Below are 115,343 nucleotides of genomic sequence, written 5' to 3'. Positions count from 1 at the left end.
CAGTCTGAGCTACCCGCGTAATGAGTATCGTTGAGACCACTGCTGTAAACAACAGTCCAATGACACTAATGATCCGCTGGATATTTGTTTTCCGGAAAAATAGCAGAGACAGAACACCTGTAATTAAAGGCAACAGAATCGGCAGAACGACGAGATTATTCATATGGGCGCCCCCTTACTTCTTCCATATCGTCTGTTTTTAACTTCAGATAAGATCGATATGAGAGAACAAAGAAGAACGCAGTGAGTCCGAAATTAATTACAATTGAAGTTAGTATCAAAGCCTGAGGAAGAGGATCGACATAACGTTCAGCCATCTCCCCAAGCAGGGGTGGGGCCCCTGTTTTGAGACGTGACATGGTGATCAAGAGTAGATGCACACCATGGGTTAGTATGGACATGCCAAGTACGATTCGGAGCAGGCTCCGCGACAAGATTAAAAAGACGGCAACCGCAAACAGAATGCCAACGGCTACACACATCAATATTTCCATATCAGCGATCCTCCCCGATCTGTAGAATGATGGTCATGGTGACACCCAGGACAGCGAGATACACGCCAAGATCAAACAGCATAGCCGTGGCGAGTTCTGTTTCTCCCAGCAAAGGAAGTTCGAAATAGCCGAAGGTTTGACTTAAGAACGGGACTCCGAATATAAATGAACCCGCACCCGTAAGTAAGGCTATACCCAATCCGATCCCTGTTAGAACACGGAAGTCAACGGGTAACGCTTTGCGTATCGTATCCGTACTGAATGCCAGGGCAATCAATACGAGTGCTGCCGCTGTTACCAAGCCGCCGATAAAACCTCCGCCCGGATTGTGGTGTCCTGCAAAGAACAGGTGCATGGCAAATGTCAGAATGATGAACACAACGACCTTGGTGGTCGTTTGCAGCAATACATCATTACTCTGCAAGGGTACAGTATCCCAGGAGGATGAGCTCCGTTCCCGGTTACCATACTTTTTCGTATTGTCCGCTTCATCATCCAGAGCAGGTTCGGAATCCTGACTTTCGTCCTTCTTACGGAACTTCAAGCGAGCTCCCAGATCTTTTGCTTCGAGGTTCAGATTAATCATGGAGTAGATGGATAATGAAGCAACGCCAAGCACCATAATCTCCAATAACGTATCGAAGCCACGGAAATCAACCAATAAGACGTTCACGACATTTTTACCACCCGCAGACTCATACGCTTCCTGAAGGAAAAAGGTAGAAATGCTGTCCAGTGATGCTGTTCCGCTTGCAGCTAGAGCTACAAAGGTCATCACAACACCGACTGCAATCGCTACGATCATATTTACCGTGAGATAACTGCGGCTTGATTTGCCACGTTGCAATTCAGGCAGATGGTAGAAGCAGAGCAGGAACAATGCAACGGATACGGTCTCAACAATCATCTGTGTCAATGCCAGATCCGGCGCCCGGAAGAGTACAAACAGCAGGGTTACGATGTAACCAACCGCGCCCGTCATAATGACTGCCGACAGTCTGTTTTTGGCAAAAGGAATTGAAACCGCAGCACCGATGAGCGTGACTAGCAGAACGACCTCATAAAATGAGAAAGGTGCATTGCCCTGCAGATTCCAGGTGATATTCTCTCCTGAACGGAAGAAGGCATAGACCAACAAGGCGACCGTGAATGAAAAAATGTAAACCAGATAATTACGGACCGAGCCATTCATATAGGCTTCCGTCCATTTGCGTGCATAATGCTGGAGATTATCCAATACAACATGGTACATATTGTTAATGGTTAATCCTTGTGGATAGTGCTCATAAATATTCCTCCATCGTGGCAACAGCTTGTAGAGAGTGATTCCGAGAATCACAACTCCGATCGTCATAATCAGTTCCGGAGTCCATCCATGCCACAGGGAGAAATGTACATCGAAGCGCTCATTCCCATCTAAGAGCGATGGAAGCACAGCAGCCATTGCCGGTTCAATCAGTGATCCGGCCAGCAGATTCGGGAAAAGTCCGAATACAACGACAAGAACACCTAGAACAACGGGCGGAATGAGCATACCAGCGGGCGCTTCGTGCAGCTTCTCGGCAGGGATCTCGCTTTGGCTACGACCGAGGAATGTTTTGAACACGATAATAAGCGCATAGATCAGGGTAAACACACTTGCAAGCCAAGCAAATATTGGCAATAGAACACTCCAGGACCCAAGTCCAAAGATTCGCAGATGCGTGACTTCGACCATCGCCTGGAAGAATAACTCCTTGCTCAGGAATCCGTTGAACGGCGGTATACCTGCCATAGCAAGTGATCCGATCAATGCTACGGTGAATGTAATTGGCATGAATGAAGCAAGTCCACCAAGCTTTCGGATGTCACGTGTACCCGTTTCATGATCAACAATGCCTACGACCATGAACAGAGCGGCCTTGAAGGTCGCGTGATTAAACAGGTGAAGCAGTGCAGCGGTTATTGCCACGGTGTACATCGCAGAGGATTCGCCATATCCGAAGTAGAGAGCAGCAGATCCAACCCCTAAGAGGGACATGATCAGACCAAGTTGAGAGATGGTCGAATAGGCGAGAATCGCTTTGAGATCGTTTTTTTTCACCGCCAGGAATGATCCATAACACAAAGTCAGAAGACCAACGCCAGTAACGAGCCAGAACCAGAGTCCCTGTCCACCGAAGATCGGTGTAAACCGGGCCACAACGTACAGTCCGGCCTTAACCATGGTGGCTGAGTGAAGATAGGCACTGACAGGTGTTGGGGCTTCCATGGCATCCGGCAACCAGATATGGAACGGAAATTGAGCTGACTTGGTGAAAGCCCCAATCAGGATCAAGACAAGTGCTGGCAGAAACAGTGCGCTTTCCTGAAACTGACCCAATCCTGTAATGGTTGCACGAATACTGAATGTTCCGGTAATGAGATACATCATCATGAATCCGGTAAGCATGGCGAAACCGCCAAATACCGTAATCAGGAAAGATTTTTGTGCTCCTGAAGTGGAAGCTTTGCGTTTGTAATGAAATGCAATCAACAGGAATGACGCAATACTGGTCAATTCCCAGAATCCGTAGAGCACGATCATATTATCAGACAGCACCACGCCCAACATGGCTCCCATGAACATCAACAGATACAGGTAGAAACGGTTCAGCGCTTCTTTCATATCCATGTAGAAGATGGAGTAGAGAACAACGAGGACACCGATTCCGGTGATTAGCAGTGTCAACATGAGGCTCAGACCGTCCAGATACAGGTTAAATCCAATGTCCAGTGAAGGAATCCATGGGATATTTCCGGCTACGGTATTGCGCTGTGACACAGCGGGTATGAGACTCGCAAAGTATACAAATAATAGTGCCGGGACAAGGAGAACCGGCCATCCCAAATGTAATTTACGGAAGAAACGATGCAGCATGGCAAGAAGAATGCCAGCGGCAAAAGGCAGAATAACAGCAACATGAAGCAGGCTCAACATTACACCCCCAATGTTTAGTATTTCGATTACTCTCTCTGTGACATACAGGCGCATGATCCTTTGAAGGATATGCTTGCTCTCTATATTCATAACCCAAGTATGTATATACAGAATCGTGTCTATTCTTTGAATGGAAGAAACACGGTGAAGATTTCAGTATAATATTGTATGGGCATGTATAATAAAAAAACACACAAGTTCCGATAAATATGAAAACGATTAGGTGACATTCCGTGTACTCTTTGCAGCATAGTTATGTTGAAAAGCAAGATGGTTTCACCGTGTAATGGAGGAAGTAATGTCATTCAAAATTAGAACTGTGCTTACAGTCATCTTTGCTGTGTTATCCTTGCTGGTTACTCTGACGATTGGGTCTATTTTTAGCCAAAAGTCGTTTGTTGCTGTCGAGACTGAGATTGGTCACTCGCTTACAGGCACGGCCTCACAGGCTTCGGACAAGCTGGATCGATTCATGTCCGCTCGCGCGGGTGAACTGGACCTGCTGGGCCGAATGGCTTCGTTGGAAGATGGATTTCAACCTGATGAGATTCAGATGCTGCTGGATCAGTTACAAGATAGCTTTCCCTCATTCTCATGGGTTGGATTCATGGACCCGAAGGGAAAAGTGTTAGCTGCCACGGATGGTATCTTGCTTGGGGAAAATTTATCAGAGCGACCTGTGTATCAGGAGGGAATCAAGGGTAAATTCATTGGAGATGTGCATAATGCAGTACTTCTTGCCAAGCTGCTTCCGAATCCAACGGGAGAGCCGTTGCAATTTGTCGATATCAGTTTTCCGCTGAAGGATAGCAAGGGACATATTCAGGGTGTGCTCGCTGCACATTTAAGTTGGGAATGGGCGAAGGAAGTCGAAGAGTCCGTGCTTGCCCCATTGAAAAGGGAAGAAAAAGACATTGAGTTCTTTATCGTAAGCAAAAAGGAACGTACAGTGCTGCTGGGGCCGAAGGAATGGATCGGTAAACCGTTGGCATTGCCCGGCATCGAAGAGGCCCAGCGCAACAAAAGCAGCTGGTCCATTGAAGAGTGGCCAGATGGTAAGGAATATGTGACAGGATTTGCCTACAGCCAGGGTCATCAGGATTATCCCGGATTAGGCTGGACCGTAGTCATTCGTCAAGTCAAGTCGACTGCTTTTGCTTCTGTATTTGACCTGATGTGGTTTAATGTGTGGGCGGGACTTGCCGTTACCGTGCTATTTGCACTGATTGGCTGGTTTGTCTCACGTCTGATCTCTGCCCCACTTGTGCGTCTTACCAGAGTAGCCAATCGACTGCGTGCAGGGGAAGAGCTTGAAATTCCTGCGATTAAGGGGATAAAGGAGATTGAAGTGTTGTCCCGTTCGCTTCGGGATATGCTGACCTCTCTTATGAATAAAAACTCGGAGCTGGTCGTGATGCAGAATCTGGCGCATTTTGATCAGTTGACTAGTCTGCCGAATCGCACTGCCCTAGAAGTGTATCTGGAGGAGTCTCTGGAGACTGAAAGTGAAAATCACACGCTGACTTTTCTCTATCTGGATCTCGATGGATTCAAACGGGTCAACGATACACTTGGACATCAGACTGGAGATGTGCTGCTACAGAAAGTGGCCCAGCGACTGTCTGCTCTTGGTCAGGAGAAGGGTATAACGGTCCGATTGGGCGGAGATGAATTCCTGATTGTACTTCAGTCTGTTGGAAGTCATCCGAGGGAAGAAGCCATGGCTTATGCAGAAGCCATCATTCAAAGTCTGAACAAGCCGTTTATTATCGAATATGAGCGAATTCGAATTGGATGTAGCATTGGAGGTGCTGAATATCCAACCAACAGCGACAATCCAAGTGAGATTATCCGGATGGCAGACGAAGCTTTGTATGAGTCCAAACGTGCGGGCAAGAACAGAATGACATTTTATTCCGAGTTGAAGCAGGATCGTTAGCGTATAATAACATTAGCTGGGTTTATCCCAATCACCTTTGTACGAATGTGCGTATAGACAAGGAGGGGTGAAATGTCTGGAAAATATACATCTGTACCTTATGGTTATGAGCCACCTGCGGCCAGCCGCAAAGGCACACTGACTTTTTATGACTCGTTTGAACATGTGACCGATGAGCAACTTGAACGCGCCGCTGCAACGGCGGACACCCGTTCATTCATACAGCTTGTGCTGTATCCTTTACACGAGAGCACGTTTAAACGAATGAGCAAGGATACGATACAGGCATATTACAAAAGAGAAGACCGCCTGCATGATTGGCGGCGGGAACATCCAACTTCACGTATACGTGTGGAGGGGCTTGAGGGCAAGAGAAAGAAATATACGCCTGTGGATAGCGCGCTGCGCCATATCACTGCGGAATATCCAGCCCCTCATTTTCTTTATTTGACGATAGAGATGGCAAATCTGTTTGCTTCATTTGATTCCTTCAAGGATTGGATCAAAGAGCTGCGTCTCATCATTGACGGACCATCAGGTGATCTTCATCCCAGGCTGGAGCAAAATCGTCATCGCTGGGAATGGGCGGAATGAAAAATAACGTATGAGAGCATCAGCCTGCTGATGCTATGCAAACCCAAAAAAAGTTGTGTTGTACAAACCGGGATTCCGGTGTACAGCACAACTTTTTTATTTATATTTTCTCTGCCAAGGACGAAGCCAGATCAAGTGATGTTACGGTTTTATTTTTACCTGTTCGTTTGGCGGCATACAGACAGGCATCCACTTCCTCAAACAATTTGTCTTTGGTTAGATTGGGACTGTAGCTTTTGAGACCGATACTCACTGTGATGGAAGCTCCTTCAAGTTCCAGATGGCCCATCAGGGCAATCTTCTGACGAATCTGTTCCACCAAGGCATAGGCCTGCTCGAAAGATTGCTCAAACATCAATAAGGCGAACTCTTCGCCCCCGTACCGTGCTGCAATATCACTTGAGGTAATGGTTTCCTGAATGATCAGGGACACTTTCTCCAGAATGATGTCTCCAACCCGATGACCATACGTATCATTAATGGATTTGAAGTCATCAATATCGATCAGGGCCAGATGCAGACTCATGCCACTGTTGGCATACTCAAATGCTTTTTCATAATAATCCTTGAATGAGCTTTGATTATAAAGGTTGGTTAAACCGTCTGTTTTGGACTGTTTGGTCATGATGGCATTTCGCACAATAAGGTCCTGCTTGGCAAGCATGCTGGCCTGAAGATCATCAAGCACCTCAACGCCGCTGGTTACGATAACCTGTGCTACATATGTACCTAGGATTAGAAAAGCAGGAATGGATACCATGTCAAATGAAGACAGGTACAATCGGTAGGCCGGATCGAACAAAACTAGAAGGTAACCAGTCATCTGCATCAGAAAGACAATCCAGACTCTCTTTTTACTGAAGAACAGCACCGAAGCAAAGATGGGCAACAGACAGATTGCTAATATAATCCGAATGTCATAATTGACATGAATAATCGTCCAGGCGATAACCGTGCTGGCTATAGACATGGTGTAAAAGGAATATGAACTGAAGCGCTGATCAACCCAACTTGCGAACAAAATGCATGAACTGCTGACGGCCGTAGGCCAGAAAAGCACATTCATCAAGAAATCTATCGGTGTGCGATCATACTCCAGAAACAGGAAACAGCCAATCTGAATGGCGAAATGTGCAATGATGACTATCCAGTAGGCATGGAGCATTTTTTGAATCCATTTGGAATGTTTGAACTCGTACTCTGTTGGAATGTGGCTATTGTGCGTATGGAAACCTCTCATATATCACCGCTGACTGCATCATAATGGTACGACAGAATCACTCTCGTATATGATGATTATAAATCACATTGTGCAAAACGCAAATCATTATATTCGTAGCATGAGAACTAAGCTTACATAATATTACAGAGATAATACAAACTTTTGAAATAGAGACATACAAATTTTGAAAGGAGCGTCATAGACTCTTATAAGGCTCCGTTCCATCGGATTGTAATTCTTGCTGAAGGGGAGGTGAATTCCATTCCTCTTGTCGTTCGTTCAACCGTCAATGCTACGGGAGCAATTACGTTTACGGGCAATACACTCGGACTAAGCCGCTCCGAAACGTTAGGAGTGCCTGGTACACAGGATAGCATTGGGGCATTTTCGACTGTCAATGCGGATGTGCGTTTCGGGACGTATCCGCTGGGAACAACGAACTTGTACCAGAGTAATAGTTCCGCTGCGATCCTTGTTCTTCCTGCGGAGAGTACCATACTATATGCGGAATTAATCTGGGGCGGAAGTTATATCAATGGATCCGTCAATCTGAGTGCTGCTATCAACAATCCGGTAACGTTGATCACTCCAGCGGGTTCATTCAGCGTTACACCCGATTCGGCAACCTACAATCAGTTCGATCTTGGGAACAATGCGGCAGGATATGTACGTTCAGCCAATGTCACAACACTTGTACAAAATGGGGGAGCAGGTACATATATCACCGGAGCAGTGGTAGGGACTATTGTTATTACAAATGATTCCACGGCCAATCATGCGGGATGGACACTTGGGGTTATCTATCAGAATCCCAATCTCCCTTTTCGCAACATGTCTTTGCGTGCAGGCGGCGTACTTGTTCAATCCACTTCACCACCGGTCGTAACGACACTGACAGGATTCGCAACCCCACTCTCTGGTGTATTGGGAGGAAGAATACTGTTCAGTGCGCAGGAGGGTGATGCGAACCGGACCGGGGACCAGGCATTGTTCGGTCCAACCTCAGCAACATCGGTTGCCTTGTCCGGGCCCAATAATCTGGCTGCGAACTTTTTTGCTTCCCAAATCAACGGAGATACCGGAGCGCTTAATACTACAGGGACTTTCGGAACGCGAAACCAGACTAACGGGGCCCCAGGCACCAATATTATCGGTGGACGACAAGGCTGGGATATTACCAATGTGGATGTTTCAGCAAGACTGATCAATAACCAGTCATCTGCGGTGTTGACATTAACGACCTCGGGGGATGCCTACATTGTCAACGCCAATGCAATTCAAGTTGATATTAATGCGCCCAAGATCACATTGGCTAAGGCAACGGTCGCCGCCGGTGCAGTTGTCGGGGATAGTATTCTATATTCGGTTACCGTTACCAATGCAGGCACTGCGAGTGCGGCAAGTGTTGTTTTATCCGATTCACTTCCTGCAGGTCTTACCTTCATTCCAGGGAGTGTAACGGTCGCAGGGATACCCCGCCCAACCCTCGATGTGACCGCAGGCATTCCGCTGGGTTCGTTAACTTTATCCAGCAGTGTTGTTGTAACCTATCGAGCACTCATCGGTCAGGATGCAAGCATCCTGCAACTGGTGAATTCGGCCAATGCAGCCTTTACATTTCAAAGTGTAGCAGGGGGGCCAGTCATTACCGGAGTTATTCCGTCCAATAACTCCACCCTTACTGTTTATTCGCCAAACCTGTCCATTGTGAAATCGGCGAGTACCACCAATGCCACGGTGGGTGACCTGGTAACCTATACACTCCAAGTGAACAACGGAGGGAATGCTGCTGCCAACGTTACATTGAGGGATAACATACCAAGTGGTAGCTCATATGTAGCAGGCAGCTTTCGTCTGAATGGAAATGTGATTGCTGGCGCCAATCCGGTTACCGGCGTTAATCTGGGGAGCCTCGCGGCAGGAAGTGCCAATACCGTGACCTTTCAGGTGCTTGTAACAAGCTTGCCGACACCGCCGACTCTTGTGGATCAGGCTACGGCTTCTTATTCCTTTAATTCACCTGATGGTCGGACGATCACGGGAAACATCGCCTCGAATACCTTAACGATCCCGGTAACATTGCCCAATGTGACCACGGTAAAATCAGCATCCGTTACCGATGTTGCAGTCGGGGAGACCTTCACGTACACCGTAGTTACTACCAACAGCGGTATTCAGGTGATTAACAATGTGGTACTTACAGATGCGCTCCCTGCCGGAACAACCTTTGTTTCTGGCAGTGCAACCGTAAGGGGAACTGTCGTACCGTCTGCGAATCCGAGCAGTGGCATCTCTATTGGGACGTTGGCGGCCGGAAGTTCTGCAACGGTGACGTTTCAGGTGAATGTGCAGTCTCTGCCTGCTTCAGGTTCTTTAGTTAATCGAGCGGTAGTGTCCTATAGCTCTGGTTCGTTCACGGGCATTTCCAACTCCAATTCCATTACAACCCCTGTATACCAAGCCGTTGTCGGTATCAACAAGTCGGCAAGCCAAACCAATGCGACACTGGGGGATCAGATTACATACACACTTGCGGTCACGAACAGTGGAAACATAGCGACTCAAGTGAATGTGACCGATACGATTCCAGCGGGGCTGACGTTTGTCCCGGATTCGGTAACCTTGAATGGTACTGCACGTCCTGGAACCAGTCCATTAACCGGAATAACACTGGGCAGCCTCCTGCCGGGAGTTACGGCTACGGTGGTGTTTCGCGCTACACTCACCACACTTCCGACTCCCCCGACATTGGAGAATCAAGGGACTGCAAGTTATACGTACCAGCTTCCAAGTGGAAGGAATCTCTCAGGCAGCAGCTTATCCAATATCGTTCGTATATCTGCATCGGCTCCCAATATTTCTATTAGTAAAACAGTAAACACACCGGATGCGACAGTAGGAGATGTGCTTACGTATACCGTTGTTGCAACAAACGCTGGAATTAGTGCAGTACAAAATCTGGTGATTTCTGATGCACCATCCGGCTCTGAATTTGTCCCGGGTAGTGTCACGATTAATGGATCTGCTGTTACCAGCGCAAGCCCCGTTGCGGGAATCGCAGTGGGTACATTGAATAGCTCAAGCAGTGTAACTGTGACCTATCAGACCCGAGTGAATTCCGTTCCATCCACGGGTTTGGTTAGTAACCGGGCCAATGCAGCATTTACATCAGGCAGTTTTAACGGTGTTTCTTCTTCCATATCGGTAAATACCCCCATATTTCTGCCAGTGATTCAAGTGGTGAAGTCAGCAAGTACAACAAGTTTGACGGTAGGAGATACGTTTAATTACACCATCCAAATTAACAATACAGGTAATATAGCTGCAACGGTTACCTTGACAGATCCCATTCCAGCAGGAGCAGTATTCAGCACAAATAGTGTCATTATTAATGGCGTACCTACACCTGGGGTCAGTCCGGAGTCGGGAATCAGTCTAGGAGAGATTGCTGCGGGCTCAGGTGCAACGGTCACCTTTGTTGCGACGGTTACCAGTTTGCCAGATGCAAGGCAGTTAATTAATCAAGCGGTTGCTTCGTTTGCCTACACACTTCCAAGTGGGAGAACGATTGCCGGTCTCTCGTCATCAAACACCATCACTATTCCAGTGTCTCTGCCCAATGTTACGATTGTCAACAGTGACAATGTAGAGTACGGCGTAGTCGGGGATGTCATTCGATACACATCTGTTATTCGTAATAACGGCACAGTAGCTGTTAATAATGTGGTATATGTCAATCCTCTTCCTTCGAATACCCCATTTGTACCCGGAAGTGTCATTGTGAACGGGACTTCGTTCCCGCTCTCCAATCCGACCGCCGGCATTCCAATCGGTACGTTGGCTCCAGGAGCCGAGGTTACCGTAACTTTTGAGGTGACGATTACCATGCCGATTCCTTCGCAGATTAACAATCAGTCGACGGTCAGCTTCACATCCGGTTCATTTTCAGGGTCATCATCGTCCAATACCACTCAGACTCCGGTCATACAACCGCAGATTTCACTTGTCAAAACGGCAAATACCGTAAATGCGACCGTAGGTGATACGGTTGTATACACGGTAACGGTCAGCAACACAGGCAATCTGGAGGCAAATGTTACCGTGACAGATACCATTCCTGCTGCGACTACTTTAGTACCCAACAGTGTGGTTGTATCCGGTGTGCCACAGCCAGGAGCGACGCCAGCAGCAGGCATTCCGGTAGGTATTGTAGCAGCGGGGGCGGCGGCTGTTGTCACGTTTGCCGTTGTTGTGGATTCACTTCCATCTCCACAGCAGCTTAGCAATTTTGCTACATCATCCTTTACATTTACACCTCCAGATGGGCGGACGTTGACTGGCTCAGCCACTTCGAATACACTCACGTTCCCGGTCTCGTCACCAAACGTCGCTGTTGTCAAAAGCACAGCTTCCACTGCGGCTACGGTAGGCGATACGGTGACCTATTCCATTCTGGTGACCAACAGCGGGATTGCACCGGTGAACAATATTCAGTTTTCGGACCCGATTCCAGCCGGAGCCTCCTTTGTTACAGGGAGTGTCACAGTGAATGGGGTTGCGCAACCTGGAGCCAATCCGGCAGGTGGGGTATCTCTTGGGACATTGGGGCCCGGAACGTCCGCAACGGTCACGTTCAGTATCCGTGTCGATGTGATCCCGCCAAGTGATCAGTTGAGCAATCGCTCTACGGTCAGTTTTACCTCAGGTACATTCTCAAGCACAACCTTTTCCAATACCGTGGTCACTCCGGTGTACCAGCCTATTCTTTCAGCGCAAAAAACAGCCAGTACACAAAATGCTACCGTTGGGGATACGGTCAGCTACACGATAACCGTGAACAATCAGGGAAACTTTGGAGCCCAGATTAACCTGACAGATAACCTTCCAGCCGGAACCATCCTTGTTCCAAATAGCGTTATTGTAAACGGTCAACCGCTGCCAGCAGGAAATCCAGCAACGGGCATCCCCGCAGGCAATGTGGCTCCCGGAGCTACGACCACCATTACCTTTTCAGTGGTTGTTGATACGCTGCCAAGTCCGCAACAACTGGTGAATCAGGCTTCTGTAGCTCTATCATATACATTGCCGGATGGGCGGAACATCACGGAGTCTGTTCTATCCAATGTGTTGACCATTATCGTATCGGCACCGGATGTCGATGTCGTCAAATCCACAACTTCAACGGCGGTATCAGTTGGTGATATCGTAACGTATAGCATAGCTGTAACCAATAACGGAATTGCAACGGTGAACAATGTGGTTTTCACGGATGCAGTGCCGACAAGTACCGTTCTTGCGCCAACCGGCGTGTTTGTCGATGGTGTTCTGCGCCCTGGAGCCAATCCTTCTACGGGAATAACGCTTGGTTCCATCGCACCTGGTGTTACGGTAACCGTTGTATTTAGTGTGCAGGTTACGGCGCTCCCCGCAAGTGCAGTGTTAAACAATCAGTCCACGGTCAGCTTTACATCAGGTGTTTTCTCAGCGACCACATTCTCCAATACGGTTACAACTCCGGTCTATCAACCTATTCTTGCTGCAGTCAAAACGGGAGATCAGACGGTAGCCACAGTAGGGGATACTGTTGTGTACAGCATCGCCATTACCAATACCGGGAACTATGGGGCATCTGTCACGTTAACGGATACCATTCCGGCAGGAACAGAGCTTGTTCCAAATAGCGTTATTATTAACGGGGCTTCTGCACCAGGTGCAGATCCGGCTTCGGGTATTCCGCTTGGTGTCGTTTCCACAACAACTCTAGTTACCTTCTCCGTTGTGATTGTGACGTTACCATTGAGCCAGTCCATTATCAATCAGGCTTCTGCGACATTTTCGTATACATTACCTGATGGAAGAACACTTGGAGGCACGATTACATCCAACGCACTTAACATTCAGGTATCTGCTCCGAACGTGAGTGTAGTCAAGACGGCTTCGGTAGTCGATGCCGTGGTAGGCGACACGATTGTGTATGAAATGGTTGTGACCAATGAAGGAATTGATCCTGTAAACAATATTGTGTTAACCGATCCAATCAGTCCAGCCGTAACATTTGTTGCTGGCAGCGTCCTGGTAGATGGTGTTCCACGGGCCTTGGCAAACCCGGCGCTGGGCATAGCCCTTGGTAGTTTAGCCCCTGGAGCATCGATAGCGGTATCGTATGCAGTACGGGTCAATACACTGCCAACACCACCGGAAGTAAGCAGTCAGTCTTCCGTAAGTTTCACATCGGGTGTTTTCTCGGGAGCAGCGTATTCCAATACAGTTGTAACACCAATCTATCAGCCGATTATTGCCGTAACTAAAACAGGGAGCACCTCCAATGCAACGATTGGTGACACCATCATCTATTCTTTCACCATCAACAATAGTGGAAATCTTGCAGCCAACTTGACCTTAACGGACAATATACCGGCTGGAGCCGTACTGCTTCCCAACAGTGTTCTGATCGATGGTGTTCCACAACCAGGAGCCGACCCGGAATCAGGGATTGTGGTTGGTACGATACCGCCTGGTGGATCGGTGAACGTAACGGTTACGCTTGAAGTTACGGTGGATTCATTGCCTCAGAATCAGCAACTGATCAATCAGGCCACTGCCAACTATACATTTAGTCCGCCCGATGGCCGTGTGTTGACGGGGACCGTATCTTCCAATGTTCTGGTTATTCCGGTATCTGCACCAAATGTTGTTGTTGCCAAAAGCACAAGTGCCATTGATGCTGTTGTTGGCGATGTAATCACCTATACGGTTGTAGTAACCAATAGCGGCATTGAAGTGGTGAATAATGTGGTCATGGTTGACCCGGTACCTGTCGGTACAGTATTTGTGCCAGGAAGTGTTACGGTGGATGGTGTGCCAAGACCAACAGGGAATCCGAATACAGGCATCACGCTTGGTTCGATTGCTGCGGGTGCTTCCGTTACGGTTACATTCAGAGTAGAGGTTGTGGTGATATGAGCCAATCTTCCGGTCCGTTGTCCCACTGGCTAAAGAATCAGTCCATGGTTCGATTCAGCTCGGGTGCGACTGAACTGGAACAGGTATCCTATTCGAATACGGTTGTAACACCGTGGATCGGTCCCAGGCTTGAAGTAAGAAAAGTGTGCAATGTCACAGAGGCTGCCTTGGGGCAGTCTCTTATCTACCGTGTTGAAATTGTTAACACCGGAAATCTTACGGCCCTAGTGTACCTATTGGATCAGCTATCTGCAGAGACGGCACTGCTTCCCAACAGTGTATTGCGTGATGGTATTCCATTACCGGGAGCATCACCGGAGAGAGGATTGCCTCCAGCTGAAATCGCGCCCGGAGCCACGTTGCGATACCACTTCCAAGTTGTAATCTTGCGTTTACCTGAGGCACTGAAGCTGCTGAATCAGGCACAGGTTAACTATGAGTTTTTGACACCGGAGGGCAGAACGGTTACGGGGATGGAACAATCCAATATCGTGGAGGTCAATCTGGTCTCATCCCGGCTGGAGATCTCCTTTCAGGCGGATCACATCTATACCTTCTCAGGGGATATTGTCATGTACACCGTCATCGTGAGCAATCCGGGTTTTATTGCAGCCACGAATGCCCAAGTAACGATTTCTTTGCCACAAGGTATTGTTTTTATACCTGCGAGTGTCATCGTAGATGAAATGTTTGCGCCACAAGTAACGCCTGATACGGGCATACAACTTGGAGAGATTTTGCCCGGAAGCTCAATTCGGATACAATATCGGGTTCAGGTTATGGGGGGAAGCGATGCAAACGGAATATCAAGTGTAGCTGTACTGGCGTATATCTCGGCAGGACAGCAGGAGACGGTCTACTCCAATCAGGTTACTCTGGAAGTGATACAGCCCCAGGTCTCTGTGTTGAAAAGTGTGCTCCCGGTAACGGCCACATTGGGTGATGCCGTCCAATATAATATTACCGTCTCCAATGCAAGCAGTTATGCGGTGGATGGAACTCTCCTGGATGTACTGCCAACAGGTGTGACATTTGTCGAAGGCAGTCTGGGCTGGAATGGGGTTAAACGTCCCGGAACCAATCTTGTTAAAGGGCTTAGTCTGGGGACATTGACAGCCCGGTCGGTTCTGAATATTCAGTTCGAAGCGAAACTTCCAGATCGAGATGAATCGATGCCTGATGACTACAGGTATGTGAATCATGCTAGCCTGATGTATACATTTCGATTGCCAGATTCACGATCAGTGCAGCGGATGATTACATCGAATGAAGCTGTGGTCGAATTGAAAGCGCCGATAATTCAGGCTTATGTTCAAGTGACACCCACTTTGGTCGAGCAGGGAGGTACCGTCACATTTCAGGTACGTGTGGGGAATACGGGTAATTTGCCGGCACGTGTACAACTTGGGAACATTTTACCTGAGGGTGCCAGATGGCTTGGGCAAGCTACGGGTGAGATCCAATTGAGCTTACCAGAGTATTCCACACCACGGGTTCTGCATGTGGGCGTGATTGAGCCTGGAACGGAAAAGAACATTTCGTATGTAGCGAAGTTAGCTTCTAAGAAGACGGGGACGCTGCAAGGAGCCTTGATTGCTAGGTACACGTATGAATGGAATGGACAAAAACGGGCTGGCGAAACCCGATCGAATGAGTACAGCATCATTGTGGAGTATGGAGAAGAATAGGAGGTATCACGGTTAACGGTCACTTGCCTGAGGAATTTGTTCATTCTGGATGCCATGAGATTACACGAACGTAAATGAATGGTATACTAATTGAATATGAACTCGGCAATCAACCCGTGGAATCGGGACGTCGGAGTAGAGGAGGCAGCCACATTGGCAAAAGCAAAAGTAGCAAAAAGACCTACACGGGATGAGTTTGAACTTGAAGAGTTGGGAAACCAGCTGGTTGAAGCCTTTCGGGAACGTTCGGAAGTACTGTTGACGGTATGGGGCAAGGAAGATCAGGTGCAAGGAGTCATCGTCAAAATGGACTCCCGTACACGACTTGTGCATGTAGAGTATACCGAAGAAGAGTTCACAGCGAAGGTACCTTTTCTGGATATCATGCGAGTGCAATCTCCACGGTACTGAACGAAAAAAAACAGCTTTTGAATAATTAGGGCATCCGCCCTGTCAAAGTCGTTCTTCCTGCATAAGATATCCCATACCTGTTGCAGAGGAGGTACGGTCAATGAGCGAAGTATTAGGTGGAGAAACAAGAGGCTATGGATACGGAGGTTTCACTTCTGTAGGTGCCATTCTGGTTCTGTTCATCCTGTTGGTTATCATCTCCAAAGCGTTCTTGGTATAATTGGTTATCTCTAAAGAATGAAAGAAGCTCTGCCATCGCGGCAGAGCTTTTTTGTTCGTTCAGTCATTGGCGAATTTTGTAGGAAATCGGTGTAAGTCCTGCTTACGTTATGTTAGAATATAACCATCCCTAGAGAAAGAAAGAGGTGTTTTGATTATGAGCCAAGCGTTAACAGAATCTTTAAATGAACAGATGAATTTTGAGTTTTATTCCGCTCATGTATATCTGGCTATGGCAGCCTATTGTTCCAGCAAAAGTCTGGATGGATTTGCGAACTTCTTCATCGTGCAAGCGGAAGAAGAGCGATTCCATGGCATGAAAATATACAAATTCTTGAATGATCGTGGACAACGTGCCACACTTGCGGCTTTGCCAGAACCGAAGAATGAATATGCTTCGATGCTGGATGTATTTGAGCATGGTTATGCTCATGAACAGCAAAACACGAAAAAATTCTACAATCTGGCTGACATCGCTCTGAATGAACGTGAACATGCAACGATGTATTTCCTGAAGTGGTTCATTGATGAGCAGGTTGAAGAGGAAGCTTTGTTTGACAATATTATTCAGAAGCTGCGCCGCATTGAAAAAGACAGCAATGCCTTCTACATGCTGGATGCAGAGTTTGGCAAACGTTCGTTCACTGCTCCTGCTGAATAAATGCACGTAGGGAGTCAATAAGATTCCAGCGTAAAAACACCATTTACATACAGCATGAGGTAATGATCCTGAAAGCAATGGGGGCAATCTCCTTGCAAGGGATGATGGTTTGATGCCATATGCTGATTGAAGACAAAGAAGCCTGCACTTGTGCAGGTTTTTTTGCATGCATAGATATTTAATGATTGTATTGATTTGCTTGAATTGGAGTAAAGGTCTATCAAAATTCTGAATGTGGGTAATAGAGGATATGTCACAATTGATCTATCCTGACGGGACCTTATTTTGCACAAATCTATCAAATTCGTATTAAATTTTAGGTTTATCTGACAAAAGTGTAACTCTACCGTAGCCTTTGGAGCGAGAACAGGAGCCACTATCTTTGATAGTATTAGGATTAATCGCCAAGGGATGAAGGTAGAAAAACATGGACACCCGGGGAAATATAACACATAAGGGAGACTTTTAATTATGCTACATATTCGTAAATCTATCATGGTCACACTTGCTATTTTACTAATCATTCCACTATTATTGCCGCAGTCCGTATCTGCCAAATCAGCTGCATCCAAGGATGGTGCAAGCAAAGCAAATTCCAAAATCATATACCTGACGTTTGATGATGGGCCAACCGCTCATACGGGTCAGTTACTGGATATTCTGGATCAGTATCATGCGAAGGCAACGTTTTTCATGCTGGGTCCTCAGATGGAGAAATTTCAGAAGGCTACCAAACGAATCGTAGCTGACGGGCATGGATTGGGTCTGCATGGTGTGACTCATGTTCCAAGCAAATTCTATAAATCTGCATATAGCGGATTAAAAGAGATGCAACAGGCCAATGTAAGTCTGAATAAGGTTGCCGGAGTTAAAACAAGTCTCGTGCGGACGCCATATGGTAGTAAACCTTATCTCAAATCGGCATTCCGTAATGTACTGCTGGGCCAGGGTGGATTTCATCTATGGGATTGGAATGTGGATTCGGAAGACTGGAAATACCAGAAAGATCACCAGAAAGTCTATAACAGTGTAATGAAACAGATCCACAATGTGAAAAAGAGCGGAACAACACCAGTTGTGCTTATGCACGACCAGGAAGCAACACTGAAAGTATTACCGCAAGTATTGAAAACTTTGAAGGCAGAAGGGTATCGTTTTGAAGTATTAAGCAAAAAAGTGCAGCCGGTTAACTTCTGGAACGACAAGCGTTAATCTTTTAATTTTTTAGATTGGCTACAACGAAGGAGGTACACATCATGAAGAAACAACCATTATGGATCACCATTCCAGTAACGACGGCCGTTTTACTTGCTCTGGCAGGATGTGGCGGACCGGATTCAAATGCAGCATCATCAGAGAATAGTTCTTCACCAACGACAACAGTGGGTGAGCAGACCGAGACCGGCAGCGGTGGTGCTGATTTCTCTAATGAAAATGAAACAGGAACCAAAGAGAATACGGGCACAACAGATAATGAAGACACATCAGGATCGAAGGCAAATGACAACCAAGTTGCCACAGGTCAATCAGGTGTGAATGATGTGATCAAGCAAGTTCGGAACCAGTTGAAGATGAAGGATGCAGCGTTACCCACTTCATTCACATTGGACAAGGGTACATCTTTGGGTGCAGCAATACTGTCCAATACTGCTGATGCATTTAAGGTAAACTTCTACGCTACCACTCAGTTTGTTGCCATTAATGATCCATCTTTAACTGCATCTGACAGTAAGATTCCTGTACTGGCTACTTATGAAGTGAAGACCTATAAGGACTCGAATCAGCCAGAAATTTTCCCTGAGACGGACCTGAAAGATATTCCAGCAGATATGGCTGTGGAACTGGGACATGGCATCAAAGGCATGAGTGAAGGTGCCGCAGGCAGTCAATATCTGACTTGGCAAGAAGGTAGATGGACGTTACAGATTCGTTCGGTTTCTGAAGATGAAATGAATAATCCGGGTATTGCGAAAAAAATAGTGGAATATCTGGAATCACATACATTGCCTGTACCAAAAGATAAAGGGTATATCAAGGTGGAGTATCCAAGTGGCGGAAAGTCTGTTCATGTAACGATCTCTTGGCAGGATGGTAATAAAATTCACCAGCTTAAGACCGATCAAGTACCATTGGAAGCCCTTGGTATGGCAGTATCTGTGAAATCTTGAGCGCTACACGGATATTCTGCAATTGAATTGAATTGAATTGAGATGAATGTTGGATTGTTGAAATACACGCAAAAAGCTTGGACCAGGAGTGTTTTACCTGGGCCAAGCTTTTTATTATAAATATGTTATACGACTTGTGCAGCCGGTTTACGTGCTTACTTATGTTTTAATGGGTTAAAGCGGTACTTTCATTTGAACCACCCTTTTTCCTTGGAACGAGTGATGGCTTCAATGCGGTTACTGGCATTTAACTTGTTGAGAATAATGGAAATGTAATTCCGTACTGTGCCCGTTGTAATGAAGAGATGTCCGGCAATTTCCTTCGTGTTCTTCCCGTCTGCCATGAGGCCGAGAACAGCATTCTCCCGTTCCGTCAGGGGATTCTCTTCGACATAAGCCTCATCGACCAGGTCGGGAGCGAAGATTCGTCTGCCATTCATGACTTGGCGAATGGCTTCGGCAAGTTCTTCAATTGGACTGTCTTTGAGCAGGTATCCACGTACACCGCCTTTGAGGGCACGTTCGAAATAACCGGTCCGGGCAAAAGTGGTCAGGATAATGACCTTGCAGCTCATTCCTTTGAGTTCTTCTGCGGCTTCAAGGCCGCTTTTCACGGGCATTTCGATATCCATCAGACAGATGTCTGGTGCAAGTTCTTGTACCAGAGTGAGGGCTTCCTGGCCATTGCTGGCACGTCCGACAACTTCCATATCTTCCTCCAGATTAAGCAGGGAAGACAGGGCACCGAGCATCATGCGCTGATCTTCGGCGATTACAATCCTAATCATGATTCTGCCTCCTTTATCGGTTTGCGGACGAGCTTGGGAACATGAATAATGATGGCTGTACCCTCGATGTTTGTATTAGAACGAATATCCAGACAACCATTGACGAATTCAAGTCGTTCCTTCATTCCCAAAATTCCGGTTCCACGTCGTTCTTGTTTACGAGTTCGTTCTATACCAACGCCATTATCCTGTACAGTTAGCACATTATCGGCGGGTGTCTCTTCAATAATGATGGTGCATGCGGTTGCTTGACTGTGCTTGACTACATTGGTGACGGCTTCTTTCAAGCACATGCCGAGCACATTTTCATTCAATTGCGATGTGTCTTGCAGCTTCGGATTGCCTTCCAGCATAAATTCAATCGAAGCGGCCTTTAGAATCTGCTCTACTCGGAACAGTTCATCGACCAATTGTGTACCACGCATGGTGGTGACCATTTCCCGGACCTCTTTCAGAGCTGTGCTTGCCGTTTGTCTAAGGTCGTTCAATTCGATCTCGGCCTGATCGGGATTATTGCGGAGCAGCCGTCTCGCCAGATCGGTTTTCAGACCGATCAGAGAGAGCTTCTGTCCAAGTGTATCGTGCAGGTCACGAGCGATACGCTGGCGTTCTTCCATTTTTACGAGATCATCAAGTCGCTTGTTTGCATTCTCCAATTGGCCTTCCAAATGTTCAGTTTTGTTTTTGTTATACGTACTGATTGGGAGCAGGATGGAGGCCATTAAGCTGATGAATACAAACGGGAACTGACTCACGAGCAATGAACTCTGATTGAGAAAACCATAATTAATGGTTAGGAAGCTGGCTCCCAAGTTCACCGAGTATAGGGTGAAGAAACCGGCTTTATTTTTAATATTCCCAATAAAAAAAGCAAGAAACAATGAGAAATAGGCATAATCATAGGCAATAGTCATCGTAATGGATATGGCAATAAGTAGCCCAATCCACATGTACACCTGCCAGCCCTTGGTGATGAAGGCGAGCAGATAACAGACGAAGAAAACGAGGATGATGATGATGCCAGTTACCAACGTCCATAATTTGGAATATTGTGAAATGAAATAGAAGGGCAGGATGAAAAAGGCGAGCCACACATAAAGATTCAATCCTGTCTTTTTATAAAAATTTTGCATCCACTTTTGAATGTAATTCTCCTCCTTGCACTTGTACTCAACTTTAGCATGACTGTAGCATGACTATAGCTTGAACACAAGAAAACGAATCCGACAGAGTTAAGGCTTCTCTGTCAGACCCGCTGGATTGGTTACTCGGATAGGCGGTTGAACATACGGCTTGCGGGACAAGTTTTTGAGCTGTCTGAAGCTAATAAACTGTTTAGAATCTTCATCCCACAGACGGAAGCGCAGGGCAACCAGACTTGAACGTAGTGTAATAGTAGTTGCTTTTTGCAAAGGTGGTGTTGCGTTATGTGCTTCTTCCAAGAAATAGTTAGGTACACGTGGGCTCAAGTGATGCACATGGTGAAACCCAATATTACCACTGATCCATTGCAATAATTTTGGCAATTTGTAATAAGAACTGCCTTCAACAGCTGCTTTTACATAACTCCACTCATCTTCATGTTCAAAATACGTCTCTTCGAACTGATGTTGAACGTAGAACAGCCAGATACCAAAGAAACCGGAGAAGAAGAAGATAGGTGCCTGCACCATTACAAAAGCCTGCCATCCGACTAACCAGGACATGAATGCATAGAGCACTACGATCAATACGGTAGTCAGGTGTGTATTGATACGTTCTTTACGTCTAGCACCTTTGCGGTTAAAACGGTAAGCCAACAGAAACACATAAATGGGTCCGATACAAAACAATACAAACGGGTTACGATAAATCCGATAGAAGAGACGTCCCCAAGGAGAAGCTGCTTTATATTCGTCAACCGTCATAACCCAGATATCACCTACACCACGTTTGTCAAGATTACTGCTTGTTGCGTGATGGATAGAATGCTCGTTTTTCCACTGCTGATAGGGTGTAACTGTCAATACACCAGTAATCGTACCGAGAATATCATTGGCGCGTTTGCTCTTGAAGAATGAACCATGACAGCAGTCATGGAAAATAATAAAGGTCCGCAGTACAAATCCGGATGCCACCAAGGCAATCGGGAAGGTCAGCCAGTAGGAAACTGATAAGCTAAAGTAAGCTGCAGCCCATAACAAGAAGAGCGGGAGCAATGTATTGATTAACTGGCGGATACTTAATCTGAGATCATTTTTTTCGTAAGGGGTAACTTCTTTTTTTAAGGCCATTTCTTTTGATCTGTTCATAAAATTGTGTCCTCCTTCAATCGTTATAACTGTAATCAGCTACAACTTGGCGTTTCCCCGTAGGATTTCGATCTCTCCTAGGGAAGCTTTTTTTATTATTATAAGAGTATTAACCCTTGACAGTAAGTCATAAACGTCAGCCTTTTATAATGATGAATATCAATGATGAACCATGACATTTGTCATGGGTGTATGAAGGTATTCACTTGTATCAGTCAATAAAAGAACGTTTTTACAGATTCCTTTGCACAAATTACGCAACAATTTGTATTATGTATACAAATTTTGATGAGAGCATGGTAAAATCTATCTTTGGGTGCATGACAACTTATGATACGGTTCAATAGGTTGATTTTTGATGGATTGGGTGGAGTAGATAATGAAGAAGAGAATAACGGATATTTTATTTATTATGGCAGGTGCCTTTCTGTTTGCACTGGCGGTGAACCTGTTCGTGATCCCGAATGATTTGGCTGAAGGGGGCGTCACGGGCATTACGATTATTTTGTATTACCTGTTTGAATGGTCCCCGGGACTGATGAACTTGATCCTGAACGGTATTTTATTAATTGTGGGATATCGGTTTCTCGATAAAACGACTACAGTGTATACAATTATTGCGGTCGTATTCAACTCGTTGTTCCTTCATCTGACGGAGAGCTGGACGATTGCATCAGATGAACTCTGGATTAATACCATCTTTGGTGGATTATTTGCTGGTCTTGGTATTGGTTTGATTGTTAGAGTGGGAGGCACTACGGCAGGTACAGTGATCCTGGCCCGGCTTGCCAATAAATATCTCGATTGGAATATCAGTTACGGACTTCTGTTTTTCGATCTGATTGTAGCCTTCTCCTCATATTTCATCATTGGACCGCAAGGATTAATGTGTACCATTGTCTTGCTGTTTGTCGGAACCAAAACGATGGAGTTCATTATAGAAGGGCTCAATCCGAAAAAAGCAGTCATGATTATCTCTTCCAAACAGGATGAAATCGCGAAGCAAGTCATTGAGAAGATGGATCGCGGAGTAACCGTCCTGTCCGGTCATGGCTATTACACGAAAAATAAGAAAGAAATTCTATACATTGTGATTAGCAAGCAGGAAGTTTCTATGCTGAAGAAGATTGTACGAGCAGAAGATGAGATTGCTTTTATCACCATTCATGACGTGCGTGATGTTTTCGGTGAAGGATTTATTGAACTCTCCAAAACTTGATGAATATGTATATAAGGAAGAAAGAAGTTGCGGTGAAATATCACCGCAACTTTTTTGATAGGTTAATGGTGGTACCCGGTATTAATCTAGTTCAATAAGAAAGAACCCTTCTCCATAAGAGAAGGGCAAAAGAGTATTAATAATGTCTTCTTTTTTTGATTCCACAATATTCAACAGTGACATGACAGTGTTTTTTACACTTTGTAGGGACATATTTAACTTTGGTAACACAAGTTTTCGTAATTTTTTTGTAAAAACACTTTGGTCTTGGATGATGACATTTATGATGTTTTCTATACATATTAAAACCTCCCTGATCGTGATAAGGTATTCTATGAGCGTGGCACTGTTTCGGAAATGTATAAACGTCTATTATTGTATAATAATTCCTTTATTAGGCTTTTGTGTTACAGGTGAAGGTTGGTTCTTTCTAGTAAAAGAGTGCAATGACAAAAAGCTGTACACCTACCAAACACGATGATATATTGAATTTAATCAATTTGTTAATAAACCTAACTAACTATAAGAGGAGGCGATAACATGGCTGGTACACCGCAATTTATCCGCAATCTGAATGAAAATCTCATTATGGATGCCCTCATAACTCAGGGAACCATGTCGAGAGCGGATATCAGCCGCCAGACTGGACTTAGTAAACCAACGGTGTCTTTGGCGGTCGAACATCTGATTGACCGTAATCTGGTGATGGAAATGGGGCGAGCTGACAACGCTCAGGGTCGCAAAGCAACCCTCATTCGTTTCAATGAAAGGGCTTATTATGTCTGTGGTATAGATATCGGCGCAACACGTATTCGGATTGCATTATCCGATCTGAATGGAGAGATCATTGCCTATCGAACATATCCCATGGTTGTTCAAAAAGCTTATGAGCGAGCAGAAGCGACGATGCTGGAGCTTCTTCGAAGCCATATGAACGAATTGCTTGATGAGAATCATCTGAACTGGGATCAGATTCAGTGCATCGGGTTTGGTATACCAGGCGTAGTGCTGCCAGATTCAGGGCGTATCAATCGTATTGTGGACCCGTTAGCGGGTCTGGAAGACGCTTTCTCTCTAGAGTCGTTGTCAGGAGCTTTTCCTTGTGAAGTAATTCTGGAAAATGATGTGAACCTTGCGGCCCTTGGGGAGTATCGGAGTGGTGCAGCAGCAGAATATCCCTTGTTTGTTTTTTTCTCCATCGGTACAGGGACGGGTGCTGGCATCATGGTACATGGCCAATTGCTTCGAGGTTTAGGTGGCTTAACTGGAGAGATCGCAGAGATGCTGGTGGACGATGGCCGGCGTCTGGAGGAAGTGCTGTCCGCTGATGGTCTGATGCAACTGGCGAAAGATTATCTAGATCAGCATGATGAACTATTATTGGAGGCTGCTGATTCGGGTGCAGATATAAATGTAGATGTAGTTGCAAATGATCTTCACAGACACCTTACTCCCGAGAAGTTATTTGAAGCTGCACGCAATGGAGAAGTAGAGGCGTTAGACATTCTACAACAATACAGCCAGAAGATTGCTTCAGCTCTGCGTCAGATTAGCGTTGTGCTTGCTCCAGATCTCATTGTGCTTGGCGGAGGTGTAGGAGGAAACGGTGATGTGTTATTGCCTTTAATGAGGCAGATCATCTCTGAGCAATTCCCGGTGCAACCACAGTTAATCTGTTCCAAGCTTGGTGAGCAGGCTGTTGTCACTGGCGCGGTACAAGTAGCCATACAACAAACGATGCTGAACCTTAAGCAGGAAGGCATGGAATAAGAGATTGGATATACAACATGTGAGGAGGGAAAAGGGATGACAGAATCCGTGAAAAACGTAAGTAATAATTATCAGCCCAATCAGAATGGTACGGTTAGAGGTGATCCATCCGGCTGGATTGCAGGTATTGACATTGGAGGCACCAAAACATTAATGCTCTTGTCATCACAACAGGCTGGAAATGAAGTTCATGAACGTATCTTGCCTACTCTTGCCAGTGATCAGCCGGATGAGTTCTTCCGATGGTTATTCGCTGAATTGGAAACATTCTGCCGCGAAGTTGGATGCAGTCTGGATCAACTTAACGGTGCAGGCTTGGGATTCCCTGGTGTGATTTTGCAGGAGGAGGGAATACTGCGAAATGCTCCAGCTTTTCAGTGGCCAGAGCATGATATTCGCCCTGTGATTGCAAAGTATTATAGCGGAAATATCATGTTGGACAATGATGTGAATCTGGCCGCAATGGGAGAATATGATCAAGGGGCAGCGCAGGGACATCAACACTGTGTGATGGTCACGGTTGGAACGGGCATTGGAGCTGCTCTTATCCTGAATGGACAGCTCTACAGCGGCCAGAATGGAGCAGCAGGTGAGATTGGGCATTTCATTGCAGGAGACGAAGGGCTTCATACCGGTTACGTTGCTGATGCGGATTCCTTTGGCGTATTTGAGCAAGTGACTTCAGGTACGGGAATTACCGAACAGGCGAGGCGTTATTTTGCTGCTGGAAAGGGAAGTTCCTTATCCCTTATCATGAGTCTGGCAGGAGGGGAAGCGGAACAGATTGAAGCCAGGCATGTATTCAAAGCAGCCGAGTCGGGTGATCTTGCAGCCCTGGAAATTCTGGAACTGCCCATGCGTTATATGGCTAGAGGTCTGGCGAATATTACGGCTTTACTCAATCCTTCCATTATAGTGATCGGTGGTGGCGTGGCTGCATCCAACCCATCCTATTATCTAAATGAAGTGCGCACACGCCTCCAACGTTACAGCGTTCTGCCTACACTTTTAGCTGTAGCTGAACTGGGGAACAAAGCAGGGGCAATCGGGGCATTGGCTGCAATCAAGTCGAGTCTGACACGCACATAAAAATAGAGAATAGGCGAAGCAACTACAGAAATAAAGGATGGAGATCCGGATGAGAAGTAGACATATGAAGGCTTACACAGAGAAAACAAAAGCCGATTCCAATGATGCAAAACGTGTTTTACTCCAATTGCAGGGCCTATATCTGTTTATGGGGCTTGCCGGGGGAATGTTTAACCCGTACATTAACCCCATTTTGGTTGCACAAGGTTTTTCCAGTAAAGAAACCGGATTTATCATGGCGTTTGGCACACTTGTATCTATTATTCTTCAACCTATATGGGGAATTCTGGTAGATAAGTTTAAAAAGACACGGTTCGTACTGGTGATAAGCCTGCTTGTTCCTGCATCGTTAGCGTACTTCTACAATATTCAAGTGTACTTTATATTAATATTGATTTATACTTTATGCACTATATTCCAAGTGACTCAAATACCCGTTGCTGACTCCTATGCGGTTACCGCCGCGAGAGCAGCCAATACCTCATATGGCATGATCCGACTCTTCGGCAGCATAGGAACGGGAGTTGGTGGATTTGCCGCAGGGATGTATCTCTCCCAATTTTCCATTCACATGTTATGGCTGCCATTTCTTCTGTTTAACATTCTGAGCGCTATACTGGCAAGTACACTTCCCCGGCAGACGAGCATATCCTCGTCCTCGGTAACCTTCTCCGTAGGTTTGGCAAGATTGCTCCGAAACCGGACATTCCTTCTATTTCTAACAGGTTGTTTCCTGGTTAACCAAACGCTCACTGCGTTTAACTCCTTTTTTGTCATTTCATTTCAGATGGCTGGCGGTTCTGTGACCATGACGGGTACAGCACTGTTGCTGGCGTCAATTACCAATGTTCCATCCATGTTGGCAGCGGCATTCATACTCCGAAAATGGGGACATGAACGGACGATGCTGCTTGCGGCGGGGGCGTATATGTTACGTTGGGGAATACAATGGCTATGGCCGACGCCTGAGGTCATGATTGGCGTTCAGGTGCTGCATGGATTATCCTTTGGATTCTTCTATATTGCAGCAGTGGAATATGTGGCATCAGTTACGGGACGGGAAATGCAAGCCACGGGACAGAGTTTATTTAACATGGTGTTTGCTGGCCTGGGCGGAATCGTTGGTAATATGCTTAACGGATATTTACTCGATTCCGGCGGTCCATCACTGATGTATCTGGCTTGCACGATCAGTGCGGCATTAGGATCAGTGATTCTGTATATCGTCAGCAGGCAGGCCAAAGAACAGAGAAGAGCATACTCATTAGAATAGAGATGGAAGGAGTTGGAGCCTATGAAAGTAAATCTGAAGCGGAATTGGCACACCAAGTTGATGTATTCGTATTTCCCCATTTTTCTGCTTACGATTTCCATTCTGATCTTTCTCTCCTTCCTGATTGTCAACGAACTCTCACGTAACGAAACGCAGAAAGCCGACATGATCTCCACCCGCTATATCGTGGATACACTGGAGCGCTCGCTAAGCGACATTGAACTTCGGTTGCTTGAAGACATTGGTGCAAACAAGACATATAGTCGCTTTCTGGAAGCTGGACAGGGACAATTATCGAGTCAGTTCATCTATGATGCGGCAAGTGGGTTGGGACGTATGCTGGATCAGCAGGATATGATTCAATCCATTTATCTCTATCGCATGTCCGATTCCCAGATACTTACGCCCAGAGGCATGATGCGTTTGGAAGATTTCGAAGATCGTGCCTATATTGAGCAAGCCTTGAAAGATCGGGAGAACCTCGGTTGGAACCTGCCACGTGATTATAAGGAACGTTCCTTTGACATACCTTCACAGGTGATTAGCATGAATAAGTGGCTTCCGTTACCGTGGGGTGGAGAAGGTCTGCTCGTTATCACCATTAACATGTATGCAGTCGAACGTCAGATTGATCATATGACCAATGAAAAGTTATCTGTACTTCAGGTTCGGGACAAGAGTGATAATCTGATCTATACGGCGCATCAAATGGACCCGTCAGCAGGTGAAATCCTTAATCGTGTGTCTGCGGACAAGCTAGGTCTGGTCTTCGAGAGTGGTATTCAATCCGGACAACTGTATTCATGGGTATCCCTTGTCTCTTATGTGTGGATCGGTATTGGATTATTAACGATCGTTGGTGCGGTGGCGGGATTAATCTACATTACTCGAAGAAATACACGCCCCATTCAGCTGATCATGAATCGAATTCAGGCGCTACAGCCACGTGCAGAGGAAGATGAAGCAGCTCCATCAGTCAAAGATGAACTGGCACTCATCGACCGTGCGCTGGAACATCTGATTGCTCAGACAGTTGACTATGAGAAACAGCATCATGAAAACCTGTTAATTCACCGCAGGCAATTGCTTGTTGATTTGATGGAAGGGGAGCGGATGGATTCATTCCGTCAGCGACTTCGCCATCTGCAACCGCTAGAGGAACGATTCATGGAACCGAAGAGTGTTGCCGTGCTCATTGCAGAGATGAATGGTGAGGATCTCTCAACCAATCAGAATATTCTGAAGATTGCGCTCATGAACGTAGTGGAAGAACTTGTGCAGAACGAGATGGAATTCGGTGGTTGGGCTGAATGGTTTGGGAATCGCAGACTTATTGTCGTGATTGCATCGGATGAACAGGAAGGACTGGATCGTGAATTGCTTATGGATCTGGCTAAACAGATGCATATGTGGATCGCGGAGCATTTCCGACTGCGGTTTACCTTTGGAATCGGACGAACCGTTTCAGGTTGGGAGGAAATTACACGATCGTATGCCAGTGCAGATGCTGGATTGCAGCATAGACTTACTCTTGGTAAAGATGCCATTGTTCTCAGTGAACAACTTCCGGATCGTATTGAGATGCAATCATACAAGTATTTGCAGATGCTAGCAGACTTTGTCCGTGAATTCAGACTAACCGGTGATGGGTGGCGAACGCAGCTGGATCAGATGTTTGTAGCGTTCGGCGAAGATCAGATTACAGATCACGATATTCGCATGCTGCTGCAGGCGTTAATCCAGATGTTGTCTCGTGAATTCGGGGAGCTGTCTGAGCGATTGCAAAGGCAGTTTTCCGAAGAAATCTTGACTCGCCTTCGCAGTGATATCCAGCAGGTGGAGACACTCGAGGGAATTCAGGAGATTTTGCAGGAATGGCTTAAAGAGGTCTATCGCAATTATGTTTCTGTGAATGAAACGAAAAGTCATCGCGCGATGATCAACGAGCTGCGGATCTATATTGAAGAGCATTTTGATGATCCGGATCTGTCGCTGAAACATCTGAGCGATCGGTTCCAAATCTCGGGCAAATATGCAAGTTATCTGTTCAAGGAAGAGTTTGAGATGAAGTTTGTTGATTTTCTGGTGAAACTGAGGGTCGATAAGGCCTGCCGTCTGTTGTCTGCATCCGATATGGCTGTTCAGGATATTGCTCTGCAAGTGGGTTATGCCAATGCCATCTCTTTCGGCAGAGTATTTAAACGGATTATGGGCGTGACACCAGGGGACTACCGCAAGCAGAGTGGAAAACAAGGGGATCAATAACTGAATTACATCCGAGTATCGGGTGAAATCCAATAATCTTAGAGATATCTATGAAATCTCCTGTATGAGGGAATAAGGTCTGTAACCTTATCGTCCTTTGCAGGAGATTTTTTACATGCGGGAAATACCATCGATACGTTGTTTGGTCAAGTGAAGTTTAATCTTCCGCCGAGGAATTAGTGCGTCGAATCGTTCTACACGTGTTGCTAAACAAGGAGATCACATAAGATGTGGTCTCTTTTTCTTTTTTTTGAAGAGAGATTCAATGGAAAAAAGATTATTGCAAGCTGGGTGATGCCAGATTGTATGTGAGAAATCAAAAGGAATACAACATAATGTGTTATTATAGTTAACACAAAAGGTGTGAAAATTGTATATTGTCAGGAAATATGTTTATATATCGCGGTATTTAACTTGAAAAACGTGAAAATTACATTTTGAAAATAGTTTATTGTCTAAATATCAGATTATATGTGATGATTAGTGACATTCACAGGTGCAACAAAATGGGATGAACAAAGTGGAGTGGCAATCATGTGAATCCATTCAGAGAGTGTGCGAAAGGGGAAAGGTCAAATGAGATTATTTCAAAGACGTAAGACAGGCAAGGCAAGTTCAATCCTCGCAGTGGTAACAGCATTCACTCTATTATTATCTGCATGTTCGTCAGGAAGCGAATCAACATCTTCATCAGGAGAGTCGGGTGCGGGGGAAAAAACGACTTTGAAAGTAGAAATCTTCGATCGGGGCAACACACCGGCGGGCTACACCATTTCGGACAGTTATCTGACTCGCTTCATTCAAGAGAAGTTTGGTGATCCAAACAACATCGATGTTCAGTTTGTTCCCGTACCACGCTCGGAGGAAGTACAGAAACTTAACGTTCTGATGGCGAGTGGCTCTGAAGTACCTGATATCGTCTTTACCTACGATTCGGGAACATTCAACCGATATGCAGAGCAAGGAGGTCTGACCGAACTTACGGATCTGATCAATCAAAGTGGTCCTAACCTGAAGAAGTTCCTCGGAGATGAAACGCTGGCCTACGGTCAATATGATGGTCAACAGTTTGCGGTTCCAGGTAAACGTCTTGTACTTGGCAAGTACGCATCCTATGTTCGTCAGGACTGGCTGGATGCACTCGGATTGCCTTCCCCTGAGACAGCTGAGGAGCTGCATACAACACTGAAGGCCTTTAAGGAAAAAGATCCGGGTAAGGTCGGCACAGGACTTATCCCGATGGGGATGTCGATTGCCTCGGCTCAATATGAACCCCTGATCTGGTCATTCATTGAACCGCTGACGGAAGAACAGAAATATACATTAACGCAGCAACTGGGTTCCAATGACTATCCAACGTTGTTGCCTGGTTTCAAGGACGCTCTGAAATATATGAACACACTATATAATGAAGGATTAATGAGCAAGGACTTTGGACTCGATAAAGACAAGAAAAAGCTGTGGGAAGATGTATCTAACGGCAAAGTTGGATTCTACACCGAGGATGCAGGGGAGATTTATATCTCCGGTACGTACAAAAACCTGCAAACCAATCAACCTGGTGCATTGATGACACCGATTGATGCATTCAAAAACTCCGAGGGCAAATTCGCCAAACCGGCATATGCACCCAATGCGATGTATGTCATGATTCCGAAATCGAGCAAAAATGCGGAAGCAGCGATGAAGTATCTGGATTGGATGGCTTCGGGCAACAACCTGTTCGATCTGCAATTCGGTGTTGAAAATGAGAACTATGAACTTGTGGATGGAGTACCACTGATTAAGGATGATGCTTCTCCTGAAATCGCAGGTCGTATCTATAATTCCGGTGACATTGCCATTATCGTCAATGGCAAATATGTTGGGGATGACAAGAAAAATGAAGAGGCTTATGTCGTACAGGTAGAGTCGAAGTATCGGGATGACATGCGCAAGTCGGTAGCAATCTCCAACACGGATACGATTCAACCGGTGCGTTTCTCCAAACCTATTGATGCAGAAGCGCGTTACGGTAACGGGCTGAAAGACAAGTTTATGGAATTCTTCGTGAAAACAACCATTTCCAAACCTGCTGATTTTGAAGCCACGTATGACAGCATGATGAAGGACTACATGGCGAGCGGTGGCCAAGCAATCCTGGATGAACGTACAGAAGCTTACAAAGCGATGAAATAAGTAGAGTAGAGATCACATCTAATGTGTATGACAACAAAGAACAGGGATTTCATTAGGGCGATGGCAACATCGTCTTGATGAAGAATCCTGAATGACATGGGGGGAAGGTTTATGAAAACAAGCATCTATTTCCGCAGAAACTGGCAACTATATGCGTTGCTCCTACTGCCCATGATCTACTTCATTATTTTCAAGTATGGGCCAATGTATGGCGTGCAGATTGCGTTCAAGGATTTTAACTTCTTTCAAGGGATCTCTGGTAGTGAGTGGATTGGCTTGGATGCATTCAGAGAAGTGTTTCAAAATCAGGGATTTTACACCGCATTACGCAACACGTTAGTGCTAAACATGCTGGATCTACTGGTTTCTTTCCCGGCGCCACTAATACTGGCCATCTTATTGTTTGAGCTGAAGAAGGCTTGGTTCAAAAAGTTGGCACAGACTTTACTGTACATTCCTCACTTTATTTCGTGGGTCATTATTGGAGGGATCGTACTTCAGGTATTCGGTACACAATCTGGCTTCATTAACAATATCTTAATGAGCATGGGATTTGATCCAATGCCATTCCTTTCAGACAAAAACTATTGGCTCTTCACGTATCTTGCGGTAGGCGTGTGGCAGAGTGCAGGCTGGGGAACGATTCTGTATCTGGCATCTCTGACAGGGATTAACCGGGAACTGTACGAAGCGGCAGAAGTGGATGGAGCAAGTCGGCTACGCAGAATCTGGCACATCTCCTTGCCAGGCATCAAAACGACAATTGTTACCTTATTGATCATCAATGTCGGCAACATGATCTCTATCGGCTTTGACCGACCGTTTATTATCGGTAACGTGGCTGTACGTGAATACTCGGATGTGCTCAGCACGTTTGTCTATCGTGTCGGTTTACAATCTGGTCAGGTTACGCTCGCAACAGCTGTAGGTTTGTTCCAGGCTTTAGTTGGACTTGTCTTCATACTCGGAGCAAATTATACGTCCAAGAAATTAACCGATGAGAGCATTATGTAGTGGATTGAATCACATATGATCTGTAAGGAGTGAGTGAGATGTCTGAAAACACGGCGAATCGAATATTCAACACGGTAAACGTCATTCTTATTATCATTACGATGGTGCTGTGTCTTGCACCATTCATTCATATTATTGCGATCTCGCTCAGCTCGAACCGGGCGATCGGTTCAGGAGAAGTTTCCTTTTTCCCAAAAGAGTTGTCCTTTGAGGCGTACACCAAAGTATTTGCAGATGGATCGATGATTCGTTCCCTGATCTATACCATTTGGCTGACCGTCCTGAGTACGGTGCTGAGCATGGTGATGACCATTGCAGCTGCTTATCCACTGGCGAAAAGTAATTTGAAGGGGCGCAAGTGGTTCATGCTTGTCATTGTGGTGACGATGTTCTTCAGTGGCGGCATTATTCCCGAGTATATTCTGATCAAAAATCTGCATCTACTCGACAGCACATGGGGACTTATTCTGCCTGGATTGATTAGTCCGTTCTATATGATCATTCTCATTACCTTCTTCCGAGGGATTCCCGAAAGTCTCGAAGAAGCAGCGGGCATTGATGGAAGCAGTCACTTCGGAACACTTATGCGTATTATTTTGCCGCTATCCCTTCCAGTTATGGCGACATTGAGCCTATTCTACGCGGTAGGGCGCTGGAATGGTTTCCAGGATGCACTCATGTATATTACCAAGCCTGAGCTATATCCTTTGCAATTGAAGTTGTATCAGATGATTCAGCAAAACCAGATTACAGAACTGATGCAGAACGAAGGCATTGGCGCCGTTCAGGTCCTGCCTGAGAGTCTGAAAGCAGCCAGCGTTATATTCTCAACGTTACCGATCCTTCTGGTGTATCCATGGTTGCAGCGGTACTTTATCAGTGGCGTAATGGTAGGTGCTGTAAAAGGATAACAGTCTCGGGAGGGCGTATGACATGACACAACGAATGGTAGAGAAGATGTCAAAAGAGCAGCAGTACCTTGTAAATCAGTCCATGTTGATGATGGATAGCTTCTATGATAAGGAATTGGATCTGCTTCGGAGTTTTGAAGAGGAGGATTCATCGCAGCACAGCACACGAGCTAGCGCACATTATGCGCTAGGGTTGTTGATTCGAAATGAGCCTGGTGATGTGGAACGCGCGATACGAGTGTTCCACAAAGTGCTCGATGTACAATATGACGCTCCGGATGAGATCTATCACGGAACCTTCGCGACCCGGCCAAATGATGCGCATCCACCAGCGGGTCACTATGCTTGGAAATCTTTTGCGCCAGGCACGGCCTATTTCTTGGAACGCACCTTTGAGAAGGTGTCTGCGCAGTTTATCCATAAACTACAGGAAGATGGATCTCTGCTTACAGAGACGGCAGATTCCAAACAACTGAAACGCCTGTTTCATTCGGCAGTGAATCAGGTCCTGCCACCGGTCTGGATCAGCTATGACCCCAACTGGCGCGAGTTTATCGCTTGTGTCTGTGTGGTCGTAACTGCCGAATTCTCCGAACTTATGCCAGATACACTCATGAAACGGATGGATCATGCAATGGAATTGGCTGTTCAAGGGTCAATAGAACGAAGGTTATCCGACGTAATCCCAATGAACACCAATATTGAGTTAATGCATATTTTCATCACCCACTACTACGGCCATCGCTTGAACCGAACAGAATGGATTCAGCATTCGGATGAACAGGCAGAGGGATTCATGAAGGAGTTTGAACAGTACGACGGTACATTCGCTGAATTCAATACAACAACGTATTACGGGGTGGATCTGTCCGTGCTTGGCATGTATCGAAAGTACGGACTCACGGAACGTTTGATCGAAATTGGACACCGGATTGAACATGGGCTGTGGCATAACATCGCGCTATATTATAATGCCAACCTGGAGAATCTCTCCGGCCCATTCTCTCGGGCGTACGACATGGAGATGCGAGAGCATAGTTCGATTGGTGTATTTATCTATCTCTTACTTGGAGAAGGGTATGAATATCTGGCAGGAATCAACTGTGAGTCAGGTCATGATCCACTGATTGCGCTTCTTGGGGTGGATGTGCCCGCAGAAGCCGTACCGTATTTCAAGGCTCATCAAGCGGATCGGCTTGTGCAGAAACAGTTCATGGAACTGTGTGAGCGCAATGACCCAACGTCCAATCGGAATTTGTGTACAGCCAAAGCTTGGATCGGTGAGGATCGGATGATCGGGGCCATGTCGGGAAGTGTGAATACGAATGGACAGATGCATCCAGCTACGATCCACTGGCAGACAGAGACGGGGGAGCGTTATTATCTTCGCTTGATCCGCCGTGAGGTAGGCGAGGATTGGAACAGTCATCTGCGCGGAGTAACGTTCGATGCGGATCTCACGCCAGATTCGTTAACCATTGATGTGGATCTGGATACGGCGGAAGAGATCGATGTTTATTTTGAAATCAGGGGGCCATCCCTTCGTCAGCAGGATATTACATCAGCGTTATGGCAGTTCCCTGGACTTACGTGTACCGTGAAGGCTGAAGCGCCTGAACCATCCGTATTAATGTATGTGAATCATGCGGAGATCATCTATCGTTATGTGCCTGGGAAAACTCCAAACAAGATGAGATTTGAATTGACTCTCCGTGAAAACAACGGTATGAGGAATAAATAGGTATATAAGATGAACTGAACATTTACACGAGAACGGAGAGTGCAGAACCGATCTGAAGAAGCGGAGCGTTCGCCTGAAAGCTTTCTGCAAGAAAGCTGCATCGGAAGCATAAGCTATCTCCGGATTTTTCCCTTTGGAGAAGGGGATCAAAAAAATCTGGAGATAACAGCGATCGGAAGATGGTACTGCAATTGGAGTGATCTAGTGTAAAGTTTATTGGTTCAACTTATATAGATAGAGATAAATGGAATATGAATGGGCGATAGAATGAGAGACAGGAGGACCAATAATGTATACGGACAAACAGGAATATTCGTTCTCAACATGTTGGAATATTAAACGTCATACGACCGGACAAGGCATGATCGAAGAGATCAAATCTCTTGGATTCAGACAGGTGGAATTGAATTATAATGTTACGGAAGAGATGCTGCAGACGATAGAGCCGATGATTGAACGGGGCGAGATCGGTGTATCCAGTGTGCATAATACATTCCCGCATGTGGCAGATCCCGATTACGGGACGGATTCCGTCCTGCTTGGGTTCGATGATGAGCCGCGCCGCAAACGGGCGATTGAACTGTTACTTCGCTCTGCCGAGTACGCACATCGTTATGGGGCCAAGGCTGTTGTTGTACATCCCGGTGAGGTTCCGTTTGAATACAACATAGATGAAGCGTTGAAAAAAATATACCGCGATCAGGGGCCGGACTCACCGGCATATCAATCTTTATGGCAAGAGATGCTGGAGAAACGGGAAGATGGTAGTGCACATTACCTGAGCCGGATTCAAGAAAGTCTGGAAGAGGTATGCGACTTGTCGGAGCAGCGGGGATACGGGGTGAATTTCGGCATTGAGACCCGTTCACGCTGTTATCAGATGCCGACTTTGCATGAAGCCGGAACGATTATTGGACAAATGAAGGGCGCGCCGCTTGGTCTCTGGTACGATATTGGTCACGGCATGATGATGGATCGAATGGGGCTGTACGATAATGTACGTGAGGCTAACGCGTTGATTGATCACGTGGTTGGCGTGCATATTCATGAAACCGTCGGGTTGGCAGATCATTGGTGTCCATACATTCATAGTAAAGACATGACCTTCTTTGATTCATTTTTGGATATCATTGATCGTTCGCCAGTGAAAGTATATGAGCTGAAAGCCGCGTGCACACCGGAGGAGATCGATGAGAGTCATGGATTGATTACAGCTCGTATTGCTGAACGTCATGCGACGCGTCAGCACGGATAAGGAGCACACGCATCAAGCATGAATGCCCCTATAGGAAAGTAATTAACAAATAGAGCGGTTAAGAACAAACCTCAGGTTGCATTACAAGGGTGTTCTGCCGCTCTTTTGTTGTTCTTTTAAAGGGTGAATGTTTTTAGCGTTTCTCAGGGAGTGTTACGTCACCGAGAATACCTGCCTGATAGCCTTTGACTACAGCCCCGATTCTGGATTTAACACCAAATTTCTGTGTAATAGACGTGATATGATACTCCACTGTACGTTGGCTGATCGCCAGATCCTGTGCAATTTCCTTATTGGTCATCTCCAGTGCAATACGGTTAAGCACTTCGCGTTCTGTTGCAGTGAGTGATTCCTCCAGATTAGAGGATAACATGGTCTCTGGAACAAGCACATGACCCAACATACTTTGGTGAATGGCGTTGATAATCTGTCCATACGTTGCTTGTTTTGACAAGTAGGCATGGACGCCCAGATCATAAGCTTTTAACTGGAATTCATGATAGTTGTATCCAGATAGCAATATAATTTTGACGGATAACCCGTATTGATCTTTCAATCTTCTCACAACCTCGAACCCATCAAGCTGGGGCATGCGGATATCCATAACGACAACATCTGGTCGCAACGCCTCTACTTCGGATAAGAAAAGCAATGGATCGCTGAATGTCTTCAGTACCTGTATACCGGGTTCGCGGTTCAAGCGGTTGTTGAGACCTTCCATGACCAGGGGGTGATCATCAAGCAATACAACTGTAAGGGGTTCGCTCATTATTCAGTAGTTCCTTTCGTTAGAGGCAAACGAATGTTGATTGAGGTTCCTTTGCCAAGGCTGGAATGTATGGTGAATTCTCCACCGAGATGTTGAATGCTGCTTTGTATGGATATCAAACCGAAGTGCCCTGTTGCAGTAGCAAATGTGGTATGAACGTTGAACCCCAAGCCGTCATCCTCTACTTGGAGAATCAAGTCATTATCCCTTCTGTGTATCTGAATGGAGCAAAAGGACGCTTGTGCGTGCTTCATCACATTCATAATGAGTTCGCGGACCGTCCGAAAGACGGTGGACTTTAGAGGTTCGTGCTTCAACTCTTCAGAGAGGGCGTTGTAGTTTAATTCCATTCTGATACCACTTTGTATTTGAAGTGTACGGATGAGCCATTGCAACGCTTCCTCAAGATCACTTCGATCCATAATATGAGGGTAGAGATCATCACACAATTGGCGTATATCTCTCTGGGAAGCATACAGGCACTCTAGCCAAACAGCCGTTTGATCCTTATGCGTCTCTCCGGTATCGTGTAATTCCTCCAAATCACGAGACAGGAAAATCAGGTTTTGAAGCAGTTGATCATGAAGGAAATAAGAGGTTTTCATACGCTCTGCCTGTTGGGCTTCCATCATAATATCATTGAACTGCCGATGGCGGCATATCTGGTGTTCATGAAGATCTGTCTGGTCTACACGGTATTCATATCGCTTCTGCAGATCAGATAAGAGTTTGCCATTGACGAGCATTCGAATCGCTTCCAGCCTGCCTTTATCAATGATATCCTGCTCTTCTGCTGAAAAAAGGGTGCGATTTTCTTTGTGACCAATGCCTAGAAATCCTGTCATCTCCGTCGTTGGTTCACCTGAAAGCTCCCAAACCTGCGCCAAGTCATATTTCTGTCGTAAAACTTCAATATCCAACGCCTCGTTATCCATATTCTGAATGGAAGCAAAAACCCCTGTACCTTCCTGAGAATATCTGTGCTTATTCTCAATCCATATGACAATTACGCCTTCAATATCCAGCATCTTGTGGAACATCTCGGCAAACACGTGAATCATGTCCCGCATGTTTTGCTGCTCAGCCATTCGCACAGTCAACCGCAGTTGCTGGTGTTCCAACCAGTCTTTGTTAAGTTTGTTTTTCTTGCGTGAGCGGGTGAGCATGTACTGATACACCCAAGTAATCAGCAAAAACGAGACAAACAGTAAGCTGATATGAATTAACGAATGCAGGCGAGAAGCAGCCAGAAACAGTAAAAATACGATTAAAGCATATAGTCCATGAATCATCAATCTTGGCATAACCAGTTTGAGATCAAGCATGCTCCGTTGTACAAGTACATAAGTGAACATCCATGATAAAGGAAGAAATCCAATTAATGTGTACTCTACAGGCAATAATGGTTCACCTTGAAGCAGGGTTGGAATAGCAAAACAGATGATGAAGGGAATCAGGCTAAAAATAATTCCTGTTAACATGAGCAATAGCTGGTTCTGCTCCTTGCGATTGTAGCTTTTACGATTAACCCATGTCATCCAGATTAAGATCAGAAGGGTTGCACAAAGAATAAAGTTAAGCAGATTGGTTGGACCAGACGGCGCAACAGGAGTACTGACGGTGGTAATGCCTTGATTGATCTGAACATCGGTCATCATCCACTGCTTGATGTACAGAAATACTAGGCCTGCAGAATAAGCAAATGCAATACCTCTGCTGATGAATAGTAACCACCGGAAACGATGCAGGCGGGTACGGAATACAAAAGACACATAAAAAGCAGTTAGACAGTAAGGTAACCATGCCGCACAAAAGGCCAAAATATAATTGGATATAGGCAACTGGGAAGTGTATATCGTCAGTATACATATGGCCATGGACAGGTTAAGGAGGTAGAACAGATGCATCACTCGTGAACCGGGTTGGCTAAACAAGGCATAGGTTCCGGTCAGCAACAGCAATAATTCCACAATGGATGAGAAGCCGATGTTGAACCATTCACGTGGTCCGGGCTTCATTGTATGTTCGGATGTCTGACCGCGAAAATTCTCAACGCCGATGGTGTAGGCTTCAGTCACTAAGAATACGCCTTTTTGATGGAGTAACCGGACTTCTCTCTTGGGTGCCAAGGAGATAACGGTGTCACCCGATCTAATTCCGGATGTAAAAGCTAACCCTTGCGGATCTACATCATGTACTGCCCAAGAATTGGAGGCATTTGGTGTCAACGAAAGTCCGATATAAGGATTTGAAAATGAAGAGATATGGATATATGTGGCTGTCAGTATAAAGCACAACATCGTGACAAACCAAACAGAACTAAATTTATATGTGGTGACTCTATGTAATGAATTTCTTAATCCCATGCGAGTAATCATCCGTTCTTATAAAATGCATCATTGGTAAAATGAAGTGGAAAACAAGCCATGTAGCAATGACATGGCTTGCCGAGCATCACTCTATGTTAATGTAGCAGAGTGCCTAACATTTTGTACATCAAAACTGATGATTCCTGCCTGAGCATAGGCTGCTTTGATCTATAATCCACAGCACCGGTGCTGGATACGGATACTTCAGGACCGTAGAGACCTAGAGCAACCACAAACTGGACACCTTCTTCAGCCCAAAGATTCTGTGAGCCGATGAGTTCGGCAGTTACGGCAGGTGCGCCAAGTAGTTGCTGTGCCGTTCTCGATATGATCACCGCCGCCTCTTGCCTTGTTATGGCTTGGTCAGGATGGAACAATCCACGGGTATTACCTTGCACGATACCCAGTTCAAGAGCGGTTTGAATGTAGGCGGCATAGGGACTTGATTGGGTATCTTTAAATTTTGGTGATTGAGCTGAAATGGACATTCCGCTTATGCCCACGACCTGTGCTACAAACTCCCCACGACTAACAGGCTTCCCTGGTTCAAATAGGGATTGATCCTGTGGATACAGGCCAATCTGTGTTAAGCGATAGATGTACGGAGCATAGGGATGGTCTTCTGGCACATCTTCATAAGGCTTGGCTTCTGGCAATTTCTCGGACCAGCTATCTGACTTGTTGTAATAGAAATACGTGATTTCACCTGACTGATTTTTTTTGAAACCAGCAAGCTTACCGTCCTCATCCATGAACAACATGTCCTTAACGGGTGTTAAAGTGTGAGTGCCATAAGCATCTATAACCTGAAGACCTTTCTCTGTTGCTGAAATATCATATAACCATGCAGGCAGACGGATATCTCGATATAGTCCCTCGTAGGAACGGAGTGAAGACTTGGGTACGCTATAATCACTATAATGCGTCTTGTTGTTTGGATAAAAATGATCCATAAATGCTTGAAAAAGCGCTTCTCGCACATCTGGTCCATCACTGTTGGAGACGATAAATAGTCCGGTCATCTCGTTAGGCAAGAGCCATAGATTGGAGTGGAAGCCCGCAAGATCGCCTGCTTTACTCACGACTTTCCGTCCATGATTATATTGCGAATAGGTGGATTCGAATCCGTAACCTGTGCCGGGTATATCAGGGTGTATGGAGACATCCAACGTTTGCATGTCCTGGACGGATGCCGGTTCGAGTATACGTGCACCCTGGGACGAACCTTGATTGAGCTGCGCAAGCATAAAATGAGACATATCCCGTCCAGTCGTAATTAATCCGCCCTCAGGTGAGCTATCCGGTACATTGGGATATTGCGGTAATGCCTGCCCTTCAGCGCCATAAGGAGTTGCGAGTTTACTGAGCGAGTCTTTGCTTAGTGTAAAATGGCTATCCGACATACCGAGTGGCTGGAAAATATGCTGTTGTACATAAGTCTCAAACGGAAGTTTGGACTGTTTCTGAACAATGTAGCCCAAGAGTGCATAGCCGTAGTTGTCGTAACGGAAAACTTCTCCTGGCGTGCGGACAACGGACGGTTGGTGGTCTTTGACGAATTGCTCAAGCGGATAAGAACTTCCCAGCTCCCTGTCTGTAGCTGCTGCATCTGTGAAATCAAACCCGCTGGTGTGGGTCATCAGATGTTCCGATGTTAACGCTGTTCCGGTATGGTTGGTCAGATCAAGACCATCTGTGTATGCGCTGATATCCTGATCAAGCTTTACGTTACCTTGCTCGGCCAATTGCATAATAGCGGTTGCTGTCAGCGTTTTGGAGATGGAGGCTACACGGAACAGGGTGGAGTCGGCATCGACGGGGATTTGTTTTTCCACATTGGCATAACCATATCCTTTATTCAACACAATCTGTTGATCGTGAACAACGGTGACTACCGCACCTTTCAGAGCAGACTTCACTTCAGGTTGGGCGAAGAATTGATTGATGAACGATTCCGTTTCCTGAGGGCTTACCTGAGGAAGAGGGAGACTGCTTTCAGCCGATACACTGGTTATTGTGGTGAAACTCAGAGATGCAACCAGGAGGATGTTGGCTACGGCACGTTTCCAATTAGGATTCGATTTGTAGCTGTGTTGTTGTTGTTTTTGTCGAGTTGGACATGTTGCTACGTGAGATTTCATGAAATTCTCCTTTGAGTTGAGATATGTTGGCTATCTACATTTAAGTACATCTATAATCTATCAGTTCAAATGTAATGGCGATTCCGTAGTACGCACTTATTACGGCAGGACTTCCGCAAACCTTTTTGCGTGATCCCGCAATCGCAGAGGGTGAATAGCGAGTTGCGAATGATCTTGAACATATGAAAAGATGATCTTGAATATATGAAAAAGAGGTATTTGTCATGATGGACCCAACGGGGGTCTCAACAAATACCTCTTTTTGTTTCGTCTTTTTATTTTCCATGTGAAGCGAACTAGTGCAAAGGAATTGTGATGTGAATTTTATAAAGCTACTCGTACATCCGTCGTTCAAGTTCGGCATAGGCAATCGCAGGATCATCATTGGAATTGTCAATATAAGCGACGGATGAAGCAGGGAGCGGCCAGGCTACTTCTTTACGGACGAGAGAAGCTGTGAAGGCATCCCAGTTTGCGAGTTTCCATTCATCCAATGGAGATTGTCTTGCTGTGATCCGTTTGTGATACAACGCTTCATTCTCAAGATAAATATAGGCCACACGCACATCCGTATCTTCCAGGGTATGTCCAATTCGTGCAAGTTCCTGAGCAATCCAATCCGGGGTACCGATTTCTTTGGTAAATGGCCCCACAACGATCGTATCGATACCCAACTGAACGTTATCCAGAGCGGCGTCCATCGTAATGCGGTACCCAAGATCACGGCACAACCTTTTGTATTCAGGCGAATCTCGGTCGGATGGATCAAGTCCCTGAAGGGTCATGATCGCCTCAGCCGCGGGACGAAGCAGAATATCCATATCAAAGAAAGCCGCTTTATGTTTACGGGAAAGGGCTTTGGCAAGGGTGGTCTTGCCACTTCCGGCCCCGCCGAGAAAGAAAATTAGTTTGCTCATGAATGTAATGCCTCCTTTAATTGTATTGAAAAAATAGTATATGTAATTGAAAAATACACGAATATATAGATTCGTCATTAAAGTTCGTGAATGAAAGGACTTGTTTATTTTAACATAAATAAAGAAGCATGTTAGCTAGACAGAAAAGGAAGGATAAGGTAATATCATACCTAGTTGTTCTATGCATAGGTTTACGATGTATATGATCAGAAAAGATTTAAAAGTATGAAAAGGAAGGAGTGAGCGCGTTGCAGGTTAACAAACAAATGATTAAAGGCAGTACCGAAACATTGATTCTGACCCTGCTTCAGGAACGACCGTTGTACGGTTATGAATTAATTAAGGAATTACATCGTCAATCTGAGGGTGTGTTTAATCTGAAAGAGGGCACGTTATATCCTATTTTGCATGCCATGGAGATTGAAGGATGGGTAGAGTCTTACTGGATGGAGGTTGAAGGCCGTAAACGTAAATATTATTCGATTCGTGACAAGGGCATGGAGGCCTTAGAAAGTAAAAAAGCGGAGTGGAATTTGTTCCGTAGAGCTGTGGATCGGGTGCTTGGGGAAGGAGGCCTGACATGACGAATCGAGATGAACGAATTCAGCATTATCTTGATCACATGTGTGTTCAGGTTAAAGCTCGCGAAGTACATAACGACCTGCGTGATGAGTTGGGAAACCACATGGAAGAGATCATTTTGGACAAAGAACAAGAAGGTTATACAGAGGAAGAAGCAATTGCATATGCCATTGAACAGATGGGTGATCCTGCAGTAATAGGCAAAAGCATGCACCGATTGCATCGCCATCGAATACATTGGGGTCTGTTAACGGGACTTTCCAGTTTGCTAATCATAAGTCTGCTGCTGACGTGGATTTATACGACAAATATCTCAGTTGAAACCTTTCAGTTCTTGTATAAAAGTCATTTGATCTACACTATTTTTGGTTTAGTACTGATGGTGTTTTTGATGTATTTTGATTATCGAAAATGGAAAAAAGCTGCTTGGTGGATCTATATTTTGTTAAGTGGTATGTTGTGGATTAATCCGTTGGTATCACCGTTTGATTATGGTGTGCAACGGTTCTGGAGCATATTTGGGTTAACCATTGATCTCACGACGATATCCATGTGGGTATTGCCCCTCGCCATAGGTGCGATTATGCTGGATAAGCTGCGTACTAAGTGTGACGTACAATCCATCTCAACTTATATTCTTCTTGTGGCTTTGCCGTCTTTTAGCCTGTTACAAGCTTCAGATTGGGTACGATTGTTTCCATTCGGAACGGCAACTATTATCTTGTTTGCCTGGATTACACGAAAATGGCTTTATACGTTTGTAGGTGCTGCAATTGCGGGACTTGTCACTATGATGCAATTGTTTTTGAGTGGTGAGTACAGGCGGTTTGAGAGACTCACTGCCGTGTTTAATCCCCAAAATGACCCGCTAGGAAATGGTAGCTATAACCAATCAATTATGAGTATTCTTCATTCCGCCGGATGGTGGGGAAACGGTTTTGACACGTCTTTTGACCACTTTAAAGGATTTTATATGGACTATCCCGGTGTAATGCTTATTGATGTATTTGGTTGGCTAGCAGGCATAGTGCTGTTGCTTGGAATCGTATGGTTTCTTGCTAGTATGCTGAAAATGCTACCTCGTGTACTCGATGAATTTGGTCGTATGATCGTGTTCAGTATTACAATGATGTTTGTATTGCAAATGCTTTACTCGCTGGCGATGACTACCGGAAAGGTTCCGATTGTTAGCGTTACATTCCCTTTTATTGGATTTGGTTCTCATCTGATCTTAGAATACGCCATGATGGGTTTACTGCTTGGAGTATATCGACGTAAAGATACCATTTCATTAAGAAGCCAACCGAGACAGCCGATCAGGACCATATCAAAATAAAATAGACACGTGATCGGATGGTATAAGTAATATAATACGATGTTTAATCAAACGGATGTGCTCGTGCGTCAGACGGAAACCAGATATGACGCAGGTTCACCCAGCCCTGGCTGTTAAAAGATAGACCACGCACGGAAGGCAGATAAGCCGTCTCTACCGGTTTTTCGGATAAATGGAACAGTAAATTCTGACCGACCAAGAATTGTTCAATTCGGTCTAATTCAGAAGTTCGATCTGCTGCAATCGGAGAAGCAATAATGGTTTGCAACATCTCATGTATTGTTATCCGAGCAGAATCTTCCAGATGCTCAGATAACGTGGAGTAGAGATCATACCTGCGCAGTTCTTCGTCCCTGTCCCGAATCAAAGAAAAGAGAATCAGATCAGATTCCAGCCGCAGATCTCCTTTGAACTGCTCCATTGTGCCTGTGCGGACGGTGCAGGAGTAACCGCACTGTTCCAATATAGATGCCAAATGTCGGGCATCCCTACGGTATTGTGGAATGGTTGCGATATGCAGGGAGACGGGACTGGAGGATACGGAACTTATCGATATATGGCTAAATCCCTCCGAGTGGACCTGGACTTTCTTAGTATTCACCGCACTAAAATCAGTCTCCACGACCTCAGAGTCATCTGCATGTTGTTCATCTCTATACATTCCAGCAAGACATGACTGAAGGTGTGCTCTTACTTCCGGATCGTTTAACGGTCCGGCTTTTTGCGTATTACATGTGAGTAATTTATGAACCATCACACCTGCACTAATCTGAGTCCAATCTGCACCCGTAGACGAAGACGGATTATGAACAAGATGGAAGAACGGAGTTTCGATATCTTGACTATCATCCATTTTGGCCGAGGCACTCCACGGAATTTGCAGGATATCTACCCGGTCCATATGTGCTCTACCCTGAAAATACGATGAAAAGGCTTCAAGTCTGCATAAGTGATCATCCCAGGCAGTGACCTTGAACGGTCCCGTCCCAACAGGTTTTTGCATTCCATTCGGATCACCCGCATGATTCATCTTCTGATCGTGTGTTCCCGGTGAGGGTATAATCGCCGCACGACTTGTTGTCAGGAAGGATAAAAACAATTCATGAGGATCTTTAAGCTGGAAACACACGGTTAAGGAATCGACCGCTTCGATAGATAGAATCTGTTTACTTACATCACGGTACAGTGTCCGGCGATCTGTAGATTGCAGCCGTTCAAACGTATGTACAATATCATGGGCCGTCAACAACTGACCATCGTGAAATGTAATACCTTTTCGCAAATAAAAGATCCAAGTCTTTCGGTCTGCACTGACATCCCAGGTATGAGCGAGACATGGGAGAATCTCTCCCTGTTCACCCCGCTGAACCAACCCGTCAAAGACATGGCTGGTAACAAAGGATTCAGCTAATAGATTAATGTACAGCGGATCAAGCGCATGAAGCTGTTGGCGCAGGGGCAACCGAAGCGTATCAATCTGCTCATTATTGGTGCCGGCTTCCGTATGATGTCCTGAATACCCAAGCAACCACTGGTTTAGATGATCCTGCATGATTGTTGAACTGGAGAATGCGCTCACCTGCTCGGCAGCTTCCTGCAACTCCCGGCGATTCATGGCCTGCATCATATATTCTGCGGCGATTTGATCAGCCGGGACAAGCAAAGTCAGTGAAGAACGCCGACCCCGGCCACGCTGGGAAACCCAACTAATCCAGTCATGGGCAACCATCTTTTTGACAATCGTTAACGTATTGCGGTGCGTACAATTTAGCAACTCAGCGAGATCGGCGAGTGTAAGTTCATGTTCTGTATGGTGGCCGTAATGACGATGCAACAGCAGATATTGCTGATGTAATTTCAAGTGTTGATTCCCTCCTGGAGGTGAACTCTGACGTACTCTTCTAAAATAAGAAGTTTTGTCGATTTTAATTTCTATTTATATTCCTATTTTATCATCTAGAATATAGCATAGAAAGGTTAATGGAGGTTTTTCCCATGATTGATAAACTAATGGCTTCACCGCAACGCGCTTTAATCACGCTACTGTCTGCATGGATGCTGGCGATCATTCACCAGTATTTATTCTATGGTAATGAGATTGGCGTATCGTATCCTATCTTTGTAATTCTCTTTTATGTGTTCATGTATCTGTTTGCACGGGACCGCATGAGGTCTTTCAAGTTCATTGATGCTTTTGTGGCGGCTGTAGTGCTATTGTTGTCGCTAACGTTCCTGTTATACGACAATGAACTGCTGTATGTTCTTAATTTTCTGGTTATACCTGGCGTAGTTATCTTACATATGACGTATCTGATGGGCAGAAAACAGAAGCAGTGGTGGGAGATCGGTTTGATTGGTACGGCTATTGACCACTTGCTGCCTCAAGCCATACGTCATTGGGGGACTATTGCTGCCATTGCTGTGAGAGCAGGCGGGCGTGGCATGGGCAAATCCCAAAAAACAGTTGTTTTCAAAGTACTCATTGGTCTTGTGGCGTCCTTGCCTATCCTCATTGTAGTCGTCGCATTACTGTCCTCCGCTGACGGGGTCTTTGATCAGTATTTAGCCGGTTTTCCGGAGTGGCTGAATCAATTGGCTTTTACTCCAGGGATACCGAGAATCATCTGGATTGTCATCGCAGGTGTATTGCTGTTTGGTTATGTATGGGGATTTGTACAGCCAATGCAATATGAGGCAGAGAAGAGAGAGAACGCACATTGGAAAAATGGAGCAGTATCCACGGTTGATAAGCGTGATCACACCTATATATTCTCTCCTGTGGACCCGGCCACTGAAGGTAAGGAGGTTACAAATAAGATTGTACCCGAGCCCGAACGCACTCCGGTTCATCGAGAACCATTCAGATTGGACCCCATCATTGTAGGCACGATGCTGATTGTCATTAACTGTGTGTACGTTTTGTTTGTACTTGTACAGTTTTCGTATCTGTTTGGTGCAGGAGAGGGACATCTTCCGGTAGATCTGTCTTACGCAGACTATGCGAGAAGTGGATTCGCAGAGTTAATTCTTGTCACAGGTATTAACTTCTTTATTCTTATTGTTGCTTTGCAGTATACCCGTTCGAGTGGCAAAGCGGGTTCCATCGTGCATCAGGTACTGCTCCTAATTCTGGTCAGTTGTTCAGCAATTATGTTGTATTCCGCGTTTATGCGCCTAAATCTTTATGAGCAGGCATATGGATATACGTACATCCGCTTCCTGGTACACGCATTCATGATCTTCCTCGCACTCCTGTTGCTGATTGCTGGTCTTCGTATACGGTACACATCCATACCGCTGATCCGCTGGTATATTGTGCTTGCGCTCACTGCATATGTTGCTGTCAACTATGTGGGCATGGATAAACGGATTGCCGAGCTGAATATTGAACGTTATCATCAGACTGGCAATATTGATGCAACCTATTTGGCGAGTCTATCGGCAGATGCAGTTCCGTTACTTCGTGAGTTTGCTCTGGAGGAGTATCCTGATCTCAAGAGGGAAATGCTGGAACGTCAAGCATATCTGGATATGGATACATCAGATCGTTCCTGGCCTTCTTATAACGTGGCGAGACACCGAGCTGAGCTAGAAATGTCCAAATTGAGAACGGAATAGCTGAATAGTAGTTGTTTTCACGTACGGATTTATGCAAAAACAATATGTAAGTGTTATAATATAAAAACTAACCTATAAAGGGGGTGAATCCCTTGTTTGAACTGCAGGAGTTATTACCATATTTATTCTCGATTGGACTCATCTTCACCGTCAGTTATGCCTATATTGCCCATCTTCATTGTGGCATGACAGAGTACTGGATGGAAGGTGGCGCCGGTGGTGGACTTGAACCTGTACTTCCCGCCCTGTGTTTGGACAGACAGCACAGACAGGAAGACTGGAGCCGCATGATTAGACGAAGAGAAGCGCCCGATGAAGATGAACCAGATTGTCATTCCTCGTTGAACAATTGGTCAACAAATCAACGAGGAGGATATATATGGAACATAAGACCAACAAGGGATTCACTTTTACTTCGGGCAAGGGACGGATCTATGGCCTGATTGTCATTTTGTTTGCAGTCATGCTGCTTGCCGGATGCAGCAACAACGTGTCGGAGATTACTTCATCGACACCGGGATTTTTTAATCACTACATTGTATTTCCACTGTCGTATCTGATTCAGCATATTGCCACGATATTTAACGGAAGCTACGGGGTCGCGATTATCGTGATTACGCTGGTCATTCGTTTAGCACTGTTGCCATTGATGATGCGTCAAGCCAAGTCCCAGCAGGGAACACGAGTCATCATGAACGCCATGAAACCCGAGATGGATGCGCTCAAGAAAAAATATGAAGGCAAAAATGACCCTGCTGATAAGCAAAAGTTGTCTCAGGAAACGATGGAGCTATACAAGAAACATAAGTTTAATCCGCTGAACATTGGTTGCTTGCCGATGCTCATTCAGCTGCCTATACTTTCAGGAATTTACACAGCCATCCGACTTACACCGGAGTTGTCCTCCCACTCGTTCCTGTGGTTCAAACTGGGAGCGCCGGACTATGTACTCGCTGTGGTGGTCGCGGTCATATATCTGATTCAAGCCAAGGTATCACAAGCCAATATGGCGCCTGAGCAGCGAAAACAGTTCGCCATTATGGGATATCTTTCCCCATTGATGATGGCATTCTTTTCTCTTACAGCTCCGGCAGCGATGCCGCTCTACTGGACAGTTGGGGGTTCGTTCCTGGTACTACAGACATTATTGTTCCGCAAAATGTACCCGGTGGAACACCCACAGGAGCCTGTGGTTGTGGAAGTGAGTCAGAAAAAGAATAAAAAATCTACCTCTTCCAAACCTTCTCGGAAACCTGCAAAGTCGTAGGGGATGATATGGGCGTAATCACAGCATCGTGAATATATTTAGTAATGAACGTGTTATACGTAGCAAAAGCCTAAGAAAGAAGCCGATCCTTTAGGATTTGGCTTCTTTTTTGCTGTATTCAAGAAACGATGTAGATTAAATTTACTCAGATTCTATTGAGCAGTTATTCATCTGTTCTGTCACGTCATATCGCCGGTTCATCCGACAGCTGGAAACGGGAAACGAAATACCAGATGAGCTCGCGCCGTGAGGATACCTTGGTTTTGGCGAAAATGGATTTCAAATGATCCTGAACCGTGTAGACAGAAATATGCATCGCAGCAGCAATTTCCTTGGATGAATAGCTGCGGAGCACATATCCGAGCAATTCCCGCTCTCGACTGGATAATCCATGGCTCTCGGCAAGCAAGGGCAGCAAATCCTGGGGCATTGCCTGCTCCAATCGGATAGCAATCTGATCGGGTCCTGTAAGCTGTTGCATGAGACTGGCATGAAGTATGAGGTAACGCCCATCCGGAAGTTGAATGCAGACTTTGGAGGGGGAGTTGGGAGCAAATTGAGTATCGGCGACCAGTTCTGCCCGATTCTTGCGCTGCAAGTGGGAACTCACTGCACGTACCGGACGGGGCAGAACATCCGGCCCTACATGTTCCAGCATGCGCAATTGGGACAGCCAATATTGAGCGGAGGCGTTCAGGGATAAGAGCTGGAACGTGTCTGAGGTGATCAAAATTCCGGGTTCCTCGGGACTTCCACTCGTGATCTCATCGATCAGTGTCAGGCTCGTGGATCGCAGCATCGATGCAATAGAAGCGGTCCAGAACTGAATCATCAACCGCTCCTCCTCTGTAAAGACAGCACTTTCTGTCTTACGATATAGGGTCAGATATCCCCAGCAAGCGTCTCCACTGACCAATACAGCACGCAGTTCATCACCAAACCCCGCTGGCTGAAGAATGTTGATATAACGAGGGCTTTGTTCGAGCTGTAGGTTCATGGACGTATGAAGTGTAGCTGTATGTTCACCGTTGCGAATTAATTCAGCGTATTTATGTATATCTTCTTCCATGTATTCATTGATGAATAACCGATCATGAATGGCCTCAATGCCATCTTCTGTCACAGCTCCTGTGGAGAGAAGAGTCAGAGGATCAACAGTAGTGAAACAGTATGCGTCATAAGGTATAACCGTATGGATCTGCTTGAGAACAGCTTCCCGATAGGTACGTGAGGTCCAGGTTCCTTTTTCAAGAGAAGTGATAAGTCTATGGTTCCGATCAATACGTGATGTCAACAAGGTTTCTCCTCTCTCTATGCGCATATCCCAATGTTCTGGGATTGTGGGCTCGGCGTATCCTTCTATAATGAAATTAGACGAACAGTGAGTCAAGTCTAACTTCAATTCAAGAGGAGCGCGGTGTCCATGAATCACAATCCATCACCGATGAGCTGGGAAACAGCAGATGTTCATCGTTACGAACAATCGATAGCCCTGAAAATTCCGGGTTATTCTCATATGCATGATCTAATGGAACGGCTGCTTGCAGCATTGTTTGCGGATAACAACGATATTCATATACTTTTAGCCGGAGCGGGAGGGGGAAAAGAGATTGCACTGCTTGGATCACGTCATGCCGGTTGGACATTAACTGGAGTAGATCCATCACAGCCCATGCTGCAACTTGCGGAGAAACGAGTCGCGGAAGCAGGCATCGGTTCCAGAGTGAAGTTGCAACCTGTCACGGTTGAAGAATTGCCGGAGGATATTTTATATGATGGGGCGACAAGCATGCTCATGTTACATTTCCTTCAAGGGATGGAGGCCAAAAGAGCATTCCTGACAAGTCTGGCAGCGAGGCTTAAACCGGGTGCACCACTGATCATTGCGGCTGTAAATGCCGATCTTCGTTCTCCTGCACATTCAATCATGATGCAAGCTTGGCAGGATCACATGTTGAGTGTGGGAGTGCTTCCTGAAGAGTGGGAGCGCTTTGCTGCTTCCCTGGGCCGTGAATCCGATCCAATATGCTCTGAAGAGATGACTCAGCTACTGACCGAATGCGATTTCTCACATATTACACGTTACTTCGGGGCGTTCTGGGTGGAGGGGTATTATGCAATTCGAAACTAACGTGAAACCTATGAAAGATCAGATCTGGGTCGTTGGCGGTTATGGTCAAGTAGGGCGGATGATATGTACTCAACTGGGGAAATTGTTCCCGGGTAAAGTATGGGCTGCCGGTACACGCATGAACCGTGCGGAAGAATTCAGCAGGTCTACAGGTGGTGCTGTGCTACCGCTTCAACTGGATGTAACACGACCTGTAGAGCCATCCATGTTAAGGCCTGTGAAGCTGGTCATTATGTGTGTGGATCAGAGCGATACCCGGTTTGTTGAAGCCAGCGCACAAGCCGGAGCCGATTATATTGATATTTCTGCAAAATATGATTTTCTCGTCCAGGTTGAACAACTGCACACCAAAATGCAACGTTCCCAATCGACAGCGATCCTCAGCGTTGGATTATCACCGGGAGTAACGAACTTGCTTGTGCGCGAAGCGACCATGCATATCGATCAGGTGGAGGAAGCAGACATTACCGTAATGCTGGGACTTGGAGAGAAGCACGGAAAAGCTGCCGTGGAGTGGACCGTTGATCAGATGAATGCCACTTACCAAGTGATGCAAAAGGGCAAATCTGCTGAGGTACAAAGTTTCGGAGATGGCAAAAGGATTGATTTTGGAGCAGAACTGGGGAACCGGAAGGCATACCGATTTAACTTTTCGGATCAGCATGTGCTTGCTCGAACGTTACGTATTCCAACCGTATCTACCAGACTCTGTCTGGACTCCCGCTGGATCACAAGTTCCATGGCGCTCTCCAAAAGTATAGGATTGTTTTCCTTGCTCCGTATCCCGTCTATTCGGAATGGAACAGTCAAGGCATTTGGCCTTATTCCAGGAGGAGAGCCGATGTATGCAGTCAAGGTAGATGCCATAGGTTGGGAAAATGGTGAGCACGTCCGCGTTGAACAACTGCTCGTTGGCGATAAGGAAGCAGATGCGACAGCGGCCGTGGCAACAGCCGTGGCGGAACGCGTATATAGAACAGAGTCAGAGTTACCTCATGGTGTGTTTCATATTGAACAGTGTCTCTCTTTGCAGGACATTCAGGATGCACTTCCTACGCCGCTAAGCGTGACGACCATGATTACCTGAGTTCATGTTCTTTTGTTAGGACCCTCCGATCTGCTATGATGGAACAATAATCATGGCATGATGGAGGGAGGGAGATCATGAACTGCGTTGCTGTATTACCTTATTACAAAGTGCAGAGAAAAGTGACGGGTCTCGCCCAAGAGATTGAGATGAATGCCCGCTCCATGATTCTGTATTCCGATAAAATCGTGACCAAATACCGCGAGTTCAACATCACGGAGGTGTTTGATATGTCATTTCGCCGTATGGGTGATGAAGGTGGATTTTTCTATCTGCACACAAGCACAGGAGTATATCCTTATATGGTCGAAATCGACCCCAAACCTTTTATACAAAGTTTCAGAAAGATGACGATCCAAAAATTAAAATGACTTGACCTTGCCGTTACGTAAAGGCTTACCCTCGGATATGGAATGAACGATAACCAATCCAGAGGAGCCGTGAACGTAATGAGTATATTGATTCAGCAAGCTACAATTCTAACGATGAAAGATGCCGATGCCCCCTTTATGGGGGATATTCGTGTTGAAGGAGATCGCATTGTACAGATTGCGAACCACATTCCTCCTCAACCTGAAGAGGAGATTATCGATGGTCGCAATAAGGTTGCCATGCCGGGCCTCATCAATGCACACCAACATACACCAATGAGCCTGCTCCGGGGATTTTCGGATGATCTGAAGCTGATGGACTGGCTCGAACGTAAAATGTTGCCTGCCGAAGCACGGATGAACACGGAAGACATCTATTGGGGGGCCAAGTTATCCATCGCCGAGATGATCCGCTCAGGTACCACTGCCTTTGCAGATATGTACATTCATATGAACGAGATTGCAGAAGTCGTGAAGCAAACAGGTATCCGGGCATCGCTGACACGCGGGATGGTATTCCTGGAGGATGATGGCGGACGCAGGTTGCAAGAGGCGATCGATCTTGTACAGCGCTGGTCTGGAGCGGCCGAGGGACGGATTACAACGATGTATGGACCGCACTCCCCCTACACTTGTCCCATGGAGCCGCTCCGTGAAGTCATTGCCATGGCTGTCACGGAGGATATCCCGCTGCATATCCATCTGGCTGAGACGAAGGAAGAAGTCGTGAAGATTCGTGAACGTTATGGCATGACACCGACGGAGTATTTGGAAGAGGCGGGGATGTTCGAACAGGCACATGTGTTGCTTGCACATGGTGTGCATCTCAATCGCAGGGACATCGGTAGATTGAAGGGCATGCGAGGCGGTGTAGCACACAATCCGGTCAGCAATCTGAAGCTGGGGTGTGGGATTGCTCCTGTTACCGAGATGTTGGCACAGGGGATTAACGTTGGAATCGGAACGGATGGAGCGGGAAGTGCCACAACCGTGGATATGTTCGAGGAGATCAAAGCTGCGACCTGGCTGCAAAAGCTGGACTATGGCAATCCCACTCGCTTGCCAGCCAAGGACGTCCTAAGCATGGCTACACGCGGAAGTGCTAGTCTGCTTGGTCTACAGGATGAAGTAGGGATGCTTGAGGTGGGGCGCAAAGCTGATCTGATCCTGATCGATCTGGCGAAACCACATCTTCAACCGGTACATGAGGTAGAATCGTTACTCGCTTACAGCGTAAATGGGGCGGACGTGGACACCACGATCGTGAATGGTCAGATCCTCATGAGAGGCAGGAAGCTGCTCACGATCGATGAGGATGAACTTTACCGTGAGGTGAAGGGTAGAGCCAAGCGGATTGTAGAGGGAATATAATCAAATTTCTGGACACCTACACTTACTTGAAATGATTTGTTTCAAGCAAGCCGTAGGTATTTTTTTACATAAAGTTCTTTTTCAATAACCTCTTATAGGTGCAATGGTCCAGTTCATTATCAGTTCATACTGATTTGTTACGATATGAACATCAAATAGATAGATATTGTGCGTGATCAGGAGAGGAAGAGATCCATATGAAAATATTAGAAGTTAAAAATGTGAAGAAATCATACACCTTATATGGAAAAGAAAGAGTTCCGGTGCTCCACGGTTTGAACCTGAGTTTTGAGACGGGGGAATTTGTCTCCATCCTCGGCGAATCTGGCTGTGGTAAGTCAACACTGATGAATATCATTGGTGGGATGGACTCCGACTATGAAGGGGACGTCGTTGTTCGTGGCAAGAACTTAAGTGCCATGACAGAGAAGGAAATGGATGATTATCGGAAGAATAATATCGGCTTTGTCTTTCAAAATTTCAATCTGATCCCACATCTGTCTGTCCTCGAAAATGTGACGATTGCGATGCAAATGACAGATACCAATGAGAAAGATCGCAACCAACGTGCTGTTGGTATTTTGACAGAGGTCGGACTGAAAGATCATCTGAACAAACGTCCTAACCAGTTATCTGGTGGTCAGAAGCAACGGGTTTCCATCGCACGGGCGTTATCCAACAATCCGGATATTATTCTTGCAGATGAACCGACGGGTGCTCTGGATCGAGAAAACGGAGATCAAATCCTCGCTCTGCTCGACAGTATAGCCAAAAAGGGAATGCTGGTGATTGCCGTAACTCACTCGCAGAAAGTCGCTGACTCCGGTACACGTATTGTGAAGGTTGAAGAGGGGCGCATTAGTGATGATATTCACCTGAAAGATCCTTCTACGGTTGTCTACGAAAGTGGTCAGGGTTCTTCCCGGAGCCTGGGCTTGCTTGCTTCGTTCAAGATGGCACTCAAGAATATGAAACTCAACGCCAAGCGTAATGTTCTGGTAGCTTTAGGTGGATCGATAGGTATATTAAGTGTACTCCTGATGCTCTCCTTGGGGAATGGGATAACGACGTATATGAACGATGAAATCAATTCAAGTATGGACCCTTTGCTTGTGGATATAACCAAGCCGAGTGAAGAAGCCAAAGACATGCAAGGCCCCGAAGCCTTGATGGCAACAGGTGAACCGTTCACCGAAGCTGATGTTGAGACGATCCGCAATTTTCCTAATGTGGATCATGTAGAGACAATTACGACCATTACAGGCCAATCGACGATGGTGAATAAAAAACAAAGTGTGGGACTTACGCAATTAACGACATTAACGGATGCTTTTGATCCAGCACTGATGACAACGGGGGTCCTCCCGGCAGAAAATGAGATGTTGTTACCCCTCGATACGGCGAATAAATTAAGCGGAAATGACCAAGCTGATTCCATGATCGGCAAGTCCGTGCTTCTATATATCAATGAGATGGACAGCAATAATAAACCAGTGAATTTGGAGAAAGAAGTAACCATCTCAGGGATCTATGAAGCGGCAGATCAACGATCTCCAATGCAACAATCCCCGGGATACATTTCATCAGAGACGTTAGAGCAAATGTACTCGGACAAAGGAATAACGATTGGGCCGATTCAGGTTAACGCCTACGCAACCGATATGAAATATGTTAATGAAATCAATGAAGCTGCTGTTGATGCTGGCTTCGCAGGCTCTCAAATGGCCAAGGTCATGGAGAATATTACGACTTACGTAAGTATGGCTTCCATTGTACTCGCGGGTATTGCAGGCATTTCGTTGATCGTATCCGGTATTATGATACTGGTCGTACTCTATATTAGTGTCGTGGAACGGACGAAGGAGATCGGAATACTGCGGGCGATTGGAGCAAGAAAGAAAGATATCAAGCGAATATTCTTCTCCGAATCTGCCTTATTAGGCGTATTTAGTGGTATTATTGCGGTAATCTTTGCAGTGATCATCAGTTATGTGTTAAATATTCTACTGGACAATGCGTTTGGAGCAAAACTGATTAATCTCTCGGGATATTACATCTTGTTCGGTCTTGTGGTAAGTACAGCGATTAGTATTGTGGCTGGTTTGATGCCATCATCAAAAGCGGCCAAGCTGGACCCGATGGAATCTTTACGATACGAATAAAACGAATTGCGGAAAGGATAATGGCTACATGAACACGATTCTGGTGGTGGACGATGATTCCCATATCCGCAAATTAATCCGAATCTATCTTGAAAAGAATCAATTCTCTGTGCTGGAAGCACCAGACGGTCAAGAGGCGTTAGATCTTCTCTCTCATACAAAAGTTGATCTGGCAATTGTGGATGTAATGATGCCGCGAATCGACGGCATTGAACTGACAGAAGATATACGGAATTTTCTGGATATTCCGATCCTGATGGTGACTGCCAAGGGAGAATCCAAGGACAAAGTCAGAGGATTTAATGCCGGGTCAGACGATTACCTGGTTAAACCTTTTGATCCTGTGGAGTTAATCCTGCGTGTGAAATCGTTATTGAAACGATATAACAAAAGTTCATCAAATATCATTCAGATCAGCGGTGTAACGATTGATTTGGGCAATCTGATGGTCGTTGCAGATGGTCAAACCATCGAATTGAAAAAGAAGGAATGTGAATTGTTATTTTCTCTGGCGAGTTCGCCAGGGAAAATATTCACACGTACACAGCTTATAGATGATCTATGGGGCATCGATTATGAAGGCGATGAGCGTACGGTCGACGTGCATATCAAACGGTTAAGGGAACGGCTTGAACCTGTACCTGAGCTAGTGATCTCAACGATAAGAGGACTTGGATATCGCCTGGAGCGGGCATGAAGATGCTGAGGAAGAGCCTGCGACTTCGAATTGTAGCTACGTTTATCGGGATTGTTCTGGTGAGTTTAATTCTCTCCTTTATGATCAATAACGGGTCCCGCGAAAAGGCGCCGAATCGTTTGATGGTTACTTTTGCTGAAGACATCGCTACAATGATTAAACTGATCGATGATCCGGAAAAAGTGAAATCAAGCTTCGATATCTTTGCCCGCTATGGCTTAAAAATCACTCCCGTGAATGAACAAAGTGAAGTGTTATCTTCCTTGCCAGAGGATAAAGTACATTCGTTATTTGAGGCGGGGACAACCGATGCCATGTTTATATCCAGTAAAGATGGAATTGCGACCATAGGTGTTCCTGGAACCGATGAGGGGATCGGCACTTTCCTGATACAAAGCGATTTCTCTTCTCTTTTTCACACACTGCGAAACACGCTCTTAACCTCACTATTAACGGTACTGGTCATTGGTAGCCTACTGATCCTGTTCATGTCCGGGTACATTGTGAAACCGATTAAGAGGTTAACGGTTGCTGCGAAGGAGATGTCATCAGGTGACCTGTCGGTTCGCTTGAAACATAATAATCAGGATGAGTTTGGGGAACTGATGGAGAGCTTTAATCATATGGCCAGTGAGTTGCAAAAAATCGATTCTGTTCGTGACGACTTTGTTAGCAACGTCTCTCATGAAATGCAGTCACCGCTCACGTCGATCAGGGGATTTACCAGAGCACTGCAGGATGGTGTTATTCCTTTAGAAGAGCAGAAAGAGCATTTGGATATCATCTATGAAGAAACGCTGCGCTTATCGAGGCTCAGTGATAATCTGCTTCGGTTAGCCTCACTGGATTCGGAGCATCATCCGGTTCATTTCACCACGTTCCAGGTCGATGAACAATTAAGAAGGGCGATCTTGCTGGCGGAGCCGCAGTGGGCGCAGAAGGACATACAGATCGAACTGGACTTGTTGCCCTGCGAGATCACAGTGGACAAAGATTTGTTTGATCAAGTCTGGCAGAATTTAATAAACAATGCGATCAAATACACCGGTCCTAAGGGTACCATTCATGTCGAAATTGAGACGTCATCTTCATTTGTGAAGGTATTGATTAGAGATTCTGGACAAGGAATACCTGAGGAAGCCCTCCCGTATATCTTTGATCGATTCTATATGGTGGACAAAGCGCGAAGCAGCTCGCTTCGAGGGAATGGATTGGGTTTGTCCATTGTGATTAAAATTTTGAAATTGCATCAATGTACAATTGATGTAGAGAGCGAAATAGGTAAAGGCACACAGTTTATTGTCACGATCCCCAGATCGACCATTACACCTTAAGGCAAGCCAGAACAAGAGAGCAATATGGAAACAATCGGTCCCTGTGCGTTCAGGATTCAAATTGCTGCCAGATTGCTTTTTTTGATATCTGTATTCGCGACAAAATTTCACATATAGTTTTGTTTAGCAGTGGATCATTTGATAAAATAGAAGAGACGTTATGTGAATCTATGAACTTAATTAATTTATCATACACAGAATGGAGCCATCCAATGAAATATCGCAATATGGAAGATTGTATTAACGATCTGGAGCAGCACGGTCATTTGATTCGGGTCAAAGAAGAGGTTGATCCTCATCTGGAGATGGCAGCGATCCATATGAAAGTACACGAGGCTAAAGGCCCGGCGTTGTTATTTGAAAATGTAAAAGGCTCAAAATTCCAGGCCGTATCCAATCTGTTCGGTACGGTGGAACGAAGCAAATTCATGTTCCGCGGTACGCTGGAAGGCGTACAACGGGTCATGGCTGTTCGTGACGATCCCATGAAGGCGCTTAAGACGCCATTTCAGCATGTCCGCACAGGTCTAGCTGCGTGGCAGGCGCTGCCAAAACAGAAATCTATTAGCCTGCCGGTGTCCGCGCAAGAGATTCAAATCTCGGATCTGCCGCTCATCAAACACTGGCCTATGGACGGTGGGGCATTTGTGACGCTACCACAGGTTTATTCGGAAGATCCGGACAAACCAGGAATCATGAATTCAAACTTGGGGATGTACCGGGTTCAACTGGATGGCAATGATTTTGAAATGAATAAGGAAATTGGATTGCACTATCAGATTCATCGCGGAATTGGTATACATCAAGCCAAAGCGGTCAAAAAGGGAGAACCACTGAAAGTGAGTATTTTCATTGGCGGTCCACCTGCACATACACTTTCAGCGGTTATGCCTTTGCCTGAAGGACTAAGTGAGATGACATTTGCTGGCCTGCTCGCTGGACGTCGCTTCCGGTACAGCTACAAGGACGGATATTGCATCAGCAATGATGCTGATTTTGTCATCACGGGTGATATCTACCCAGGAGAGACAAAACCCGAAGGTCCGTTCGGCGATCATCTGGGTTATTACAGTCTGACACATGAATTCCCGCTAATGCGTGTGCATAAAGTCTATGCCAAACCTAATGCTATCTGGCCGTTTACGGTTGTTGGTCGTCCGCCGCAAGAGGATACGGCTTTTGGCGATTTGATTCATGAGATTACTGGAGACGCGATCAAACAGGAGATTCCAGGTGTCAAAGAAGTACATGCGGTTGATGCGGCAGGGGTCCATCCATTACTGTTTGCAATCGGCAGTGAACGTTACACGCCGTATCAGGCGGTGAAGCAGCCGACAGAGTTGCTTACGATTGCCAATCGTATTTTGGGTACGGGTCAGCTCAGTCTGGCGAAGTACCTGTTTATTACAGCTGAGGATCAGCAGCCTCTGGACACCCATAAGGAAGTTGAATTCCTGACCTATATCTTGGAGCGTATGGACATGCAGCGGGATATTCATTTCCATACCCATACGACCATTGATACATTGGATTACTCGGGTACAGGACTGAACAGCGGCAGCAAGGTCGTTTTTGCAGCATATGGCGACAAGGTTCGAGAGTTGTGCACGGAAGTTCCGGAGTCTTTGAAAAACATTCGTGGTTATGAGAATCCGCAGATCATCATGCCGGGTATCGTTTCGATCCAGACATCGGCCTTCACGAGTTATGCGGATACAGCACAGGAGATGCAAGCATTCACGTCTCTATTGAAAGAACAGGGAGGTCTGGACTCGTGTCCGATGATCATTCTATGTGATGACAGTTCGTTCCTGAGTGCTAACCTCAGCAACTTCTTATGGGCAACCTTTACTCGCAGCAACCCTTCACATGACATGTACGGGGTTAATAGCGGATATGACCACAAGCATTGGGGCTGTGATCAGGTGATCATTGATGCGCGTACCAAACCTCACCAGGCACCGCCACTGATTCCTGATCCTTCGGTGGAGAAGAGCATTGAACGTTTATTTGTTAAAGGTGCTAGTCTGGGTTCGATCAAAATCTAATTTGAGATGTCTTGAAGAAGTTCAAACGGAGCGTTTGAACTTCTTTGGCTTACTCTGATACGGCAATGAGGCGCAAAAGTGTGTAAAAGTTTAAAACCGGGACTAATCTGGATATTGGAGTGAGGATAAAGTCTTAGGCGTTCGTATTTACCATTGTGATTAAGGTCGTTTGAACTATGTATGAAATGAAGAATTATAACGATATAAAGAAGTATAGGTATTTTTGTGGCCCCGTTCCGTTGGGTGCTGTTACTATAATGAATTGTTCAGGGGGAATACCGATTTGAGAATCCATATTATGAACCTGCAAGACGGAGACCGTCTAACTGCGGATACATTCAGCGATGCAGGATTACACGTTCTCGGGAAGGGAACTGTGATCAAAGGTGAGGATATCTCCTTGCTGATGCAGCACCGTGTAGATTATGTAGATATTGAATCACGCGAAGAGGAAATCACTGAAGCAGAATTTTTTGCTGCAGCCGCCAAGCATGCTTCCGGGTTAAGTACAAGCACGAAGGAAGAAGCGCCTGAAGAAGAGATGAAGTCCCAGTTTATTCAGACTGTACATAATTATCAAAATGCTTTTCTCGAAGCTCTGACCGTTGGCAAGTTCAACGCCACCATGGTGGATGATGCACTGCAACCGATGGTTGAGGGACTGGATGAGCAGAAAGATGTCGTTCATCTCCTGATGATGCTGGAGCGGGATGACGTCAATAACTATACACATTCAATCCAGGTAGGATTGTTGTCCTTCTACCTTGCGAACTGGCTTGGGTATTCTCAGAAGGAGAGTTATCAGATTAGTCGCGGTGGTTATCTGCATGACATCGGAAAGTGCAAAGTATCCCACCGGATTCGGAACAAAACAGAACCGTTGACGGCTGATGAGCAGCTTGAGATGCAGCGACACACCATATATGGCCATGAAATTATCAAAAATTCGATGACGGATGAAGCGACAGCACTGGTTGCTCTGCAGCATCACGAACGGGAAGATGGGTCGGGTTATCCGATGCAACTTGAGAAAAGTGAAATTCATCCATATACACAGATTGTATCTGTAGCGGATATCTATATAGGCATGAGATCCGGGAACCACGGAGGCAGCAATCCAAACCTGATCAACAACCTTAGAGATATCTATGGAATGGGATTTGGTAAATTGAATGAAAAACCGGTTCAGGCATTGATGCAACATTTGCTTCCTAATTTCATCGGGAAACAGGTACTGCTCAGCAATGGAGAAAAAGGTGTTATTGTCATGAACAATACATCTGATATTTTCAAACCGCTCATTAAAGTGGAGTCTGAAGAATATCGCGATCTCTCCAAAGAGCGTACGCTTGCCATTGATGAATTGCTTATTTAATCTAAATATGATCTGTATTCCTTACTTATATTGAGGACGGGCCTCCTGTACTAAGACAGGGGACCCGTTTTTTGTTATATCATCCTAGAAGTGTTGTTCGACCAAGGAAGCAAGCGTATACTTTGCAAAGACCTTATTTTTCCTGCCAAGGAGCGATCGCCATGATTGAAGTGACAACCGAGATTACGATACATGCCTCGATTGAACGATGCTTTGACTATGCCCGGGATATTGATATACATACTCAGACCGTCTGGCAACATACGAGAGAGCGAGCAGTCGCAGGAGTAACCACAGGAAGAATTGGAGCAGGGGATACAGTTACATTTCAGGCTACTCATTTTGGGGTCAGACAGAAGCTGAAGTCCCGAATTGTGCAGTTTGAACGACCTTTCCTCTTTGTGGATCAGATGGAGAAAGGGGCTTTCAAGAGCATGCGACATGAACATCATTTCAGCGTAATTGGGGATCAGATGACTTGCATGAGAGACACACTTCGATTCGAAGCTCCACTTGGATTGCTGGGATGGGCAAACGGAGCGACTTGTGCTGAAGAGATACATGCAGGCATTTCTAGAGGATCGTAATCGTAAGCTCAAAGATATGCTTGAGCAGTAGCCAGAATTGAAGGGATAGAGGAGAGAAGACGTTTGATGGATAATGAATATTTTGTAGGTTGGGGCACACTTGCCTTGATTAATGCCGGACTGGCTCAGGGAAAAAACAGAAGTGGTCGGAACTGGTTTCTGATTTCCCTGTTATTTGGTCCGTTGGCAACCCTCTTTATTGTAGTGTGGAATAAACTGGACTAATTCAACGATCGAGATTCCGATGCATATAACGATCGATCATCCAAAACACAAGGGCTGCTGCACTAACCCCAGCACCTAACCAGCATACGGCTGTCCAGCCCGCCCATGCATACACTTGGGTAGAAACGATGGAGCCGGTTGCACTGCCGATGGAATAAAAGATCATATAAGCTGCCGTCAGGCGGCTCTGTGCTTCGGGGCGAACTTCGTAGATCAGGCTCTGGTTGGTAACATGTACGGCCTGCACGGCGAGATCAAGCAGGATAACACCCAGGATCAGGAACCAGAGGGAATGATGGACATAACCGATGGGCAGCCAGGACAAGAGCAGAATGACAAGGGCAACACCGGTTGTTTTCTGCCCAAGGCCCCGATCGGCGAATTTACCTGCACGGGCGGCAGCCAGTGCTCCAGCCGCTCCAGCCAGACCGAATGCACCTATGACCGTATGAGACAGGGACAGTGGAGGGCTACTTAGTGGCAGTACCATAGAAGTCCACAAGATGCTGAAGGCTGTAAAAATCAGCATGGCCAGCACACCTCGTACTCGTAACACACGCAACTCACGGTACAGTTGCAAGACGGAACCGAGTAATTGGATATAGCTTTGTTTCACTTGTGGGGATTGCTGCCTTGGGAGAACAAAAAATAAGGCGACAATTCCGAGTAATGTAAGGCTGGCAGAGAAGAGATATACCGATCTCCACCCGAGCCAATCGTTCAGCGTACCTGCAACCGTTCGTGCAAGTAAAATGCCAATGACGATTCCGCTGGTTACCTGCCCGACAATGCGACCACGTTCGGAAGGGGCTGCCAAGTGTGCAGCAAAGGCAACGAGCGTTTGCGTAATGACGGCTAATAAACCAACGACAGCCATCCCCGTGAACAACAAGGAACTGGATTGTGCGGTTCCTACGAGAACCAGTGCAAGTACGGATAAGAGCATTTGAATGATGATCAGCTTGCGGCGATTTAAGAGGTCACCAAGCGGAACGAGAAGGAACAGCCCCAAGGCATAACATATTTGAGTCACTGTGATGACTATCCCTATGGTTGATGGAGAGAGGCCAAACTCATGAGCAATGGAGTCCAGCAAAGGCTGAGCATAATAGATATTGGCGACCGCAAGTCCGCTGCACACGGCAAAGAGAAGAGCAACTAACCGTGACATGGCAGGACGATCCTTATTGGATAATTGTGCATCTGGAGAAGAAGTTTGCATGAGTAGTTGTCACCTTTCTATTATGTACTGATTGGTATGTTATGTTTCGGGATAACCATACTTTATTTGCGTGAATTCTGTCAACAGAGAATTGGGTGAGATCTTCAATTTGGTTAAAAACGCTTTATAGTTGAGTTTGTTTTATTTTAATAATTTTAAGTGAGTGGTCTTTGACTTATCCATTGTTATGAGGGTAAAATATATAAGCATACTGATCGATACATAAAGAGGTGAATTGTATGGTTAGACAACGGGAATTTGATACGGATAAAGCACTTGATGCAGCTATGCATACGTTTTGGGACAAGGGATTCGAAGCGTCATCTTTGAGTGATTTGACGACCGCAATGGGCATTCAACGTCCCAGTCTGTACGCGGCTTTTGGCGATAAAAAGGAATTATTTGAAACAGCACTTCGCAGGTATACCACTCAGCATGCGGCTCAAGTCAGAGCCAGACTTCAACAGGGTTCCTCTGTGCGGGAAGCCTTTCGTGGATTGTTTGAACATATAGGAGCAGAGGGAAGTATAAACGAGCCTAGTCACGGCTGTTTTTGCATTAATACGATGGTTGAGCTGGCTCCACATGATCCCAAATTCGCTGTCCTTACACGGGAGCATCAGATGTACCTGGGTGTTCTTTTCAAAGAAACGATAGAACGAGGGCAACAGAGCGGGGAGTTGTCTACTGACATGAACGCAAATGCGGTCGCACAGTCTCTGATAGTATCCATGATTGGACTGACTGTACTGATGAAATCAGGACCGGACCGTTTGTTTGTAGAGCAGAGCATCCAGGTTACGCTGTCTTTGTTACAGTAATTGGAATGATACTTTTGAAAGTGATGCAGAGTACCTCATTTTACAAGGATGATGGAAGTTGTTTCCCTTCTCTTATCTGTGTCTGAGGGCATTGGGCAGATCAGGCCGAAGTTGCTACAATACAGTTAAGACTTGAGCAGATATAGGAGGAGATCAGGAATGGATACGAAGTTGCGCTGTGCCGTTTTGGATGATTATCAGAACGTTGCGCTGACGTCGGCAGACTGGAGTTCGTTGATGGATCGGGTGGAGATTCAAGCATTCAACAACTATATGGGCTCGGAAGAAAAAGTCATTCAAGAATTACAGGATTTCGATATTGTGGTCCTGATGCGGGAACGTACACCATTTCCGGAGAGGGTTATTTCGCAGCTCCCTAAGCTAAAACTTCTGATTACAAGTGGTATGCGCAATGCGTCCATAGACCTTAAGGCTGCCGAGAAGAACGGGATCATTGTGTGTGGAACCGAGGGAAGCTCTAATCCGCCGACGGAGCTTACATGGGCACTAATTCTGGGGCTGTCCAGACAACTGGTTACGGAAAATAATGCACTTCGCTCTAACCGAAACTGGCAGAGCACTGTAGGGTTGGATTTGTATGGGAGAACACTTGGATTGCTCGGTTTGGGCAAGATAGGCACTCGCATGGCTGAGATTGCACAAGCATTTGGCATGAATGTGATGGCCTGGAGTGAGAATCTAACACAAGAGAAAGCAGAAAAACATGGTGTCATCTGGTCCGAGACCAAGGAGCAATTGCTTGCAGAGAGCGACATCGTATCCATTCATCTGGTATTAAGTGATCGTACGCGCAATCTTATAGGACAAGCCGAGTTGCAACAAATGAAATCGAGTGCGCTGCTCATCAATACGTCGCGAGCGGGCATTGTCGATCAGGAAGCTATGGTGGAGGCATTGCAGAGTGGTGTGATTGCTGGTGCAGGTCTGGATGTATATGAGCAGGAACCGCTGCCAGTTAACCATGTGATGCGAACATTGCCCAACGTTCTGGCCACACCGCATCTGGGTTATGTAACTCGTGGCAATTATGAGATCTATTATAATCATGCCGTGGGAAATATAGAGATGTTCTTGAAGGGAACACCGATCAGGCAACTGCTTTCTTAGAATAAACGTATGCGGAGTATGACTCTGCTATAGTTATATAGAATCAACGACAAATAAGGTGCTGCCAGGAAAGAGTTAGACCTGAGCAACACCTTTTTAGTATATCTATGTAGCAGGACACCGCATAAAGGGATATTCGTAAAATATATTCTATCCTACTGCCCCATCCCCCTCACCAAACTTAACTGTGTGGTCCTCGCTGGGAAGAATGAATCATGGCTACGCTTGATTCACGAACGATTAAGCGCGGTTCAAATTGGATGTGTTCGTAATCGGTCGTATTCATCTCCCGAATTCGTTTTAACAACAGCTCGGTAGCAAGTCTGGCAACTTCTTCGCCCATTATGGAGACGGAACTAATCTGAGGAGACGTAACGGTTGTCCATTGATTGTTATCGACACCCACAACAGCCACATCTTCAGGTACACGAACCCCTAACTCCTTGAACCGATTAACCAATCCGATGGCAACCATATCATTAATGGCATAGACGGCATCAGGCATATGCGTAAGTCCGTAGAAATAATCTGCAGCATTGGCACCTGTATTCAATGAAAAGTCCTCACCAAAGTAGACGAGAGAAATGTCTACATTGCCTACAGCTTGCTCATAAGCACGGAAGCGCTCTTCAATAATGTCTTTGGGTGCACCGGCATATGCGATTCGAGTCCGGCCAATTTTGAACAGATGCTCCATGACCAGTTTGCCTTCGGGTTGAGACAGAGAGACGATATCTGCCCTCATTCCCGGTTCCAGTTTCTTGCCGTAGTTAATCATAGAGATGGGGAGCGGCGCTTTATCAATCAGTCCGGGTAACGTTTTGGGATATGCCAGAGGCATGAAGATCAATCCATCCACATGCAATTTTTTCACATTACGTATCGTTTCCAGCTCGGTTCGGGCATTGCCTGCCGTATTGATCTGCACGACATGGTAACCATGCTGCTTCGCCGTTTGCTCAACAGACCAGGAAATTTCTGGAATGATGGCGTTACGTATGTCGGGTACAACAAGCGCGATCTGGTGCGTTTGCCGGATTTTCAGACTCTGTGCGGACGTGTTGGGGACAAATCCCAGTTCTTCAATAGCCTGCATCACCTTATCTCGTGTTTTACTGCTTATACCTTCTGAATTGTTGATGGCCCGGGATACGGTAGCGATGCCCACGCCGGCACGCTCAGCCACGTCCTTGATCGTAAGTTTCTGTTCTTTCCTCAATGTACGGTTACCTCACTTTATCGGAAACGATTCCGAATATTTAGGGATATGTATGCACTTCGCGATAAGTATATAACTTAATTATAACATTTGAGCCATGAAGTATCCCGTGATTGGACCACATTTATGCCGAATTATGATTATATTTCATTCCGTCTGCAATATTATTTGTCAGGATATATCTTAATAACTTGGATTACACCGGTTACACAATACCGCTAAAATAACTTTAATAAAAGTGTAAGCGCTCTTAATTAAACTCGATATGATCACGAAATAGACATATTAGTGGAGAAATATGTTTGACAGCGTATCTAAAATGTGACATATTTAATTTACGGAAACGTTTCCGATTATACTATAAATTATGATCTGGGAGATGAAATGAATGAAAGCATTACGTTGGCACGGAGTCAAAGATTTACGTCTCGAAAATATTAATGAACCTCATCCTGAAGAAGGTAAGGTCAAAATAAAAGTGGAATGGTGCGGTATCTGTGGCAGTGATTTACACGAGTACACAGCGGGTCCGATTTTTATTCCGGCTCAAGCACCGCATCCGCTAACAGGGGAAAAAGCGCCTGTAGTTATGGGGCATGAATTCTCAGGACAGGTTGTTGAAGTAGGGGAAGGTGTTACACGTTTCAAGGCGGGCGATCGTGTTGTGGTAGAACCCATCTATGCATGTGGACACTGCGAAGCTTGTAAACAGGGCAGATACAATCTGTGCGATCAGATGGGTTTCCTCGGACTCGCTGGAGGCGGAGGAGGATTCTCCGAGTATGTAACTGCTGAAGAAAACATGGTACATGCCATTCCGGATTCAATCTCGTATGAGCAAGGTGCGTTGGTTGAACCTTCAGCTGTAGCACTTCACGCTGTACGCCAAAGCAAGCTGAAAGTGGGAGATACGGCAGCCGTGTTTGGCGCAGGGCCAATCGGGCTACTGGTCATCGAAGCGCTTAAAGCTTCGGGAGCTTCGGATATTTATGTGGTGGAGTTATCGGATGAACGGAAAGCAAAAGCCGAAGAGCTCGGTGCCATTGTGATTGATCCATTGCAGTTTAATGTCGTGGAAGAGATCCATCAGCGTACACAAGGTGGCGTTAACGTAGCCTATGAAGTAACCGGTGTTCCACGTGTTCTGCAACAAGCCATCGATTCAACACGTATTGGTGGAGAATTGATGATCGTCAGTATTTTTGAACAGGAAGCGCCGATTCACCCGAACTCAATTGTCATGAAAGAACGTACAGTTAATGGCATTATTGGTTATCGCGATGTGTTCCCGGCTGTTATCAGTCTGATGGATAAAGGTTTCTTCCCGGCTGACAAGCTGGTGACCAAACGAATTTCGTTGGATGAAGTGGTAGAGCATGGATTTGAAGCACTGTTGAAAGAGAAAAATCAGGTTAAGATATTGGTAAAAGCTGAATAGAAATCACAGACAGTAAGAACAAGTAGACAGCACATCAACAGATGTGATTGTCTACTTTTTTTGTATAAATAGGGCGGAATTTGTTGCATGTGCGGGTGGTTTTACATAGTATAAAAAGATACAAATTGTATCATCTTGGTGTGAAGGTAATGATGATGAAAAAATGAAGGAGGAAGCGGACATGCAGAGACATACAAAATGGACAGCCGTAATTTTGACCATTGTCGCAGGAATGAGCTGGATGCTTATGGGAAACTCCAAGCCGAAAAACACCACGTCAACGAGTCAACCCCCTGCGACGGAACGTAGGCTTGCCAAGGTGTCGAATGCACCGATCAGTTCAGCGGATGTAACATCGAAGATCGAACTGCTAGGCAGACCTTTTACCAAAACACCATATGCTAATAACGTCTGGGACATGCAACTGTACAACGGCAAGATATATTTGGGCCACGGGAACAGTAGCAATCTGGGCGTAGCTCCAAATTCAGGTCCTATTCCAGTTATTTATTATGATACAGCGAATGCAAAATTTAAGACCCAGTCGGTGACTAACAGCAACCCGGGCATCTTGCCATCAACGAAGATGTATGTGGATGAGGAGCAGATTGACATTTACAGAGTGCTGAACGACAAGTTATATATTCCTGGCAATGATTCGGATAGTGAGAAGTGGGAACTGGGCAATTTCTATCGTCTGGATGGAGAGGTATGGACCAAATATCGCAATCTGCCGCTCGGTGTACACGTATACGATTTGGCATCTTATCAGGGCAAGATGTTTGCCGCGCTGGGGACAGATTCCAAACCAACGATATTAATCTCTCATAATGAAGGTGAAACTTGGCAGAAATATGCGACGATCAATACGTTTGGCTTCCGGGCCTATACCATGTTCCATCTTAATGGCAAGTTATATGCATCTGGCATGATGTATCCTGCCAATAAAATATGGAATGACAAAACCAATATCCTGGAGATTAACGAAAATCTTGAGAAACGGGATGTTGTCATCTATGGCAGCAAAATGCTGCCTGGACTAACCTATCAAACGGGCACGATTCCTTATAATAAAATAGGCAAAAATGTTAACTTCAATAACAAGTTGCTCTATATAGCGGGAGGCGTGTTCAATGATGGGCAGCTGCTGCCCAAATCTTTGAATGTCATGACCGACATTAATCAGGCAAGACGTGTTAATCTGCCAGATGCCAAGGCGCTCCCAACCGATGTGCTGTTGCGTGATGGCAAGGTGTATGTGCTTACGTATACTCGCCAAAGTGCCAATCTGTATATCAATCGGGTCTACCAATCCACGGATCTGACCACATGGAATGAGATTTTACGTTTTAATCAGGACACGTATGCCAAGTCATTTGAAGAGAACGAGGGTGACTTCTACTTTGGTCTTGGTACTGATCCCGATGTGTTATCGACTTCGTCAGGGAAATTGCTTCGAGTGAATCGCAATAATATCCCCGTGAATGCTAATTAAATCGGAAGGAAGATTATGGATTATATACTATGCTACATCCACATTATTGGTGACCGGGAAAATACCTTAAGATGCAGTAGAGTGCATGTCAGACTGCTTCGGTAGTGTGATCAAACAGAGGCTGCCGTTAAGGTAGCTTTCTTTTTTTATGTAAAAGATTAGTATGAACGACTAACTTCGAAAATTTGAAAATAAAATTAAGAAACTATAAAATGGATAGAGAAATAACCTTAAACCAGTCAACTGGATTACAAATGTTATGATATACAAAAGCATGTCGCATTTCACATGAATGCGGAGTTCCATACTTCCAATTGCAAAGGAGCAATATACGATGAACGTACCTTCAGCATTATTTAAACCTTTCACCTCGGACAAGCTAACCTTGTCTAATCGAATCGTTATGGCCCCCATGACTCGCGGATTCTCACCAGAGGGCGTACCTGGACCGGAAGTTGCTGAATACTACCGTCGAAGAGCAGCAGGCGGAGTGGGACTTATCATTACGGAAGGTACAGGCATCAATCATCCTTCTTCGGTCAGCGGAGCGAGTATACCATTGTTCCATGGTGAAGATTCGTTGCAAGGATGGGCTAATGTAGTGAAAGCAGTGCATGAAGCGGGTGGCAAAATCATGCCTCAATTGTGGCATGTGGGTACAGCACGTCGTTCCGGTGACTTGCCTAACGCAGAAGCTGAGCCTGTAAGTCCGTCAGGGGTTAGCATGGCGGGTGAACCATCACGCGAACCATTAATGGAAGAGGAGATTCAAGGTCTTGTACAGGCATATGCCCAAGCGGCAGCGGATGCACAGCGAATCGGGTTTGACGGCATTGAACTGCACGGAGCCCATGGATACCTGATTGACCAATTCTTCTGGGAGCAGACGAATCGACGGACCGACAATTATGGTGGTGATTTGGTACTGCGAACCCAATTTGCGGTTGAAGTGATTGAAGCTTGTCGTGCGGCGGTTGGTCCTGATTTCCCAATTGTGCTCCGGTTCTCCCAATGGAAGATGGGGAATTATGAGGCACGTCTGGTGGAGACGCCAGAACAATTGGAGCAATTCCTGGCACCACTCAGTGCTGCTGGCGTGGATATATTCCATTGCTCTACACGCCGGTTCTGGTTACCGGAATTCGAAGGATCTGAGCTGAATCTCGCGGGTTGGACGCAAAAAATTACTGGCAAACCAGCTATTTCAGTTGGATCGGTAGGTCTTGAAGCTGAATTTGTAGATAGAGCAACCGAGAACCAGGGAACAGGCGATGCCCATTTGGATCTATTAAATGAGAAGTTGGAGAACAATGAATTTGACTTGATCGCCTTGGGTCGTGTTCTGCTTAGTGATCCCGAATGGCCTGCCAAAGTTCGTGAAGGTCGCATATCCGAAATCATTCCATTTACAACGGAAGTGTTGCAAACACTCCATTAATAGAAGCCTAAGAACGTTTGGTGAAAGGTGAACCAACACTGAACGGCAAGGATTTACAACGAAAAGTAAAACAAAAACGAACAAATAGGCCGCCTTTGGGCGGCTTTTTGAGCTACCTATACTAATAATTTCAACATATGAAAAATTCACAATAGAAAAGCATTTTCCGCACCGCTGCACCTGTTTATTAATCCCATACATCACACACACGCGCATAGTCACAACACCATTGAAGTTCCACATCTCAGGTTCTATAGCAACCATTTTTTTCGCTGCATATATGTCAGCACAACGATTCAATCCTCAGAAGCGCTCATTTTGAAAATCATTCACCTTGTGATAAGGTTAGGCCTGAACCTGTGAATTGCCAAGATGACATTACATAAGGAGGATGAATATCCTTGTACAACTATAGTTACACCTCGAACAATAAATGGAGAAAACCACTGCATATGATGTGTCTTCTGCTGGGGATCGTTCTGCTTATATCGGCATGTGGCCAAGCACAAAAACCTTCCTCCGCAACGGACTCGAATACCGGCTCCAACGCTGGCTCCAACTCAGGGCAATCTTCCTCATCGCCGGAGCAGAATACCGCTCCACCGCAGGAAGAAGTGCAAGAGGAACCGCAAGAAGAAGTCGATCCGGTGCAGGAGCAGCTCAGTTCATTAACGTTAGAAGAGAAGATTGGACAGATGATACTGGCCGGTGTTCAGGGGACAATGTTGGATGATCAAGCCAAACAGATGATTACGAATCAAAAGGTAGGGGGCATTATTTTCTATGCCAACAATGTATCAACACTAGAGGGAACAGCCAAGTTTGTACAATCCATCAAGGAAGCAAATCAGTCCAACCCGGTACCGATCTTCATGAGTGTGGATCAGGAGGGCGGCAAAGTCAGTCGTATGCCGGAGACGGTAGAATCCATTCCTTCCAGTAAAAAAGTAGGCGAGACGAAAGATAGCGCACTTGCTGAAACGATGGGTGAATTGTTGGCGAGACAAGTTCAACTTGCGGGTTTTAATGTGGACTTTGCTCCTGTGCTGGATGTGAACAGTAACCCGAAGAACCCGGTGATTGGAGATCGTTCATTCGGCAGCTCGGCAGAACTGGTGTCACGTATGGGGATTGCAGAGATGAAGGGACTACGTAGTGAAGGCATTATTCCGGTAGTGAAACATTTTCCGGGTCATGGGGATACGTCCGTGGACTCCCATCTTGATCTGCCTGTTGTGAACAAAACGGAAAAACAACTGGCTGAGCTTGAATGGATTCCGTTCCAGGCCGCAGTGAAGGAGCAGGTAGAGGCGGTCATGGTTGCACACATTTTGTTCCCGAAGCTGGATCCAGATCATCCAGCCTCCTTGTCGGATGTCATTATTGGTGAACATTTGCGTGGGAAGTTCAAATATGATGGTGTGGTCATCACAGATGACCTGAGTATGGGTGCAATCGCGAAGAACTTCAAGTTGGACCAGGCAGCCCTGGCAACGGTTAAAGCAGGAAGTGACATTCTGTTGGTAGCTCACAGTTATGAGAGTGCCAAGACGATTTTTGATACGCTAATAAGTGCAGTGAAGTCAGATGAGATCTCTGAGTCTCGAATTGATGAAAGTGTATATCGTATCCTGGCGTTGAAGCAACAATACAAGTTATCCGATAATCAGAAAGCTTCTGGAGACCTGAAGCAATTGAATGCAGATATTGTGGATTGGCGTAAGCAAATCGATGCTAGATAATAAATCCTGTGTTATGATTTTGCCAGAGGTGAGATCCAATAATGTATACCATTATGATAATAGAGGACGATCCCAAGATTGCGGGATTATTGAAATCACATATTGAACGCTACGGGGACCGGGCCGTTCTGGTCGAGGATTTTGAGATGATTGTGCAACAGTTTGAGCAGGTACAGCCACATGTGGTACTTCTGGATATCAACTTGCCCAGTTACGATGGTTTCTATTGGTGCCGCCAGATTCGTACGCTGTCCACATGCCCCATTTTGTTTATCTCCGCGCGGAGTGGGAAGATGGATCAGGTCATGGCACTGGAGAACGGGGCGGATGATTATATCACGAAGCCATTTGAGCATGAGATTGTTATAGCGAAAATTCGCAGTCAGCTGCGCCGGGTATATGGGGACTATGCTGCACGTGATGAAGAACGCAAGGTGGAACTGGACGGCTTGGTCGTGTACTTGGAAAGACTGGAGATTCAGCTTGGTGATCGCAAAGTGCAGCTGACGAAGAAGGAAACGATCCTGCTGGAAACGTTACTGCGCCGCAGTCCAAAGCTTGTGAGCAGAGAGACAATCTTGGAGAAGCTGTGGGATGACTCTTTTGTGGATGACAATACACTCAGCGTTAACGTTACTCGGGTGCGTAAACGATTAGCCGAGCTTGGTATTACGGATGCACTGGAAACGGTCAGAGGTTCTGGTTACCGATTGAACAATACCTGGAAGGCCTCTTCACCAGCATGAGATTGTTTATACGAGAACATCTCGCTTTAACTTGCTGGGTTGTTGCCATCTTGTTCACCGTTGTTGCAGTGTTCTGGTATGACGGTTACAACGATTGGGTCACGGCTGCTTATGCCGTAACGTTGGGATTATTTTTATACATCGGATATTTGGTGTATCGTTATTATTCACATCGCTCCTTTTATACCCGGATGTCACGATCGATGGATTCGCTGAAGGAATTTGTACCATTGAACGAAACAAGTCCTTTATCACTGGCGCTGGAGAAGCTGCTGGATTCACAATACGGACAGTACCATGCTCATCTCCATCGGCTGGAACAACGGCAGCAAGAATATCTGACATTCATGAACCAGTGGGTCCATCAGATGAAGACACCATTATCCGTCATTGAGTTGACGGTGGAGGATCAGGAAGATGACGATCCCAGGCTTATAAGCATTCGCGAGGAAGCGGACCAGATGAGACGGGGATTGGAAACGGTGTTGTATGTGGCACGCTTGGATACTTTCGAGCAGGATTTCAGTGTTGAACCAGTGGTATTGAAGAACGCTGGCGAAGAGGCGATCCATGAACTGAAGCGATTCTTCATCCGCAATCACGTCTATCCAGAGATGCATATTGATTCTACGCTGGTTGTGCAGTCCGACGCCAAGTGGATTCGTTTTGTCTTGGTACAGTTACTGTCGAACGCAATCAAGTACTCCGCGGGCAGCGGGCAAAAGATCTATGTGCGTGCATATGAAGAAGAACGCTCTATCATGCTGGAAGTGCAGGATCAGGGCATCGGAATTCCGAAGTCTGATCTAAACCGGGTATTCCAACCTTTCTTCACCGGGGAGAACGGGCGGCATTTCAAAGAGTCCACAGGCATGGGGCTGTATATTGCCAAAGAAGTGTTAACGCGGATGAATCATCGGATTGATCTTGAATCTGTGTACGGCGAAGGAACGACCGTCCGAATCACATTCAGCTCCTGAAGTGACAGATTGAGGTAAGATTGGGCCGTGAGGTGTGTATTTTTGTTGAAAAAGTGTGAGTGGGGCATGAATTACAGTGTAAGTATAGACGTCTATTGCCTGATCGGGGCGAAGGCGTCTTTTTGATTTTCATGATGCAACCTTACAACATTGTCATGTTGGTGAAAGGTTAAACCATAGGAGAATGGCCGAAACTTCGATAGACTGTAGTCAGAAGATCAAAGGAAAGGCGTCGCATAATATGCATGCACACTGCATGGATGTAGTTTGATTTAAATTTTATACATGACTAAGGAGTTGTAACTATGGAGATTTGTTCTGTCAAACAGATCAGCAAAATCTATAAAGGGATCGTATCGTATGAAGCATTATCAGGTATTGACCTCAGTATCCAGGAAGGAGAGTTTGTCGGTATTATGGGACCATCCGGCAGTGGTAAAACCACCTTGCTGAACATGATCTCTACCATTGATCATCCAACATCAGGAGAAATACGGATTGCAGGAAAGAATCCGTTTGAATTGAATCAGGATGAACTCGCGCTGTTCCGGCGTAAAGAACTGGGATTTGTATTCCAGTCCTTCAATCTGTTGAACACACTGACGGTCAAGGAAAACATTGTTCTGCCACTGACTCTTGACGGTGTTTCGCTAGCAGAGATGAACACACGTGTGGAACAGCTGGCAAGCAAGCTGGGGATCGAGGGTATTCTGAACAAACGGACATATGAGATATCAGGAGGACAGGCACAGCGTACGGCCATTGCCAGAGCGCTGATCCATTCCCCGAAGCTGATTCTGGCCGATGAGCCAACAGGCAACCTGGATTCGAAGGCGGCAAGAGATGTCATGGAGATTCTCGAAACACGCAATCAGGAGGATCAGGCTACGATGCTGCTGGTCACTCATGATGCAGTAGCTGCAAGTTATTGCAGTCGGGTTGTCTTTATCAAGGATGGCAAACTGTATAATGAAATTCACTACGGCGATAATCGAGCAGCCTTTTACCAGAAGATTATTAATGTATTATCCCTAATGGGAGGGTCCGGACATGAATTTTCGCCAGTTCGCCATTAATAACGTTGTTCGCAACAAACGAATTTATCTGGCTCATTTTCTGAGCAGTACGTTTTCCGTCATGATCTTCTTCATCTATGCATTGCTCCTGTTCCATCCCGATCTCAAAGACGGTTTGAAGGGATCAAGTGGTACAGTTACTTTGCTTGCTAATCAGGGGTTTATGATTGCAGAGGTTATTATATTCATCTTTTCATTCCTGTTCCTTCTCTATTCCGTTGGTTCATTTCTCAAGACGCGTAAGAAGGAATTTGGTATTTTCCTGATCATTGGCATGACACGCAAACAGATGAACAGACTTCTGTTTATGGAGAACATGTGTATTGGAGTCGCTTCTATTATTACCGGTATCGGACTCGGGCTTATTTTCGGAAAATTGATTCTGCTCATCTGTGGCTCCATGCTGGCTGTTGAGGACAGTCTTCGGTTCTATTTTCCGCTGAAAGGCATTGCCCTGACGGCTGGTGCATTTCTGCTGCTGTTTGTTGTGATCGCGATGTCATCATCCTTGCTCATCCGCAAAGGAACTCTCATTGACCTTGTGAAATCAGAGGAAAAACCGAAACCGGAACCCAAAGCATCGCGTCTACTCGCCTTGTTATCGGTATTGTTAATTGGCGGGGGTTATGCAGGAGTATTCACTTTTGTATGGATAAGCTTCTCCTTTCCGTTATTACTCGCAAGTGTCGTGGTAGTTATTGCAGGTACGTACTTTCTGTTCACACAGCTCAGTGTATACATCATTCGGGCACTGAAAAGAAATCCAAGGTTGTTTTTCCGTAAAACCAATCTGCTCTTCCTATCTGAACTTACCTATCGAATGAAAGATAACGCCATCATGTTTTTCATGGTAAGTATCATTTCAGCTTCTTCATTTACTGGAATTGGCACCATGCTCGCGATTGCTGACCCGGGGTTGTCGTCGATGTCGAATCCGTACGCATTCAGTTATATGAATTCATGGGATACTCCCCAGTCAGAGCGACATATTCGGCAGATTGAAGAAACGTTGATTGATAATCAAGTTCCCTACGTGAAGGGCAGTTATGCTCCTATAGGTGAAAATAATAATGGGAAGATTATCAAACTAAGTGATTATAACCGTCTTGCGAAGGCACTGGGGTATGAAGAACGTACGTTGAAACAGATCGATGAGTCATTTATGACACCAAGCAATTTGGCGATTCGCAAGGAGTACCGTGAACAGGTTGAACAAGGAGTCTCGGGAGGAAAGGTCAATCTGGAGGTTGATAATCAGCGTGTACCTGTCCAGCTATCGACACCTGGTACTGAGATTGTGATTCCTTTTCAATATGAAATTTATCTCTACGTCGTAACCGACGAATTGTTTAATAAGATGAGACCAGCGTACAACGAGGAAGTAGGCATGCCTGAAGGTTTCTATTCGAGTCGAACGATACAATTTATCGTTAAAGATTGGATGGGTACACGCAGCTTTGCTCCTGAATTGATCAAATCCATTCAAGATGATCATTCGGACAAAGGTTATTACGAGGTCAGCGCGCTTGTGGTGGACTGGCTTAATTCCAAGCAGACCAATGGCATCATTCTAATTTTGAGCGGTCTGATTGGCATTGTTTTCTTCACCTTTGCAGCAAGTTTCACGTATTTCAGACTTTACGCAGATCTAGAACGGGATGAAGCGCAGTATCGCATGATTGGCAAAATGGGACTGAGTCGTCCCGAACTCCGTAAGATCGTAACAAGGCAGCTATTGCTTATGTTCTTCCTGCCGATTCTGGTGGCGGTCATCCACAGTTCGGTTGCCTTTGTGGCGTTGCAGCAACTGGTTGATTTTTCGGTCTTCGGATACAGCCTGCGCATCTTCTTGGTGTTTGCTTCCATGCAGATTTTGTATTTTGCACTCGTGCGCTGGCGGTATCTGCGTCACATGTATTCCAAATTAGTCTAAAATAGCATAGCCCAACAGACACCGGACTCATCGCTCGGTGTCTGTTGACTTTTCTAGCTAAGGCACAGTACTATTTCATTAGATACAGAATGTATCATTACATAGTTTCTCAAGCAGTTAGAAGGATGGAGTTACAGAAATGTCAGGCCGGTGCCTGAGAGGGAGGACATATCATGAGTATCACGATGTCTCGTGGACAAGCTTACATTCAACGTTTGAATGATGAGCGGAATGTATGGCTGGACGGAGAGCGTATCCAGGTAACTGGGCATCAGGCCTTTCAGGGAACACTTCAAACCATTGAAGGATTGTTCAATCTGGTGGATGACCCGGAGACAAGGGAAACCGTGGCCTATTGGGACGAACAGACGGGAAGTTACGTGCATCGCTCTTTTCTTGTGCCTCGTTCAGTTCCTGACGTGAAGAGCAGGGCGGATGCTTTTCGGCTGTGGGCCGATCGGACGTATGGGGTGATGAGCCGATTGTCTGATTATGCTCGATCCCGGCTGACCGGTTGGTATGCAACACGACATGAGATGACATCACATGACCTGGCATTTGCAGACAAAATATCGGATTATTTTGCACAAGCCAAACGAAAAGATGCATTCCTGACAATTGTCCAGCGTGACCCACAGATTAATCGTTCCTTGCCTGTTGGAGAAGATGAGGATGCCATGCTGCGAATTGTCAAAAGGAATACGGAGGGTGTAGTGATCCGCGGGGCCAAAATGGTGGCAACAGCAGCGCCTTATGCCGATGATATCATTGCTTATCCCGTTCAACGAATTCCGGGCCACCTGCCAGAGCTGTCCCATATGGTCATTGTAGCCGCGGACAGTCCGGGCTTGCACATGATGTGTCGTGAATCTTTTGCCACAAAAGATTCAGATAAATCACATCCACTCAGTGCGCAGTATGATGAGATGGATGCTGTATTATTTTTTGACGATGTATTTGTGCCCTGGGAACGTGTATTGCTGCACAATAACCCTGAAGCCGTATGGCAGATTCGCTGCAATACAGCATCGGCCAGTCTGGCCTACCATCAGAGTGTCATTCGATTACACTCGAAACTGGAATTCATTACAGCTGTGACCTCAGCCATTGCCAAGGAGATTGGGGTGGACTCCTTCCTGAATGTGCAGGAACAACTCGGAGAGCTGATCAGTCAGATGCAGACTATCGAGGGACTGATTATTGCTGCTGAAGCACAGTCCAAGCCGGACGCATTTGGCAACTGGCTGCCAGAATTCAAATATATTGAAACCGCACGTAATCTGGGCAATCGTTATTACCCTCGCGCGGTGGAGATTTTGAAGACCATTGCTGCGGGTGGTCTGATTCAGATTCCTTCAGGTACGTTTGAGATGAATGAAATGGTGGTTCTATGGTAGGCAAATATCTTGGTGGAGTAACGATGCAAGCCCCGGAGAAGATTCGACTCTTTCAACTCGCATGGGAGCTGACCGGAAGTCCACTCGGAGCAAGGCATGATCTATATGAACGTTTCTACGCGGGTGATCCCGTGCGCAATCGGGCGAACCAATATGTGCAGTATGACAAGGAACGTTTATTGGGAAAAGTTGAGCCGTGGCTTCGTTCGCTTAAGGGATGATCTGATGATCTAATACAAATGGTCCGAATGAAGATTGAAAAGCCTGAATGAAGAACGAAAAGCTTGAATGAAGGCTGAAAACAGCCCTATTTTAGTTAATGCCTTGGCCTAAGCCAGGGCTCTATTTCTATTTATTTAGATTATCTTTAGAAATGATTTAGGTTGAATTAAGAGACGTAGTATATAGTAATAATGTAGAGATAGGCATACAGTATAGGAAATGAGAGGAATAACATGAGATACACCGTATTAATTGCAGATGACGAACCAGAGATTGTTGAACTGCTTCAACTCTATCTGGAGAAGGACTATACCATTAAAACTGCGGTGAATGGAGCCGAGGCATTACAATGCATACGTTCAACACAGGTCGATCTGGTCATATTGGACATCATGATGCCTGTAATGGATGGATTGCAGTTGATCAAACAGATCAGAGCCACGCATCACATGCCTGTACTGTTCCTATCCGCCAAAAGTCAGGATCACGATAAAATCCTTGGACTTGGACTTGGGGCAGACGATTATATAGCGAAGCCGTTCAACCCGCTTGAGATTGTTGCCAGAGTAGAGGCGCTGCTCAGAAGAGTTAATCAATTTGATGCAGCGGAGATCCCCAGTGCGAAAGAACAAAATCTGGTATTGGGTGATCTGACACTGGATCGATCCCAATGTATCCTTTTTCGTTCAGGAACACCTGTAACATTGACCTCTACAGAGTATAAAATTATGGAATTGTTGCTTGATCAACCTGGCCGAGTGTTCACCCGTAAAAAAATATACGAAGCGGTCTGGGGCGATTATTATGCGCACGAGGACAGCACCATCATGGTACATATCAGCAACATTCGGGAGAAGATCGAGCGTGACTCCAGACAACCGGAATATCTCAAAACGATAAGGGGACTGGGATACAAAATTGAAGCGCCCATGGAAAGCTAGAGAAAAGCGACTGTTGCAGACATCCCTGACACTGGACTTCTTGCTGTTCAACTTCTTTTTGCTGTTACTGGTACTGATCGTGTACCTTATGGTTTCACTTGATGTCGTGGATTTTCGCATTTCGGATCAGGTGGTTGATCCGGATCTAAATGTTGAAGCCCACGTGTATGTGGCAGAGCTGGAGAACGAATTTTACTCCGGTGGAGGTTCGGTGTCGAAAGGCAAAGACACAGAGATTCAACGTCTCAAGGACAGCGGTGGCTGGATTGAGATTCTGGATGCGAATCGCAACGTCATTCATCATGTGGGAGACAAGCAAGATGCGTTCACACAATACAGTGAAGCTGATCTGTATGATGGACTGGAAAATCGGAGTGACCAGGAATACTATTATTCGATCACTCCTCTCTCGACAGAAGGAGCGGCAGCGTATGTACTGCTCAAAATCCCGCGTGATCTGGTCAGCGTGCGGATTAATGATAATCAGTTGATTACCAATCTGAAACATCCATTATCCTTTTACATTATGATTGGCATCGGTTTGGTTTTATTATTGATCTTTGTCTACAGCTATTGGGTCGCACGGAGAATCAAAAAACCACTCAGCATCCTCTCCTCGGGCCTTACGCAGATGATACAAGGGAATTATAGTACACGGATGTCGATCTCCGCCGAGAGGGAATTTGTCCAGATTGGTGAGACCTTTAACTACATGGCGGACGTCATTGAGAACACCTCTGCGGAGAAACGTTATGCGGAAGAGAGCAAACAGCGACTGATTGTAGACTTATCCCATGATTTGAAGACACCAATAACATCCATACAGGGATACGCGCAGGCATTGGTGGAGGGACGTGGGGAGGACAAGGACAGGCAGCAAAGATATCTGGGATACATCTATAACAAGTCCGTTCAAGTAGCACGCATGATACAGAATATGCTGGAGCTGCTCAAGGTGGATTCGCCCGATTTTCGCATGCATATTCAGAGAAGAGAAATTGGAGAATTCGTGCGCGAGATTATGGCAGATACCTATGGGGAGATTGAACAGAAACAGTTTGTCCTTCATGTACTTGTTCCTGATGAGGTGATCTACGCGAGGTATGATCCGGAGCTGTTATCCAGAGTCATCCAGAATCTGATTACCAATGCTCTGTCTTATAATCCAATCGGGACCGAACTGCGCGTAGAACTCATTCCGCTTCATACCCATGTGGTGATAGAGGTGGCAGATAACGGAGTGGGCATACCACAAGAACTGTGGTCAACGATCTTTGACCCGTTTGTACGAGGGGATGAGGCGCGGACAGCGACTGGAGGCACCGGACTTGGTTTGTCCATCGCACGACGTAATACGGAGAAAATGGGCGGACGGCTGATCCTTTCCCGGCGTGGGCGAGAAACCACCGTGTTTAGCATTGAGATTCCAAATTAAATAAGAGAAGAAATGTCCATGTGGAGGGAAATATTTTGTTCAAAGTAAATACGTTTGTCCGGTTCAGTATTGCACTGGCGCTGATATTGGTTAATATCTATTTATTATCACGTGTAAGCTTCATCTTTCAGCCGCTCGTCACCATGATCACGGTCATTACCGTGCCGATGATGTTGTCGGTGTTCTTTTATTATCTGCTAAGGCCGCTTGTGAATTATATGGAGAAAAAGAAAATAAATCGCACGCTAAGTATTTTGCTAATCTATCTGGTTATTGCTATTCTGGGAGTGTTCTTCATCATTGGTTTATGGCCATCGTTACGTGAGCAACTGTTCAATCTGGTCGATAACGCACCAAGTCTAATTAATTCATTAAGTGAACAGCTGAGAGAGCTGGAGCAAAATGGTGCCATTCAGGCCTTGTTCCCTGAGGGCTCGACACCTTTCTCCCAGATCACGGAGTATATCAACAAAGGATTTAACTTTGTAACCAACTATGTAAGTGGATTTTTCTCACTCGTTTCCAGTTTTGCGATCATCTTGTTTACACTACCGATCCTTTTGTTCTATATGTTGTTACAAGGCGAGAAATTTGGTCGTAAATTGGCACATATCGCTCCAAAACGTTTCCAAAATGACAGCCGTGAAGTCGTAATTGAGATTGATCAGGCGTTGAGTGGTTTTATTGTGGGAAGAGTTTTGGTCAATCTGGCATTGGGTGTACTGATGTATATCGGTTTCTTGATCATTGGACTGCCGTACGCATTACTGCTCACGGTAATTGCGGTCATCATGAACTTTGTTCCGTTTATCGGAGCGATTGTGTCGTCCGTACCTATTGTGATCATGGGTCTCGTGGTATCACCATCGGTTGCCATCTGGTCTCTGATTATTATTCTTGTCGCTCAGCAGATTCAGGACAACCTGGTAGCACCGTACGTATTCGGCAAAAAGCTGGATATTCACCCGCTCACGACCATCATTCTGGTGTTGGGTGCAGGCGACCTGGGTGGAATTATTGCCATCCTGATTATTATCCCGGTTTATATGATCGTTAAAATTCTTTTGGTTCGAATCTATAACATGTTCTTCAAGGACAAATGGCAGAATGCATAGAATTTAATTATTCGAAGGAGTGGAGCACATGTCTGAAATTATCGAAAAACAATACAATGAACCTGAATATATCGCACCTCAATCTGTTCAAATGGGTACCATTCACATCTCGAACGATGTGTTATCCAAGATCGTGGGAATGGCCGCTCAATCAACGGCTGGTGTATCCTCCATGTCCGTTGGACTGACTGAAGGCATTGCCAAGAGCATCAGCGGCAAGAGTCTGCAAAAAGGGATTGACGTACACGTTAAAGACGATCAGGCAACCATCCAGCTGCGCATCAACATTCAATATGGCAACAAGATGCACGAGGTCTGCCGTGAACTTCAACATAATGTTCAACAGGCTGTAGAGCAATTAGCTGGTGTTATGGTCAATGAAATTAAAGTGCAAGTTGTTGGCATATCCATGCCGGAGACGGTATAAACAAATGAAAAGAATGTAAGGAATAACGATTGTAAGGATAAATGATTGGCAAAAACAGCACCTTCCCAATTAGCAACTTAATTGGGAGGGTGCTGTTTTATGTTTGCGGTAATAGGTGGGCGCTTCGCCCATCACTTTTTTGAACATTTTGGAGAAAAGCAAAGGATCCGTATAGCCCACAGAACGGGCAATATCACCAATGGTCAGACCTGGATCAAGGGTCAGTTCGGCTGCCCTGCGCATCCGGTAATGGACCAGATACGATTGGATGCTGCTTCCCATCTGGTCCTTGAAGAGAGAGCACAGGTAACTGCGCTGCAAGCCGACATGAGCCGCGATGGATAGCACTGTAATGGCATTGGCGTAGTTCATTTCAATAAAGTCCATCACCTGTGTTACGTATGTTTCCTTCGAATAATCCTGTATGGGTTGAAGATGCTCTGAATTAGCCTGATCAATCAAAATGGAGAAGAATTGATACAGCAAACCAGTCATGCTGATCTCCCAGCCTTTGTGGGTATGGCGCGAATTAATCATTCGATGCAGACAGGATCGCATCTCGTCATCCTCATTGCCCAGCTCAAAAATCGGGTGATGCTCCGACAGACAAGCTTGCTGTAAAAAGGTTTGGCTATTGCTGCCTTGAAAAGCAACCCAGCTGTATTCCCAGGGATCATCCTGATCTGCTTCGTAATGAACAACAGAATGCGGAACGATCAGAAAACCTTGACCTTTGTGCAGGGTGTACGTTTTGCCACCCACTTCGAAGGTGCCTTTGCCATTCAAAATATAATGAATTTTGTAATAGTCTCTCATGGCAGGGCCAAAGTGATGACCTGGTGTACAGGCTTCCGTGCCATAATGAAGGAGCTGAAGCTCCTGAAAATGATTGCTTTTAAACATATACGTAATCAAGGGTATTCACTCCTGTATGATTCGTCTCATCTTGCATTTTAACATATTAATTAGCTAAAAAGATCAATGATTTAACATTAGTTTGTATAGATAACAGTCATTTTTCCATATGGTTATAGTGAAATGCCATATCGTTTTGCCCGAGAAATGTCTAAGATTAGAAGCAGCAAGGCAAACCCTACAGGAAAGTGAGAATAACAATGCCCTATACTGCGAGTGAACAACGATATGATGAGATGAAATATGTACGTTCCGGTAAATCCGGAATCAGACTGCCGCAAATTGCACTGGGTTTATGGCAGAACTTCGGTGGCAACCGCACGTTGGATATTCAGGAAGAGATGATTTTGCGTGCCTTTGACCTCGGAATTAACCACTTCGATCTGGCGAATAACTATGGTCCCCCTCCAGGATCAGCGGAAGAGAACTTTGGTGTGATTTATAAAAAACATCTGCGTCCTTATCGGGATGAGCTGCTCATCTCCTCAAAAGCTGGCTATCACATGTGGAGTGGACCTTACGGCGAATGGGGTTCCCGTAAAAACCTGATTGCCAGTCTGGATCAAAGTCTCAGCCGGATGGGACTGGGTTATGTGGACATTTTCTATCATCACCGTCCAGATCCGGATACGCCGTTGGAAGAAACGATGACGGCGCTGGATCATATCGTGCGCCAAGGTAAAGCACTGTATGTGGGCTTGTCCAATTATAATGCAGAACAGACACAAGAAGCGGTGACCATTCTCCGTCGTCTGGGTACGCCATGTCTGGTTCATCAGCCAAACTACTCGATGCTGAATCGCTGGATTGAAGACGGTTTGCAGGACGTACTGGATGAGCAGGGCGTAGGTTCCATTGCGTTCTGTCCACTCGGCCGCGGTCAGTTGACCAATAAATATGTCGACAAGATCAAGGAAGAACGCGCCAATCCAACAGGCAATTTGAAAAAAGAAGCATACACAGACGAACGGATTGCCAAGTTCGATGCGCTTCAGGCAGTTGCCGAGCGAAGAGGGCAGACGATCTCCCAACTGGCTCTGAACTGGATTTTGCGTGGTAACCGTGTAACCTCCGCACTAATTGGTGCAAGCCGTGTGTCCCAGATTGAAGAAAACGTGGCTGCCCTCCAGGCACCGGATCTGACAACGGAAGAACTCAATGAGATCGAAAGCATTAAGGACGGAATGGGTAATTATCCGTGGTAATATACACAGTATAGCTGTGTGGAAATTATAGTTAGGTAAAATTAATGTAATATAAATTAAGAATGAAATGGTGCCTACCTGATCAATCAGGAAGGCGCCATTTTGTATATGTCATTTTCTTTATAGGATAAGATCTATTATATTATAATAGTTCATTAATTGACCTATGTTTATTTTTTCAGAATGAACCTAGTTCATAGCACCTGGTCCTAGGATTTAGGGTATAATATATAGAAGCTTTACAATTGAACTACGAAGGAGAGGCTCCATTTGAACTTTGAACAGTGGATTTCGCCTGAAAGCTATAACCTGACATCCGAGATGGAGAATCATCCATCAGACCGGATTGCACTTAGATGGCTCAGCGATCAACGAGAATTGGAAGAGATCACGTATGGTGATTTATTCAAGCAGGCGAATCGTCTTGCTGGAGGTTTGCGTGAACTTGGACTAGAGAAGGGCGATCGGGTGTTGGTCATGGTACCACGCCGTATTATTGCCTATGTCATTTATATTGCTTGTCTGAAACTGGGGATTGCCGTTATTCCTTCCTCCGAGATGTTGCGGGCAAAAGATCTGGAATATCGTCTGCGTCACTCTGAGGCGCGGGCTGTTATTGTATGGTCCGAGACGACCTCGGAAGTGGAAAAGATGGACGCGGATCTGCCGTCACTGGCACATCGCATCGTGGCATCACCGAATGAAGAAGTTGGCGTACCTGCTGAAGGTTGGGTGAATGTGCATCAGTTAATGCAGAATCAACCCGATGAGATGGCTGCGGTGGAGACTCATCGTGATGATACGGCTATCCTTGCTTATACTTCGGGCACAACAGGTAATCCCAAAGGAGTTGTACATAGCCACGGTTGGGGATATGCCCACCTGCGGATCGCTTCTTCATTATGGCTGGATATTCAACCTTCAGATACCGTATGGGCAACGGCTGCACCTGGCTGGCAAAAATGGATCTGGAGCCCGTTCCTGTCGGTACTCGGAAGAGGCGCGACTGGACTGGTCTACAATGGATCTTTCCAGCCCAAGCGTTACCTGGAACTGATGCAGGAACATCAAATTAATGTCCTTTGCTGTACACCAACGGAATATCGGTTGATGGCCAAAGCCGATGATCTAGGACATTATGACCTGTCTCATCTGCGCAGTGCCGTTTCAGCGGGTGAACCGCTCAATCAGGAAGTCATAGAAATCTTCCAGCGTCACTTCGACCTGACTATTCGAGACGGATATGGACAGACCGAGAGCACGTTGTTAATCGGCAGTCTCAAAGACGCTCCTGTACGCATTGGCTCCATGGGTCAGTCGATTACACCTGGATTGATTGAAATCATTGACGAAGACGGACAGCCTGTTCCTGCCGGTGAAGTAGGAGATATCGCGGTACACAAAGAGATGCCAGCTTTGTTCCGGTCCTATTATCAGGATGAGGGACGGAAGGAAGCGAGTCAGCGTGGCGATTATTTTGTAACAGGAGACCGTGCACGTAAAGACGAAGAAGGTTACTTCTGGTTTGAAGGGCGCAGTGACGACATCATCATCAGTTCGGGCTACACGATTGGACCATTCGAAGTGGAAGAAGCACTCATGAAACACGCCAGCGTGAAGGAATGCGCGGTGGTTGCAAGTCCGGATGAGATCCGCGGCAATATTGTCAAAGCTTTTGTCGTGTTGAGAGACGATTCACTGGCTTCACCAGAACTGATGCGTGAATTGCAGCACCATGTCAAAGAAATTACAGCACCTTATAAATATCCACGCAAGATAGAATTTGTTACGGATCTGCCAAAGACCAACTCTGGTAAAATCCGCCGGATCGAACTGCGCGAACAAGAAAAACGTAATGGTTAAATCGTTTTGTATAAATGAAATTTTAGATATTAAGCCTGCGTAGTGAAAGAGAAGGAATCGATTCTGCAGAAGCGAAAGCGGTCGTACAATATATGAAACAGGAGTGAACACAACCATGAGTCAATTTGAACAAACCTTTGAAAAGTCATTGGAACAATACGCAGAACTGGTTGTTAAAGTTGGCGTGAATATTCAAAAAGGACAGGATCTGCTAGTCACTGCTCCCATCGAAACGCTTGAATTCACACGTCTGATTGTGCAAAAAGCCTATGCGGCTGGTGCAAACTATGTACAAGTGGACTTCGATGACGACAACATTACCCGCAGTCGTTTTGAACATGGTTCCAATGACAGCTTTGACTACTATCCAGCGTGGAAAGCGGATATGATGGAAAAGTTTGCGGAAGCAGGCGGCGCTACCCTGACGATCAAAGTTCCAGATCCTGAACTGTATAACGGAATTGACTCCGACAGCGTTTCCCGTGCTACCAAGGCAGCTGCACACGCACGTCGCGGATATGCCAAATACACACGCAACCATGAAATTAGCTGGTGTCTGATCAAGGCCCCGACCAAGGCTTGGGCGAAAAAAGTATTTGCCGACATCCCGGAAGAAGACCGAATCAACGTGATGTGGGAAACCATCTTCAAAATGAACCGTGTAGATGGCGGAGACGCCGTACAAAATTGGAGAGAACATCTGGATACCCTGAATACCATGAGTGATCTCCTGAACAAAAAGAACTATAAGAGCCTGCACTACCGTGCGCCAGGTACAGACTTGAAAATTGAATTGGTCCACAACCACATCTGGGGTGGCGGTGGTAGCGAAAATAAACAAGGCGTGTACACGGTCGCCAATATGCCAACTGAAGAAGTATTCACCATGCCTAAACGCAGTGGAGTGAATGGATATGTCAGCAGTACCATGCCTTTGAACCTGAACGGGCAACTAGTAGACCAAATGAGAATCACATTCAAGGATGGACAGGTTGTAGCATTTACGGCAGCATCCGGTGAAGAACATTTGAAGAACCTGTTTGCCACCGATGAAGGTGCACGTTATCTGGGAGAGGTCGCACTAGTACCACATGACTCTCCAATCTCCAACCTGAATCGTATTTTCTACAATACGGGTATTGATGAAAATGCATCTTGCCACTTGGCTGTGGGAAGTGCGTATCCATTCAACATGAAAGATGGCACAACCATGTCGAATGAAGAGTTACTGAAGCATGAGTGCAATGTGAGCTTGACTCACGTTGATTTCATGATCGGTTCCGCTGAGCTGGATATCGATGGTGAGTTACAGGATGGTACAATCGAGCCGGTATTCCGTAAAGGCAACTGGGCATTTTAAACTCTAATCTAGTTAGAAGCAGTAATAGTGCTTAACGAGAAAGTGACTTCAACCTGAAGTCACTTTTTTTGTTTGCTCGTATCGCGAATTACACAGGTCTTACAGGCACACATATTTCACAATAATGCTGATTAAGCAGTTCCCAACGATATCTTTCTATAACCGGCTTGTTGTCCATCCGATAACCACTTGTTTGTAAATGAGGGATGATCATATTCCATGCCTGCTGAATAGCTTCTGCCGTATGTCTCACCTTGCAGATGAGATAATCTCCGCCTAATAACTCACCAATCTCAACCAACTCATCTTCCAGACGTTCAGATTCAGTAACAACAATAGAGGCATCATATCTGCAGTTCTGAGGAGGTGTGCTCGCCGGGTCATCCTGGGGAATACCGAATAAAATTGCTGCTTCATTAAGCAGTTGGTTTTTGTCTGCCCATTGTTTCAGCGTATTCATCGCTTGAGCATTGGCTGGACCGTAAGGACCAACCTGTCGAACATAGGCGATACGATATGACGGGAGGTTTTCGATATACATTTCCATGAAAATCATCCTCTCTGTACGATTTCTCTTACATGTTGGATGTTAACATGGTATAAAAGAATTTGCTTAGGTAATTGTTGAATCCCGGCGACGAAACTCATAGAATAGTGATAATATGTTGGAAGACTGTTCCAATAGAGCAAAACGAGAGGGGGAGGCTTTAGACATGGATATTACTTATGCCTTCACGGATGAACGTTTCAGGCAAGTTGTGTTGGATCGTTTTTGTGATCAGCGGAATTTCATTCAGGAGAGTGACGTTCATGAGGTTGAGATATTGCAACTTTCCAATCACAATATTAGCAGTCTTGATGGAATCGAGTATTTCAGGGATCTTCAAGAGTTGGATTGTGCCTATAATCAATTGACAAGTCTGGATCTAGCTCAGAACCACAAGCTGAGGACGTTACGTTGCAGAGAGAATCAGCTTCTTACACTGGACCTCCGTTCCAATTCGCAATTGCAAGTGCTTGACTGCAGCTTTAATCGACTTCGCAAATTGGATCTTTCTCATAATTCCAAACTTATAACGGTGGAGTGTCATTGGAATATGTTGTCAGAGCTGGCTTCGGAGCCCCTTGAGCAGTTGGAGGAACTTAGTTGCAGTTATAATGCTCTTTTTTCACTTGAACTTGAACACAATAAGCAACTGCGGCGACTTGATTGCGCCAACAATTACATGTTGGAACTTGATGTAACCGGTTGTCCAAACTTGATTGAACTTCGTTGTAACCACAACCATATCAAACAGTTGGACTTTCGTTCAAATATGGTTTTAGAGAGTGTCCGTTGTTTTAACAACCATATTAGCAAGCTGGATATTCGCCATAACGTACAACTAAGAGAGTTGTACTGTTCCGAGAACAAATTAACCGAGTTGGATTATAGCGCTAATCCCAAGCTGGAGAGACTGCAATATGCAGACAATCTGATTTTTGAATCCAATCATGAAGTTCAGGGGATGGGTGTGTTTCAGTATGACGCATCGATGTCCAACTATCAGATGCGCTTACATATTCAGGATAAAGAACTGGTAGTCACTGCACAGGTTTCAACCAAGACAGAGATGGAAGCCTTATCCCCATATATGGAAGCGACGTGGAAACGATGGGACATGCTTGGTGAGCAGGCGCTTAAAACCATTGCCGAGACTCATCCGGACGAAGATATCAGTGCATTGATTTTGGCTGATGCAGAATTTCAGGGAGATCAATATTTCCGATTGGGTTATGATGCGGGGGATACACCTGCTGGTCGACTGTACATATATGCGGAGTTTGACGATGAATTTCACATGTTGGATACATTGATCTATGAAACGTATTAAAGCCACGAGAACGTGGCTTTTTTGCTGTGTCATTTAACTAATTTTATGTTATTCAGCGTGCATTTTGTTGAAGCTAACATATTCGTTAATTGGTTTACGGTAACCGCGTGGGCGTTGTTTGGCTTCCGACTTTTTGCCGATGGTGATCAGCATAACCGGTACGTAATGGTTAGGGATTTCCAAACTCCGTTGCAGTTCTTCCGAGTCAAAGCCAATCATTGGACAAGTATCCCAACCGCGATCCTGAGCGATCAGCATCAATTGCATGGCAGACAGGCTGGCATTGCGAATCGCATCCTCACGTTGGAAGAATCTGCCGCGAGATTCGTAAAATTCAGTGACACTTTGGGATTCCTGCTCGTATTGAAACGGAGTGAGTGCGCCCAGGTTCAGCAAGCCTTCGTTAATAGTGCGGATATGATGATGCGCGTTGACGTCGCCCAATACCACGATGACCGCAGAAGCTGTTTTTACCTTATATTGCTGGGAAGCTTCATAGACTTTCTCTTTCTGTTCCTCGTCTTTAATCACAAGATAGTGCGTGTGTTGCAGGTTAAAGGCAGATGGTGCAAATTTGTTCAGGGCAAACATCTCTTGCAGTTCCGAATCTGAAATTTCAATTCCTTCTTCAAAAATAACGGCCGATCTACGATTTTTGACTAGATTCTCGAACTCACTCATGGTAGTTTCCCTCGCTTATGTATGATTTATAAACTGACTATAACACACTTAGTTACTTTATGTAAGTATTATTTTAGAATAAGACAAGGATTGTCTGCCATACGCTAAAATAAAACACTAGAGGTGATTCATGAAAGCATTGATTGCAAGGTTTATGGGAGGACATGACCCTCATGAATTTCGGGTATATGTGATCCAATCTTCGACGTTAAAACGTTTTGTAGTTGTGGAGATTATTCTAGGCCCTATCGTGTACAATGTCGCACTTTATTTGTGCCATAATGCAATACTTGCTGGAGTAGGCTCTTGGGCTGGAACAGAAGGTCTGAAGAGACTGCCACTTGTCTTTAGAAAAATCGTTGGGACATGATGAAGTGTGTAAATGAAAGATTGAAGCAGAAGAGGGCCAGTTGCGGCCCCATTTTCTCCTTCAGCCATGTTATCTATGGTCACGCTTCTTTTTATCTAATCAGATAACTGTCTACGCTCTGGGTTCCAACCTGCCTTATTTGGCACGTTCCAAATACTGCTCGAGCGTAAGTTTCTGGTTGGTAATCTCACCAGCAATATATACTCCGACATAACGTACATGCCATGGCTCATAGGAGTAACCAGTCAATTTCTCTTGGTCTTTGCCATAACGAATGATGAATCCGTATTTGTGGGCATTGGCTTTTAGCCATTTGCCTTCTTTGGTGTTGCCAAAGCTTTGCTGAAGATCATAACCAGCCGAAGCGCTGGAGATATCCATGGCTAGACCAGTCTGATGTTCGCTTTGTCCTGGCCGAGCACTTGTTTTATTGGCAACAGCTTCACCTTTGATGCTGGCATTACGGTCAAAGATCGATTTCTGGGTCGCATAAGAGCGATAGCCAGACACCGCTTTGATATCAATGCCGTCTTTTTTGGCAGCCGCAAATAATTTTTCAATAGCGCTCGCAGCTACTTTACGCATTTGTTTCTTCGGACTGGAACCTGAGAAGCTAAAAGGAATATTAGGTACAACCAAATCTTGTGGTGCATAAGTTGAAGGCAGATTTCTCTTTTTATTGACAAGTACAACCGTACTGGACACATTGGTCACAGTTGCCACATTTTTAATCGTTTTGATCGTACGACCAGGTGCATTATCATGCAGAAATTGAGTGAAGCTAGAGCTTGCCGCAGACGCGACGGGATTCAGGCTAGAAGTGATGGGAAACGTAGTAAAGGCAGAACCAGCTACAACAGAGCCTACGAGAATTGTAGATATGATGGATTTACGAGTAAAAGATTTCATGATGTGTGTTCCTCCTCGGAATATATGAATCTATATACCGAGTATACTAGAGGATTATATCCATAGGTTCTCCAATTGTTTCCGAGTTGTAAACAAAGTTTGCTATATAAGTTGAACTAAAGAATATTACACTGGACACTACGATGACAGAACAACCTTCCGATCGCTGTTATCCCCAGATTTTACGAATTCCCCTTATAAGGGGGAAATCCGGGGATAGCGTATGCTTCCGATGTAGCTTTCTTTCAGAAAGCTTTTAGGCTAACGCTTCGCTTCTTTAGGTTCTTTCTGTCCTCTCCGTTCCGTGTAAATGTTTAGTTGAATTTATATAGAGTCTTCTTTTGCAACTCTCCTAGAGGCAGTATACATGAAAAAGCCGTTGCATAAGATGCAACGGCTTGTGTTGTGAAGAGAAGAGAGATAATGCTAGATTACTGAAATTATGCTAGAGACTATGTTATAACATGCAAGCGTCGGATCCACCGGAGCTACCCACAGTTACGGCACGGGTGTCACGAACGCGAACGTTGGCGCTGAGCACACCAGAATCACTGCTTAATTTGAAAGAAGGATAATTTTCTTCCGTATCCAGCTTCATGTGTTGTTCTAGGTTCAGCTGCTGCTTCGGATCAACATAGAACGGAACCAGATTGGTTTCAATCTGCGCGTCGAGAGCCGCAAGTTCATCAACAATGATAATAGCGATAACTCCGTTACATCCGCAACCTTCCAAGTCATAGATCACTTTGAAATATCCGGGTTGGTCATTCAGGCTTTCCGTCAATCGTTTTGCTGCCAAATCTGTAATTTGAATATACATATAGGTACACTCCTTTATATGTGGTCATGGTTGTAAGGGTAAAAAGAATTCATTCAGCTTCTATTCACATTATACCACTTTGTCAAAAATCAAAGCATTTATTTTCTTGACTGATCAGTCTGGAAAGGGTATTCTTTATTTAATGAATAGGGAGGTGAGGTCTAAAATTGGGAAGAGCCAAGGAGTTTGACACGGAGACCGTTCTAAGAAAAGCAACGTCTGTATTTGGAGCGTACGGTTATGAAGGTACATCTTTGAGCTTACTGCTGAGTGAACTTGGCATTGCGCGGCAAAGCCTGTATGACACCTACGGAACTAAACATGATTTATTTGTCTCTGCTCTTAAATTCTATATTCAGCAGAAGACAGAGGCGGGGATCAGACTATTAAACGAATGCACAAGTGTGAGGCAAGGCGTGACCGAGTTGTTCAACGAAGCGGTTAACGTGTTGACAGACAACGAACGTCGTAATGAATGTTTCATCATTAATAGCGCGGTTGAACAGGCACCACAAAATCACGAAATCGCAGCTTTTATACAAACCACTAATCAACAAATGGAAGATGTTTTTCATACTGCGCTGTTACGAGGCCAGAAGAGTGGCGAATTGAGGCACTCAGAGGAAGAATTGCCCGGGCTTGCCCGTTTTCTGAATTATTCCCGACTCTCATTGACCTTTACGGCGAAGAGCGGTGCAAGCGCAGAAGCGCTGCGAGATTTTGTACAGATGACCCTAAGGGCTATGGATTAAGTTTTACATTGTTTGAGTAAGATTCTTTATGGTTTTTTGAAAATGAACGCTTAGGGCGTTTATTTTTTGACTATTATAGACCGATTGGTCTGGAAAAAGAACACCAAACAAACTGAAGGAGGAAATAAGGATGACACAATCTCAGCAGATGGAAGCGGGCAATAGTATACCGCATCGGATCATGCATGGATTCACTAATTTGCTACTGGATGGAAAACTGGAACAGTGGTTGGAGCTATATACATCTGAAGCTATCTTCGAATTCCCATATGCACCAGCAGGATATCCTCAGAAACTGGAAGGCAAAGCTGCAATTACGAATCATCTTCATAATCTACTGGGGATGATTGAAATCCAGCAGTTTTCTGAACCGGTGATCTTGGCTGATTCCACGAAACAACAGTTTGTGGCTGAATTTACTTGTAAAGGGCGTTCATTAGTTACAGGCAAGCCATACAACCAAACTTACATCTCTGTAGTGAGCCACTCTAATGGGAAAATTACACATTATAAAGACTATTGGAATCCAATGGTCGTACTCGAATCGGACTTAGGAGGTAACAAGCATGATCAATGATAAACCGTTGACACTTATTATAGGGGCTAATGGAAAAACGGGAAGCCGTGTTGCGGCCATACTTCAAAAGCATCATTATCCGGTGCGTTTGGCAGGAAGAACTAAACCATCTCTTTCTGATTCTGCCGATAACTATGTCTATTTTGATTGGTATGATTCCGAGACATATGCGCTAGCGCTGAAAAATGTGAATCAGGTGTACCTTGTCGTGCCAGTCATGGACATGACCCCAGAAGACGTCATGATTCCGTTCATCAAGGAAGCATTGTGGAACGGGGTTAAGCGATTCGTTTTACTTGGCAGTGCTTCGATCGATGAGAATGGTCCTATATTTGGCAAAGTACATCAGTATTTAAAAGCGCATGCTCCTGAGTGGGCCGTATTACAGCCTTCCTATTTTATGGAGAACTTTACGGAGGGGCCGCATCGGGAGACGACGAAACAACTCGGGAAAATTTACAGTGCTACGGGTGAAGGGAAAATTGGATTTGTTAGTGCAGATGATATCGCGGCGGTGGCCTTCCATGCTCTGACAGATGTAGTTCCTCATAATACGGAGCATATCATTACAGGGCCGGAGTCGTGGTCCTATGGACAGGTTGCAGACGTCTTGAGCCGTGTACTGGGTCAGTCCATCCAGCATGAATCTTTGTCCGATGATGAATTGAAAAACAGCATGATTCGCGCAGGAATGTCAGAAGAATACGCTGCTGCCCTGGCAGGACTGGATGTGCCTATCCGGGAGGAGGGGAGAGAAGATCAAACGACGGATACGGTGACTAAAATAACGGGGAATAACCCAATTTCATTCGAGCAATTTATTCAAAATCATATGGAAGTATGGAAATAATGGAAGAAATATTTTCATATTATGAGAAGACGGTGCCTAGTGCCCGTCTTTTTGCATGTCTACCAGCATGTTGACATCGTTGATTCAAATATGGATCTCTCCCTAACCAGGGACACTACGGAAAGCAGTGATTATACGAACACACTTTTGGGGAAATAGATGAGGATGAATGTTAGGGCGAGTTTTGAGAAACGCCCTAGATAAAGGGGCGAAGAGAGCGAATGATTCAGTTCGAAAATGTATCGAAACAATATCCTGATGGAACAACGGCTTTGCGTCAGGTTAACCTCAACATTAACAAGGGAGAACTGTTCGTCATGATTGGTCCGAGTGGATGTGGCAAAACCACCATGCTCAAAATGATCAATCGCCTGATTGAGCGAACAGATGGAATAGTGCGCATTAATAAACGCCCAATCGATGAATACAACATTCATGAATTGCGCTGGAATATCGGATATGTACTGCAACAGATTGCACTATTCCCGCATATGACAATTGCCGAAAATATTGCGGTTGTTCCTGAACTGCGAAAATGGAAGTCAGATCAAATCAAGGAGCGTATACATACGTTGCTGGACATGGTTGGTTTGCACGGAGATACGTACAGTGAGCGCAAACCTGCCGAACTATCAGGTGGACAACAGCAGAGAATAGGTGTGTTGCGTGCACTCGCTGCCGATCCCGAGATTGTATTGATGGATGAACCATTCAGTGCACTCGATCCGATGAGTCGGGAGAAATTACAGGACGATATTCTGGATATCCAGCGTCAGATGAAAAAAACAATTGTGTTTGTCACCCATGATATTCAGGAAGCGATGAAGCTGGGGGATCGCATCTGCATTATGAAGGATGGACAGGTTTTGCAGGTAGGCACCCCGGAAGAACTGATCCGACAGCCAGCTAATGATTTCGTACGTGAATTTGTTGGAGGTCCTAACACCGATACGAGTTCACAATCTGATTTTGATCTCGAATCCATCATGTCACCACTCTCACCGGGTCATGTGCCAAAATCAGCTAAAACTGCCGTTCCTGTATCCATTACGTTGACGGAGTTAGTTGATATCATGGCTTCCCATGACCATCTGCTGGTTGAACGTAACCGCCAGATTATTGGCGAGATCAGTCGAGTTGATCTGATGAAATACTGGTCTGGTCAGTTACAGGAACGAGGTGAAGGACATGAGTAGATTCACGGAGGTGTTCAGTGAGCGCAAAGGTCAGTTGTTGTCTGCTCTGCTGGAACATATTCAGATCTCATTTATTGCATTGTTCTTTGCTGTCCTCATTGCTATTCCGCTTGGTATATACCTTACTCGCAAACCAAGAGTGGCTGAACCAATTATCGGGGTCACAGCTGTGTTGCAGACGATACCTTCCTTGGCGCTTCTCGGATTGCTAATCCCGTTATTCGGCATAGGTACCCTTCCTGCAATCATTGCACTGGTGGTGTATGCGCTGCTTCCGGTACTCCGGAACACGTACACAGGCATATCCGAAGTTGATCCTTCCATGGTGGAAGCGGCGAATGCGATGGGCATGAATAGTTGGCAACGCCTAATCAAAGTGGAACTGCCACTGGCGATGCCTGTTATTATGGCCGGAATTCGGACCGCTATGGTGCTTATTGTAGGAACGGCAACACTTGCTGCTTTAATTGGCGCAGGAGGTTTGGGTGCATTAATCTTGCTGGGCATTGATCGGAATGATACGGCACTGATTATCCTTGGAGCCATTCCGGCAGCCTTGTTGGCTATTTTGTTTGATGTACTATTGCGTCAATTCCAGCGGTTATCCTTCAAGAAAACATTGGTTACCTTGGGTTCGCTAGCTCTGATCGCGATACTTGTGATTACCATTCCCTTCGTGGCACGTGGTGGGCAGAAGGATCTCGTCATTTCCGGGAAATTGGGGGCGGAACCGGAGATTCTGATTAACATGTACAAATTGTTGATTGAAAAAGACACAGACCTGACCGTTGAACTAAAACCCGGATTAGGCAAAACGCCATTCCTTTTCAATGCACTCAAGTCGGGTGATATTGACATCTATCCCGAATTTACCGGGACAGCGATCTCCGAATTCATGAAGGAAACAGCAGTCAGCACCGATCGGACCGAGGTGTACGAACAGGCAAGAGATGGAATGCTGAGCCAGTTCAACATGGTGCTGCTGAACCCTATGGATTACAACAATACGTATACGTTGGCCGTTCCAAAGAGCATCGCAGATCAATACAATCTCAAGACCATTTCGGATCTCAAACCGGTAGAACAGCAAATGAAGGGAGGATTCACCCTGGAATTCTCGGATCGGGAAGACGGTTACCTTGGCATTCAGAAGAAGTATGGGATTGAATTCCCGAACGTTGCAACAATGGAACCAAAGCTTCGCTATGGTGCTGTTCAACGTGGCGATATCAATCTGGTAGATGCCTACTCCACAGATAGTGAGTTGAGACAATATGAACTCGTTGTGCTGGAGGATGATCAGGAGTTATTCCCACCGTATCAAGGCGCGCCGATGCTTCGTCAAGAAACGGCAGATCAATATCCACAACTGGTTGAGGTGCTGAATCAGCTTGCTGGCAAAATTACGGATGATGAGATGCGTCAGATGAACTATGACGTGAACGTAGAGGGAGCGAATCCTGAACAGGTTGCAGCAGAGTACCTTAAACAGGCTGGATTGTTGTAACTTCAGGCATCCCTGCAATAGATGTACCAAAAGGATGAGGAGGAACCATGATGACACAAGAAACTTATGACTTGATTGCAATTGGAACAGGAAGCGCGGCAAGCTCTGTAATCACCCGTTGCGCTGAAGCTGGCTGGAGAGTTGCTGTAATTGATGAACGTGAGTTCGGCGGAACGTGTGCACTGCGTGGCTGTGATCCCAAGAAAGTGCTGGCTGGAGCGGCTGAGCTGATTGACTGGAATGAACGGATGCAAGGGAAAGGTATTCAGGGACAGGCGACCATCAACTGGTCTGAACTTATGGCCTTTAAACGCACCTTTACCGAAAGCATACCTAGAGCAAGTGAAGATCAATTCAAACAGGCCGGAATGGATACGTTCCATGGTAAAGCTTCATTTGTCGATGAAAACCATATTCAAGTGGGAGAAGAAGTGCTCCATGGCAAACACATTCTGATTGCTACTGGTGCAAGACCTGCGCCACTTGAGATTGAGGGATCAGAGCATCTGATATATAGTGATGACTTTCTGGATCTGGAACGGCTGCCGGATCGATTAGTTCTGGTAGGCGGTGGATACATTGCATTTGAGTTTGCGCATATTGCGGCCAGAGCCGGGACGGAAGTCCATATCCTGCATCGGAGTGAACAGCCTCTGAAATCGTTTGATGTGGAGCTGGTCGAATCTTTGTTGCATAAATCAAAAGAGATCGGCATTCATGTTCACTTGAACGCGGAGGTGAAGTCCATACGGCAAGAGGGGAACGCCTATGTCGTTCATGGCACGCGCAATGGTGCAGATCACCAGTGGCAGTGCGGACTTGTCGTTCATGGAGCCGGGCGTGTTCCTAATGTGGATGGGCTGGAATTGGAGAAAGCCAACGTCAGCTACAGCAAAAAGGGGATCACGGTGAACGAGTATTTGCAAAGTGAAAGTAATCCGAGAGTGTATGCTGCTGGCGATGTAACGGATACAAAAGGGTTGCCTTTAACCCCGTTAGCAGGTCAGGAATCCCGGGCTGTGTCGTTCAATTTGTTGGAGGGAAATCAACACAAACCTAATTATAAAGTGATGCCTTCCATTGTGTTTACTGTCCCTGCCCTTGGAGCTGTAGGTATGAGCACGGAGCAAGCCAAGAAAGAGGGCTATGAGGTGCAGGTAAATGATATGTCGAAATGGTATACTTACAAGCGAACTCATGAAAAATTTTCCATGGCCAAAGTAGTGATCGATAAATCAACTGGGCGTATTCTGGGCGCGCATGTGCTCGGGAGCAAAACAGAAGAATTGATCAACCTTTTTGCAATGGCGATTCAGTTCAATCTGACTATCGATCAGTTAAACACCATGAATTTTGCATATCCTACTGCTGCATCGGACCTGGGTTCTTTAATTTAGAAGTGGTGATGAACTCCCTTTAGGGACGGAAGGAAGGATGAAAACAACAATGTCATCGGATTTTATTGGGCTTCATGAAGGCAAGTGGACTAAGGAACCCGTTGCTGCACGGATGGATGGGGATCGTTTCGTTGTGGAAGCTCAGGAAGGCAGTGACTTCTGGGAGAACACATTCTACGGGTTCTGTCATCGGGATGGACATGCCATGCTTGCTCCATGGGACGGAACGGAAGCGATTGAGGTATCGTTTGATCTAAGCTCATTCACTGAATTATATGATCAGGCGGGACTAATGTTATGGTACGGAGAAGACCAATGGATCAAGGCCGGAGTTGAGGTCAATGATGGCGTGGCACATGTTGGAGCCGTCGTGACGGATACGTATTCGGATTGGTCACTCTCTCCTGTGCCAGAGTGGGGTGGACGAATCGTAACAATCAGAGCCTCCTACAGTAATGAGGCTGTTGTCATTCGTGCTCGTACAGATGAGCATCCTTGGCGTACGATTCGGGTTGCACGGTTTGCCTATCCGACGAACAAACACGCAGGTCCATTTTTGTGTTCACCGAAGCGTGCAGGGTTTGAAGTAGCCTTTACCAAGTGGAGATCCACGACACCCGATCAAGACTTGCACACAGATCCACCGACTACAGATTAAAACAAGTTAAGATGCACGATAAACAATGAAATATGAACAGGTGTATCTGGCTTAGAAAGCAAGACAACACAAATAAGCGAGTCTTCCATTGACGGAGGACTTGCTTATTTTTTGTGTTTAAACTTTGGACTGTGAAGAGTCTCCAGTTACTCATTTTACAATTCACCGGGGCGCACAAGTTTTTTCGCATTTACAACGACAGTCCTTGCAAACTTTTTAGTTAAACGTTTATTTACTCGTATCCGTATCCAGGGACTGGGGTTCAGTCTCTTTTCCACCCTCATCATCATTGGACTTATTGAACTCCAGCATACGCTCCTCGTAATCGTCCAGGAACCATAACGGGTCCATGCTGTCTTCCTCACCGTTGTAATTGATCACGATTTCTTCGCCAGCTTTGATGTCTGTATACGCGTAGAAGTCAAAGGTGTGGTTATCAAAATTGATATCGTAAGTAGCGTTAGGTTCATAGGAGTGGTTGATGAGACTGCCGTAGCCGAGCAGAATGGCGGTATGATTCGCCCCATATTCGAACACGTAATCTTCCAGAATTGTTTTCTCGACATGCTCATGATCTTCATTTGGGTAAGGCACAACGGGTGCCTGATGGATAAGCGTTCCTTTGGCAATATCAACAGTTGCAAAAACCCCGCGGTTAAACTCACCACCATCACCCAACTTGGATTGTTTCACTTCAATCATATTTTTCACCTAATGCTCTTTGAAGAGCTCCGTTCTATATAGTAATAATTCGTTAAGGCAAAATTTTAACCCATACTTTCATATAAGGCAAATTTCAGACAAAAAGGTGCAATATTTTTTAATAGGGCGTTGAGTTGTGCAGGAGATAACGCTTATAATATACAAAGAATTAAGTCTATATAGAAAAGGTGTCATGAATGAGCATATTAAATGTAGAAAAATTAAGTCACGGTTTTGGTGACCGTGCTATCTTTAACGACGTTTCATTCCGCCTGTTGAAGGGCGAACATATTGGTCTGATCGGGGCTAATGGTGAAGGTAAATCCACCTTCATGAACATTATTACAGGAAAGCTTCAGCCGGATGAAGGCAAGGTGGAGTGGTCCAAACGGATGCGTGTTGGTTATCTGGACCAGCATGCTGTATTGAACAAAGGCCAATCGATCCGTGACGTTCTTCGCGGCGCGTTCCAGTATTTGTTTGACATGGAACAGGAAATGAATGATATGTATGGCAAAATGGGCGACGTAACTCCTGAGGAGCTTGAACAACTTCTTGAAGATGTGGGTACGATTCAGGATACGCTGACAAACCAGGATTTCTACATGATTGACGCCAAAGTGGATGAAACCGCACGTGGTCTGGGTCTGACAGATATTGGTCTGGATAAAGACGTCAATGATCTGAGTGGTGGACAGCGTACCAAAGTACTGCTTGCCAAGCTGCTGTTGGAAAAACCCGATATTTTGCTCCTCGATGAGCCTACGAACTATTTGGATGAATTGCATATCGAATGGCTGAAACGTTATCTGCAGGAATATGAGAATGCATTTATCCTCATTTCTCACGATATTCCGTTCCTGAACAGTGTAATCAACTTGATCTATCACATGGAGAACCAGAATCTAACTCGCTATGTGGGCGATTATGATCACTTCCAGGAAGTGCATGAGATGAGAAAACAGCAGTTGGAGTCGGCTTACAAGCGCCAACAACAAGAGATTGCTGACCTCAAGGATTTTGTAGCGCGTAACAAAGCAAGTGTAGCTACACGTAATATGGCGATGTCCAGACAGAAGAAACTCGACAAGATGGATGTCATCGAGATCGCCAAGGAGAAACCGAAACCGCAGTTCAACTTCCGTGATGCAAGAACATCCGGCAAGCTCATTTTCGAAACCAAAGGTCTTGTAATTGGATACAACGAACCGTTGTCCAGACCACTGGATCTGCGTATGGAGCGCGGACAGAAAATCGCCCTTGTTGGTGCGAACGGAATCGGTAAAACAACCCTGATGCGCAGTATTCTGGGTGAAATTCAGGCTCTGGAAGGAACCGTTCAACGTGGTGAACATCTGGAGATTGGTTACTTCCAGCAAGAGATGAAGGATGCCAACTACAATACATGTATTGAAGAGATCTGGCAGGAGTTCCCTTCCTATACCCAATTCGAAGTGCGTGCTGCACTTGCAAAATGTGGTTTGACTACAAAACACATTGAGAGCAAGGTAGCTGTACTAAGTGGTGGGGAGAAAGCCAAAGTGCGTCTCTGTAAGCTGATCAATAATGAAACCAACCTGCTTGTGCTCGATGAGCCGACAAACCATCTGGACGTTGATGCCAAGGAAGAGTTGAAACGTGCGCTCAAGGCTTACAAAGGCAGTATTCTTCTAATCTCCCACGAACCGGAATTCTACCGTGATGTAGTTACGGAGACGTGGAATTGTGAGTCGTGGACCACGAAAGTATTCTAAATAGAGGTTGTTCAAAAGTCACGGACTAATAATACGTGCGAGCTTGCGAACAAGCTCGAAGCGTGAGAAAAGGCGCGAATTTTGCTTGCAAAACAGGCAGAACTCGCGCCTTTTTTGCGTGGTTTTAACGAAAAATGTTTGAATTGAATTCACAGTTGACAGCTGGAATAAGGCAATAATATAATTCAGGAAAGCGATTACATTTATATATTAAAAACCTGTTTCACTGCATAGGGGCAAGGAAGACACGGTATTCCGTATGGGTATCATTGCACTTAGAAGGGAAGACGGGTCTTTTTTTTGCACTCTAATGAAACCGGTTTCATTAAAATGAGGAGGTGGACAAACGCTCGTTACTGACAACTGGTTGCTGAGGATAGGCTGAACAACAACACCGCGCGTTCAAGAACCATGCTTTCATCTTTCACGCCAAAGGAGAGAATGAACATTGGATAAACTCAGGAAACCCATGATATTTATGTTATCTGCAACACTTGCGCTGTCTTCGGGACCGTTGATGCTGCCGAGTAAGGCGTATGCCGAATTGAGCAGTATACCCCCCACGTTGTTGCAGGATGATTTTTCGGATGGGAATTACACAGAATCACCTGCGTGGAACGTAAGCTCAGGCGACTGGGAAGTGTTCGCTGACCCGACAGATGCGTCCAACTCCACGCTTTTCCAGAGCGATACCAATGAAGGCATCATCTCTACTGGAGACTCCATGTCGGACATGACCGTGTCCATGCGCTTTTATACAGGAGAAGGTAAAGGATTTCCGGGCATTTTGCCGCGGTTCCAAGATAAGAGCAACTTTTACTATTTTCAAATGCAGGTACCCAACAACAAACTCGTTTTCTCCAAACGGGTGAACGGAACAGATACTACTTTGAAAACGGTGGACTATGCGTTTGCCAAAAATACATGGTACACACTCAAAGTGGTGTTATCAGGTACCACCATTCGCGGGTATATCGCAGAAAATGGCTCCGATCGGTTGGTATTTGATCTGGTCGATCCTACATACGGGTCAGGTACCGTGGGCATTCGGAATAAGTGGCAGTCGGTACATGCAGATGACGTGATCATTGCGGAGCAACCGCCTGGGAACGATATTCAGCTCTCCATTGCTGAGCAGACGGCGTCTTCGGTTTCACTGCAATGGTCTGAAATCGCGGGTGCATCAGCCTATCGCTTGTACCGTTCCTCTACGCCTGAAGGCGGCTATTCCCTGGTAACCAATACCGGAACTGTGGGATACACTGATGAAGGATTAAGCGGGGATACGGTGTATTATTACAGGCTCGCTTATGAATACGGAGGCCTAACCGAATCATTATGGACTGCTCCGCTGGAAGTTCGGACGACTGCGTCGGCACCACAGGCTCCTGGCGAATTAAAGGCCGAAGCACTCAACGCAACGAGCGTGAAGTTATCTTGGTCCGCCGTGGACAAGTCAACTGGTTATCGCGTGGTTCGGGCCGAAGCTGGCAGTGAGCAATACGAGCAAATCTATGAAGGTAAAGGGCTCACATTCACGGATAATGCACTTGAGCCGGGCACCAGCTACAGCTATCGTGTGACAGCCTTTAATGCAGCTGGTGAGTCAGCGGCCGCTGTTGCTGAAGCTACGACGTACTCCATTGACTCTCCAGCAGAGTTCGCTACCACAGCTGTGACGGACACGTCAATCTCTCTTGAGTGGAATGTCCTGCCTGGATCTGATGTAACGTATACCGTGTCCCGTGCAACCAGTGCTACGGGTACGTATCAGCAGGTCTATAGTGGCAATGAAAACACGTTTAACGATAGCGGTCTGACGATGGGCACAGGATATTTTTACATCATTCAGGCGACTGTGGACGGCGTAACTTCTCCAGCATCCGCACCGTTGGGTGTTGCCACAGTTCGCACAAGCATTACACCGGGTCAATTGTGGCCAGATCTGGACGGGAAACCGATCGATGCACATGGGGCTGGTTTTTTCTATGATGAACAGACGGAGACCTATTACTGGTATGGCGAATATCATAAGGGAGGCTGGCCAGCTGTTGGTGTGCGTGTGTATTCTTCCAAGGATCTGATGAACTGGACAGATGAGGGCATGGCTCTATCGACACTTCAATCCATGGATGATTTTGACCATGACCCGTTGATCTCCGAATTGTATGCGGGGCGTGAAGACCGCGTGGATATCTGGGCAGATATCCGCAAAGGACGGATTATTGAACGACCAAAGGTCATCTACAACGACAAAACAAAGAAATACGTGATGTGGGCCCACATGGACGGCGACAAAGACCCCTATAACGATAATGCGAATTACGGTAAGGCGAGGGCCGGTTATGCGATCAGTGACTCTCCAACAGGGCCTTTTGTGTATCAGAAGAGTTACCGGATGGACAGAGCTCCCGAAGGGGAGAAAGATTACTTCCCAAGCGATAAGGGCATGGCCCGTGACATGACGTTGTTCAAGGACGATGACGGTACCGGTTATCTGATCTACTCCAGCGAAGAAAACCTGACGTTATATATCTCCAAACTGAATGAAGACTATAGTGACGTAACAGGGTGGCATAAGGAAGGACGAACGGATGACAAAGGCAATCCGGTACGAGATTCCACCTATCAGGCGGAATACGGCGTAGATTACGTGCGTGTGTTCCCGGGAGGGCAACGTGAAGCACCGGCGATGTTCAAGTATCAGGGGAAATATTATATTTTGACTTCCGGAGCTTCCGGTTGGGCCCCTAACGAAAACAAAGTGACGGTGGCGGATAACATTTTTGGCCCGTGGTCAACTCAGACCAATCCGTTCGTGCGTACGTTGCCAACCGATCCCGATCCAGGCAAGGCATTTGGCACACAGACCACTTCCGTCATTCCGGTCGATCCGGAAAAAGGCAAATTCATTTACGTAGGGGATACGTGGAATGGTGGCAATTTCTCGAATGATGCTGCAAAATACGTGTTCTTGCCCATTGAGTTTGGAATAGGCTCCGACATCGCGATCAAGTGGTATAACAGTTGGACACCGGATCTGCTGAATTCGATGGACAAGGTTGATATTGCTGATCCGTTGCCAGAAGCCGTGGCGCTAGGCAAAGTACCATCCTTGCCAACAACATTGAATGTGCGCGAGGGTGGAGCACTGGTATCAACGCCAGCAATATGGACGATTGATAACCGGGCCATGACGGCAGAAGATTTTGCCAAGCCAGGACCGCTCACGTTACAGGTAACGACACCGGAATTTAACAACAAAAAGCAGGCAGTTCGCTTAAATGTCATTCCGGAGAATACACTATATTTTGTGAACAGCGGGGGTTACGAAACGGCTGATTACAGTCTTATGGGTGCGTATATGAAAGGAACACTTGCGAACCTAGGAACGGCGGACCAGATGTACGTTCCGGCAGAGGGTCGCAATTGGGGATACACCAGCGCAGATGCACTGTCATCCGGCTCAAATGGCGGAGATATTTTCTCGACCGTACGTTATCTGAACGGTGGCAATATCAGCAATTCTCCTAAAGGCACAGACTTATCCTACAGATTTGATGTACCGAACGGAACATATGATGTGTACGCAGGATTCAACGATCCTTGGACGAATGCATCGCGCAGAGCCAATTTCATCATCAATGGCACCAATACCGGTGCAGTTATGTTTACGCCTGCCAGTGTTAGAGCCCATAAAGGCATCAGCGTGTCGGACAATAAGCTGGAGTTGACCGTGCGCAATACGGCATCGCAGGACCCGATGATTAGCTGGATTATGATCGTTAAACCTGACGCCGCGCCACCTGCAAATGATAGTGCTGGCCTTAATGCTGCTGCGTTGGATTCAACGAGCGCAACGCTTCACTGGGATGCTCATCTTGGTGCAGCAAGCTACAAGCTCTACCGCTCAGATCTTGAGCAAGGTGAGTACAAGGTGGTCTATAGTGGCAATGGGCGGGAGTACACGGACAGTGAACTGAATCCCGGCACAGAATATTATTACAAAGTGGAAGCTTTGGATGCCACGGGGCAATCCTTGAGAGGTGTATCTTCCGCTTATCAGGTGCACACGGCTCAGCAGAGCGCTGTTGATGTAGCTACAAGTATTACAGCGTTGGAACAGCCTTCCGCAGGTGCGAAAAAACTGAAGTTACCATCCGTGCCGCAAGGTTTCACGGTGAAGATTGCTTCCAGTTCGGTACCGTCCGTCATTCAAACCGATGGAACGATTGTCCCACCATCTAAGGAAACAACAGTAACACTGGAGTTGGAAATTACTCGAACTTCTGACGACAGTAAAGCCCTGACTGTACCGTTGACGGTGAAGGTGCAGGCATCTGCTCCTTCCTCTGGAGGCACGGACCCTGGTTCGGGCGGTAATCCAGGCGGCAGTTCCGGTGGAAATCCAGGAAATGGTTCTGGTTCATCCAGCAATGGCGGACAATCCGGAAGTGGTAACCCAAGTGCAGAGAATTCGGTACCACAACCTAAACCGGAGAAGGACCGTTCTGTTCTGGAGTTGCAGGGACAGTCTGATCAGAAGGGGGTAGTGCAGTCCAACGTGGATGTTTCAACAATTAAAGATGCTTTTCAAGTTGCCCCTTCAACGGATACGGGTCAGCGCTTGGTCGAACTTCGGCTGAAGCCGGTTTCGGGAGCAACGGGATATGAAGTATCTCTGCCTGCCTCTGCGTTAATAGATCAGGGAGAGTCACATGTGTTCAACATTGTTACAGAACTGGGAATGTTCGAGCTTCCCGCGACACTGTTAACGAAGGATATCGTTGGTGATGGGATTGCATCCATCCGATTGGTCAGAACGGAGTTACCACAAACAGTCGCAGATCAGCTTGGTACGAAATATGGAGTCCAGCTTGAACTTCAACTGGATGGTCAACCATGGCCAGCGGAAAGCGAGTTGAACCTTCGTCTGCCTTACCCATCATCACAAAATGCTCAGCAGGATCGGATTGTAGCATTTGTAATTGGCGTGAACGGTGTGGCAAGCCCCTTGCCGCAAAGTTACTACGATCCAAACAGCGGGCAGCTTGTATTTTCCGTAACGTCACTCACAGGAAATTATGCTGTTGTGTCTGTGGAGCAGACATTTGCAGATCTTGCAGAAGTGCAGTGGGCCAAGAAAGCGATGGAGGCATTGGCAGTTCGAGGTGTGATTGATGCCGAAGCAAATGGGGATTCCACCCGGTTGCATCCAAAACAGGAGATGACTCGCGGTCAATACATGCAATGGTTGATGACTGCGCTCGGCTTGAATGCTTCTTCCGGGAATGCGTTCACTGATGTAAACGAAAAGGCTCCATATTACGAAGCAGTTACAGCTGCGCGTTCACTAGGTATCACCAGTGGTACTGGTGACGGGCACTTCCTGCCAGAGTCCACGATCACTCGTCAGGAGATGATGACGTTGACAGTTAGAGCACTTGCAGCGGCTGGTCTGGTTGACGCCGAGACGGCTGCAACGGATAACCTTACTCGTTTCCGTGATGCTTCCGAGATTCGCTCTTATGCCCGGGATAGTGTGGCCTTACTTGTGGATCTGGGCATCGCCCACGGGTACAACGGTGAGGTGAAACCACTTGCCGAAGCGACCCGAGCCGAATCGGCTACGTTGTTATATGCGATGATGAGCAAGCTGGTATGGAATAAATGATGTTACACCAAAATCGTAGCGTGTGAAAAAGAAGGCTTACTCTGACCTGGAACACAGGTTGGAGTAAGCCTTCTTGATTGTACGCCCCCAATGGGTGAAAAGTAGGCTACTCAACGAACGAGTAACTTCCTATGCTTTTGCAGTAGTTAATTGTAATGTTGTACATTGTTAATTGTAGTTTTTGCCGATTTGATAGGCTTGTTCCAGCAAGCCTTCGATATGTTCTTTGGATTCTGAGATCGTTTCATAGAGAAATTCGACTCGGGATTCCTGCATTCTTGCATAACCCGCGATCCCGTTATTCAGATAATTGGAAATCATGTTGTAATAGTCGTATTTATGGAATGAAGCCTCCGTTCCTCCAGCTAGTGCAATCCACAGTGCCTTTTTGGAGTTTGCCTTGTTCAGCAGCCCCATGTTCCATACCTTGTCCAGATAAGCTTTGAGCATGGAGGGAACGTTATACCACCAGATCGGGAAAACAAATACAATGGCATCAGCCGCAAGTACACGATCCAGCTCTTTGCGAATTACAGGGGCATGCTGTTTATCGGGATTTTGCCAGTCTCGCTCATCTTCTACACCATATAATGGATCGAATCCGTCATGATATAGATCGAGGATATCAATTTCATGGGAATTCTCCTGCATACCTTCTATAAAACGATTCATCACGGCAAATGTTAGGGAATCCTGTCTTGGGTGAGTAACGACCAGTTTAACTTTCATGTAGGAGTAACCATCCTTTTTTCTTTTTTTTGGTTAAACATTCTGACCAATGTTATTATAAGATTCATGACATCGTATTGAGAAGTACGCACCTTCGAGTGCTGTAGATACCTTGAGGTTCTTCGGTTACTTTTAATAATAGGTATACATATATGTGAATTATGGGGGAGTACAAGTGGAACAAGAAATGAAAAAATATGAGAGTGGTGTGCAGGCGATGCTGGAACTGGTCGGTGGAAAATGGAGGATTCTTATTCTGCATCAGCTGATATCAGGTAAAAAACGAACAAGCGAACTTCGCAGAGCCATTCCTGGCATTACCCAGAAGGTCTTAACCCAGCAGCTGCGTGAACTGGAAAAGAATGAAATCATCCATCGAATCATCCATCCCCAGATTCCGCCCAAGGTAGAGTATGAGCTGACAGAGTACGGCTTGACACTACAGGAAATCATTGACCGCATATGTCTGTGGGGAGAGAATCACTTGGACAGAGTATACGGAGATAAAAGCAGAGTGCTTGGAAATCATTTTAGTGACTATATTCCACTTTCAACTTCAACTTGAGATGGCAGCCAAATTTAAAAATAAAACAAAACCGTCCTTGATTTGAAAAGGAGGGTTTTTGTTGTTTTTTGTCCTTTATCAGCGAAACTGATAAATGCTATAAAATCATTGAAATTGACCCTCAACACCCGGTGTGTTAGGTTTTAGAGAGAAGAAATTAAATTAATGTGATGATTTTAGTCGGAATTAAAATCGAAGCAATGCGCGAGGTGGCAAACAGTGGAACTTCAAGTGACAAACAGCCCTTTTAATCAAGAACAAGTTGAACTGCTTAATCGTCTTATTCCTACATTGACCGATGGACAACGTACTTGGTTGAGCGGATATATTGCAGCAATTCAGGCAAGCGCGACAATAGCGGCTCCAGCTAACCTGGTACAGGCTGCACCAACTACAGGTATTGCACCTGTCAGTGCTCCGCCAGTATCCCGGGAAGTTACCGTGCTCTTCGGTTCACAAACCGGGAATTCCAGTGGCCTATCGAAGAAGCTGGCCAAGAAACTTGAAGAGCAAGGTCTTCAGGTAACGTTGTCATCGATGGGAGATTTCAAACCGAACGGACTCAAGAAAATTGAAAATCTCCTTATCATTGTCAGTACGCATGGCGAAGGCGAACCACCAGATAATGCGATTCCGCTGCATGAATTCCTGAACAGCAAACGGGCTCCGAAGCTTGAAGGACTTCGTTACTCGGTGTTGGCTCTGGGAGATACCTCCTATGAGTTCTTTTGTCAAACAGGTAAGGACTTCGATAAACGATTGCAGGAGTTGGGTGGTACAGCCCTTGTACCGCGCGTGGACTGTGATGTTGATTTTGATGAAGCAGCTGCGGAGTGGATGAATGAAGTACTGGCATCCTTGAGCAGTACATCTGCTGCTTCGAGTACGGTAACCACTGAGGCAGTTACAGCTGCGGTGAGCGGCGGGGAATCCGAATATGATCGTACGAATCCATTCAAGGCGGAAGTATTGGAGAATCTCAATCTGAACGGCAGAGGATCGGACCGTGAAACACGCCACATTGAGTTGTCTTTGGAAGGCTCCAGCCTGGACTACGAGCCAGGTGACAGCCTTGGGGTATTCCCTGAAAATCATCCGCGCCTTGTGGAGGAATTGATTGCAGCTATGGGATGGAATGCCGATGAACGCGTGACCGTGAATAAAAACGGGGATCAGGCATCTGTGCACGAAGCGTTGCTGCGTTATTTTGAAATTACAGCTGTGACGAAACCGGTCGTGGAACAACTTGCGAAACTGAATCCTGGGAGTGGCCTGACGGCGTTACTCGCAGATGATTCCGAATTCCGTACAGTCATGAATAGCTGTGATCTGCTGGATCTGGTTCAGGATTATAATCTGAAAGGGATTCCTGCTGCAGAATTCGTCGCTGCTCTTCGCAAAATTCCGGCACGTCTGTACTCCATAGCGAGTAGTTCGAAGTCTTTCCCGGATGAAGTTCATCTTACCGTTCGCTCGGTACGTTATGAAGCGCGTGGCAGAGAACGTTATGGTGTGTGCTCGGTACATCTGGCTGAACGAATCGAAGCTGGCGACACCCTGCCTGTATATATACAGCATAACCCGAATTTCAAGCTGCCTGAGAACCCGGATACACCGATCATCATGGTTGGCCCAGGTACAGGTGTAGCGCCGTTCAGATCTTTCCTTGGTGAGCGTGAAGAAACAGGAGCAGAGGGCAAGACATGGCTGTTCTACGGAGATCAGCATTTCGCCACTGACTTCTTGTACCAGACGGAATGGCAACGTTGGCTCAAAGATGGTGTGCTCACGAAAATGGATGTAGCCTTCTCACGTGATACGGAACAGAAAGTGTATGTACAACATCGTATGCTGGAACACAGCAAAGAGTTGTACCAGTGGCTTCAGGAAGGTGCAAGCATATATATCTGTGGTGACGAGAAAAAAATGGCACATGATGTGCATGCTGCGCTCACCACGATTCTTGAACAAGAAGGCGGTTTATCGCCTGAGCAGGCATCGGAATATCTGACACGGTTACAGCAGGAGAAACGTTATCAGCGGGACGTCTATTAATTACCGGCCCAGCCGGATTGCACCATCCCGCAGAGACGAGAGGAGAAAGCAGCATGGTTTATAATAACTTACTTAACCCACAGCGCACGAATAGCGATGTGGAAGATATAAAGATCAAAAGTGATTACTTGCGCGGAAGTCTGACTGAAACGTTGGCTGATCGCATCACGGGTGCAATTCCAGAGGACGACAACCGTCTGATGAAACACCACGGCAGTTATATGCAGGACGATCGCGACCTGCGTAATGAGCGTCACAAATCCAAGCTGGAGCCTGCATACCAATTCATGTTGCGTGTGCGTGCTTCCGGTGGAATTGTAACCCCGGAGCAATGGTTGATGATGGACAGAGTGGCACATAAATATGCGAATGAGACAATTCGTCTGACCACACGTCAGTCTTTCCAACTGCATGGCGTACTGAAGTGGGATCTTAAGAACACCATTCGCGAAGTAAACGATTCGTTGCTAAGCACACTGGCTGCATGTGGGGACGTAAACCGTAACGTGATGTGTAACCCGAATCCAAATCAATCCGATGTGCATGCTGAAGTGTATGAGTGGGCATGTCAGGTGAGTAATCATTTGGACCCTCGCACGCGGGCTTATCATGAGCTGTGGCTGGACGGAGAGAAAGTGATTGATTCCCAGGACCCCGACGAAGAAGTTGAACCAATCTATGGCAAAGTGTATTTGCCACGGAAGTTCAAGATCGGTATTGCTGTACCACCATCCAATGATGTGGACGTCTATTCACAGGATCTTGGCTTTATTGCTATTGTGGAGAACGGCAAGCTGCAAGGCTTCAACGTTTCCGTTGGCGGTGGCATGGGGATGTCTCATGGTGACGCCAAAACCTATCCTCAGGTGTCCAAAGTCATTGGTTTCTGTACGCCGGAGCAAATGATTGATGTTGCAGAGAAAACAGTTATGATTCAGCGTGATTATGGAGATCGTGCAGTTCGTAAACATGCTCGTTTCAAATATACGCTGGATGATCGTGGTGTGGAGTGGTTTGTCGATGAACTGACCAGCCGTCTGGGATGGAAACTGGATGCGGTACGCCCGTATCATTTTGAGACTAACGGAGATCGATACGGTTGGGTAAAAGGTAATAATGGCAAATGGCACTACACGCTGTTCATTCAGAATGGTCGCGTAAAAGATGTAGGCGGTTATCCGCTCATGACGGGTCTACGTGAAATTGCCAAAGTGCATACGGGTGATTTCCGTCTGACTGCCAACCAAAATCTGATTATCGGTAATATTAGCAGCCAGAAAAAGAAAAAGATTGAAGCGCTGATTCAGCAATACAATCTGACCGATGGTGCACATTACTCTGCGCTGCGCAGAAGTTCGATGGCTTGTGTTGCGCTTCCAACCTGCGGCCTTGCGATGGCTGAGTCCGAACGTTACTTGCCGTCTCTGATCGACAAACTGGAGCCAGTACTGGACGAAGCCGGGCTGAGAGACGAAGAGATTGTCATTCGCATGACAGGCTGCCCGAACGGATGTGCAAGACCGATGCTGGCGGAGATTTCATTTATCGGTAAAGCACCAGGTAAATACAATATGTATCTTGGTGGCAGCTTCACCGGACATCGCTTGAATAAGCTGTACAAAGAAAACATTGGTGAAACCGAGATTCTGGACACGTTGACGCCAATGGTGAACCAATATGCCAAAGAGCGCTATGAAGGTGAACATTTCGGAGACTTTGTCATTCGTGCAGGCTATGTTCCGGAAGTGTTGGATGGTCGACAATTTCACGCTTAATTGACCGGGTAAGATGAACTGAAGTTAGGACTGATTTAGGGACGGAAGCATTCCTTATGGGGTGCTTCTTGTTTGTTATATATGGAGTGAGTAGAGGTAATGTTAGTTGTTGCTGAGAGATTATGAGAGGATAAACTGAGGCTAATCTTCAAATGGAGATGGATAATCACCGCAGTTACTCCCAGTTTTTCGTAGGTATTAACTTGTTGAAGTACGCTCAACAAGATATAATGGCATAGTAGAAAGCAGATTACATGTTGAAAGTGAGCGGAAACGATATGGGTCGTAAGTGGAATAATATCAAGGAAAAAAAAGCTTCAAAAGATGCAAACACGAGCCGGGTCTACGCTAAATTCGGCGTTGAGATCTATGTAGCTGCCAAGAAGGGCGAACCGGACCCGGAAGCGAACCGTGCACTGAAAGTCGTGCTGGAACGTGCCAAAACGTATAATGTACCCAAAGCCATCATTGATCGTGCGATGGAAAAAGCAAAAGGCAGCGGGGATGAGAACTATGAAGAGCTGCGTTATGAAGGCTTCGGACCGAATGGTGCGATGGTCATCGTTGATGCACTCACTAACAATGTGAATCGTACAGCGCCGGAAGTGCGCTCTGCGTTTAACAAAAACGCGGGTAACATGGGTGTCAGCGGTTCTGTTGCCTACATGTTTGATCCAACAGCGGTTATCGGTATAGAAGGCAAAAACTCCGAGGAAGTACTGGAACTTTTGCTCGAAGCAGATGTGGATGTACGTGATATCGTGGACGAAGACGATGCTGTAATTGTATATGCAGAACCGGATCAATTCCACGCTGTACAAGAAGCATTCAAAGCTGCTGGTATTACTGAGTTCACAGTAGCCGAGCTGACCATGCTTGCG

General features: G+C 45.9%; 89 protein-coding genes and 1 pseudogene (2 of these 90 running past the window's edge). 68 read left to right on the top strand and 22 right to left on the bottom strand.

Annotated elements, in window-relative coordinates; translation table 11 throughout:
- The 3 genes in view from QF049_RS10575 to QF049_RS10565 are tightly spaced (at most 1 nt apart) and all read right to left on the bottom strand, a layout consistent with a single transcriptional unit that may run on beyond the window.
- Positions 1 to 163 carry the beginning of a Na+/H+ antiporter subunit D gene (locus QF049_RS10575; RefSeq protein ID WP_307537225.1) on the bottom strand. Its footprint begins 1,316 nt before the window's first position, so only the first 163 of its 1,479 coding nucleotides appear in the window; it begins with the start codon at positions 161 to 163; the stop codon falls past the left edge of the window.
- Positions 156 to 494, bottom strand: coding sequence for a Na(+)/H(+) antiporter subunit C (locus tag QF049_RS10570; RefSeq protein ID WP_036670645.1), 339 nt, complete (start codon positions 492 to 494; stop codon positions 156 to 158). The genes QF049_RS10575 and QF049_RS10570 overlap by 8 nt, the downstream gene beginning before the upstream one ends.
- A gap of 1 nt (position 495) precedes the next feature.
- Positions 496 to 3,450, bottom strand: a complete 2,955-nt coding sequence (locus QF049_RS10565; protein ID WP_307543185.1) for a Na+/H+ antiporter subunit A — start codon at positions 3,448 to 3,450, stop codon at positions 496 to 498.
- Positions 3,451 to 3,751: 301 nt separating this feature from the next.
- Here QF049_RS10565 and QF049_RS10560 point away from each other — a divergent pair, with 301 nt between their 5' ends.
- Positions 3,752 to 5,392: a sensor domain-containing diguanylate cyclase gene (locus QF049_RS10560; RefSeq protein ID WP_307537221.1), complete on the top strand. Its 1,641-nt coding sequence runs from the start codon at positions 3,752 to 3,754 to the stop codon at positions 5,390 to 5,392.
- Positions 5,393 to 5,464: 72 nt separating this feature from the next.
- Positions 5,465 to 5,986, top strand: a complete 522-nt coding sequence (locus tag QF049_RS10555; protein ID WP_307537219.1) for a hypothetical protein — start codon at positions 5,465 to 5,467, stop codon at positions 5,984 to 5,986.
- Positions 5,987 to 6,086: 100 nt separating this feature from the next.
- Here QF049_RS10555 and QF049_RS10550 read toward each other — a convergent pair whose 3' ends face one another.
- Positions 6,087 to 7,226, bottom strand: a complete 1,140-nt coding sequence (locus QF049_RS10550) for a GGDEF domain-containing protein (protein ID WP_307537217.1) — start codon at positions 7,224 to 7,226, stop codon at positions 6,087 to 6,089.
- A gap of 234 nt (positions 7,227 to 7,460) precedes the next feature.
- Between QF049_RS10550 and QF049_RS10545 the strand changes: the two genes are divergently transcribed.
- The 7 genes from QF049_RS10545 to QF049_RS10515 all read left to right on the top strand — a co-directional run bounded on the left by QF049_RS10545 (position 7,461) and on the right by QF049_RS10515 (position 19,318).
- On the top strand, positions 7,461 to 14,171 hold the full coding sequence (locus tag QF049_RS10545; RefSeq protein ID WP_307537214.1) for a DUF7507 domain-containing protein: 6,711 nt from the start codon (positions 7,461 to 7,463) through the stop codon (positions 14,169 to 14,171).
- Positions 14,168 to 15,859, top strand: a complete 1,692-nt coding sequence (locus QF049_RS10540; protein ID WP_307537212.1) for a DUF11 domain-containing protein — start codon at positions 14,168 to 14,170, stop codon at positions 15,857 to 15,859. Before QF049_RS10545 ends, QF049_RS10540 begins: the two co-directional genes overlap by 4 nt.
- A gap of 153 nt (positions 15,860 to 16,012) precedes the next feature.
- The gene (locus tag QF049_RS10535; protein WP_036608707.1) at positions 16,013 to 16,270 is read left to right on the top strand and encodes a YolD-like family protein; all 258 of its coding nucleotides are present in this window, start codon (positions 16,013 to 16,015) and stop codon (positions 16,268 to 16,270) included.
- A 100-nt stretch (positions 16,271 to 16,370) separates the two neighbouring features.
- A complete protein-coding gene (locus tag QF049_RS10530) occupies positions 16,371 to 16,490 on the top strand; it encodes a hypothetical protein (protein ID WP_017688846.1) in 120 nt (39 codons plus the stop codon).
- A 156-nt stretch (positions 16,491 to 16,646) separates the two neighbouring features.
- The gene (locus QF049_RS10525) at positions 16,647 to 17,150 is read left to right on the top strand and encodes a ferritin (protein WP_017688845.1); all 504 of its coding nucleotides are present in this window, start codon (positions 16,647 to 16,649) and stop codon (positions 17,148 to 17,150) included.
- A 471-nt stretch (positions 17,151 to 17,621) separates the two neighbouring features.
- Positions 17,622 to 18,362, top strand: coding sequence for a polysaccharide deacetylase family protein (locus QF049_RS10520; RefSeq protein ID WP_307537209.1), 741 nt, complete (start codon positions 17,622 to 17,624; stop codon positions 18,360 to 18,362).
- Positions 18,363 to 18,406: 44 nt separating this feature from the next.
- On the top strand, positions 18,407 to 19,318 hold the full coding sequence (locus QF049_RS10515) for a hypothetical protein (protein ID WP_307537207.1): 912 nt from the start codon (positions 18,407 to 18,409) through the stop codon (positions 19,316 to 19,318).
- Positions 19,319 to 19,506: 188 nt separating this feature from the next.
- Here the strand turns inward: QF049_RS10515 and QF049_RS10510 are convergent, their stop codons facing one another.
- The 3 genes from QF049_RS10510 to desA form a co-directional block, all read right to left on the bottom strand.
- Positions 19,507 to 20,106 (bottom strand): response regulator transcription factor, encoded by a 600-nt coding sequence (locus QF049_RS10510; protein ID WP_307537205.1) that lies wholly within the window; start codon positions 20,104 to 20,106, stop codon positions 19,507 to 19,509.
- Complete coding sequence (locus QF049_RS10505; RefSeq protein ID WP_307543183.1) at positions 20,103 to 21,251, bottom strand: sensor histidine kinase; 1,149 nt, start codon at positions 21,249 to 21,251, stop codon at positions 20,103 to 20,105. Before QF049_RS10505 ends, QF049_RS10510 begins: the two co-directional genes overlap by 4 nt.
- Positions 21,252 to 21,338: 87 nt before the next feature.
- Entirely contained in the window at positions 21,339 to 22,397 is a 1,059-nt protein-coding gene (gene desA / locus QF049_RS10500; protein ID WP_091016855.1) for a Delta(5) desaturase DesA, read from the bottom strand.
- A gap of 379 nt (positions 22,398 to 22,776) precedes the next feature.
- Between desA and QF049_RS10495 the strand changes: the two genes are divergently transcribed.
- The 10 genes from QF049_RS10495 to QF049_RS10450 all read left to right on the top strand — a co-directional run bounded on the left by QF049_RS10495 (position 22,777) and on the right by QF049_RS10450 (position 37,112).
- Complete coding sequence (locus QF049_RS10495; RefSeq protein WP_307537201.1) at positions 22,777 to 23,616, top strand: YitT family protein; 840 nt, start codon at positions 22,777 to 22,779, stop codon at positions 23,614 to 23,616.
- A gap of 540 nt (positions 23,617 to 24,156) precedes the next feature.
- Positions 24,157 to 25,386, top strand: coding sequence for an ROK family transcriptional regulator (locus QF049_RS10490; protein WP_307537199.1), 1,230 nt, complete (start codon positions 24,157 to 24,159; stop codon positions 25,384 to 25,386).
- A gap of 36 nt (positions 25,387 to 25,422) precedes the next feature.
- On the top strand, positions 25,423 to 26,475 hold the full coding sequence (locus QF049_RS10485; RefSeq protein ID WP_307537197.1) for an ROK family protein: 1,053 nt from the start codon (positions 25,423 to 25,425) through the stop codon (positions 26,473 to 26,475).
- A gap of 49 nt (positions 26,476 to 26,524) precedes the next feature.
- On the top strand, positions 26,525 to 27,748 hold the full coding sequence (locus QF049_RS10480) for an MFS transporter (RefSeq protein WP_240661826.1): 1,224 nt from the start codon (positions 26,525 to 26,527) through the stop codon (positions 27,746 to 27,748).
- 21 nt (positions 27,749 to 27,769) lie between these two features.
- The gene (locus QF049_RS10475; RefSeq protein ID WP_307537194.1) at positions 27,770 to 30,013 is read left to right on the top strand and encodes a helix-turn-helix domain-containing protein; all 2,244 of its coding nucleotides are present in this window, start codon (positions 27,770 to 27,772) and stop codon (positions 30,011 to 30,013) included.
- Positions 30,014 to 30,589: 576 nt separating this feature from the next.
- Complete coding sequence (locus tag QF049_RS10470; RefSeq protein ID WP_307537192.1) at positions 30,590 to 32,191, top strand: extracellular solute-binding protein; 1,602 nt, start codon at positions 30,590 to 30,592, stop codon at positions 32,189 to 32,191.
- Positions 32,192 to 32,302: 111 nt separating this feature from the next.
- Positions 32,303 to 33,205, top strand: a complete 903-nt coding sequence (locus QF049_RS10465) for an ABC transporter permease (RefSeq protein ID WP_307537190.1) — start codon at positions 32,303 to 32,305, stop codon at positions 33,203 to 33,205.
- Positions 33,206 to 33,243: 38 nt separating this feature from the next.
- A complete protein-coding gene (locus tag QF049_RS10460; protein ID WP_076249554.1) occupies positions 33,244 to 34,116 on the top strand; it encodes a carbohydrate ABC transporter permease in 873 nt (290 codons plus the stop codon).
- Positions 34,117 to 34,138: 22 nt separating this feature from the next.
- A complete protein-coding gene (locus tag QF049_RS10455) occupies positions 34,139 to 35,857 on the top strand; it encodes a hypothetical protein (protein ID WP_307537188.1) in 1,719 nt (572 codons plus the stop codon).
- Positions 35,858 to 36,146: 289 nt separating this feature from the next.
- The gene (locus QF049_RS10450) at positions 36,147 to 37,112 is read left to right on the top strand and encodes a sugar phosphate isomerase/epimerase family protein (protein ID WP_307537185.1); all 966 of its coding nucleotides are present in this window, start codon (positions 36,147 to 36,149) and stop codon (positions 37,110 to 37,112) included.
- A gap of 133 nt (positions 37,113 to 37,245) precedes the next feature.
- Here the strand turns inward: QF049_RS10450 and QF049_RS10445 are convergent, their stop codons facing one another.
- From QF049_RS10445 to QF049_RS10430, 4 genes are all read right to left on the bottom strand, one after another.
- On the bottom strand, positions 37,246 to 37,881 hold the full coding sequence (locus tag QF049_RS10445; protein WP_307537183.1) for a response regulator: 636 nt from the start codon (positions 37,879 to 37,881) through the stop codon (positions 37,246 to 37,248).
- A complete protein-coding gene (locus QF049_RS10440) occupies positions 37,881 to 40,010 on the bottom strand; it encodes a sensor histidine kinase (RefSeq protein WP_307537181.1) in 2,130 nt (709 codons plus the stop codon). The genes QF049_RS10445 and QF049_RS10440 overlap by 1 nt, the downstream gene beginning before the upstream one ends.
- A 335-nt stretch (positions 40,011 to 40,345) precedes the next feature.
- Entirely contained in the window at positions 40,346 to 42,391 is a 2,046-nt protein-coding gene (locus QF049_RS10435; RefSeq protein ID WP_307537178.1) for a serine hydrolase domain-containing protein, read from the bottom strand.
- Positions 42,392 to 42,723: 332 nt separating this feature from the next.
- Complete coding sequence (locus QF049_RS10430; protein WP_307537176.1) at positions 42,724 to 43,308, bottom strand: P-loop nucleotide/nucleoside kinase family protein; 585 nt, start codon at positions 43,306 to 43,308, stop codon at positions 42,724 to 42,726.
- 248 nt (positions 43,309 to 43,556) lie between these two features.
- On the opposite strand from QF049_RS10430, the gene QF049_RS10425 reads away from it, so the two are divergent.
- Together QF049_RS10425 and QF049_RS10420 are read left to right on the top strand one after the other, a co-directional pair.
- Complete coding sequence (locus QF049_RS10425; protein ID WP_253434636.1) at positions 43,557 to 43,892, top strand: PadR family transcriptional regulator; 336 nt, start codon at positions 43,557 to 43,559, stop codon at positions 43,890 to 43,892.
- Positions 43,889 to 45,226 carry an FtsW/RodA/SpoVE family cell cycle protein gene (locus tag QF049_RS10420; RefSeq protein WP_307537174.1) on the top strand — a complete coding sequence of 446 codons (1,338 nt, stop codon included), beginning with the start codon at positions 43,889 to 43,891 and terminating at the stop codon, positions 45,224 to 45,226. Before QF049_RS10425 ends, QF049_RS10420 begins: the two co-directional genes overlap by 4 nt.
- Before the next feature lie 43 nt (positions 45,227 to 45,269).
- On the opposite strand, the gene QF049_RS10415 is transcribed toward QF049_RS10420, so the two are convergent.
- Positions 45,270 to 47,087 carry an ABC transporter substrate-binding protein gene (locus tag QF049_RS10415; protein WP_307537172.1) on the bottom strand — a complete coding sequence of 606 codons (1,818 nt, stop codon included), beginning with the start codon at positions 47,085 to 47,087 and terminating at the stop codon, positions 45,270 to 45,272.
- A gap of 134 nt (positions 47,088 to 47,221) precedes the next feature.
- Here QF049_RS10415 and QF049_RS10410 point away from each other — a divergent pair, with 134 nt between their 5' ends.
- From QF049_RS10410 to yidC, 3 genes are all read left to right on the top strand, one after another.
- Positions 47,222 to 48,844, top strand: coding sequence for a DUF4153 domain-containing protein (locus QF049_RS10410; RefSeq protein WP_307537171.1), 1,623 nt, complete (start codon positions 47,222 to 47,224; stop codon positions 48,842 to 48,844).
- Between the two features lie 92 nt (positions 48,845 to 48,936).
- On the top strand, positions 48,937 to 49,287 hold the full coding sequence (locus tag QF049_RS10405; protein ID WP_307537169.1) for a hypothetical protein: 351 nt from the start codon (positions 48,937 to 48,939) through the stop codon (positions 49,285 to 49,287).
- On the top strand, positions 49,224 to 50,111 hold the full coding sequence (yidC, locus tag QF049_RS10400; protein WP_307537167.1) for a membrane protein insertase YidC: 888 nt from the start codon (positions 49,224 to 49,226) through the stop codon (positions 50,109 to 50,111). The genes QF049_RS10405 and yidC overlap by 64 nt, the downstream gene beginning before the upstream one ends.
- A gap of 184 nt (positions 50,112 to 50,295) precedes the next feature.
- Here the strand turns inward: yidC and QF049_RS10395 are convergent, their stop codons facing one another.
- The gene (locus QF049_RS10395; RefSeq protein ID WP_307537165.1) at positions 50,296 to 51,405 is read right to left on the bottom strand and encodes a helix-turn-helix transcriptional regulator; all 1,110 of its coding nucleotides are present in this window, start codon (positions 51,403 to 51,405) and stop codon (positions 50,296 to 50,298) included.
- A gap of 129 nt (positions 51,406 to 51,534) precedes the next feature.
- Here QF049_RS10395 and QF049_RS10390 point away from each other — a divergent pair, with 129 nt between their 5' ends.
- The 11 genes from QF049_RS10390 to QF049_RS10340 all read left to right on the top strand — a co-directional run bounded on the left by QF049_RS10390 (position 51,535) and on the right by QF049_RS10340 (position 63,499).
- Entirely contained in the window at positions 51,535 to 52,242 is a 708-nt protein-coding gene (locus tag QF049_RS10390; RefSeq protein ID WP_307537163.1) for a class I SAM-dependent methyltransferase, read from the top strand.
- Positions 52,226 to 53,329: a saccharopine dehydrogenase family protein gene (locus QF049_RS10385; RefSeq protein WP_307537161.1), complete on the top strand. Its 1,104-nt coding sequence runs from the start codon at positions 52,226 to 52,228 to the stop codon at positions 53,327 to 53,329. Before QF049_RS10390 ends, QF049_RS10385 begins: the two co-directional genes overlap by 17 nt.
- Before the next feature lie 77 nt (positions 53,330 to 53,406).
- Positions 53,407 to 53,700 carry a hypothetical protein gene (locus QF049_RS10380; protein ID WP_307537158.1) on the top strand — a complete coding sequence of 98 codons (294 nt, stop codon included), beginning with the start codon at positions 53,407 to 53,409 and terminating at the stop codon, positions 53,698 to 53,700.
- Positions 53,701 to 53,778: 78 nt separating this feature from the next.
- Positions 53,779 to 55,071 carry an amidohydrolase gene (locus QF049_RS10375; protein ID WP_307537156.1) on the top strand — a complete coding sequence of 431 codons (1,293 nt, stop codon included), beginning with the start codon at positions 53,779 to 53,781 and terminating at the stop codon, positions 55,069 to 55,071.
- 197 nt (positions 55,072 to 55,268) lie between these two features.
- On the top strand, positions 55,269 to 57,233 hold the full coding sequence (locus tag QF049_RS10370; protein WP_307537154.1) for an ABC transporter ATP-binding protein/permease: 1,965 nt from the start codon (positions 55,269 to 55,271) through the stop codon (positions 57,231 to 57,233).
- Between the two features lie 28 nt (positions 57,234 to 57,261).
- On the top strand, positions 57,262 to 57,930 hold the full coding sequence (locus QF049_RS10365; protein WP_307537152.1) for a response regulator transcription factor: 669 nt from the start codon (positions 57,262 to 57,264) through the stop codon (positions 57,928 to 57,930).
- A gap of 2 nt (positions 57,931 to 57,932) precedes the next feature.
- Positions 57,933 to 59,264 carry a sensor histidine kinase gene (locus tag QF049_RS10360; protein ID WP_307537151.1) on the top strand — a complete coding sequence of 444 codons (1,332 nt, stop codon included), beginning with the start codon at positions 57,933 to 57,935 and terminating at the stop codon, positions 59,262 to 59,264.
- Between the two features lie 212 nt (positions 59,265 to 59,476).
- Positions 59,477 to 61,312 carry a UbiD family decarboxylase gene (locus QF049_RS10355; protein WP_307537150.1) on the top strand — a complete coding sequence of 612 codons (1,836 nt, stop codon included), beginning with the start codon at positions 59,477 to 59,479 and terminating at the stop codon, positions 61,310 to 61,312.
- Positions 61,313 to 61,595: 283 nt separating this feature from the next.
- Entirely contained in the window at positions 61,596 to 62,687 is a 1,092-nt protein-coding gene (locus QF049_RS10350) for an HD-GYP domain-containing protein (protein ID WP_133384535.1), read from the top strand.
- 161 nt (positions 62,688 to 62,848) lie between these two features.
- On the top strand, positions 62,849 to 63,274 hold the full coding sequence (locus tag QF049_RS10345; protein WP_307537146.1) for an SRPBCC family protein: 426 nt from the start codon (positions 62,849 to 62,851) through the stop codon (positions 63,272 to 63,274).
- A gap of 63 nt (positions 63,275 to 63,337) precedes the next feature.
- Positions 63,338 to 63,499, top strand: coding sequence for a hypothetical protein (locus tag QF049_RS10340; RefSeq protein ID WP_155985038.1), 162 nt, complete (start codon positions 63,338 to 63,340; stop codon positions 63,497 to 63,499).
- Position 63,500: 1 nt separating this feature from the next.
- Here the strand turns inward: QF049_RS10340 and QF049_RS10335 are convergent, their stop codons facing one another.
- Positions 63,501 to 64,721: an MFS transporter gene (locus QF049_RS10335; RefSeq protein WP_307537144.1), complete on the bottom strand. Its 1,221-nt coding sequence runs from the start codon at positions 64,719 to 64,721 to the stop codon at positions 63,501 to 63,503.
- Between the two features lie 239 nt (positions 64,722 to 64,960).
- Between QF049_RS10335 and QF049_RS10330 the strand changes: the two genes are divergently transcribed.
- Both QF049_RS10330 and QF049_RS10325 read left to right on the top strand, forming a co-directional pair.
- Positions 64,961 to 65,542: a TetR/AcrR family transcriptional regulator gene (locus QF049_RS10330; protein ID WP_307537142.1), complete on the top strand. Its 582-nt coding sequence runs from the start codon at positions 64,961 to 64,963 to the stop codon at positions 65,540 to 65,542.
- A 159-nt stretch (positions 65,543 to 65,701) separates the two neighbouring features.
- Complete coding sequence (locus QF049_RS10325) at positions 65,702 to 66,670, top strand: D-2-hydroxyacid dehydrogenase family protein (RefSeq protein WP_307537140.1); 969 nt, start codon at positions 65,702 to 65,704, stop codon at positions 66,668 to 66,670.
- A 181-nt stretch (positions 66,671 to 66,851) separates the two neighbouring features.
- Here QF049_RS10325 and QF049_RS10320 read toward each other — a convergent pair whose 3' ends face one another.
- Complete coding sequence (locus tag QF049_RS10320; protein ID WP_307537138.1) at positions 66,852 to 67,889, bottom strand: LacI family DNA-binding transcriptional regulator; 1,038 nt, start codon at positions 67,887 to 67,889, stop codon at positions 66,852 to 66,854.
- A 388-nt stretch (positions 67,890 to 68,277) separates the two neighbouring features.
- Between QF049_RS10320 and QF049_RS10315 the strand changes: the two genes are divergently transcribed.
- From QF049_RS10315 to QF049_RS10255, 13 genes and pseudogenes are all read left to right on the top strand, one after another.
- On the top strand, positions 68,278 to 69,327 hold the full coding sequence (locus QF049_RS10315; protein ID WP_307537135.1) for a 2,3-butanediol dehydrogenase: 1,050 nt from the start codon (positions 68,278 to 68,280) through the stop codon (positions 69,325 to 69,327).
- Positions 69,328 to 69,508: 181 nt separating this feature from the next.
- Positions 69,509 to 70,822, top strand: coding sequence for a hypothetical protein (locus QF049_RS10310; RefSeq protein ID WP_307537133.1), 1,314 nt, complete (start codon positions 69,509 to 69,511; stop codon positions 70,820 to 70,822).
- Positions 70,823 to 71,156: 334 nt separating this feature from the next.
- A complete protein-coding gene (locus tag QF049_RS10305; protein ID WP_307537131.1) occupies positions 71,157 to 72,260 on the top strand; it encodes an NADH:flavin oxidoreductase in 1,104 nt (367 codons plus the stop codon).
- A gap of 401 nt (positions 72,261 to 72,661) precedes the next feature.
- Entirely contained in the window at positions 72,662 to 74,002 is a 1,341-nt protein-coding gene (nagZ, locus tag QF049_RS10300; RefSeq protein ID WP_307537129.1) for a beta-N-acetylhexosaminidase, read from the top strand.
- Between the two features lie 41 nt (positions 74,003 to 74,043).
- A complete protein-coding gene (locus tag QF049_RS10295; RefSeq protein WP_124114365.1) occupies positions 74,044 to 74,748 on the top strand; it encodes a response regulator transcription factor in 705 nt (234 codons plus the stop codon).
- Entirely contained in the window at positions 74,745 to 75,728 is a 984-nt protein-coding gene (locus tag QF049_RS10290; RefSeq protein ID WP_307537126.1) for a sensor histidine kinase, read from the top strand. The genes QF049_RS10295 and QF049_RS10290 overlap by 4 nt, the downstream gene beginning before the upstream one ends.
- Before the next feature lie 305 nt (positions 75,729 to 76,033).
- Entirely contained in the window at positions 76,034 to 76,804 is a 771-nt protein-coding gene (locus QF049_RS10285; protein WP_307537123.1) for an ABC transporter ATP-binding protein, read from the top strand.
- Positions 76,779 to 78,737, top strand: coding sequence for an FtsX-like permease family protein (locus tag QF049_RS10280; RefSeq protein ID WP_307537120.1), 1,959 nt, complete (start codon positions 76,779 to 76,781; stop codon positions 78,735 to 78,737). The genes QF049_RS10285 and QF049_RS10280 overlap by 26 nt, the downstream gene beginning before the upstream one ends.
- A 173-nt stretch (positions 78,738 to 78,910) precedes the next feature.
- Positions 78,911 to 80,355, top strand: a pseudogene (locus QF049_RS10275) (4-hydroxyphenylacetate 3-hydroxylase family protein).
- 234 nt (positions 80,356 to 80,589) lie between these two features.
- The gene (locus QF049_RS10270) at positions 80,590 to 81,297 is read left to right on the top strand and encodes a response regulator transcription factor (RefSeq protein WP_307537118.1); all 708 of its coding nucleotides are present in this window, start codon (positions 80,590 to 80,592) and stop codon (positions 81,295 to 81,297) included.
- A 13-nt stretch (positions 81,298 to 81,310) separates the two neighbouring features.
- Entirely contained in the window at positions 81,311 to 82,732 is a 1,422-nt protein-coding gene (locus QF049_RS10265; protein WP_307537116.1) for a sensor histidine kinase, read from the top strand.
- A 35-nt stretch (positions 82,733 to 82,767) separates the two neighbouring features.
- Positions 82,768 to 83,847 (top strand): AI-2E family transporter, encoded by a 1,080-nt coding sequence (locus QF049_RS10260; protein WP_074094838.1) that lies wholly within the window; start codon positions 82,768 to 82,770, stop codon positions 83,845 to 83,847.
- A gap of 28 nt (positions 83,848 to 83,875) precedes the next feature.
- Entirely contained in the window at positions 83,876 to 84,274 is a 399-nt protein-coding gene (locus QF049_RS10255; protein ID WP_074094839.1) for an Asp23/Gls24 family envelope stress response protein, read from the top strand.
- A gap of 69 nt (positions 84,275 to 84,343) precedes the next feature.
- On the opposite strand, the gene QF049_RS10250 is transcribed toward QF049_RS10255, so the two are convergent.
- The gene (locus QF049_RS10250; protein WP_307537109.1) at positions 84,344 to 85,177 is read right to left on the bottom strand and encodes an AraC family transcriptional regulator; all 834 of its coding nucleotides are present in this window, start codon (positions 85,175 to 85,177) and stop codon (positions 84,344 to 84,346) included.
- A 212-nt stretch (positions 85,178 to 85,389) separates the two neighbouring features.
- Here QF049_RS10250 and QF049_RS10245 point away from each other — a divergent pair, with 212 nt between their 5' ends.
- From QF049_RS10245 to QF049_RS10235, 3 genes are all read left to right on the top strand, one after another.
- Positions 85,390 to 86,394 carry an aldo/keto reductase gene (locus QF049_RS10245; protein ID WP_307537107.1) on the top strand — a complete coding sequence of 335 codons (1,005 nt, stop codon included), beginning with the start codon at positions 85,390 to 85,392 and terminating at the stop codon, positions 86,392 to 86,394.
- Between the two features lie 321 nt (positions 86,395 to 86,715).
- Complete coding sequence (locus tag QF049_RS10240) at positions 86,716 to 88,257, top strand: acetate--CoA ligase (RefSeq protein ID WP_307543181.1); 1,542 nt, start codon at positions 86,716 to 86,718, stop codon at positions 88,255 to 88,257.
- Between the two features lie 115 nt (positions 88,258 to 88,372).
- Positions 88,373 to 89,617 (top strand): aminopeptidase, encoded by a 1,245-nt coding sequence (locus QF049_RS10235; protein WP_124114386.1) that lies wholly within the window; start codon positions 88,373 to 88,375, stop codon positions 89,615 to 89,617.
- An 88-nt stretch (positions 89,618 to 89,705) separates the two neighbouring features.
- On the opposite strand, the gene QF049_RS10230 is transcribed toward QF049_RS10235, so the two are convergent.
- On the bottom strand, positions 89,706 to 90,164 hold the full coding sequence (locus QF049_RS10230) for an AraC family transcriptional regulator (RefSeq protein WP_307537104.1): 459 nt from the start codon (positions 90,162 to 90,164) through the stop codon (positions 89,706 to 89,708).
- Between the two features lie 166 nt (positions 90,165 to 90,330).
- Here QF049_RS10230 and QF049_RS10225 point away from each other — a divergent pair, with 166 nt between their 5' ends.
- On the top strand, positions 90,331 to 91,491 hold the full coding sequence (locus QF049_RS10225) for a leucine-rich repeat domain-containing protein (RefSeq protein WP_307537102.1): 1,161 nt from the start codon (positions 90,331 to 90,333) through the stop codon (positions 91,489 to 91,491).
- A gap of 48 nt (positions 91,492 to 91,539) precedes the next feature.
- Here QF049_RS10225 and QF049_RS10220 read toward each other — a convergent pair whose 3' ends face one another.
- Positions 91,540 to 92,172, bottom strand: a complete 633-nt coding sequence (locus QF049_RS10220; RefSeq protein ID WP_091016769.1) for a nitroreductase family protein — start codon at positions 92,170 to 92,172, stop codon at positions 91,540 to 91,542.
- Positions 92,173 to 92,302: 130 nt separating this feature from the next.
- On the opposite strand from QF049_RS10220, the gene QF049_RS10215 reads away from it, so the two are divergent.
- A complete protein-coding gene (locus QF049_RS10215; protein WP_307537098.1) occupies positions 92,303 to 92,542 on the top strand; it encodes a hypothetical protein in 240 nt (79 codons plus the stop codon).
- A 135-nt stretch (positions 92,543 to 92,677) separates the two neighbouring features.
- Here the strand turns inward: QF049_RS10215 and QF049_RS10210 are convergent, their stop codons facing one another.
- Positions 92,678 to 93,451, bottom strand: coding sequence for a M15 family metallopeptidase (locus QF049_RS10210; RefSeq protein ID WP_307537096.1), 774 nt, complete (start codon positions 93,449 to 93,451; stop codon positions 92,678 to 92,680).
- Between the two features lie 457 nt (positions 93,452 to 93,908).
- A complete protein-coding gene (locus QF049_RS10205) occupies positions 93,909 to 94,271 on the bottom strand; it encodes an iron-sulfur cluster biosynthesis family protein (RefSeq protein WP_017688778.1) in 363 nt (120 codons plus the stop codon).
- Positions 94,272 to 94,438: 167 nt separating this feature from the next.
- Here QF049_RS10205 and QF049_RS10200 point away from each other — a divergent pair, with 167 nt between their 5' ends.
- From QF049_RS10200 to QF049_RS10170, 7 genes are all read left to right on the top strand, one after another.
- The gene (locus QF049_RS10200) at positions 94,439 to 95,023 is read left to right on the top strand and encodes a TetR/AcrR family transcriptional regulator (RefSeq protein WP_307537092.1); all 585 of its coding nucleotides are present in this window, start codon (positions 94,439 to 94,441) and stop codon (positions 95,021 to 95,023) included.
- A gap of 130 nt (positions 95,024 to 95,153) precedes the next feature.
- Positions 95,154 to 95,600 (top strand): nuclear transport factor 2 family protein, encoded by a 447-nt coding sequence (locus QF049_RS10195; protein ID WP_105598518.1) that lies wholly within the window; start codon positions 95,154 to 95,156, stop codon positions 95,598 to 95,600.
- Positions 95,590 to 96,450 (top strand): ergot alkaloid biosynthesis protein, encoded by an 861-nt coding sequence (locus tag QF049_RS10190; RefSeq protein ID WP_307537089.1) that lies wholly within the window; start codon positions 95,590 to 95,592, stop codon positions 96,448 to 96,450. The genes QF049_RS10195 and QF049_RS10190 overlap by 11 nt, the downstream gene beginning before the upstream one ends.
- 221 nt (positions 96,451 to 96,671) lie before the next feature.
- Complete coding sequence (locus QF049_RS10185; RefSeq protein WP_307537086.1) at positions 96,672 to 97,646, top strand: ABC transporter ATP-binding protein; 975 nt, start codon at positions 96,672 to 96,674, stop codon at positions 97,644 to 97,646.
- A complete protein-coding gene (opuFB, locus tag QF049_RS10180; RefSeq protein ID WP_307537084.1) occupies positions 97,639 to 99,153 on the top strand; it encodes an osmoprotectant update ABC transporter permease/substrate-binding subunit OpuFB in 1,515 nt (504 codons plus the stop codon). The genes QF049_RS10185 and opuFB overlap by 8 nt, the downstream gene beginning before the upstream one ends.
- 50 nt (positions 99,154 to 99,203) lie before the next feature.
- Positions 99,204 to 100,550, top strand: coding sequence for a dihydrolipoyl dehydrogenase family protein (locus tag QF049_RS10175; protein ID WP_307543179.1), 1,347 nt, complete (start codon positions 99,204 to 99,206; stop codon positions 100,548 to 100,550).
- Between the two features lie 37 nt (positions 100,551 to 100,587).
- Positions 100,588 to 101,208, top strand: a complete 621-nt coding sequence (locus QF049_RS10170) for a DUF1349 domain-containing protein (RefSeq protein ID WP_307537082.1) — start codon at positions 100,588 to 100,590, stop codon at positions 101,206 to 101,208.
- Positions 101,209 to 101,436: 228 nt separating this feature from the next.
- Here the strand turns inward: QF049_RS10170 and QF049_RS10165 are convergent, their stop codons facing one another.
- Positions 101,437 to 101,910 carry an SET domain-containing protein gene (locus tag QF049_RS10165; protein WP_307537080.1) on the bottom strand — a complete coding sequence of 158 codons (474 nt, stop codon included), beginning with the start codon at positions 101,908 to 101,910 and terminating at the stop codon, positions 101,437 to 101,439.
- Positions 101,911 to 102,107: 197 nt separating this feature from the next.
- Here QF049_RS10165 and QF049_RS10160 point away from each other — a divergent pair, with 197 nt between their 5' ends.
- Together QF049_RS10160 and QF049_RS10155 are read left to right on the top strand one after the other, a co-directional pair.
- On the top strand, positions 102,108 to 103,664 hold the full coding sequence (locus QF049_RS10160) for an ABC-F family ATP-binding cassette domain-containing protein (protein WP_017688769.1): 1,557 nt from the start codon (positions 102,108 to 102,110) through the stop codon (positions 103,662 to 103,664).
- Between the two features lie 469 nt (positions 103,665 to 104,133).
- Positions 104,134 to 109,338, top strand: a complete 5,205-nt coding sequence (locus tag QF049_RS10155) for an S-layer homology domain-containing protein (RefSeq protein WP_307537078.1) — start codon at positions 104,134 to 104,136, stop codon at positions 109,336 to 109,338.
- A 168-nt stretch (positions 109,339 to 109,506) separates the two neighbouring features.
- On the opposite strand, the gene QF049_RS10150 is transcribed toward QF049_RS10155, so the two are convergent.
- Positions 109,507 to 110,067: an NAD(P)H oxidoreductase gene (locus tag QF049_RS10150; protein ID WP_091016753.1), complete on the bottom strand. Its 561-nt coding sequence runs from the start codon at positions 110,065 to 110,067 to the stop codon at positions 109,507 to 109,509.
- Positions 110,068 to 110,254: 187 nt separating this feature from the next.
- Between QF049_RS10150 and QF049_RS10145 the strand changes: the two genes are divergently transcribed.
- From QF049_RS10145 to QF049_RS10130, 4 genes are all read left to right on the top strand, one after another.
- Positions 110,255 to 110,632, top strand: coding sequence for a winged helix-turn-helix transcriptional regulator (locus tag QF049_RS10145; protein ID WP_307543177.1), 378 nt, complete (start codon positions 110,255 to 110,257; stop codon positions 110,630 to 110,632).
- Positions 110,633 to 110,851: 219 nt separating this feature from the next.
- Complete coding sequence (locus tag QF049_RS10140; protein WP_307537075.1) at positions 110,852 to 112,687, top strand: assimilatory sulfite reductase (NADPH) flavoprotein subunit; 1,836 nt, start codon at positions 110,852 to 110,854, stop codon at positions 112,685 to 112,687.
- A gap of 53 nt (positions 112,688 to 112,740) precedes the next feature.
- Positions 112,741 to 114,462 (top strand): assimilatory sulfite reductase (NADPH) hemoprotein subunit, encoded by a 1,722-nt coding sequence (gene cysI, locus QF049_RS10135; protein ID WP_307537072.1) that lies wholly within the window; start codon positions 112,741 to 112,743, stop codon positions 114,460 to 114,462.
- 278 nt (positions 114,463 to 114,740) lie between these two features.
- Positions 114,741 to 115,343, top strand: partial view of a YebC/PmpR family DNA-binding transcriptional regulator gene (locus QF049_RS10130; RefSeq protein ID WP_307543175.1) — the 5' portion only. 114 nt of this gene lie beyond the right edge of the window; 603 of the gene's 717 nt are visible here — the first part of the coding sequence; its start codon is at positions 114,741 to 114,743; its stop codon lies off the right edge, out of view.

This window comes from Paenibacillus sp. W4I10 (assembly GCF_030816325.1).
Classification (GTDB): domain Bacteria; phylum Bacillota; class Bacilli; order Paenibacillales; family Paenibacillaceae; genus Paenibacillus; species Paenibacillus amylolyticus_B.
Note: the sequence above shows the minus strand (reverse complement) of the source record. Positions and strands in the feature narration are given on the sequence as shown.

Excerpts from the sequence above, each read along its gene's own strand:
- QF049_RS10570 (WP_036670645.1), bottom strand. The coding sequence starts at position 494 with ATGGAAATATTGATGTGTGTAGCCGTTGGCATTCTGTTTGCGGTTGCC.
- QF049_RS10560 (WP_307537221.1), top strand. The coding sequence starts at position 3,752 with ATGTCATTCAAAATTAGAACTGTGCTTACAGTCATCTTTGCTGTGTTA.
- QF049_RS10555 (WP_307537219.1), top strand. The coding sequence starts at position 5,465 with ATGTCTGGAAAATATACATCTGTACCTTATGGTTATGAGCCACCTGCG.
- QF049_RS10550 (WP_307537217.1), bottom strand. The coding sequence starts at position 7,226 with ATGAGAGGTTTCCATACGCACAATAGCCACATTCCAACAGAGTACGAG.
- QF049_RS10540 (WP_307537212.1), top strand. The coding sequence starts at position 14,168 with ATGAGCCAATCTTCCGGTCCGTTGTCCCACTGGCTAAAGAATCAGTCC.
- QF049_RS10530 (WP_017688846.1), top strand. The coding sequence starts at position 16,371 with ATGAGCGAAGTATTAGGTGGAGAAACAAGAGGCTATGGATACGGAGGT.
- QF049_RS10525 (WP_017688845.1), top strand. The coding sequence starts at position 16,647 with ATGAGCCAAGCGTTAACAGAATCTTTAAATGAACAGATGAATTTTGAG.
- QF049_RS10520 (WP_307537209.1), top strand. The coding sequence starts at position 17,622 with ATGCTACATATTCGTAAATCTATCATGGTCACACTTGCTATTTTACTA.
- QF049_RS10515 (WP_307537207.1), top strand. The coding sequence starts at position 18,407 with ATGAAGAAACAACCATTATGGATCACCATTCCAGTAACGACGGCCGTT.
- QF049_RS10510 (WP_307537205.1), bottom strand. The coding sequence starts at position 20,106 with ATGATTAGGATTGTAATCGCCGAAGATCAGCGCATGATGCTCGGTGCC.
- desA (WP_091016855.1), bottom strand. The coding sequence starts at position 22,397 with ATGAACAGATCAAAAGAAATGGCCTTAAAAAAAGAAGTTACCCCTTAC.
- QF049_RS10495 (WP_307537201.1), top strand. The coding sequence starts at position 22,777 with ATGAAGAAGAGAATAACGGATATTTTATTTATTATGGCAGGTGCCTTT.
- QF049_RS10490 (WP_307537199.1), top strand. The coding sequence starts at position 24,157 with ATGGCTGGTACACCGCAATTTATCCGCAATCTGAATGAAAATCTCATT.
- QF049_RS10485 (WP_307537197.1), top strand. The coding sequence starts at position 25,423 with ATGACAGAATCCGTGAAAAACGTAAGTAATAATTATCAGCCCAATCAG.
- QF049_RS10480 (WP_240661826.1), top strand. The coding sequence starts at position 26,525 with ATGAGAAGTAGACATATGAAGGCTTACACAGAGAAAACAAAAGCCGAT.
- QF049_RS10475 (WP_307537194.1), top strand. The coding sequence starts at position 27,770 with ATGAAAGTAAATCTGAAGCGGAATTGGCACACCAAGTTGATGTATTCG.
- QF049_RS10470 (WP_307537192.1), top strand. The coding sequence starts at position 30,590 with ATGAGATTATTTCAAAGACGTAAGACAGGCAAGGCAAGTTCAATCCTC.
- QF049_RS10465 (WP_307537190.1), top strand. The coding sequence starts at position 32,303 with ATGAAAACAAGCATCTATTTCCGCAGAAACTGGCAACTATATGCGTTG.
- QF049_RS10460 (WP_076249554.1), top strand. The coding sequence starts at position 33,244 with ATGTCTGAAAACACGGCGAATCGAATATTCAACACGGTAAACGTCATT.
- QF049_RS10455 (WP_307537188.1), top strand. The coding sequence starts at position 34,139 with ATGACACAACGAATGGTAGAGAAGATGTCAAAAGAGCAGCAGTACCTT.
- QF049_RS10450 (WP_307537185.1), top strand. The coding sequence starts at position 36,147 with ATGTATACGGACAAACAGGAATATTCGTTCTCAACATGTTGGAATATT.
- QF049_RS10445 (WP_307537183.1), bottom strand. The coding sequence starts at position 37,881 with ATGAGCGAACCCCTTACAGTTGTATTGCTTGATGATCACCCCCTGGTC.
- QF049_RS10435 (WP_307537178.1), bottom strand. The coding sequence starts at position 42,391 with ATGAAATCTCACGTAGCAACATGTCCAACTCGACAAAAACAACAACAA.
- QF049_RS10430 (WP_307537176.1), bottom strand. The coding sequence starts at position 43,308 with ATGAGCAAACTAATTTTCTTTCTCGGCGGGGCCGGAAGTGGCAAGACC.
- QF049_RS10420 (WP_307537174.1), top strand. The coding sequence starts at position 43,889 with ATGACGAATCGAGATGAACGAATTCAGCATTATCTTGATCACATGTGT.
- QF049_RS10410 (WP_307537171.1), top strand. The coding sequence starts at position 47,222 with ATGATTGATAAACTAATGGCTTCACCGCAACGCGCTTTAATCACGCTA.
- yidC (WP_307537167.1), top strand. The coding sequence starts at position 49,224 with ATGGAACATAAGACCAACAAGGGATTCACTTTTACTTCGGGCAAGGGA.
- QF049_RS10390 (WP_307537163.1), top strand. The coding sequence starts at position 51,535 with ATGAATCACAATCCATCACCGATGAGCTGGGAAACAGCAGATGTTCAT.
- QF049_RS10385 (WP_307537161.1), top strand. The coding sequence starts at position 52,226 with ATGCAATTCGAAACTAACGTGAAACCTATGAAAGATCAGATCTGGGTC.
- QF049_RS10380 (WP_307537158.1), top strand. The coding sequence starts at position 53,407 with ATGAACTGCGTTGCTGTATTACCTTATTACAAAGTGCAGAGAAAAGTG.
- QF049_RS10375 (WP_307537156.1), top strand. The coding sequence starts at position 53,779 with ATGAGTATATTGATTCAGCAAGCTACAATTCTAACGATGAAAGATGCC.
- QF049_RS10370 (WP_307537154.1), top strand. The coding sequence starts at position 55,269 with ATGAAAATATTAGAAGTTAAAAATGTGAAGAAATCATACACCTTATAT.
- QF049_RS10365 (WP_307537152.1), top strand. The coding sequence starts at position 57,262 with ATGAACACGATTCTGGTGGTGGACGATGATTCCCATATCCGCAAATTA.
- QF049_RS10360 (WP_307537151.1), top strand. The coding sequence starts at position 57,933 with ATGCTGAGGAAGAGCCTGCGACTTCGAATTGTAGCTACGTTTATCGGG.
- QF049_RS10355 (WP_307537150.1), top strand. The coding sequence starts at position 59,477 with ATGAAATATCGCAATATGGAAGATTGTATTAACGATCTGGAGCAGCAC.
- QF049_RS10345 (WP_307537146.1), top strand. The coding sequence starts at position 62,849 with ATGATTGAAGTGACAACCGAGATTACGATACATGCCTCGATTGAACGA.
- QF049_RS10335 (WP_307537144.1), bottom strand. The coding sequence starts at position 64,721 with ATGCAAACTTCTTCTCCAGATGCACAATTATCCAATAAGGATCGTCCT.
- QF049_RS10330 (WP_307537142.1), top strand. The coding sequence starts at position 64,961 with ATGGTTAGACAACGGGAATTTGATACGGATAAAGCACTTGATGCAGCT.
- QF049_RS10325 (WP_307537140.1), top strand. The coding sequence starts at position 65,702 with ATGGATACGAAGTTGCGCTGTGCCGTTTTGGATGATTATCAGAACGTT.
- QF049_RS10315 (WP_307537135.1), top strand. The coding sequence starts at position 68,278 with ATGAAAGCATTACGTTGGCACGGAGTCAAAGATTTACGTCTCGAAAAT.
- QF049_RS10310 (WP_307537133.1), top strand. The coding sequence starts at position 69,509 with ATGCAGAGACATACAAAATGGACAGCCGTAATTTTGACCATTGTCGCA.
- QF049_RS10305 (WP_307537131.1), top strand. The coding sequence starts at position 71,157 with ATGAACGTACCTTCAGCATTATTTAAACCTTTCACCTCGGACAAGCTA.
- QF049_RS10295 (WP_124114365.1), top strand. The coding sequence starts at position 74,044 with ATGTATACCATTATGATAATAGAGGACGATCCCAAGATTGCGGGATTA.
- QF049_RS10290 (WP_307537126.1), top strand. The coding sequence starts at position 74,745 with ATGAGATTGTTTATACGAGAACATCTCGCTTTAACTTGCTGGGTTGTT.
- QF049_RS10285 (WP_307537123.1), top strand. The coding sequence starts at position 76,034 with ATGGAGATTTGTTCTGTCAAACAGATCAGCAAAATCTATAAAGGGATC.
- QF049_RS10280 (WP_307537120.1), top strand. The coding sequence starts at position 76,779 with ATGAATTTTCGCCAGTTCGCCATTAATAACGTTGTTCGCAACAAACGA.
- QF049_RS10270 (WP_307537118.1), top strand. The coding sequence starts at position 80,590 with ATGAGATACACCGTATTAATTGCAGATGACGAACCAGAGATTGTTGAA.
- QF049_RS10255 (WP_074094839.1), top strand. The coding sequence starts at position 83,876 with ATGTCTGAAATTATCGAAAAACAATACAATGAACCTGAATATATCGCA.
- QF049_RS10250 (WP_307537109.1), bottom strand. The coding sequence starts at position 85,177 with ATGTTTAAAAGCAATCATTTTCAGGAGCTTCAGCTCCTTCATTATGGC.
- QF049_RS10245 (WP_307537107.1), top strand. The coding sequence starts at position 85,390 with ATGCCCTATACTGCGAGTGAACAACGATATGATGAGATGAAATATGTA.
- QF049_RS10240 (WP_307543181.1), top strand. The coding sequence starts at position 86,716 with ATGGAGAATCATCCATCAGACCGGATTGCACTTAGATGGCTCAGCGAT.
- QF049_RS10235 (WP_124114386.1), top strand. The coding sequence starts at position 88,373 with ATGAGTCAATTTGAACAAACCTTTGAAAAGTCATTGGAACAATACGCA.
- QF049_RS10230 (WP_307537104.1), bottom strand. The coding sequence starts at position 90,164 with ATGGAAATGTATATCGAAAACCTCCCGTCATATCGTATCGCCTATGTT.
- QF049_RS10225 (WP_307537102.1), top strand. The coding sequence starts at position 90,331 with ATGGATATTACTTATGCCTTCACGGATGAACGTTTCAGGCAAGTTGTG.
- QF049_RS10220 (WP_091016769.1), bottom strand. The coding sequence starts at position 92,172 with ATGAGTGAGTTCGAGAATCTAGTCAAAAATCGTAGATCGGCCGTTATT.
- QF049_RS10215 (WP_307537098.1), top strand. The coding sequence starts at position 92,303 with ATGAAAGCATTGATTGCAAGGTTTATGGGAGGACATGACCCTCATGAA.
- QF049_RS10210 (WP_307537096.1), bottom strand. The coding sequence starts at position 93,451 with ATGAAATCTTTTACTCGTAAATCCATCATATCTACAATTCTCGTAGGC.
- QF049_RS10205 (WP_017688778.1), bottom strand. The coding sequence starts at position 94,271 with ATGTATATTCAAATTACAGATTTGGCAGCAAAACGATTGACGGAAAGC.
- QF049_RS10195 (WP_105598518.1), top strand. The coding sequence starts at position 95,154 with ATGACACAATCTCAGCAGATGGAAGCGGGCAATAGTATACCGCATCGG.
- QF049_RS10190 (WP_307537089.1), top strand. The coding sequence starts at position 95,590 with ATGATCAATGATAAACCGTTGACACTTATTATAGGGGCTAATGGAAAA.
- QF049_RS10185 (WP_307537086.1), top strand. The coding sequence starts at position 96,672 with ATGATTCAGTTCGAAAATGTATCGAAACAATATCCTGATGGAACAACG.
- opuFB (WP_307537084.1), top strand. The coding sequence starts at position 97,639 with ATGAGTAGATTCACGGAGGTGTTCAGTGAGCGCAAAGGTCAGTTGTTG.
- QF049_RS10175 (WP_307543179.1), top strand. The coding sequence starts at position 99,204 with ATGACACAAGAAACTTATGACTTGATTGCAATTGGAACAGGAAGCGCG.
- QF049_RS10170 (WP_307537082.1), top strand. The coding sequence starts at position 100,588 with ATGAAAACAACAATGTCATCGGATTTTATTGGGCTTCATGAAGGCAAG.
- QF049_RS10165 (WP_307537080.1), bottom strand. The coding sequence starts at position 101,910 with ATGATTGAAGTGAAACAATCCAAGTTGGGTGATGGTGGTGAGTTTAAC.
- QF049_RS10160 (WP_017688769.1), top strand. The coding sequence starts at position 102,108 with ATGAGCATATTAAATGTAGAAAAATTAAGTCACGGTTTTGGTGACCGT.
- QF049_RS10155 (WP_307537078.1), top strand. The coding sequence starts at position 104,134 with ATGATATTTATGTTATCTGCAACACTTGCGCTGTCTTCGGGACCGTTG.
- QF049_RS10150 (WP_091016753.1), bottom strand. The coding sequence starts at position 110,067 with ATGAAAGTTAAACTGGTCGTTACTCACCCAAGACAGGATTCCCTAACA.
- QF049_RS10145 (WP_307543177.1), top strand. The coding sequence starts at position 110,255 with ATGAAAAAATATGAGAGTGGTGTGCAGGCGATGCTGGAACTGGTCGGT.
- cysI (WP_307537072.1), top strand. The coding sequence starts at position 112,741 with ATGGTTTATAATAACTTACTTAACCCACAGCGCACGAATAGCGATGTG.